This is a genomic window from Variovorax paradoxus, from assembly GCF_000834655.1.
Taxonomy (GTDB): Bacteria; Pseudomonadota; Gammaproteobacteria; order Burkholderiales; family Burkholderiaceae_C; genus Variovorax; species Variovorax paradoxus_F.
On sequence record NZ_JXQQ01000136.1, the window covers coordinates 1 to 91,687 of the forward strand.

The window sequence follows — 91,687 nt, forward strand, 5'->3', positions numbered from 1 at the left end:
GCCAAGGCGCCGGTGATCGGCGTGCCGACCATCACGCTCGAAGGCGACGCCAACGGCGCGCCACACCCCGAACCCAGCGCCTACGCGAAGAAGTTCTCGGGGCGCTACGAGCACCGGCTGGTCAGCGGCGGCATCGGCCACAACCTGCCGCAGGAAGCACCGCAGGCCTTCGCAAAAGCCGTGATCGACGTGGCGCGCGCATAAGCCGCCTCATCCGGGCGCATGGCAACACGGCCGAATATGTCCCGTTCCTGGCCGGGCTATTTCCGGTCGTCGGCGCTCACCAGCCTGGGCGTCTGGCTCTGGGCCTTATCGCAGTCGCCACAGCAGCGCGCGTCCTCCTTGCCGTTGGACTGATCACCTGCTCGTCGTTGTCACGGCCGAATGCTCTGCGGGCTGTCGGCGCAACGCTGACCTACGTCACTGGCATCTCGCTATCCATTTTCGTCATCCTGGCCTGAGGGCCGTTTCCAGCTCACTTATCAATGGAGATTCTTCCCGTGAACAACTATCGCAATGCTCCGCAGCATCCGAAAGCTCGGATCACTTCCGCCATCTGCGCGGCCAGCCTCCTGATTGCGTCAGGCCTCGCATCAGCGGGCCAGGCCGACGCCGGGGTTTCGGCCGGCGATCAAAAGGCGAGCCAGGCCGCGCCGTCATCCGAAGCGATCCGCCCATTCAAGATCCATGTCTCGGACAAGGCGCTGAAGGATCTGAAAGTCCGGGTACAGGCAACGCGATGGCCAGACAAGGAAACCGTGGACGACTCGTCCCAGGGCGTCCAGTTGGCCAAGCTCCAGTTGCTGGCGAAGCATTGGGGTACTGACTACGACTGGCGCAAGGTTGAGGCAAAACTCAACGCCCTGCCCCAGTTCGTCACAACGATCGACGGTGTCGAGATTCAGTTCATTCACGTGCGGTCACGTCATCCGAACGCCTTGCCAATCATCCTTACGCATGGATGGCCAGGGTCTCCCCTGGAATTCATCGACGCGATCGGCCCTCTGACGGATCCCACTGCGTTTGGCGGGCGTCCTGAAGATGCCTTCGATGTCGTGATACCGGCCATTCCTGGGCATGGTTTTTCCGGCAAGCCGAAAGACCTCGGGTGGGGTCCTGACCGTGTGGCCCGGGCATGGGACGTGTTGATGCATCGCCTGAACTACACCCAATACGTGGCCCAAGGTGGCGACCATGGCTCTGTGATCTCGGACGCAATGGCCCGTCAAAAGCCAAAGGGTCTTCTGGCTATTCATCTGAACATGCCGGCTACGGTGCCGCCCGAGCTCGTCAAGGGCATTCACGCGGGCGAGGAGCCGCCGGCTGGCTTGCCCGACGCTGAGCGGACGGCGTATCTGACACTGAGCAAGTTCTTCGCTCGCAACGCCGCATACGGCGCCATGATGGTCACACGGCCACAGACAGTCGGGTACGGCCTCAACGATTCGCCTGCAGGGCTTGCCGCCTTCATGTACGAGAAGATCACCGAGTGGACATATCCTTCCGGCAATGCTGAGGCAGTGCTGGGCAGGGAGAAGATCCTCGACGACATCTCGCTCTACTGGCTCACGAACACGGCCAGTTCGTCGTCGAGGTTCTATTGGGAAAACAACAACAACAACTTCAGCTCTGCCGCCCAGCGAACAACCGAAATCACTGTCCCGGTGGCGATCACGGTTTTTCCGGGTGAGATCTACAGGGCTCCTAAGTCGTGGGCACAGCGCGCTTATCCGTCGCTTTACTACTTCAACGAAGTCGATCGCGGTGGCCACTTTGCAGCGTGGGAACAACCGCAACTCTTTGCCGAAGAGATGAGGTCTGCTTTCAAGTCCGTGCGCAGGTAGGGTCGATCGTGTATCCGGCAATCGCCGGATACACACACCTGCCGAATCCATATCTACTACCCCACCCACCTGTGCGCCGCGACAGCCACGAGGCTGCCTTCCGCAGGCTTTTATATGCACGGGATCACACCGAATGCTCGACGGCACGCGGTTAGCACGGGCAACAACGAACCGAGGCGGCACCCCTTGTCGTCGACAGAGGCCTGCCGGCCGCCGACTTCGATTTACCCGCGTGCTTTCAACGACGTACCAGGACGTCGGCCGGAACGGGACTCACCGCAGCAATCGGCTGACCTCGTGCCTCGATGTCCGCACCGGCGTCGAGGCAAAGATCCTCGCGAAATCGAGCTGCGACCAATTGCACGCCGACCGGCGTACCGTTCACAAAGCCCGTGGTGACCGCCAGCCCAGGCAGGCCGATAGCGGGAAAAGCGCGCATCGGCAGTTGTGCATTCCATACACGTTGGAAGCCGCAGTCCCCCTGCAGGTCCAAATCGTCTGCAAACGGAAGCTCGGTCGACACCGGCAGCAGCAGCACTGCATAGTCCTCGAAAAAGAGGTTCCAGATTCGAGCTGCCGTTGCGCGACGCAACAGGGCGTTTGCCACAACATCCCGGGGCATCGTTTCAACTGCGGAACGCACGCCCTCGACCACGGCCCAAGCGCCCGGATCACCGTCGCGCCTGACAGCATCCTCCAGCTTGGCGAAGCCGTCTCCGAGCCATAGCTGCTGCTGGATCTCTGCAAGTTCTTCCAGCGATGGTGTGTCAGCCACTTCCACGACCGTCCATCCAGCACTCTCCAGGCGACTCGCCGAATCCCTGAGCGCTGCCTCAACCTCGGCCGCAATCTCGATACCGTCCGGACGCAGACAAAGCGCAGCGCGTTTGGGCATTGGCTTGCCGATCAGCGGCAAAGGGGCGTGCCAGGGATCTCGAGGATCCGGCATCGACATGGCAGCCAATGCAAGACGCAGATCCTGAACGCTACGCGCCATCGGCCCCGTACTGGACATCAGTTGCGGGCCAATGCCGCGTTCCGGTGAGGACTGGTTGTACGCAGGCACGCGCCCAAAGCTGGGACGCAGGCCCTGGATGCCGCAGGCATAGGCGGGATAGCGCAGCGATCCTCCGATGTCACTGCCAAGCGCAATGTGGCCGATGCCTGCAGCAACGCCTGCGGCTCCCCCACCGGAAGAACCACCCGGTGTCAAACGCCGGTCTCGAGGGTTGATGGTCTTGCCATGGAGCAGATTGCTCGTGAACCAGCGCAGCGCAAACGTGGGCGAGTTGCTCCGGCCCACGAGCAGGGCGCCGGCACGCAGCAGGTTGTCCACAGCGGGGCTGTTGCGCTCTGCGAGGAGGTCGCGCTGAAGGCGGCTGCCGTTGCTGGTAACGAATCCCGCTTCGTCCGCGTTGATCTTCACTGTGACGGGGACGCCTGCCAGGGGACCCGGGTCCTGGCCTTGCGCGAGCATCCTGTCGATGCGTTCGGCCTGCAGACGCACATGGTCAGGCCGACTTTCGACAATCGCGTTGATCTGTGGGTTGACGGCATCAAGGCGTTGCAACGTGTCTTCAGCAACTTCGCGCGCCGACACTTCGCGTGCGCGGACGAGCCCGGCAACCTGGGTCGCCGACATCTTCCAGAATTCGGTCATGTTGTTCTCTCCTGACTTCTTGACTTCAACCAACTCGATGGCCTAGACGCAGACGCTCACGAATACGTTGATATCGCACTACCGCCACAAATTGCTCGAGGCCAGCTCCACGACCTCATCTGAGCGCCCGTTGATCACCGCCTGCAGCAGGTAGAGCGAAAACCCCTTCGCCATCTCCGCGGAAATGGCGGGCGGCATCGCCAGCTCGCTTCGACTGACGACCGCGTCGACCAGGACGGGACCGTCGCAGGCGAGTGCTTCAGCAATGCCATCTTGAATTTGTTCAGGACGCTCCAGGCGAATCCCGCGGATGCCGATCGCTTCGGCCATGGCGGCGAAGTTCGGGTTGTGCAGGTCGGTGCCGGTACTGAGGATTCCGGTGGCTTTCTGTTCCAACTCCACGAAACCAAGCACACCGTTGTTGAACACGACCACTTTCACCGGCAGCTTGAGTTGAGCCAGGGTGAGGAAGTCACCCATCAGCATGGTGAAGCCTCCGTCACCGGAGAGCGAGATGATTTGCCGCTGGCGGAAGGTCGCCTGAGCACCGATGGCCTGGGCCATGGCGTTGGCCATCGATCCATGCACGAACGAGCCCATTAACCGCCTCTTGCCGTTCATGCGCAGGTGTCGGGCCGCCCAGACTGTTGGCAGGCCCACGTCGCAACTGAACACGGCATCTTCCGCAGCGAGGTCACTGAGGGTTTTCACGATCTGCTGCGGGTGGATGCGGCGGGTGCTGGGCGTTATCGCGGCCGACGCATCCAGCGCGCGCTCGTTGCGAGCGTAGTGCTCTGTTGCGCGCGCCAGATGATCGCCGTTGGGGTTCGAGTCCAGCAGTGGCAACAGTGCATCCAAGGTGGCGCGCACATCGCCGACGACGCCCAACTCGACATGGGCGCGGCGACCGATGTTCTCGACGCGGATGTCCACTTGAGCAATACGCACGCTGTCGCCTTGCGGGTAGAACTGTCGATAGGGGAAGTCGGTGCCCAGCATCAGCAGCACGTCGCAATCGCGCATTGCGTAATAGCCGGACGACACACCGATGAGACCGGTCATGCCAACGTCAAAGGGATTGCCCCAGCCGACATGTTCCTTGCCGCGCAGCGCGTGCACCACTGGTGACTGCAGCCGTTCTGCCAGTGCGACGATCTGCTCGCGGGCTCCAGCGCAGCCCGCACCGCAGAGCAGAGTGATGCGCTGGCCATTGTTGAGCAGGTCGGCCAGCTGACGCAGCAGTTCGAATGTTGGCATCACGACAGGTGCAGCAGGTAGCAAGCTTCCGATTTCTGCGCAGGGCGCGGCTTCGGCAGGCCGCATCGCAACATCTCCTGGGATCACCACCACCGAGACGCCGCGCTTGCCGACGGCTTCACGGATGGCCATTTGCAGCGTTCGCGGCATTTGTGCACTGCTCGAGACCAGCTCGCAGTAGTGGCTGCATTCGCTGAAGTAGGACTGCGGATGGGTCTCCTGGAAGTAACCTGAACCGATTTCCGCCGAAGGGATCTGCGCGGCAATCGCCAGCACCGGTACACGCGACCGATGCGCGTCGAACAATCCGTTGATCAGGTGCAGGTTGCCAGGTCCGCAACTGCCGGCGCATACGGCCAGCGAACCCGTGAGGTGGGCTTCGGCGCCGGCAGCAAAGGCGGCCACTTCCTCGTGGCGCACATGCACCCACTCGATGTCGCCACGGCGTCGGATCACATCGGTCAGGCCGTTGAGACTATCGCCCACCAGACCATAAATGCGCTTGACGCCGGCGGCGACCAAAGTATCAACCAGCTGTTCCGCGACAGTCTTGTGCATGAATTTCTTCCTTGGGTACGGTGGCTGCCGCGTCACGGCAGCGGGATGATTGGCGCGCTCTCCATACGCCCTTATGGCAGGGTCGCGCTGTACGGATTGCTGGTTCAGTCGAGCACCATGATGGCCTCTGCCTCGATCCGGCAACCATGCGGCAGGCTGGCGATACCGACTGCAGCGCGCGCTGGATAAGGCCGCGCAAAGTATTCGGCCATGATCTTGTTGACCTTGGGCGAATCGTCCAAGTCGATCAGGTAGAGATTGAGTTTGACCACATGAGCCAGGTCGCCGCCGCCGGCCTTTGCTACCGCGCGCAAGTTGGAGAACACCTGTCGGATCTCGTCTTCGACGCTGGCGGTGTTGGCCTTCTGAGTCTTCGGATCGATCGGCAATTGGCCGGATAAATACACGGTACTGCCGCAGCGGATGGCTTGGCTGTAGTTGCCGATGGCTGCAGGGGCAAGGTCGGTATGGATAGGTTGTCGGTTCACGAAATGGCTCCAGTAGATGTTGCAATGCGAGCGCAAGATGACTTCATGCCGAGCACTCGGCCTTGCACGCGAAACGATTCGATATCAGACCGTTTTTCCATCTTGCGGTTGATGTCGGGTACTAGTAGACCGGTACCGATCAACGGACTCAATCAGCTGTTCGTATAGGGTCGAGACAAGCAAACTGCTTTTCAGAAAACACTGCGGCCCTGGTGTGTTTGCTTCCTCGCCACGCGAGCTTCGGCGGTCGAGTGACTTCTTGAAATCATGAAGACCTGATGTCTGTAGATGCGCTGAGCATCTCAAGCGTAGGTGCGTTGATCACTTCCCTCCAAGGCACCGGTACTTTTCGAGGAAGCGGGCATCACGGATAGCCGGTGGTCCCCGGTGCAAAACTTCCAGCACTGCGCCAGCTGTGACGACAAGCACACCCAACTCCGTGAGCGATCGAGTGACTCCTTGGCGTCGGCTTCAGAGCGCTTTCTTCTCCGCGGTTCATTGGCAGAGGGCAGCAGGTCGGGCCGTGACCACGATGCTGGACTCCGGAGCAACGTCCTATGCGAAGGCTTCCCGTGCCCCCGCGCAGCAGCTCGGCGCTATTCCTTCGTATGAATCGGACCCATACAAAGAGGTGATGGAAACGCTGGCCACGGGTTCGTAGAGTGCCCATGTCTCCAAAACCGAAGACGGGAAATCCAATGAGCAAGCCAGCCGGATTCGCCGGAGCCGTGGGCACGAAGACCGAGATGTTCGCCCGCTCCACCACGGTGGCCGGCGAACGCGGCGTGGCAGATGGCGAGTGCGATATCGGCGGTTTCGTTTCAATATGAATAAGGAACAGCAGTGAAAGCAGTAGTGATGAATCAAACCGGCGATGTCGGCGTTTTGGCTTATGTGGATCAGCCGGACCCGGTACCCGCCCTCGGGATGGTGCTGGTGCAGATCGCCGTTGCCGGCGTCAATTTCATGGACATCGGCGTGCGCCAGGGCATGGCATGGACTGAAATGCCCAACCCGAAGATCCTGGGCGTCGAAGGCGTCGGCCGCGTGCTGGCCGTGGGCGAGGGTGTGGCCGGCGTCGCGGTCGGTCAACGCGTGGCCTGGGTCTACGCGCCCGGCAGCTATGCGCAGAAGATCGCCATCCCAGCTGATTCGCTGGTGTCCATTCCCGATGGCATCGACGACAAGACCGCCGCCTCGGTGATGATGCAAGGCCTGACCGCCAGCCATTTCGCCACCGATTTTTATCCTGTCCAGCCGGGTGACATCGCATTTGTCCATGCGGCCGCCGGCGGCCTCGGATTGCTGCTGACCCAGATCATCAAGCTCCGCGGTGGGCAGGTCATCGGCCGCGTCTCGTCGGCCGACAAAGAGGCGGCGGCCAGGGCGGCCGGCGCGGATCACGTGATCGTCGACACCGAAGGCAAGTTCGTCGAGAAAGCGAGACAGCTGACCGGCGGCGAAGGCGTGCACGTCGTGTTCGACGGCTCCGGCCCCAGCACATTCCAAGGGTCGCTGGACGTGCTTCGTCGCTCAGGAACCTTTTGCTGGTATGGCCCGGTGCTCGGCGGGCCCGGTGCGATCGACATCATGAGTCTGCCCAAGAGCATCAAGCTGGGCTACGCGGTGTTCTTCGATCACATCCATACGCCGGATCTCTTGCGCGCGCGCTCGGCGCGACTGTTCGAATGGATCGGGGAAGGCAAGCTGAAAGTTCATGTCGGCGGCATCTATCCGCTGGCCGACGCCGCCAAGGCCCACGCCGACATGGCGAGCCGCGCGACCACCGGCAAGCTGCTGCTCATGCCCTGATTCCGAAGCCGCCCGACACCGGCAATCGTACCTCCGCTCAATCAAGAAAACATCATGGCAACCCTCATCACCCAAGACGGCACCGAGATTCACTACAAGGACTGGGGCAGCGGCCAGCCCATCGTCTTCAGCCATGGATGGCCCCTGTCGTCCCAAGCCTTCGAAGACCAGATGTTCTTTCTCGCGTCGAACGGCTTCCGCTGCATCGCTCACGACCGCCGGGGACATGGCCGGTCCAGCCAGCCCTGGCAGGGCAACGACATGGACACCTACGCCGACGATCTGTCGGAATTGATGCAGGCGCTCGACCTGAAGGATGCGATTCATGTCGGCCATTCGACCGGCGGCGGCGAAGTCGCGCGATACATCGGCCGACACGGCACCGCGCGCGTCGCCAAGGCGGTGCTCATCGGCGCCGTGCCGCCGCTGATGGTCAAGACAGCGTCCAACCCCGGCGGCACGCCCATCGAGGCCTTCGACCAGATCCGCGCCAACGTCCTGGCCGACCGTTCGCAGTTCTGGAAGGACCTGAGCCTGCCTTTCTACGGCTACAACCGCGTCGGCGCCAAGGTGTCCGAAGGCGTACGCGAATCGTTCTGGTTGCAGGGCATGGCGGCGGGCATGCCGGCGTCGTACTTCTGCGTGAAGGCATTCTCGGAAACCGACCTCAGCGAAGACCTGAAGAAGATCGACGTACCCACGCTGATCCTGCACGGAGACGACGACCAGATCGTGCCGATCGCCGACTCCGCATTGATATCGGCCAAGCTCGTGAAAGGCGCCATGCTGAACGTCTACAAAGGCGCGCCCCACGGCATGTGCACGACCCGCAAGGACGAAGTCAACGCCGATCTGCTGGCATTCGCCAAGGCCTAGAAGGCGACATCCAAGAATCGCTATCTCACTAGCTCGGGCTCGACCGGCGACAGCATGCCGCCCCGGGAGCGGTCGCGGGCCACGAGGCTCGACTTGGGTCAAGCGAGATCAACGTGCTCTTTTCGCTGCTCGATGTCTTGGGGCTGATCGCGAGAGATGACGAGCGATATTGGACGACGCTGCTGGCAGATTTTCTTGTTCGCTTGTTTCTGTAGAAACCATGAACCTTTTTGCTTTCACGCGCATCCTGCTCGCATGCATCCTCGTGGCGACGCTAGGAGCTTGCGGCTCCTTGCCGGAGCAACGAGCAAGGGCACCAGAAAAAGTAGGTGCGGCAGACCCGACGACCGTGCTTGCCAAGGTTGCACAAGCCTCCACGCCGCCTGGTGAGCATTCTGGCTTCCGATTGATGCCTTTAGGGGTGTATTCATTCGACGCACGCATTCAACTGGCGCAGCGAGCACAGCGCTCGCTCGTTCTCCAGTACTACCAGATCGAGAACGACGAGGTGGGCCGCCTCCTGCTGCAAACGGTGCGCGAAGCCGCGTTGCGTGGCGTGCAGGTTCGTGTGCTGGTGGACGATCTCTACACCGTGAACAGCCAGCAACTGCTGCTGGCGCTTTCGAAAACGCCCAACATCTCGGTGCGTCTCTTCAATCCGTTCTGCTGCGGGCGTGACGGGTTCCTGACGCGTTTCGCAGCCTCGCCGCTCGACGTGGCTCGACTGAACCACCGCATGCACAACAAGCTGTTCATCGCGGATGGTGTGATGGCGATCGTCGGAGGGCGCAATATTGCCAACGAGTACTTCGTCTTGAGCGAAACGCAGAACTTCATCGATATGGATGTGCTGATTGTGGGCAAGGTAGTTCCGCAGCTGGAGACAATCTTCTACGCCTACTGGAACAGCATCCAGGTGTGGCCTGTTGCGGCCATCGTCAGCGCCAAGGGCGATCGTCCCGTGGTCGAAGCCGACTTCGATGTCGCGGTGAGAAGGGCCAGGCCACTTCCGAAGCTCATGTTCCCGACGTCGGACATCCTGGGCTACGGACCGATCAAGGAGGAATTGGACGAAGGCCGACTCGGCTTGCTTTGGGGCCATGCGGTCGCCATTGCCGATCCGCCGAGCAAGCCCGCCACCATGACCGCGCAAGAGGCTATTGCCACCAGCGTGACGATGACCGTCTGGGAAATGATGCGCGACGCCAAGCGCGAGATCGACCTCTCTTCTCCTTACCTCGTGCCTGGGGACCGTGGTGTCATGGCCATCCGGGCCATGACGGACCGAAACGTCAAGGTGACGCTGATGACAAACTCACTGGCCGCCAATGACGAGCCCTTGGTGCACACGGGCTATGCGCGATACCGCGAGCGCTTGCTAAGAAGCGGCGTGGAGTTGTATGAATTGAGCCCGAAGCGAACAACTGCCGACATGCGGTTCGACGATTTCGGTAAGTCGCTCGGCCGGCTGCATGCCAAGACGCTCGCCATCGATGGCACCCGCATCTACCTTGGCTCCATGAATCTCGACCCTCGGTCGGCAACCCAGAACACGGAGATGGGAGTGGTGGTCGATAGCCCGGAGCTCGCGCGAGAACTGCTGCGCATCTTCAATGTGAGCAAGCTTCAGAACTCGTACAGGGTGCGGTTTGCCGAGGACGGCGTAACGCTGCGATGGTCGACCCGCGACGGCCAAAAGGAAGTTGACTATTCATCCGAGCCGGAAGCCAGCTTGACGCAGAAGCTCTACTACTGGTTGATGTCGCCGCTTATGCCCGAATCTCTGTTGTAGCAGCAGCCTCGCAAGATCACTACACACTCTAAAAAGAACAGACGAATGCCAATCTCTCAAGGCGAAAACACCCTCGATATCCATGGTCGCAAGCTTCGCTACAAGGTGGCGGGCAGTGGCCCCGTTCTGATGGTTCAGGCGCCTGGATGGGGCGTCGGGTATGGCCTCTATGAAGATGGCTTGGCGCAGCTGGCACGCAGCTTCACCGTGATCCATCACGATCCTCAGGGCAGCGGAGGATCCGATTCACCGTCCGATCCGAAGGAAATGAATGTCGGCTCCTTCATCGACGACCTCGATGCATTGCGCCGGCATCTCAAGTTGGAACGTTTTGCGTTGATGGGGCACTCTCATGGTGGCTTCATCGCGATGAACTACGTCCTGAAATACCCTCAGCACGTTTCGCACCTCATCCTGTTGGATGCGCAACTGGGCATTGCAGAGCCCGCCGAAGACGTGCAACGAACGCTGCCAGCGCTAGCCCGTGATGCGCGATGGGCCGAGGCAGCGCGCATCTTCGCCGGCCCGAGGAAACTCGACTCGGATCAGGACTTGAGCGAATTGCTCTATCGCGTTCTGCCGCTTTACTTCTTCGATCCCGAGAGCGAACAATGCAAAGCGGCTCAGCGGTATGTGCGCAACGCCCGGATATCGGTCGCGGCGATGAAGGCGACATCGGAGTCCGACGGGCACTTTCTCGTGCGAGAAAAGCTGGGCGAAATTCGCGCGCGCACCCTGGTGTTGGTGGGGCGACACGACTTTATCTGCTCGCCGGTTCAGGCTGAAGCGATTCACGATGGCATTGCCGGCTCCCAGATCGTCGTATTCGAGAACAGCGGCCACTTGCCTTGGACTGAGGAGCCCGATTCGTTCTTCACGAGCGTGATCCGCTTCTTGGAAAACTAACAAGCCGGAGAGCGAATCACGGGCGTATCCGGGCGTTGACCTCGCCTGCGCCTGCTCTCTCTTGGCTGATCGGGCTGGCAGACACCTGGTGCTGGATGCCTGTTCAGCTTGGCAATGAAAGCGGACTGGGCTGCCGACAATGCGACGCTCATGCTGGCATTTTGCGGAAAGCGCGGCAACGAGGATCTCGCGCATTCGTCTGACCGGCGACCTCTTATGTGGAGCCTCAGCTGAGGTTCGTCCGGAATCCGAAACCGAACTCCGAACTCTTCGGCTTCTTCGCCTGAGGCGAAGCTTCCTCGCGCGGCCCCGGGTCGAGCTCCACGATCATCCGCGGCAGCGTCGGCCATCGCTTCCTTGCAGGTGCGCCATCCGACTCGGGCTCGTCGGCATAGACCGCGATTCGGCGGCTTCCCAGGCAAGCTTCGCGATTGCGCGCGAATCGGGCGAAGTGGGCATCTTTTCCTTCGGTTGTTTTTCTAGCGGCGTTGGTAGTTGGTGACTGGAACGTGCGATCTAAGTGGCAAGCGGCCAACGAAGAACTCAATCAGTTGGACTGCGCCGATCTCTGACCCGGGATTTCCATTGAACACTGACCCGCCCGCTTTGTGAGCCTGACGGCTGGGTGGATCTGCCGCAGATTGCGCCGCCCCTGAGGGCATATCCGCAGCGATTTATCATACTTAGGTATGAGATATCAAACGCTCCACTTCTGCTTGGTCAGCCGGTCGCTGAATCAGGCGAATGGCTTCTTGCCTTCGAAGTGGCCGCGGTTGACCCTCGATTCGAACGAGGCAATCTCGCGGCCGTGAATCGGCCCTGATCCAGATCCGTCAGGAGTACCGATGAACAAAAGAAAGTCCGTGCGTATGGTCACCGACGGCGTGGCGAGTGGCGTTTTCGCGGCCAGCGATAACGGATCCGAAGATGCCGCGATACATCCCACGATGGACAAACCGACCATCGTCATGGTGCATGGCGCTTGGCATTGGGGTGGATGCTTCCTGAAGGTCGTCAACCTGCTCGCGCAAATGGGCTATCCCGTCGTCTCGCCGGATCTCAAGTCGCATGGATACAGTGCGGCAACCTACGATCAGGTCACGGATATGGCCGATTACGTTGCACCGGTAAGCGCCATCCTTCAGGCTGCGACATCGCCCGTCGTCCTGCTTGGCCACAGCATGGGTGGGGTAGCGCTCACCTATCTGGCCGAACTCTACCCAGACAAGATCCGAAAGCTGATCTACCTCACAGCGTTCATGACCCCACGCGGCAAATCCGCGAACAGCTACATCTTCTCCACCGCGTACGCGACCGATCCGGTGGCGGTCGAGTTGTTTCAGTTGCTATCGGCTTCATCCGACAACAAGGGCGTTGTTCTGGATGCCGCTCAATCCCGATTGGTCAAAGCCGCCTTCTACGCGGATTGCTCCGATCGCGATGTCGCAATTGCGGCGGCCAACGTCATCCCGATCAACTCGAATATTCCCTACACCGCAGTCGCGGCGTCAACCGCCGCCCGGTTCGGATCCATACCGCGGATGTTCATTGAATGCACCTTGGACAAGGCAATCCCGATTGCTCAGCAAAGACAGATGCAAGCCGATGTCCCTGGTGCGACTGTGATCACACTGGCAACCGGCCATTCGCCGTTTTTCTCCGAACCGGACCAACTCGCACATTTGATCGCGACCGCGGCTTCCTGAACCAAAGGGACCGAAGCGGCTAGTCTCATTCGAGCGCGCGGCCTATGCGCTCGTCGCGCTCTAAGGGGCGACCTACCGATGCTATGCCAGGTCGTTGTTCTGGCCCGATAGCACCGAATGGAGCGAACGTGCAGAAGGCGTAGTTGCCGGATGCTGCGTGTTCAACATGGTGGTCTGCCTGCATGTGCTGTCCCGTGGCGCATCAGTGCGACCTCCGGGCCTCCGCGCGTTGCCGCCGGTGCAAGGGGCATAGTGTTCATCACGCTAGTCGGCCCGTACGAGACGCTTGTCCGTGGTCGAATTGATCGCACCAGCGCGCAAAGCCCGACGTGCTTTCTTTCGACTCCACAGGCGGCGGGTTGCTGGAGCAGATGTCCGGCGACATGGTCAAACGCGCCGCGAACACGAAGATGGTGCACATTCCCTGTAAGGGCGGCGGTCCTGCGATCACCAATCACCAATCACCAATCAAATTTGTGGTAGGCCGTGATGGGCTTGAACCATCGACCAACGGATTATGAGTCCGCTGCTCTAACCAACTGAGCTAACGGCCCACTGGGGCGTGATTCTATTCGCCGCAGCGGTCTACTTGCGATGACTCAGCGCATTGCTGACCAGCCGCGACGTGATGTCGACGATCTGGATCATGCGCTCGTAGGGCATGCGCGTCGGCCCGATCACGCCCAGCGTGCCCACGACCTGCCCGTCCACTTCATAGTTGGCGCTGACGATGGAGAGCTCCTCGAACGGCACCACCTGGCTTTCGCCGCCGATGAAGATGCGCACGCCCTCGGCCTTGCTCGAAACATCGAGCAATCGCATCAGCTGCGCCTTCTGCTCGAAGAGCTCGAAGGCGCGGCGCAGCTGGCCCATGTCGCTGGAGAAGTCGGTCACTGCGAGCAGATTGCGCTCTCCGGAGATCACGACATCGTCTTCCTGCGCCTCGGTCAGCACCTCGGAACTCACCTGGACCGCCGCCTGCATCAGCGCGGCAATTTCGCCCCGCAGCTTCTCGACCTCGGACTGGAGACGATCGCGCACCTGCTCGATCGTGAGGCCCGCGTAGTTCGCGTTGATGTAGTTGGAGGCCTCGACCAACTGCGACTGGGAATAGTCGGCCTCCGGAAAGATCACCCGGTTCTGCACGTCGCCGTCGGGCGAGACGATGATCACCAGCAGCCGGTTCTCGGACAGCCGGAGGAACTCGATCTGCTTGAACACCGAAGCGCGGCGAGGCGCCATCACGACGCCGACGAACTGGGAGAGGTTCGACAGGATGTTCGCCGCGTTGGCGATCACCTTCTGCGGCTGATCGGGCGCCAGGCTGGGCGTGCTCATCTGCTCGCGCTGGGCGGTCAGCATGGTGTCGACGAACAGGCGATAGCCGCGATGGGTCGGGATGCGGCCGGCGGAGGTGTGCGGGCTGGCGATCAGCCCCAGCGCCTCGAGGTCCGACATGACGTTGCGGATGGTCGCGGGCGACAGATCCAGCCCCGAAGAACGCGACAGCGTGCGTGACCCGACGGGTTGCCCGTCGGCGATGTAGCGCTCGACGAGCGTCTTGAGCAGCAACTTGGCACGGTCGTCCAGCATTGAAAGATTTTAGTGTTGTAATTTGTGAGATATGACCTCCCGCTTCCGTCACGTCGCCCTGATCGGCAAATACCAGGCTTCCGGCGCCAGGGCGCAGGCCGATGCGCGCGATGGCGTCATGGAGACCATCGGCACCTTCCTGGAATCGCAGGGTTGCAAGGTCTTCGTCGAGCGCTCGACCTGCGAGGACGAAGACGCCGGCGCCCCCGCCCATGCGCGCTACGAGGCCCTCTCGGTCGAGGAAATCGGCCAGCGCTGCGACCTCGGCCTGGTGGTCGGCGGCGACGGCACCATGCTGGGCATCGGCCGGCAGCTTGCCAGCTACGGCATCCCGCTGATCGGCATCAACCGCGGGCGCCTGGGCTTCATCACCGACATCCCGCTGGACAACTACCAAGCCACGCTGATTCCCATGCTGGCCGGCGAATACGAGGAAGACCACCGCAGCCTGATGCATGCGCAGGTCATGCGCGACGGCGTCTCGGTGTTCGACGCTCTCGCCATGAACGACGTGGTCGTCAACCGCGGCGCAACCTCGGGCATGGTCGAGCTGCGGGTCTCGGTCGGCCGGCATTTCGTGGCCAACCAGCGCGCCGACGGCCTGATCATCGCGACGCCCACCGGATCGACCGCCTATGCGCTGTCGGCCGGCGGGCCTTTGCTCCATCCGGCCGTGCCCGGATGGGTGCTGGTGCCGATCGCGCCGCACACGCTCTCCAACCGCCCGGTGCTGCTGCCCGATGCCGACGAGATCGTGATCGAGCTGGTCGGCGGGCGCGACGCCAGCGCCAATTTCGACATGCAGTCGCTGGCCTCGCTTGCGATCGGCGATCGCGTGGTGGTGCGCCGCTCCGACTTCCGGGTGCGTTTTCTGCACCCCAGGGGCTGGAGTTATTTCGACACGCTGCGCAAGAAACTTCATTGGAACGAAGGGGGCTCCTGACATGGCGCTGCGACGCATCGCACTGCGCGACTTCGTGATCGTGCGATCACTCGAACTGGACCTGTCCGGCGGCTTCACGGTGTTGACCGGTGAAACCGGCGCGGGCAAATCCATCTTGATCGACGCGCTGCAACTGGCGCTGGGCAACCGGGCCGATGCCGGCGCGGTGCGCGAAGGCGCCGAGCGCCTGGACGTGAGCGCCGAATTCGACGCCGACCCGGCGCTGGACAGCTGGCTCGACGAAGGCGGCTTCGAAGCCGGCGACGCGCTGCTGCTGCGCCGCACCGTCGATCTGCAGGGCCGCAGCCGCGGCTGGATCAACGGCAGCCCGGCCACCGCCACGCAGCTGCGCGACCTGGGCGACCGCCTGCTCGACATCCATGGCCAGCACGCCTGGCAGAGCCTCACGCGCCCCGAGGCCGTGCGCGGCCTGCTCGATGCCTACGCGGGCGTGCGCACCGATGCGCTCGACGCCGCCTGGCAAGGCTGGCGGCAGGCCCTCTCCGCCCTGGAACACGCACGCTCGGCGCAAGACTCCCTGCAGCGCGAACGCGAGCGGCTGCAGTGGCAGATTTCCGAGGTCGCCAAGCTCGCACCCGGCGCCGACGAGTGGGAAGAGCTGTCGACCAACCATTCGCGCATCTCCAACGCCCAGGCGCTGATCGACGCGGCACAGGGCGCGAGCCAGGCGCTCGAGGACGACGACAACGGCGCCCTCTCCGCACTCACGCGCGCGGCCACGCTGCTGCAGAACTGCGAACACATCGAGCCCGAATTCCGCTCGCTCGGCGAGGTGCTGGCCTCCTGCGTTGCGCAGGCATCCGATGCCGCCCATACCCTGCACGGCTACCTGCGCGACGCGGAGGCCGATCCGCAAAGCCTGGCCGAGCTGGACGAGCGGATGGGCCTGTGGATGTCGCTCGCGCGCCGCTACAAGCGCACGCCCGGCGAACTGCCCGCGCTGCTGGCCGGCTGGCAGGCCGAGCTGCAGGCGCTCGATGCGCAAAGCGATCTCGAAGGCCTGGAGCGCGCAGAGCAGAACGCGCAGCAGGCCTACCTGAAAGAAGCCAAGGCGCTCGGCAAGGCCCGCAAGCAGGCGGCCCCGCGCCTGGCCCAGGCCGTCACGCAGGCCATGCAGGGCCTGGGCATGCAGGGCGGGCGCTTCGAGGTCGAACTGCAGCCGCTGGCGCAGCCCGGCCGCGCGGGCCTGGAAGACATCGCCTTCCTCGTGGCCGGCCACACCGGCAGCACGCCGCGCGCGATCGGCAAGGTGGCCTCGGGGGGCGAGCTCTCGCGCATCGCGCTGGCGATTGCCGTCACGACCAGCCAGCTCGGCACCGCCCAGACGCTGATCTTCGACGAGGTCGATGCCGGCGTCGGCGGCGCGGTCGCCGAGACCGTCGGCCGCCTCATGAAGCAACTCGGCCGCGACCGCCAGGTGCTCGCCGTGACCCACCTGCCGCAGGTGGCCGCCTGCGCCGACCATCACCTCGTCGTGGCCAAGCACCAGACGGCGGGCGCCGGCAAGGACGGCCCGCGCACCGAGAGCGGCGTGTCGCGGCTCGACGACGACAACCGCGCCAACGAAATCGCCCGCATGCTCGGCGGCGAGAAGGTCTCGCAGACCTCGCTCGCGCATGCCCGCGAGATGCTCGGCCACAAGACTTCGGCGGCCACGCCATGAGCGCAGCCCCGGGCCGCCCCAAGCAAGCGAACGCCCCCTTGGGGGGCGACGCTTACACGTCAGTGAAGCGGCTGGGGGCACCATGAACCTGGACCTGGTGCTCATCACCGGCATGTCGGGCTCGGGCAAGTCCGTGGCGCTGCACGCGCTGGAAGACGCCGGCTACTACTGCGTCGACAACCTGCCGCCCGAGCTGCTGACTTCGTTCATCGCCTTGCAGCACGAGCAGCAGGCCACGCGCGTGGCGATCGCGATGGACGTGCGCAGCGGCGTGTCGCTGCCGATCGTGCCGCAGCAGCTCGAGGCGCTGCGCCGCGACGGCGTGTCGCTGCGATCGCTGTTCCTCGATGCGACCACCGACGCGCTGCTGCGCCGCTATTCGGAAACCCGCCGCCGCCACCCGCTCTCGCGCCAGGAAGGCCGCACCGACGTGCCCGAGCAGCACCGCGTGCTGGTGCAGGCCATCGAACTGGAGCGCGAGTTGCTGGCCGACCTGCGCGACGGCGCCGACGTGATCGACACCAGCCTCATCCGCCCGGCGCAACTGCAGAGCTACATCAAGGCACTGATTTCCGCGCCGCAAAGCGCGCTCACGCTGGTGTTCGAATCGTTCGCCTTCAAGCGCGGCGTGCCGCTTGACGCGGACTACGTGTTCGACGTGCGCATGCTGCCCAACCCACACTATGTGCCCGCGCTGCGCCCGCTCACGGGCCGCGACACGCCGGTGATCGAATGGCTGCGCGAGCACGAAGACGTGGCGCGCATGTACGACGACATCGAGCAGTTCCTGTCGCATTGGCTCGATGCGCTGGCGCGCGACCATCGCAGCTACGTCACGGTGGCCATCGGCTGCACCGGCGGGCAGCACCGCTCGGTATTTTTGGTCGAGCAGCTGGCGCACACGTTCGGCGCCCGCTGGGGTTCGCTCAAGCGGCACCGCGAGCTCGACGCCAGCTAGGGCCTAGGCTGAGCTTCGGCTCTCCAGCAGCTTGCGCACCGGCGCGGGCAGTCCCAGCCGAGCCCATTCTTGCGCCTCGACCCAGCGCGCAGCATCGCCCTGCGGTTGCACGCCCTCCAGCAGCACCGGGTGCAGGTGCAGGTCCTTGTGGGTCAGCACATGCACGAAGGGCGGGAGGTCGTGCGCGCCGCGTTGTGCAGCCGATGGCAAAGCCGCGAGCAGGTCGTCGCGGCTGTCGAACACCGGCAGGCAATGAAGCCCCGCCCAGATGCCCTTGGCCGGCCGCTTCTCCAGCCAGATGCGGCCCTCTGCATCGCGCGCCAGCAGCACCCAGAGCGATTGCGCGCTGCGCTTGAGCTTGCGGGTCTTGACGGGATAACGCTCCGGCGCTCCTTCTCGCAGGCCCACGCAGGTCTGGTTGACCGGGCAGATCATGCAGCTGGGCTTGCGCGGCAGGCAGACGGTGGCGCCGAGGTCCATCAGCCCCTGCGTGTAGCTCGCAATCGCTTCGCGCTCTTCGGCGGGCGGAAGCAGTTGCGTCGCCAGGTCCCACAGCGCGCGCTCCTGCGCCGATGAAGACATGTCGCCGCCGAAGCCGAGCACGCGCGTCAGCACGCGCTTCACGTTGCCGTCGAGGATGGCCACGCGCTCGCCGAAGCAGAAGGCCGCGATCGCCGCGGCTGTGGAGCGGCCGATGCCCGGCAAGGTCACGAGCTCCGCGGCGGTGCGCGGAAACTCGCCGCCGAATCGCTCGACCACCTCCTGCGCGCAGCGGTGCATGTTGCGCGCGCGGCTGTAGTAGCCAAGGCCGCTCCAGAGCCCGAAGACCTCGTCCTCGGTGCCCGCAGCCAGCGCCTTCACATCGGGAAAGCGTTCGAGAAAGCGCGCGAAGTAGCCCAGCACCGTCGTGACCTGCGTCTGCTGGAGCATCACCTCCGACAGCCAGACGCGGTAAGGGTCGCGGGTGTTCTGCCACGGCAGCTCGCTGCGGCCGTGGCTTCGCTGCCAGCTGACGATCTGCGCAGCGAAATCCGGCGGCATCTGCAAACCGGCAGCCGACGCGGAAGCGGAACGCTCAGGCCGCACGCAACTCGCTGACGGGGGCTGCAGCAGCAGCCTGCGGCTTGCCTTGCTGCGTGATCAGCGAGGTGAATTCACGCAGGCGGGCATGCAACTCGGCCAGGTTGGTCTCCTGCGCGGCCAGCTCGAGCAGCCGTTCGTCGAGGTTGCCCGCCGCGTTCTGGATGCGCTCGATCGCCTCGATGCGCTTGCTGAAATTGCGGCGGCGCTCCTTGAGCTGCGCATCGATCTGCGCGCTCGCGCCCTTGCTCCAGCGCTCGACCTCGGTCATCGCGGCTTCGTTGACCAGACGCAGGCGGCTGGCCAGCGCGCGAACCAGCTTATCGCAGAAATCGGCTTGCGCGAGCTTGAGCAGGTTGCCCACGCCCAGGTAATGGATGTGGCTCCGCTCGATCTGGCTCAACTCCTGCTCGAAGCCCGTGAGGTCGGGCTCGGCCGGTGCCTGCAGCGTGAAGCCCTGCTCGGCATTCAGTTGGCGGAAGGTGGCGTGCAGCATCGACTGGATCTCGGCCGTCGTCGCCTGCACTTCGCGCAGGTTGTTGCGCAGCGAATCGAAGGTCTCGCCATACACCTTGCGCACATTGAGCTTGATGCCGGGGCGCTTGAGCGCCGCCGACAGGCGCACCATGTCGGCCTTGAGCGCGGTGCGGCCCAGCACGGCATACACCTCGCGCAGCAGCTTGCCCTGCACCGAGCGCAGCGCCAGGATGCGGGTGTTGCTGCCCTCGAACTCGGCGTGTTCCTGGTCGATGCGCGAGCGCATGTGGCGGATGACCGAGACGTTCTTGCCGCGCAACCCCTGCAGTTCGAGCGCCTGCTCCGACAGGTCGCGCTGGCGCACCTTCAGGATGCGCTCGGCTTCGGCGCGCAATGCGGTCATGCCGGCATCGACGGCCAGGCGCAGCATGGTCTCGCGCTTGCCGAGCACGCCTTCGCCGAGCAGGGATTCGAGCGCGGGCAGGCGGCTGGCTTCGAGCAGGCGCGGATCGCGCTGGATCTTGGCCTGCAGGCCCTTCTGCGCGGACACCGGAAGCACTTGCGCGAGCGGCACGTCGAGCAACCGGGCCGCGCTGTCGCGCTGGCGCTCGATCTGCAGTTCGATTTGCGCGTGGGTGCTCAGCGAGTCCCACATCGTGTCGATCTTGTTGAGCACGACGAAACGCGTGTCGCCGCCTTCGTCCTCGGTGATGAGGTGTTCGCGCCAGATCGAGAGGTCCGAGCGCGTCACGCCGGTCTCGGCGCCCAGGATGAAGACCACGGCGTGCGCCTGCGGGATCAGGCTCACCGTCAGCTCGGGCTCGGCGCCGATCGCATTCAGGCCTGGCGTGTCGAGAATGACCAGCCCCTGCTCCAGCAAGGGGTGCGGCATGTTGAGCACGGCATGGCGCCAGCGCGGGATTTCGACGCGGCCCTCGGCGTCCTGCACGGGGTTGTCGTCGGGCGTCTCGGGGTTCCAGAAGCCCAGCGCGCGGGCCTCGTCCTTGCTCACCCAGCGGACTTCGGCCACCTTGCCCATGGCCTGGGCCAGCTGCTCGGCGTTGCCGACCTCGATCGGAATCTCGGTCCAGCGCGTCGACTTCTCGCGCCAGTGGGTCAGCGAATGCGGCTCCAGGCGGGTTTCGATCGGCAGCAGGCGCAGCTTGGGCGCGATGGCGGGGTCGTAGCCCAGCTCGGTCGGACACATCGTGGTCCGCCCCGCGCTCGCCGGCATGATGCGGCGCCCGTAGTCGGCAAAGAAGATCGCGTTGATCAGCTCCGACTTGCCGCGTGAGAACTCGGCCACGAAAGCGACCATCACCTTGCTGGTGCGGATCTGCAATTCAAGGCCCCGCAGGCGCTCGGCCACGGCCTGGTCGAGCAGCTCGTTCTCGGTCAGCCAGCGGGACAGCCACTGCAGCCGATGGGCGAAATTGCTCCGCCACGCACCGTGCTGATCGAGTTGTTGGTTGAAAGAGCGGCTCAAGGGAAATATGTAAAAAAGAGCTTACAAATATAGCATCGCCAAATGGATAGCGCCTGTTTCCGGGACATTCATTCGCAGGCGGACCTCGCTACTTTTGACAATTGGGACAGAAATAAGTGGAGCGCTGCCCCTGACGCAGTTGCCGGATCGGCGTTGCGCAAACCCGACACGGCTCGCCGGCCCGGCCGTAAACGGTGGCTTCGAGCTGGAAATAGCCGTTCTGGCCGTCCACGTTGGAGAAGTCGCGCAGCGTGCTGCCGCCCTTCTCAACCGCCCTGGCCAGAATTTCGCGGACCGCCGCATGGAGCTTGGCCGCCCGCGGCCGGCTGATGCGCGCAGCCGACAGCGTCGGGCGAATGCCGGCCTGGAAGAGCGCCTCCGACGCATAGATGTTGCCCACCCCCACCACCACGTCGCCCGCCAGGAGCACCTGCTTGACGGCGGTCTTGCGCTTGCGAAGGCCCGCGTGGAAGGCATCGAGGTCGAACGCGTCGCCCAGCGGCTCCATGCCCAGGCCTCCGAGCAGCTTGATGGCCCAGGGGGCAGCCTCGTCGTCCACATAGACCACGGCGCCGAATCGGCGCGGGTCGTTCAGGCGCAGAGTCCCGCGGTCGGTGACGAGGTCGAAGTGATCGTGCGTGCCGGGCGGCGGCAGCGACGCATCGAAGCGCAGGCTGCCCGACATGCCCAGGTGCAGCAGCAGCAGGCCGCGGTCCAGGTCGATCAGCAAATATTTACCGCGCCGCCTCACCTCGCGCACGTGCCGCCCGACCAGTGCCTCGGGCACCACCATGAGCGCCCAGCGCAAAGGTTTTCCGATGCGAACGGCATCGATGCGCGCGCCGGCGATGCGATCGGCGAATCCGCGGCGGGTGACTTCGACTTCGGGTAGCTCAGGCATGAAAGTAAAACTCCGACGAAGACGAAGCCCCACGCGACGCTCGTTCAAAAGCCTCGATTATCATGATTCGATGATTCCATCGCCCCGCCGACACCGCCTTGCGGCGGCCGCATCTCTCGTGCTGCTGGCTTGCGCGGTGCACGCGCAAACCTCGGATCCCGCCGCCCCCAACAGCCCGGCGCCCATCATCGAGCGCAACGCGCCGCCCCGGCCGGCTGTCCGGCCCCGGGTCACGCCCCCGAAGCCCGCCAGCGAACCCGCCGCGCAACCGTCGGCGCTGACCGCCGACCTGTTCTACGAAATCCTGATGGGCGAGATCACCGCCCGCTCCGGCGATCCCGGCTCCGGTTACGCGCTGGTGCTCAATTCGGCACGGCGGCTGCGCGACGGCAAGTTGTTCCAGCGGGCGGTGGAGATCGCGCTGCAATCGCGCTCCGGCGACGCAGCCCTGGCTGCCGCGCGCGCCTGGCAGGAGACCCTGCCCACTTCGCGCGACGCACGGCGCATCGAACTGCAGATCCTGATCGCGCTGAACCGCATCGGGGAAACGGTCGAGCCCCTGCGCGCCGAGGTGGCCGCCACTTCGCAGATCGAACGTCCATTGCTGATGGCGGTGATTGCACGCAACTATTCGCGCGCCTCCGACAAGAAGCTGGCCGCCTCGGTGGTCGAGCGGGCGTTGGTCGACGAGCTCAAGAGCCCGACCACCGGCGGCCTGGCCTGGGCCACCGTGGGGCGGCTTCGCCTCAATGCCGGGGACAACTCCGGTGCACTGGAGGCCGCGCGCAAGGGGCAGGAAATCGACCCGGCCTCCGACGCGCCGCCTGCGCTGGCGCTCGAGCTCATCGACTCCAGCCAGCCACTGGCCGAGCCGATCGTGACGCGCTACCTCGCCAGCAACACCAAGGCCACGCCCGAACTGCGCATCGCCTATGCGCGCGTGCTGGTCGAGAACCGGCGCTACGGCGATGCCCAGACCCAGCTGCAGGCGCTCACCACGTCGCGGCCCGAACTGGCAGAGCCCTGGCTGTTGCTCGGAAGCCTGCAGATGCAGGCCAAGCAGGACGGCGCGGCGGAGACATCGCTCAAGCGCTTCATCGAGCTGTCGGCGAGCCAGAACAAAGACAAGGACAAGGACGCCGATGCGACCGATCGCGGCCGCAGCCTGACCCAGGCCTATCTCGCCCTCTCGCAGCTGGCGGAGCGTCGCAAGGACCTCGCGGGCGCGGAGCGCTGGCTCGCACGCATCGACAGCACCGAGGACCTCACCATTGCGCAGACCCGCCGCGCGGGCCTGCTGGCACGCCAGGGCAAGCTGCCCCAGGCACGCGAAGTCATCCGCGCCCTGCCGGAGCGGACGCCCGAAGACAAGAAACAGAAGTTTCTCGCCGAGGTGCAATTGCTGCGTGACGCCAAGCAATACCAGGCCGCGTACGACATGCTGGCGCAGGCTTCCACTGCCACGCCCGACGACGGCGACCTGGTCTACGACCAGGCGATGGTGGCCGAGAAGCTGAACCGCCTGGACGACATGGAGCGGCTGCTGCGCCGGCTGATCCAGCTCAAGCCCGAGAGCCAGAACGCCTACAACGCCCTGGGCTACTCGTTCGCGGATCGCAAGATCCGGCTCGACGAGGCCCGCACGCTCATTCAGAAGGCGGTGCAGCTGGCGCCTGAAGACCCTTTCATCGCCGACAGCCTGGGCTGGGTCGAGTTCCGGCTGGGCAACACGGCCGAGGCCATCCGCATCCTGGAGGCGGCCTACAAGACGAGGCCCGATCCCGAGATCGGTGCGCACTTCGGCGAAGTGCTGTGGAGCATCGGCCAGAAGGATCGCGCAGTGACGATCTGGAAGGAAGCGCTGTTGAGCGACGCCGAGAACGAAACCCTGCAGGAAACGCTCAAGCGCCTGCGCGTCAAACCGTGAGGGTTGCCGCTCCTGAGCTGCACGCCGGCCGCCGCGCCTTTCTGGCGGCGGGCGGAGCTGCTCTCCTTTTGGTAGCAGGCTGCGCCCAGCTGACGGGCGGCTCCTCTGCGCCGCGAGGCGCGGACAGCTGGAGCGGCCGCATGTCGCTTCGCATCGACAGCGAACCGGTCCAGACCTTTTCCGCACTCTTCGAGCTGCGCGGCTCGCCCGACGCCGGCGACCTCACGCTGACGACCCCGATCGGCAGCACCCTGGCCCAGTTGCACTGGGCGCCGGGCGAGGCCCTGCTGAAGAACGGCAGCGACACCCGCCACTTCGACTCCCTCGACGCGCTGATCGAAGCCGCCACCGGCGCGGCGATCCCGGTCGGCGCGTTGTTCGGCTGGCTCGCAGGGCGCAACGAAAGCGTGCCCGGCTGGCGCCCTGACCTGGGCCAGCTCGCAAACGGGCGCCTGCAGGCCACGCGAGAATCCCCGAGCCCCCGGGCGGACCTGCGCATCGTGTTCGAGCGGTCATGAAGGCCCTCTACGACCTTCCCGCACCTGCCAAGCTCAACCTGTTCCTGCACATCACCGGCCGGCGCGACGACAGCTACCACCTGCTGCAGTCGGTCTTCATGCTGATCGACTGGTGCGACACGCTGCACTTCGAGCTGCGGCGCGACGGCCAGCTGACCCGCGAAGACCTCACGACCGAGCTGCCTGCCGACGACCTCGTCCTGCGTGCCGCCCGTGCGCTGCAGGCCCACGCCGCGCCCGGGCAGGGCGCGCACATCGGCGTCGCAAAGCATGTGCCGGCGCAGGCGGGCATGGGCGGCGGGTCTTCCGATGCGGCCACCTGCCTGCTGGCGCTCAACCGCCTGTGGAACCTGAACCTGCCCTTGTCACGCCTCGCGCAGATCGGGCTGAAGCTGGGCGCCGACGTGCCGTTCTTCCTTGGCGGACGCCATGCGTGGGTCGAAGGCATCGGCGAGCAAATTACGCCCGTCACTCTGCCGTCGGAGCGCTTCGCCGTGGTCAAGCCGACCGAAGGATTGGATACCCGTCTAATTTTTTCTGCGGATGATCTTGAACGCTCAACTCCTGTTGCTATAATCTCGGGCTTTGCTGCAGATAGCGAACAGCTTGAAGCCAAAAACCTCGCAGACTTCGGTCACAAGGTTTTCGACTTCGGCCACAACGACCTGCAGCCGGTTGCCCAGCGACTTTGCCCCGCGGTCACCGATGCCATCGAATGGCTCGGCGCCCAAGGTTTGAAGGCCCGGATGACCGGCTCCGGAAGTTCGGTGTTCGCAAAATTGCCGCAAGGGCCGCATGAAGCGGAACTGGTCGAAGCCCCCGCGGGCTGGCAGGTTCGTCAGTGCAACAATCTGGCTGTTCATCCTCTCGTAGGTTGGGCAACCTGAAATGGTCGGATCGTTTGTTCGGTCCGACGCGACATATATCGGTTGATGGTGCAAACCGTCGACCCGTGTAGGGGAGTCGCCAAGCTGGTTAAGGCACTGGATTTTGATTCCAGCATGCAAAGGTTCGAATCCTTTCTCCCCTGCCAAACCTATTGAAACTGCGGTCTAAGCCCCGCAGTGCTTTTTTGAAAACTGCGGCCTGATGGCCGCAGTGTTTCTTCTGCAGCACACCCGCTGCAATAATCGGCAGCCCACGGGCCGCCACGACTCAAAACCTTTTGGCGGCTTCCTCAAAGCCAATTTCGCACTGCCGGGACGCGCTCATGCAGGCTAATCACCCTGATTTCATGGTTTTCACCGGCAATGCCAATCCTGGCCTCGCCGCAGAAATCGCGCACAACCTCGGCACCTCGCTGGGCGCCGCACGCGTCGGTCGCTTCTCCGATGGAGAAGTCACTGTCGAAATCAACCAGAACGTCCGCGCACGCGATGTGTTCGTGGTGCAGTCCACCTGCGCTCCGACCAACGAAAACCTGATGGAACTGCTGATCATGGTCGACGCGCTCAAGCGCGCATCGGCCGAGCGGATCAGCGCCGTGATTCCCTACTTCGGCTATGCCCGCCAGGACCGCCGTCCGCGTTCGAGCCGCGTGCCGATCTCGGCCAAGGTCGTGGCCAACCTGCTGGAAACCGTCGGCGTCGAGCGCGTGCTCACGATGGACCTGCACGCCGACCAGATCCAGGGCTTCTTCGACATTCCCGTCGACAACATCTACGCCTCGCCCGTCCTCCTGGGCGACCTGCGCGCCAAGAACTACGAAGACCTGATCGTGGTCTCGCCCGACGTTGGCGGCGTGGTCCGCGCCCGCGCGCTGGCCAAGCAACTGAACTGCGACCTCGCCATCATCGACAAGCGCCGCCCGAAGGCGAACGTCAGCGAAGTCATGAACGTGATCGGCGAGATCGACGGCCGCAACTGCGTGATCATGGACGACATGATCGACACGGCCGGCACGCTGGTCAAAGCGGCCGAGGTGCTGAAAGAGCGCGGCGCCAAGAGCGTCTACGCCTACTGCACGCACCCGATCTTCTCGGGCCCGGCCATCGAACGCATCACCAAGGGCTCGGCCCTCGATGAAGTGGTCGTGACCAACACCATTCCCCTTTCCGATGCGGCCCTCGCATGCGGAAAGATCCGCCAGCTCTCCGTGGCACCGCTGATCGCCGAGACGATCCAGCGCATTGCCAAGGGCGAGTCGGTGATGAGTTTGTTCTCGGACCAGGACAACCTGTTCTGACCTGAGAGCCAAAGAGCGGGCTTCTTCTCGAAGAAGCCTTTTTGAACCGGAGTCGCACTGGTCGCGGTGGACTCTCACAGGAGCTAGTTATGAAATTCGTCGCTTTTGAGCGCGCCAAGCAGGGCACGGGTGCGAGCCGCCGTCTCCGCATCTCGGGCAAGACGCCCGGTATCGTCTACGGTGGTGAAGGCCAGCCCCAGCTGATCGAAATCGATCACAACGCGCTGTGGCACGCCCTCAAGAAGGAAGCCTTCCACTCGTCGATCCTGGAAATGGAACTCGGCGGCGCCACCAGCAAGGTGCTGCTGCGCGACGTGCAGTACCACCCGTTCCGCCAGCTGGTGCAACACATCGACTTCCAGCGCGTGGATGCCAAGACCCGCCTGCACATGAAGGTGCCGCTCCACTTCAAGGGTGAAGAAGAGTCCGAAGCCGTCAAGACCGCGCACAACCTGGTGAACCACGTGATCACCGAGCTGGAAATCAGCTGCCTGCCGTCCGACCTGCCCGAGTTCATCGAAGTGGACCTCTCCGGTCTCACGAAGAACGCCACGCTGCACGTCAACGACATCAAGCTGCCCAAGGGCGTGAAGTTCGTGAGCCACGGCAAGACGAACCCCGTCATCGTGTCGGCCGTGCCGCCGCTGGTCGCCGAAGAGCCGGCACCTGCCGCCGAAGGCGCGGCTGCTGAAGGCGCCGCACCGGCTGCCGGTGGCAAGCCTGCCGCCAAGACGGCCAAGCCTGCTGCCAAGAAGTAATTCGATTCTTCTCGCGGACGGCTCGCCGAGCCGCCAAAAAAACGCCCACTCATCGAGTGGGCGTTTTTTCTTGTGCGCCCGTCAGGGCTTGACGGCTGACTTGAATGCCTCGTCCTTGAGCAGGCGCTCCACCAAGCGGCGATAGAGCGCCGTGTAGTGGTTGACCGCCGCCGGAATCGCAATGGCGCCGACGAAGGACGACTCCCAGCTGTCGTTCTCGACGAGTTCCTTGTCGTAAAGCGTGTTGCCGCCCTTGCTGACCTTGAAGCGCGCGCCCAGGGTTGCGGTTCCCTGCGACGCCCCGGCCTCGACCGTGCTCTTCGTCAGTTGCCCGCCGATGACCGTGCCGCTCTTGGGCTCGAGCAGTCCCGCACTGCGAAGTTCGACGCTCAGGGCCTCCTGGAGGTACTTGGAAAACGAGCTGTCGTACGGCGAAAAGAAGGTGTTGCTGCGAATGCTCAGCGCCTGATCGACGCTCTTCGGCACGCCCGCGGCGGGCGTGAAGGTCTCCACGGCGACGGGGCCGATGCCTGAAGACTTCGCCAGCTGGACGTTCTCGATGCTCGCCGACGGCGGCGCAAGCTTGACCTGCGCGCATCCGGTCAAGAGCGCAAAACCGGCTGCGGCAACGACAAGCACGAGCCCGCGAATTTTTGACAACGCCATGGTCTGTGCTTCCTCTTGTTCAATTGAATGCGGGGTCGTGCGAAAGGTCGTTCAGCGCATTGCCGACGATCTGCCTCACCATGGTGTTCACGGCCTCGTTGATGTCTTTGGCCTTGGTGGAGTTGCCGGGTGTCGCGGCCGCCCCCATCGTCGTGTGAATGGCGTGGCGCACGACCTTGACTACCGGCTTCTTGCCGGGCGCGACGTAGTTCACCGTGCAGATGTAGCCGTCGGACACTTGAGAGCCGGCGAGTCCGAAAGTCAGACCCGTCGCGAATCCCTTGCTGAAAGCGTCATCCGACATGGGCACGTTGTTGAGCTTGATGCCGAGAAGCGCACCGCTTGCCGCAGGCTTTTCGTCTGTCGCCGAGAACAGCCCGCTGGCTCGCACCTGCTCGACCACCTGCTTCTTCAATGCATCCGTTGCGCGTGTATTGGAAACACCCTTGGTTTCGAACTCGAAAAGAACCTGCACCGGGGCGGGTGCCGCAGGCTTCTTGAACATCGACGCGTTGACTTCCTTCGTGGCTCCGTCGATGTAGTGGCTTGCACAGCCGGCCATCACCATTGCCGCCAAGCCCATCGCCGCTATACCCAGCGCGCGCGTCCAACGACGGCGCAGAGGCACCGTGAGCTCAATTGACATGATTTTTTCCTCCCGGATCGGGTTTGCCATTGCTGTAGTTAATGCCGTACTTATTCACACATTGCGTTGCGATAAGTGCTCATAAGCGTATCAGAATGAGGCTAGACAGCCGATTCGAGCAGTGCGGTCGGCGCGGATAATTCCCCTCATGATCAAGTTGTTCGTCGGCGTCGGAAATCCGGGCCCTGAGTACGAAGCCACGCGCCACAACGCGGGCTTCTGGTGGATCGACGCTCTTGCGCGCGACTGGAAACTCAACCTCGTGCCCGAGCGCGGCTACCACGGCCTCGCGGCGCGCGCCAGCATCGGCGGCCAGAGCGTCTGGCTGCTGGAGCCACAGACCTTCATGAACCTCTCGGGCAAGTCGGTGGCCGCGCTCGCGCGCTTCTTCAAGATCGCCCCCGAGGAAATCCTCGTGGTGCACGACGAGCTCGACGTGGTGCCCGGCCAGGCCAAGCTCAAGTTCGGCGGCAGCCATGCGGGCCACAACGGCCTGCGCGACATCCATGCGCAGCTGGGCACCGGCGACTACTGGCGGCTGCGCCTGGGCATCGGGCATCCCGGCGTGAAGTCGGAGGTCGTCAACTGGGTGCTCAAGAAGCCGCTGAAGGAACAACGTGAGCTGATCGAGGACGCCATCGTCCGCACGCTGCATGCCGCACCCGCGCTCGTGGCCGGCGAGATGGAGAAAGCGACCATGCAGATTCACACGAGCAAACCGCCCCGGCCCAAACCACCGCGGCGGGAGCCCGGCGAAGGGGGCACGCCTGCCGCCACCTAGCCGGCAACCGGAGCGCAGGAGGGAGAGAAATAAAAAATGACTACGAGAAGAAGAGAAAAGAGAGTGAGGAAGTTCGGGCTGGCTATATTTTTCATAGCAACCTGCGCCTATTCCAATGGCGTGGCGGCCCAGGATTCTGCAAAGACCTGGCGATGCGGAAGCACCTACTCCGACCGCCCCTGCGAAGGCGGCAAGACGGTGAAGGTCGACGACCCGCGCAGCCATGAAGACCGGCGCGCGGCCGAAGCCGGTGCAAAGAGCAACAGCACACAGGCCGACAAGCTGGAGCGCTCTCGCCTCTCGCTGGAAAAGGCGGCCTACGACCGCGATCGGCAGGCGGCGCGGGAAGCAAGGAGCGCCGCAATGGCCGAAAGGCGCATGGCCCTGTCCGAGCAGCAGGCTCGCGAGCGCGCCACCAAGGCGGCCGGCGATCCACGCAAATCCACCATGAGCTTCAGCAGCGGCGGATCGGGCAAGTCGGCCGGCGACGCCCCGGCAAAGCAAAAGAAGCGGAAGTCCCGCGACTCAGACGCCGGCTGAAGAGGCGGGCGACACCGCCGTCACCTTGATCGCCGTGAGGCGCTGGTACTTCTGCATCAGCGTCTCGCGGCTTTCCACGTGTTCGGGATTCAGGGGAATGCACGCCACCGGGCAGATCTGCACGCACTGCGGCTCATCGAAGTGGCCGACGCACTCGGTGCACTTGTGCGGATCGATTTCGTAGTACTCCGCGCCCATGTAGATCGCATCGTTCGGGCACTCGGGCTCGCAGACATCGCAGTTGATGCATTCGTCGGTGATCATGAGGGCCATCCCCCGATTATCGGCGGACCGGGCCGCCGGGCCAGCCGTGAATGACAAAGGCCACATCAGCGGCACACTTGTTGCACCAGTCAGTTATGCTGCGCCCCGCCCCATGAGTCTGTTTCTATTCAAGCGCCTCGCCACGCTGATCGGCACCTTGATCGGCGCTTCGGTCATCGTCTTCCTCGTCCTGGAGATCCTGCCCGGCAACGCCGCGCAGATGCTCATGGGCCCCGACGCGTCGCCCGATGCCGTCGCGGCGCTGGCCACCAAGCTGGGCCTGGACCAGCCCGCGTGGACGCGCTACTGGCACTGGATCGGGGGCCTGCTCACTGGCAACCTCGGCGACAGCTATGCGTACAGCTCGCCGGTGCTCGACCTCATCCTCGAACGCCTCGCCCTCACCGTGCCGCTCGCGCTGCTGGCGATGGCCTTCACCGTGGTGATCGCGCTGCTGGTGGGCGTCACCGCCGCCGCGCGACACAACAAGCTCGGAGACGTCGGCCTCATGGGCATGGCGCAGGTCGGCATCGCGATCCCGAATTTCTGGTTCGCGATCATGCTGATCCTGGTGTTCTCGGTGCAGCTGCAATGGTTCTCCGCCGGCGGCTTCGAGGGCTGGGGCGAAGGGATCTTCGCGGGCTTCAAATCGTTGCTGCTGCCCGCGCTGTCGCTGGCGGTGGTGCAGGCGGCGATCCTCGCGCGCATCACGCGCTCGGCCGTGCTCGAGGTGATGCGCGAAGACTTCGTTCGCACCGCCCGCGCCAAGGGCGTGTCGCAGCGCATGGTGCTGTGGACCCACGTGCTGCGCAACGCGATGATCCCGGTCATCACGGTGATGGGCATGCAGTTTTCCGAGTTGCTCGCCGGCACCATCGTGGTGGAGAACGTTTTCTATCTCCCGGGCCTGGGCCGCCTCATCTTCCAGGCCATCAGCAACCGCGACCTCATCGTGGTGCGCAACTGCGTGATGCTGCTCGCGGCGCTCGTGGTCATCGTGAACTTCGTGGTCGACGTGCTCTATGCCGTGATCGATCCGCGCATCAAGGCGAGCGACATATGAGCAGCACCGTCGTCGCTCCGAGCGCCGCCGCGCTCAAGGTGCCGGGCTTCTGGCGACGCGCACTGCACCACCGCAGCTTCGTCATCGGCGGCGTGCTGACGCTGCTGCTCCTGCTGGCCGCCGCCCTCTCCCTCGTCTGGACGCCCTGGTCGCCCTACGAGATGGACATGGCCAACAAGCTCAAGCCCCCGACCGGCTCGCACTGGCTGGGCACCGACACCTACGGACGCGACGTGGCCTCGCTGCTGCTCGTAGGTGCACGCGCCTCCATCCTCGTGGGCGTGATCGCGGTCGGCATCGGCCTGGTCGTCGGCACCGCGCTCGGCCTGCTCGCGGCAGCGAAGCGCGGCTGGGTCGAGGAAGCCATCATGCGGCTCACCGACTTCTCGCTCGCCTTCCCCGCGATCCTCTCGGCGATCATGATGACGGCCGTGTTCGGTGCGGGCATCGTCAACGCCATCGTCGCGATCGGCATCTACAACATCCCCACCTTCGCGCGCATCACGCGTGCCTCGGCCAATGCCATCTGGTCGCGCGAGTACATCGCGGCCGCGCGCGCCTGCGGCAAGGGCGCGTTCTCGATCACCATGCAGCACGTGCTGCCGAACATTTCCGCCGTGCTGATCGTGCAGATCACGATCCGCTTCGCCATCGCGATCCTCGCCGAAGCCGCGCTTTCCTACCTCGGCCTCGGCACGCAGCCGCCACAGCCGTCGTGGGGCCGCATGCTGAGCGAAGCGCAGACGATGATGTTCCAGTCGCCCCTGCTTGCCGTGTTCCCCGGCATGGCCATCGCGCTGGCGGTGCTGGGCCTCAACCTCCTGGGCGACGGCCTGCGCGATCTGCTCGACCCGCGCCTCGCGCGCGCAAGGTAAAGCGACATGCCCCTCCTCCAAGTCAAGGACCTGCACATCGAACTGCAAACGCAGCGCGGCCCGGCCGAGGCCGTGCGCGGCATCGACTTCACGCTGGAGCGCGGCGAAACGCTGGGCATCGTGGGCGAGTCGGGCTGCGGCAAGTCGATCACCGTGATGTCGCTGATGGGCCTTTTGCCCTCGAACGCCAAGGTCACCGGCAGCATCCGCTTCGACGACACCGAGCTCGTCGGCCGCGACGAAAAGGACATGTGCCAGATCCGCGGCAACCGCATCGGCATGATCTTCCAGGAGCCGATGACGGCGCTCAACCCGGTGCACACCATCGTGCGCCAGGTCGGCGAGCCGCTGCGGCTGCATCGCGGCCTCTCGAAGGCCGAGACGCGCAAGGAGGTGCTGGCGCTGCTCGAGCGCGTGGGCATTCCGGATGCGGCCTCGCGGCTCGACGCGTACCCGCACCAGTTCTCGGGCGGCCAGCGGCAACGCATCGGCATCGCGATGGCGCTGGCCTGCGGCCCCGACCTGCTGATCGCCGACGAGCCGACCACCGCGCTCGACGTCACGATCCAGAAGCAGATCCTCGAACTGATCCAGGGCCTGGTGCAAGAGCGCGGCATGGCGCTGATCCTGATTTCGCACGACCTGGGCGTGATCGCGCAGACCGTCTCGAAGATGCTCGTGATGTACGGCGGCAGCGTGGTCGAGAGCGGGCCGACCGAGGCCGTGTTCGCGCGCCGCGCGCATCCCTACACGCAGGGCCTCTTCGCCGCCCGCCCGGCGCTCGGTGCGCCGCGCGGCGTGCGCCTGGCCACCATCCGCGGCAGCGTGCCCGAGCTGGTCGACCTGCCCAAGGGCTGCCCGTTCGCGGGCCGCTGCAGCTACACGATCGACGCCTGCCAGACGACGCGGCCGCCGGCCACGATGCTGCCTCAGGACCACGCGGTGCGCTGCATCCGGCTGGAAGAAATCGCGACGAAGGTCGCCGTTGCCTCATGAGTGAATCCGCCCTCGCCTCGCCGCTGCTGGAGGTGAACGACCTCGTGCGCCACTACGACCTGCCGCGCGAAAAGCTCTTCGGCCCGCCGCCGACCGTCAAGGCGCTCAACGGCGTGAGCTTCAAGGTCGAAGCCGGCCGCAGCCTCGGCATCGTCGGCGAATCGGGTTCGGGCAAGTCGACCATCGCGCGCCTCGTGATGGCGCTCGATACGCCCACCTCGGGCAGCGTGAAGCTGCTCGGGCGCGACCTGCACACGCTGCCCAGGAGCGAACTGCGCACTGCGCGACGCGATTTCCAGATGGTCTTTCAAGATCCCTACGGTTCGCTCGACCCACGCCAGACCGTCGCACGCATCGTCGCCGAGCCGCTCGAAGCCTTGGCCGAAGTCTCGCGCAAGGAGCAGCGCGAGCGCGCCGCCGAATCGCTCGCAGCGGTGGGCCTTCGCACGACGGACATGGACAAGTACCCGCACGAGTTCTCGGGCGGACAAAGACAGCGCATCGCGATCGCACGCGCGCTCATCACGCGCCCCAAGCTCATCGTCGCCGACGAGCCCGTCAGCGCGCTCGACGTGTCGGTGCAGGCGCAGGTGCTCAACCTCATGCAGGACCTGCAGCAGCAGTTCGGCGTGAGCTACCTGCTCATCAGCCACGACCTCGCGGTGGTCAACCACCTGTGCGACGACGTGTGCGTGGTGTGGAAAGGCCTGATCGTCGAGCAAGGTCCGCCGGGCGAGCTGTTCCGCAACGCGCAGCACCCGTACACGCGCACGCTCCTCGACGCGGTACCGCGCACGCCCACCGGCGGCACCTTGCTCGCGGCCTGACACCGACGCGTCGCCCGTCCTTCGTAGGATGAGTGGGTCATAAGCATCTGGTTGCGCGACGCCCCGCGTCTCGCGGATGATGCTTGCCCCTTCCCGAGGACTCCGCTCCATGCTCAAACGACGCACCCTGCTTGCCACCAGCGCCGCAGCCCTGACACCGCTCGCATTGCCGATCAGCGCCTTCGCGCAAAAGAAGAAAGATTCGCTGGTGATCGGGCTCACGCTGGAGCCCACGGGCCTGGACCCCACCGCCAAGGCCGGCGCCGAGATTTCCGAGGTGGTGCTCTACAACGTCTTCGAGACGCTCACCAAGATCAACTCCGACGGCGGCGTGACGCCGCTGCTCGCAGAAAGCTGGGAGGTCTCGCCCGACCTCAAGACCTACACCTTCAAGCTCAAGCGCGGCGTGAAGTTCCAGAACGGCGAACCCTTCAATGCGAACGCCGTCAAGTTCTCGTTCGACCGCGCGGCCGCGGCCAACAGCACCAACAAGGACAAGCGCACCTTCGCCAACATCGCCACGCAGGTGCTCGACGAGCACACCGTGGTGCTGATCAACAAGGAAATCGAGCCCGACCTCTTGTTCCTGCTCGGCCAGGCCTCGGCCATCGTGGTGGAGCCCAGGACGGTGGAGACCAACGCCACCAAGCCCGTCGGCACCGGCCCCTACCGCCTGGACAACTGGGCCAAGGGCTCAAGCATCGTGCTCGCCAAGTGGGACGGCTATCGCCACGCCGATGCCGTGCAGATCCGCAAGGTGAGCTTCCGCTTCATCTCGGAGCCGGCCGCGCAGACCACCGCGCTGCTCTCGGGCGACGTGGATCTGTTCCCGCACGCCTCGGTGTCGCGCAGCCTGCCGCAGTTCCAGAACGACAAGCGCTTCCAGGTGGTGTTCAACGCCTCGCGCGGCAAGACCATCCTGGCCATCAACAACAAGCGCAAGCCGCTGGACGACGTGCGGGTGCGCCGCGCCATCTCCGCGGCCATCGACCGCAAGGCCGTCATCGAGGCGGCGGTGGACGGCCGCGGCATCCCCATCGGCAGCCACTACGTGCCGACGGCGCCGGGCTACGTCGACACCACGGGCATCAACGCCTACGACGTGGAAAAGGCGAAGAAGCTCCTGGCCGAGGCCGGCGTGAAGACGCCGCTCGAGCTCGACCTCGTGCTGCCGCCCCCGCCCTATGCGCGGCAGGGCGGCGAGCTCATCGCCGCGCAGCTCGCAAAGGTGGGCATCGTCGCGAAAATCCAGAACGTCGAGTGGGCGCAGTGGATGAGCGGCACCTACGGCAACAAGAACTACGACCTCTCGCTGATCCTGCACGTGGAGCCCTTCGACCTGGTGAACTACACCAAGCCTGAGTACTACTGGGGCTACCACTCGGCGAAGTTCAACGAGGCCTTCGACAAGGCGCGCAACGCGCCGCGCAACGCCGACCGCCTGCGCTACCTGGGCGATGCGCAGCGGCTGCTGGCCGAGGACGCGGCCAACGTGTTCCTGTTCCAGCCGCAGTTCATCACCGTGGCGGGGCGCAACCTGCGCGGCCTGTGGAAGGACTCGCCGATCTTCGCGAACGACATCGCCGCCCTGTACTGGGCGTAGGGCCTGAGGCAGGCGCCTTCGCAGGCTCCCGGCATCCGGGTACGTCCCGAGGAAAAACCGTTCCGGGAGCCATTCGCCAAGCCGCCCGCTGCGAGAGAATGATTCGCTGCGCACGTGGCATCTTTCGTGCTGCGTGCCTTGTCTTTCGTGGCGCCGCGCCTCCCTTCGGGGCACGGTGGGCGCCGAACCAGTCATTCGACCCTGGCCGTTTTCCGGAGATACCCAAGTATGTTGAACCGTCGCACCCTCCTCACCACCGCCGGCGCCACCGTCGCGCTGGCCACGCCGCTGGCCGGCATGGCCCAAGGGCGCAAGGACGCCATCGTGATCGGCATGGCGCTCGAGCCGCCGGGCCTGGACCCGACGGCCGGCGCCGCCGCGGCAATTGCCGAGATCGTGCAATACAACATCCTGGAGACGCTCACCAAGATCAACGCCGACGGCAGCGTCACGCCGCTCCTGGCCGAGAGCTGGGAAATCTCGCCCGACCTCAAGACCTACACCTTCAAGCTCAAGCGCGGCGTGAAGTTCCAGAACGGCGAGCCCTTCAACGCGGCCGCCGTCAAGTTCTCGTTCGACCGCGCCGGCGGCGAGAAGAGTACCAACAAGGACAAGCGCACCTTCGCCAACCTCGCCACGCAGGTGGTGGACGACTACACCGTGGTGGTCATCAACAAGGAGATCGATCCCGACCTGCCCTTCGTGCTCGGCCAGGCCACGGCCGTGATCGTCGAGCCCAAGAGCGCCGAAGGCAACGCCACCAAGCCGGTGGGCACCGGCCCCTACAAGCTGGATGCGTGGGCCAAGGGCTCCTCGCTCGCGCTGAGCAAGTGGGAGGGCTTCCGCAGCCCCGCCACCGCCAAGATCAACAAGGTGACCTTCCGCTTCATCGCCGACACGGCAGCGCAGGCCGCCGCGCTCATGGCGGGCGACGTGGACGTGTTCACGCGCATCGGCACCCGCGTGGTGCCGCAGTTCAAGGCCAACCCGCAGTTCCAGGTGATCCTGGCGGGTTCGCGCGCCAAGACGATCCTCTCGATCAACAACCAGAAGAAGCCGCTGGACGACGTCCGCGTGCGCCGCGCCATCCTCGCGGCCATCGACCGAAAGGCCGTGATCGAGGGCGCCGCCGACGGCCTGGGCGTGGCCATCGGCAGCCACTACGTGCCGGGCGCGGCGGGCTTCGTGGACACCACGGGCGTCAACCCCTTCGACATCGAGAAGGCCAAGAAGCTGCTTGCCGAAGCCGGCGTGAAGACGCCGCTCGAACTCAAGATGACGCTGCCGCCGCCGCCCTATGCGCGCCAGGGCGGCGAGGTGATCGTGGCCCAGCTCGCCAAGATCGGCATCGTGGTGAAGGTGCAGAACGTCGAGTGGGCGCAGTGGCTGAGCGGCACCTACGGCAACAAGGACTACGACCTGTCGATCATTTCGCACGTCGAGCCCTTCGACCTGGGCAACTACGCCAAGTCGGACTACTACTGGGGCTACCAGTCGAAGGCCTTCAATACGCTGTTCGACAAGATCAAGACCACCGCCAACGCCACCGAGCGCAACAAGCTCCTGGGCGACGCGCAGAAGATGCTGGCCACCGATGCAGCCAATGGCTTCCTGTACCAGCCGCAGTTCCCGACCATCGCCAAGAAGAACGTCAAGGGCCTCTGGAAGGAGAACCCGATCTTCGTGAACGACCTGTCCGCGCTTTCGTGGGGATGAGCGTCACCGTGTCCGATGCCCCTTTGTTGAGCGACCTGTCGGCACAGGAGCTCTCGGCCGCCTACCGCGGCAAGCGCTTGTCGCCGGTCGAGGTCACACAGGCCGTGATCGCGCAGATCGAGCGCTGGGAGCCGCACCTGCAGGCCACCTGGCTCTTTCGCCCTGAGGCCGCGCTCGCACAGGCGCGCGCATCGGAGGCGCGCTGGCAGCGTGGCGATGCGCTCGGCCCGCTGGACGGCGTGCCGGCCACCATCAAGGAAAACATCGCCACGCGCGGCGACCCGATGCCTGCGGGCACGGCCGCCGTCGACCTGAAGCCCGCCACCGCCGACGCACCGCCGGCCGCGCGCCTGAAGGAAGCCGGTGCGGTGATCGTGAGCAAGACCACCATGCCGGACTACGGCATGTTGTCGTCGGGCCTCTCGAGCTTTCACACGCTGGCGCGCAACCCGTGGGACCTCGCCAAGACGCCGGGCGGCTCCAGCGCCGGCGCGGGTGCTGCCACCGCCGCAGGCTACGGCCCGCTGCACCTGGGCACCGACATCGGCGGCTCGCTGCGGCTGCCCGCGAGCTGGTGCGGCATCTTCACGCTCAAGCCGAGCCTGGGCCGCATTCCGATCGATCCGCCCTACATGGGCCGCGCCGCGGGCCCGATGACCCGCACCGTCGGCGACGCCGCATTGATGATGCAGGCGCTCTCCCGGCCCGACGCGCGCGACAGCATGAGCCTGCCGGCGCAGGACATCGACTGGGCCGCCTTCGACGTGTCGCCCGACCATTTGCGCGGGCTGCGCATCGGACTGCTGCTCGACGCGGGCTGCGGCCTCGCGGTCGAGCCCGAGATCCAGACGGCCGTCGAACACGCCGCGCGCCTGTTCGAGAAAGCCGGCGCGATCGTCGAGACGATGCAGCCCTTCATGTCGCAGGCCATGCTCGACGGCATGGACCACCTGTGGCGCATGCGCTCGCTCGTGGACATGAAGGCGCTGCGCGCCGACCAGCGCGCCAAGGTGCTGCCGTACATCCGCGAGTGGGCAGAGAGCGCCGCAGAGTTCAGCGGCGAGCATGTGTTTCGCGGCTTCAGCCAGTTCCATGCGACGCGCGTGGCGGCGGTGCAGGCGTGTGCGCGCTTCGACTACGTGATCTCGCCGGTGTCGCCGAACATGCCCGCCGCGGCCGAGGCGCCCTCGCCGACCAACGACCCGCTACGGCCGCTGGAGCACATCGGCTTCACGGTGCCGTTCAACATGTCGGAGCAGCCGGCGTCGTCGGTGAACTGCGGCTACTCGGCGGGCGGGTTGCCGATCGGCCTGCAGATTGCAGGGCACCGGTTCGACGACCTCGGTGTGCTGCGCGTGTCGCGCGCGTTCGAGCAGATTCGAGAGGCGCAGAGGCCCTGGCCTGTGGTGCCGGGGAACTGATGCCCTTGTTCAGGGCTGCACTCACGCCGACGGTGGGCAGCGCGAGCGCCTCAGAGCCGTCGTTGATCGCTGATCACCAGCCGCGTGCCCAAGTGCGCAGGGCATCGGGTGCTCCCCGCAGCGAAATCAAGGAGGAGCCGAAGGCGGGGGACATTCGCGGAGGGGAGTACCCGGTGGCCTGTGCACCTGCCCCGAACAAGCGCGCCCCGAACGCGACAGACGCTCAGGTCGCCGCGTAGCGCCCCGGCTTGTGGTTGATCCACAAGAAGAGCCCCATCACCACCGCCGCCAGCACCGACCACCCCACGCGCTGCGGCGGAATGACGAACAGCGCGAGCAGCACCACCGTGCAGTCGATGCCGATCTGCACCTTGCCGGCAGGCCAGCCGCGCTTTTCCTGCAGGTACAGCGTCAACACCGTCGCACCGCCGAGGCTCGCGCGGTGGCGTGCGAGGAACAGGCAACCCGTGCCCAGCATCAGGCCTCCGAGCACCGCCGCGAACGCCGGATGGAGCGAGTCGATCGACAGATAGCGCGGCGCCCAATCTGTCATCACCGAGAGCAGCGCGATCGCCGAGAAGGTCTTGAGGGTGAAGGCCCGCCCCATGCGGCGCCAGGCAAACCAGTAGAACGGCAGGTTCACCAGGAAGAACAGCTTGCCGAAGCTCACGCCGGTCGCGTAATGCAGGATGAACGCGACGCCCGCCGTGCCGCCCGTGAGCAGGCCCGCCTGGCCGAACAGCATCATCGCGATGGCAACGAACAAGGTGCCCGAAAAGATCGCTTGCGCGTCGTCGAAACGGGAATGGCGCAGCAGATCCGGCAGGTGGGTGGGTTGTGGCGCGTCCATGGCGGAGGGTGACGCAAATCCCGCGCCACCCCTGTCGCCTCGCGCCCTCTTCACACCAGATGGGTGGCCAGCATCTCGCGGGCGCGGGTCACGAACGCCGTCTCGCCCCGGCGCCCGGGCAGGAACTGGAACGCGACCTTCGGCACGGCCGGCAGGCCGTGCGGCCCCGCCAGCCGGGTCACGCCCTCGCACACCGCGGATTCGTTCAGGCACGCGACCCCCAACCCCGCGGCCAGCGCCGACTGCAATCCGGCCACGCCCGACGCCACGTGCGCGAGCACATACGGCACGCGCCGCCGCCGCAGCAGCGCCACGGTGAACTGGTGCAGCGAGCAGGTGTCGGGCAGCGCCAGCAGCCGCACCGGTTCTCCCCGCGCCACCCGCAGGCCGGTCGCGCCCAGCCACGCGAGCGATTCGCGGCGGATCAGCGAGGTCTTCGCGCCCTGCGCCGAGGCTGACGACGATGCGCCCGCGATGTCCATTGCCAGGCCGACGTCGAAGTCGCCGTGCGCATAGGCGGCCCGCAGCGCGTCGCTCTTCAGGATGGTCACGTTCAGCCGCACCTGCGGATAGCTCTCGCCCAGGCGCCCCAGCAGCTGCGTGAGATCGCCGGGGCGGAAGTAATCGGTCACGGCCAGCCTGAGCTCGCCCTGCAGCGTTTCGCCATGCAGGTCGCGGAACGCCTCGTCGCTGAGCGAGAGGATGCGCCGCGCATACGCCAGGAGCCGCGTGCCCGCCTCGGTGGGCGCGACGCCCGCCTTGCTGCGCGTGAGCAGCGACTGCCCCGCCCGCTCCTCGAGCTTGCGCATCTGCTCGCTGACCGACGACTGCGAGAGGAACACGCGGGGCGCGGCGGCCGTGAGGCTGCCCGCGTCGATCACCGCGGCCAGGGTGCGAAGTTGTTCGAGGTCGAAGGTCTGCATGACGCCATCCATCCGTTTATCCGATGGAATCCATCATATCTTCCCGCTTTTCCGATGACCAAGGGAATTCCACAATCACCCCATCGTTCATTCATTCCCCAGGAGTCCACCATGCCCCACATCGTTGTCCACCTCTCCGGAGAACCCGACGCAGCCCTCACACGCAAGACCGTCGATACCGTCGCCGAGCTCACGCAGAGCGTGCTCGGCAAGCAGTTGCCGGTGATCGCCATCACGGTGCAGTACATCGCCGCCGACGCCTGGTTCATCGGCGGCCAGACGCTGGCCTCCCTGGGCAAGTCGGCCTTTCACCTGGACATCAGCATCACTGACGAGACCAACACCAAGGCCGAGAAGGCGCGCTACCTGCGCGAGGTGCACGCGGCCATGGCGAAGATCCGGCCCGACCTGCACGAGGTGTCGTACATCCACGTGATCGACGCGCGCGGCGCGGCCTACGGCTACGGCGGCAAGACCCAGGAGTACCGTCACCAGCAAGCCGGGGTTTGAACCCTTGGCGGGGGCATGGCACCATGCCGCCATGCCCTCCGCCACCCCGCACGCCGCCGACAGCCTCGGCAATCCGCTCACCCTGGACAACCCCGCCAGCCTCGCGCTGGTCGACGACTTCGTCATGGGCTTCATCTCGACCGAGTCGCGCGCAGTCAACCTCATCGCGCTCGCCGAAACCGACGCGAGCCCCATCGTGCAGGCGTACTGCGCGACGCTGCACCTGTTTGCCGAATCGCGCGAGGCCGTGGCGAATGCGCGGCCGTTTCTCGCGAAGGCCCGCGCCGGCGCCGAGCGCGCCACACCGCGCGAGCAGCGTTACATCACGGCCATCGAGGCCTGGGCCGATGGCGACATCGTCCGCGCCATCGAGCTGCACGCAGCGCAGGCACGCGAATTTCCGCGCGACCTCGTCTCGGTCAAGCTGGGCCAGTACCACTGCTTCAACACCGGCGACTGCCCGGGCATGCTGCGGCTCGCGCTCGCGGTGCTGCCATCGACCGCCGACGTGCCCTACGTGCACGGCATGGCCGCCTTCGGCTTCGAACAGTGCCACCTGATGCGCGAGGCCGAGGCCAGCGCGCGCCTGGCCATCGCCATGTGCCGCAAGGAACCCTGGGCGCACCACGCGCTCGCGCACGTGATGCTTACCGAAGGCCGGCTCGCCGAAGGACTGGCGTTCATGGAAAGCGTGAGCGACACCTGGATCGGCCTGAACTCCTTCATGGTCACGCACAACTGGTGGCACGTGGCGCTGTTCCTCATCGACCTGGGCCGCGACGCCGAGGCGCTCGCGGTGTACGACGAGCATGCGTGGGGCGTGGTCAAGGACTACTCGCAGGACCAGATCGGCGCCGTGTCGCTGCTCGCGCGGCTGGAACTCGCGGGCATCGACGTGGGCGCGCGCTGGAACGACGTGGCCGGGTATCTGCTGCAGCGGCAAGCGGACCACGTGCTGCCCTTTCTCGATCTGCAATACCTCTACGGGCTCGCCCGCGCGGGACGGCCCGAAGCCGACGCGCTGCTGCGCAACATCGAGGCCTTCGCGCCCAACGCACCGCCCTCGACGCGCGCCGCATGGCAGCGCGTCTGCGTGCCGGCCGCGCACGGTCTCGTGGCCCATGCGCGCGGCGATTTTGCGGGGGCCATCGAAGGGCTCGGTGTCGCGCTGCCCCGCATGATCGAGATCGGCGGCAGCCACGCGCAGCGCGACCTGTTCGAGCAGGTGTACCTCGCTGCACTGGTGCGCATGGGCAGCGAGTCCACCCTCGCCGCGGCACAGGGCATCCTGCAGCAGCAGCTCAACGGCCAGCCCGAATCGCTGCGGCTGCGACGGCAGGCGGGAGCCGTCTATGCACGGCTCGGCCTCGGGCAACTCGCCGCAGGAGGCATGCCGGCAAGGGGCTGAACGCGCGGGCGCTCAGCCCTTGTTCTTCAGGTGCCGCGTCTGGTCGTAGGTCGGCTGCGGCGGCAGGTCGGCGAGGTGGCGTGTGTCGGCCCACTCGACGATCTCGATCGCATCGGGCGCCGCCGGGTCGGCGATGCGGATGCGGTTGAAACCCGCGTTCGGAATGTCGCTCTGGCGCGGCCCGCTCAGGCTCAGGCCCTTGGCGGTGCGCCACACCATGTCGAGCACGCCGCCATGGGTGACGACGATGAGATGCTGCCCCTTGTGGGCGGTAGCGATGGTGCCGAGCGCCGCGACGATGCGCGCATGGAACTCGCGTGCCGTCTCGCCCTCGGGCATCGCGTGGTCTTCGCGGAACTCCAGCCACTCTTCCCACGCGCGCGGGTGAAGGTCCTGGATCTCGTCGGAGCGCATGCCTTCGACGATGCCGAAGTACTGCTCCCGCAACCCCGCCGAAGTGACCACCGGCAGCGAAAGCTGCAGCGCCGCCGGGGCGGCCGTCTGCTGCGCGCGCATGAGGTCGCTGCTGATCAGGTGCTGTGCCTCCTCGCCCGCCAGGCGCAGGCCGATGCGGCGCGCCTGTTCATGGCCGATGTCGTTGAGCGGCACATCCGCATGCCCCTGGAAGCGCAGCTCGCGGTTCCAGGCGGTTTCGCCGTGACGGATCAGGATGATGTCGGTGGTGGTGTCGGGTTTGGGCGTTGGCATTGCCGCCCATTTTCCACCGTGCGCGTGACGCTCAGGTTGTTGCGGCCGCCAGCTGTTGCACAACTGCCACCGCTTCGCCTGCAAGGCCCAGGCCCGTGCCCATGCCGACACGCGCGGGCGACGGCGTGAGCAGCGCCAGCACCCAGGCGATCACGAACCCGCCGACGATGGCGCAGACCACCACCACCGCGGTGTATGCAATGGCCTTGTCGACCGGGCACTTCATCAGCACCGGCAGGCCCAGGTAGAGCAGGTAGATGCCGTACAGCGCGGCCACCGCACCCAGCACCGACAGAGAAGGCAGCAGGCTGAAGATGCCGCCGACGAAGGCCGCCGTGCTCGAATAGGCCGAGAGCTTGAGTGCGCTGACCTGGTTCTTGGTTCCCTCGAAGGTCGGCGCCATCGCATCGATGATGAGAGCGAGCACGAACACCATGACCAGCGACAGCACGTAGCCCACGATCATGTTGGCCAGCCCCGCGACGATCGGCACGCGGAAGTTCACCCCGAACGCCCCGAGCCCGACGACCGACAGGCCGATGAAGCTCGCCACCGCCGGAATGAGCGCAAGGATCATCACGTAGTTCTTGTAGAGCGAAGCGGCATCGGCCGGCTCGGCATCGATCACGGGCCAGGTGGCCTTGGGCTTGAGCAGGACGTCCTGCACGCGTTGAACCAGGTTCATTTGTTGTCCTTGACTTGAAACGGAAACGCGCGCGCGGGGGTGCGTCGCGCAGCGCCGCAGAGTATGTCGGGCAAGCCCCGCAGTGGCTGCTGGCCATGAAGCCTATACCGTTACGCCGGCTTGCCGCGATCGCGCAAAATCGCCCCATGCCCCATCTTGTCCTGCTGCCCGGCCTCGCCTGCGACGAGCGCCTCTGGGAGGCCCAGCGGCCTGCCCTTCCCTCCGCCTTCGACGCCCGCGTGAGCGACGTCCAGACGCGCAACGACACCATCGAGGCCATGGCCGCGGCCGTGCTGCGCGAGCACGCCGGGCCGCTGGTGCTCTGTGGCGCGTCCATGGGCGGCATGGTCGCGATGGAGGCGGCCCGTCAGGCGCCCGAGCGCATCGCCGGCCTCGCCCTGCTCGGTACCAGCGCGCGGCCCGAGCCGCCCGACATGTTCGAGATGCGCGAAGCCGCCATCGAACTCTTCGAGCGCGGCGAGGCGCGCGACGTGATCGAGGCGAATGTCTATTTCGCCTTCCATCCGGCGCAGGCCGACGACGCGGTGCTCGTGCAGCGTTATCTGGACATCGTGCTGGATGCCGGCACGGCCCAGCTCATCGCCCAGAACCGTGCGGTGATGCGACGCCCCGATGCGCGCACCCACCTGGCCTCGCTGCGCGCACCGGTGCTGCTGATGTGCGGCGACGACGACAGGCTCGCCCCCCCCCAGCACACGCGCGAGATCGCGGCGCTCGTGCCGCAGGCCGAGGTGGTGTGGGTACCGCAGTGCGGGCACATGCTGACCATGGAAAAACCCGAGTTCGTCAACGCGGCGTTGAACGCCTGGTTGGCAAAGACCTTCCCCTCGGCCTGAAGAGGCTCAGTGCAGCTGGCCGCCGGTCTCGGCCACGTCCTGCTTCACCGCGAGCGCGGTGGCGACCGCGATGCGCAGCGCCTCGGTCATCGTGGCCAGCGACATGCTCGGCGCGCCCGGAATGCGTGCCGCCTGCTCGGGCAGGTACGGAATGTGGATGAAGCCACCGCGCAGGTCGGGCACGCCCGATGAACTCGCAACTGGATGCATCGCGATGCGGTGCATCAGCCCGTAGAAGATGTGGTTGCACACGAAGGTGCCCGCGCTGTTCGACACCGAAGACGGAATGCCGGCAGCGCGCAGGTCGCGCACGATGGCCTTGATGGGCAGGGTCGAGAAATACGCCGCCGGCGCGCCGGGCACCACCGGCAGGTCGATCGGCTGGTGGCCCGCGTTGTCGGCGATGCGCCCGTCGTCGATGTTGATCGCGATGCGCTCGGGCGTGATCTCCGAGCGTCCGCCGGCCTGGCCGATGCAGAGCACCAGTTGCGGCTTCAACTCGTCCATCGCGCTCGCGAGCGCCTCGAGGGCGTCGCCGAACACGCACGGCATCTGGCGCGCATGCACCGTCGCACCGCCCGTCTTCCAGCCGTCGAGGGCGCGCACGGCCTCCCACGATGGGTTGACGGCTTCGCGGTCGAACGGATCGAAGCCCGTCAGCAGCACGTTCGTGCGTTTGGCCACGGTCTTGCGCATGCGGCTCACGCCATCGCGCGCACGGCGATGCCCTCGGCCTGCAGGCGCTCCCGGATGCGCCGCGCGAAGGCCAGCGCATGCGCGCCATCGCCGTGCAGGCACACGGTCTGCGCATTGACCGCCACGGTGCTGCCGTCGATGGCGGTCACCTGGTGGTCGCGCACGAACGCGAGCGTCTGCGCGATCGACTGCTCCTCGCTCTCAATCAGCGCGCCGGGCTGGCTGCGCGGCACGAGGCTGCCGTCGGGCATGTAGCCGCGGTCGGCGAACACTTCTTCCACGGGCGTGAGGCCGGCGCGGCGCGCGGCATCGATCATGTTGCTGCCCGCGAGGCCGAAGAACTTGAGCGACGGATCGAAGCGGCGCACCGCTTCGCAGAGCGCATCGGCGAGCTCGGGCTCCTTGACCGCCTGGTTGTAGAGCTGGCCGTGCGCCTTCACGTGCGCGAGCTGGCCGCCCTCGGCCTTGACGATCGCCGCGAGCGCGCCGACCTGGTAGAGCACGTTCGAGACGATCTCGTCGGGCGGCAGGTGCATGGTGCTGCGGCCGAAGTTCTCGCGGTCGGGAAAGCTGGGGTGCGCGCCGATGGCCACGCCGTGTTCGATGGCCCAGCGCACGCATTGGCGCATGGTCTTGGCGTCGCCCGCGTGCCAGCCGCAGGCGATGTTGGCGGAGCTCACGAGGCCCAGCAGCGCTTCGTCGCTGCCCGCGCCTTCGCCGAGGTCGGCATTGAGGTCGATGTGCATGGGAGGTTCCTTCTTCTTCAGCAGGGCTGCACCGGCGCGGCCCGCTGGCGGCGTGCTTGCACAGTCTAGGGCCTGTTCACCCTACGCAAGGGGCGCGCCCGGCCAGCCTGCCACGGCGAGGCCTTGTGCCACCTGCGCCAGGTAGCGCTGCTGCTCGGCCCATGCGGCGAGCGCCTCTGCCATGTCGACCTGCACGAGGCGCAGCTTGCCGTTGAGCGGCGCCTGCGCGAGCTTCCAAAGGTCGGCGCGGATCACCACGCCGATGCGCGGATAGCCGCCCGTGGTCTGCGCATCGCCCATCAGGATGATCGGCTGGCCCGAGGGCGGCACCTGGATCGTGCCGGGGATCACGCCCGAGGAGAGCATGTCGCCCGCGCGCTTGCGCTTGAGTTCGGTGCCCGCGAGCCGGCTGCCCATGCGGTTGCTCTGCGAGGTGATGCGCCAGCGATCGCCCCACAGCACGTCGCGCGCGGCGAGCGTGAACAGCTCGAATTCGGGGCCGGGCAGCACGCGCAGGGCGATGGCGCCGTCGGCTTCTTCCGCGCCCCAGTCGGGGCCGCGCAGGCCGAAGGGCTTGCGCGCGCGCTGCGCGGCATCGAGCGGCGAGGCGCCCAGCGGCAGCTTGTCGCCCTTGCGCAGCGCGCGGCCTTCGTGGCCGCCGAAGCCGGCCTTGAGGTCGGTGCTGCGCGAGCCGAGCACGGGCGGCACGTCGATGCCGCCCGCAATGGCGAGCCAGGTGCGAAGACCCGCCTTCTTCGCACCGGACGCGTTCGCGCCCATGAGCTTGAGGACCTGGCCCGCCGCCACCGGCACGCTCCAGCAGGGCCAGAGCGGCACGCCGTCCAGCTGCGCGCCGAAGTCGTCGCCGGCCAGGGCGATGCGCGTGTCGGTTTCGAAGCGCAGCTCGCAACCGCCCATCGTGAGTTCGAGTCCCGCAGCGCCGTCGGCATTGCCGACCAGCCGGTTCGCGAGCGCGAGCGCCAGCACGTCGAGCGCGCCGCCCGGGCAGATGCCCAGCTGGCGATGGCCGTGCCGCCCCAGGTCTTGCACCGAGGCCAGCAGGCCGGGCTTCTGGACGACGATCATGTCTCGACGCTCTCGACGACGAAGCGCACGCGGTCGCCCGGGCGCAGCAAGGTGGGCGGCTCGGCCGCCGGATCGAACATCTCGAGCGAGGTGCGCCCGATGAGCTGCCAGCCGCCCGGCGACGCGAGCGGATAGATGCCGGTCTGCTCGCCGCCGATGCCGACCGAACGCGCGGGCACCGCGGTGCGCGGCTCCGCGCGGCGCGGCGTGGCGAGCTCGGGCGCGAGCCCCCCCATGAAGGCGAAGCCCGGGAGGAAGCCGAGCAGGTAGACCACGTACTCGCCCGCGCTGTGGCGCCGCACCACTTCCGCTGGCGTGAGGCCGGTGTGGGCCGCGACATCGCCGAGGTCCGGGCCGTGCTCACCGCCGTAGGCGACGGGAATCTCCACCAGCCGGCCATCGACGGCCTTGGCAGACAGCTTCGGCCACGCGGCGAGCACCTGTGCCATGAGCGCATCGAGCTCGATGGCGGTCGGATCGAAAGTCAGCGTGAGGTTGTTCATGCCCGGCAGCACTTCGCCGACGCCGGGCCATTCGCGGGCCTGCGCGGCCAGTGCCCAGATGCGCTGCTGCTGCACCAGCGTGGCCGGTGCCGGCAGCTCGCACAGGAGCGCTGCATCCCCGAGCAGATGCAGGCGGGGTGGCGGCGAACCGCTCATCGCGGTTTATTCACGGCCGAGGCTGCGCACCTTGGCGGCGAGCATGTGCTCGACGTTGGGCGAGACGAACTTGTTGACTTCGCCGCCGAGCATCGCGATCTCGCGCACGAAGGTGCTGGAGATGAACTGGTATTTGTCGCTGGGCGTGAGGAACACCGTCTCGACGTCGGGCATCAACGAGCGGTTCATGCCCGCGAGCTGGAACTCGTAGTCGAAGTCGGTCACGGCGCGCAGGCCCCGCACCATGGCCTTGCCGCCGCGCGCCACCACGAAGTCGCGCAGGAGGCCCGAGAAGCTCTCGACCGTGACCTGGTCGCTGTAGGGCTTGACGGCTTCGCGCGCCATGTCCATGCGTTCCTGCAGGGTGAACAGCGCTTTCTTGTGGTGGCCCGCCGCGACGGCGACGATCACCTTGGAGAAGAGTTGGGTTGCACGCCGCACCACGTCCTCGTGACCGAGGGTGATGGGATCGAATGTGCCCGGATAAACCGCGATGACGTTGCTGGCCATGGTTGCTTCTTCCTCATGCAGCCGGTGCGGCTTGTTCGGCGGATTATGCAGTCCCCTCCGAGGCCAGCCGCAACAGGTGGGCATGCACGGCGCCGGCTTTGAGGTAACGAAAGCTTGCGAGGCCGAAAGCGGCCAGTTCCTCGTCGTTCCACTGGCGAGGGGCTTCCAGGTACGCGACGCCGCCGGGGCGCAGGGCACGCGCCGCGGCGCGCAGGGCCGGTTCGTAGAGCGCGGTGCTGTCGAAGGGCGGGTCGAGGAAGACGGCGTGCAGGCTCGCGGCGGTGGTGCGCTCGAGCGCCGTGACGCCGTTGCCGCGCTCGATGCGGACGGCCTCGGCCGACAGCTTGGTCCTGGCGGCCTGCAGTTGCGCGACCAGGCCAGGGTCCTGCTCGCACAGCAGCACGTTCGCCGCGCCGCGCGACGCGGCTTCCAGGCCCAGCGCGCCGGTGCCCGCGAAGGCGTCGACGCAATGCCAGCCCGGCAGTTCGCCGCCGCCCGCACCGGCCAGGCTCGCGAGCCAGTTGAAGAGCGTCTCGCGCACGCGGTCGGGCGTGGGGCGCAGGCCCGGCTTGTCGGCCACCGAAAGGCGGGTGCGCTTCCATTGGCCGCCGATGATGCGGACCTCGCTGGATCGTGCGGGGCGCGCAGGGCGCTTGGCTGCGGGCGGACGGGGAGCTGCGGCGGCTTTCTTCTGGGGCATGCGGCGAGCTTAACGCCGCGGCACCGGGCCGATCGCGCGTCGCTCACGCATCGATCAGGCGCCGGTCAGCGCACGCCGCGCCAGCATCGCGGCCAGCACGAGCATCGTGCCGCCGATCAGCGCATCGAGCATCTGCCAGGCGCGCGGACGCGCGAACACCGGTGCCAGCAGCCGCGCGCCGAAGCCCAGCGCAGTGAACCACAGCACGCTCGCCACCGTGGCGCCCGCGACGAACCAGACCTTGAGCGAACCCGCGTACTGCGCGCCCGCGCTGCCCACGAGCAGCACCGTGTCCAGGTAGACATGCGGGTTCAGCAGCGTGAAGCCCGCCGCCTGCGCCACCACGGCCGCGCGCGAGAGCGCCGCGCCCTGCGCCGTCGCCTGCAGCGCGCCGGGCTGGCGCGAACGCCACAGCGCGCGCAGGCCGTAGGCACACAGGAATGCCGCGCCGAGCCCCGCGAGCACCGTCGCCAGCATTGGCCGGCCCTTCAGCGCTTGCGCCATGCCGGCCACACCGGCGCCGATCAGCACCGCGTCGCTCGCCGCGCAGAACAGCACCACGGCCGCGACATGCTCGCGCCGCAATCCCTGGCGCAGCACATAGGCGTTCTGGGCGCCGATGGCGACGATGAGCACCAGGCTCATGAAGAGCCCGTTGAGGAAGGCGGTGGTGGCGAATTCGGCAGACATGGTGCGAGCTTGCCGGGCCCCATGGATTAATTCAAACTAAACCTCCTAACTTCAATTCAGTTTGGCTAAATCACGATGCTCGACTACGCCGCTCTCAACGCCTTGGCCGCCGTCGTGCGCGAAGGCAGCTTCGAGCGCGCCGCGCGCGCACTGAACGTCACGCCCTCGGCCGTCTCGCAGCGCGTGAAACTGCTGGAGGAGCGCACGGGCGGCGCGCTGCTGGTGCGCAGCCAGCCCTGCGTCGCCACCGAGGCCGGCCTGCAGCTGTGCAGGCATGTGGAGCGCGTGGGCATGCTGGAGCACGAACTGCGCGACGCCCTCCCCGCCCTCGGCATGGGCGGCGAGGCGAACGAACGCGTCACGGTGCGCGTGGCCGTCAACGCCGACAGCCTGGCGACATGGTTCATGGCCGCGGCCGCCGCCTTCGCCGTGCAGGAAGACACCGCGCTGCTCGACCTCACGGTGGACGACCAGGACCACACGGCCGAGCGGCTGCGCAGCGGCGCCGTGCTCGCGGCAGTGACCGCGCTTGCCCAGCCCGTCGCAGGCTGCAACAGCGAGGCGCTGGGCACGATGCACTACGTGGCGGCCGCGAGTCCCGAATTCGTGGCGCGGCATTTCGCCAAGGGCGTGGGCGCGCGGACGCTCGCGAGCGCACCCAGCCTGGTGTTCGACCGCAAGGACCGCCTGCAGGCGCGCTGGGTGCGCCGCATCTGCCACCGCAACGTCGAGACGCCGCGGCACTGGATTCCATCGCCGAATGCATTTGTCGAGGCGGCATCCGCGGGCATGGGTTGGGGCATGCATCCGGCCGGCATGGTGGCCGATGCGATCCGCGAAGGCACGCTGGTGGCGCTGGTACCGGAGTCGACGCTGCCGGTGCCGCTCTACTGGCAGCAGGCACGCGCGGCGCCGCAGTTGCTCAAGCGGCTCGGCGCGGCGGTGCGTGCGGCCGCAAGAAGCGGCCCGCACGCGCTGTCATAGCGGCTACTTTCCGCCCACCACCACCGTCACCATCCGCTCCGGCTGCAGCTTGCGCGCAAACGCCGCCTTCACTTCAGCCGCGGTGACCGCATTCATGCGCGTGGTCCAGGTATCGAGGTAGTCCAGCGGCAGGTCGTGCCAGGCGATGTTCGCGACGTTGCCGATCAGCTTGCGGTTGCTGTCCAGCAGCAGCGGAAAGCCGCCGATCAGGTTGTCCTTGGCGGCCTTCAGTTCGCTCTCGGTCGGGCCTTCGGCCACGAATTTCGCGAGCACTTCGCGCGACATCTTCACGGCCTCTTCGGCCTGGTCGGGCCGGGTCTGGAAGCCGATGCGGAACGCGCCCGCGTCGAGCCCCGGTGCGAAGCCGCTGTAGATGCTGTAGGTCAGGCCGCGCTTCTCTCGCACCTCGTTGGTCAGGCGCGAGACGAAACCGCCGCCGCCCAGCACGTAGTTGCCCAGGTTGAGCGCAAAGTGGTCGGGGTCCTTGCGCGGGTAGCCGGGCTGGCCGATGAAGACGTGGGCCTGGGCCGAATCGAACGGAATGCGCTCGTCCTTGGGCGCGGCGAGCGCGGCCACCGGCGCGATGGCGGGCAGCGGCGCGCAGCTGTCGGCCGCGGGCAGGCGCGACAGCAGCGTGGTCGCCGCCGTCTCGGCCTCGGCGCGCGTGACCGCGCCCACGATGCTGAGCTTGGCGCGGCACGGCAGGATCAATTCCTGGTAGCGCTGGCGCATCGTGGCCGTGTCGATGCGCGCGAGGGTTTCCTCGGTGACTTCCTCGCCGTACGGATGCACGCCGTAGACGTCCTTGGCGAACGCGCGGCCGGCGATGGTCGCGGGCTTGGTGTTCGCTTCCTTGATGGCGGCGTTGATGCGTTCGCGCTCGCGCAGCCACACGTCGTCGGGGAACGAGGGCTCGCCGATCTCGCGCGAGGCCAATGCCACGGCCTTGCCGAGCAGCGCCGGGTCGGAGAGCGTGCGCAGCGAATAGCTCATGCGGTCGGTGCCCGCGCTCACGTCGAAGCTCGCGCCCAGGTCGGCCCAGGCTTCGCCCAGGGCATTCTGGTCGAGCGCGGGCTCGCCGTTCTTGCCGGCGCGCACGCCCTTCTCGACCATCGCCGAGGTCACGCTGGCCAGGCCCGCCTGCGGCGCCGGGTCGCGCCGGCTGCCGGCGTCGAAGTCGACCTGCACGTCGACGATCGGCAATGCGTTGGTCGCCACGAGATAGATCTTGGCGCCGTTGGCGAGCGTCCAGTGCTGGATGGGCAGCGCGGCCTGCGCGCTGGCCAGGCCGAGCACGGCGGTGCCGGCAAACACGGCGCGCAGCGCCAGTTTTTTGAAGGTCATGTTGTGTTCCGGGTCTTTCAGCGCAGCTCGCCTGCGGGTGCCGCGAAGCCGCGGGCACGGGGCTTGGCTTCGAGCGGCAAGGGACGCAGCGTGGCCACCGTGAGCTGGTCGTCGCCGAAGTACTTGGCGGCCACGGCCTGCACCTGGGCGGCGGTGACGGCCTGCAGCCGGGCGACGATGCGCTCGCTCGCATCGAGCGGCAGGCCCTGGATCCAGTTGCTGCCCAGTTCGCGCGCCTGCGCCATCACCGAGTCGCGCTTGTACGTCTCGCTGGCCACCCACTGGGTCTTGACGCGGGCCAGTTCGGCCTCGCCCACACCGTCTTTTGCGATGCGTGCCACCTGGGCGCGCAGCGCGGCTTCGACCGCCTCAGCGCTCTTGCCGTGGGCCGGCACGCCGTCGAGCACGAAGAGCTGCGGGCCGCGGCCGACGAAGCCCGAATAGGCGCCGGCGGAATCGGCCACCCGGTCGGGCCCCTGCGTGAGCGCGCGATCGAGGCGCGCACCGGCGTAGCCGTCGAGCACTGCCGAGAGCACCACCAGCGCCCACGAATCGCTGTTCGTGTCGTCGATGTTCGCCAGCTGCGGCACGCGGTAGGCGAGCGACACGTAGGCCTGCTCGGCGGGCGCCTTGAACTCAAGGCGGCGGATGCCGCGCTGCGCGGGCTCCACGCGCGGCTTGCGCGGCGGAACGGCGGCTGCCGGGATGCGGCCGTAGTACTTCTCGGCGAGCGCGCGGACTTTGGCGATATCGACGTCGCCGGCCACCACGAGCACCGCGTTGGCGGGCACGTACCAGCGCTTGAAGAATGCGCGGGCGTCGTCGGGCGTCATCGCATCCAGGTCGCTCATCCAACCGACCACGGGGCGGTGGTACGGCGAGGCGGTGAAGACGGCAGCGTTCTGCTGCTCGCCGAGCAGCGCGCGGGGCTGGTCTTCGGTGCGCAGGCGCCGCTCTTCCTTGACGACCTCGATCTCGCGCTTGAACTCGTCGTCGGGCCACTGGTTGTTGGCAAAGCGGTCGGATTCGAGCTTCATCACCTGCTCGAGGCTGCCGACCGGAATCTGCTGGTAGTAGCCGGTGTAGTCGCGGGTGGTGAAGGCGTTTTCCTGCCCGCCCAGCTGCGCCACGCGGCGCGAGAACTCGCCGGGCTTGATGTCCTTCGTGCCCTTGAACATCATGTGTTCGAGCGCATGTGCGACCCCGGAAGTGCCGTCGACCTCGTCCATGGAGCCGACGCGGACCCAGACCATCTGCACCGCGGTCGGCGCGCGCCGGTCGGGCTGGACGATCAGCGTCATGCCGTTTGCGAGGGTGAATTGCTGGGGGCCCGGTGCGGCCGCGGCGGCGGCAGAAGATGCAGCGGGGGCCGGTGTGGACTGGGCCTGTGCAGGCATGGCCCCGGACGCCATCAGCGCCACTGCCAGCACCGCACCGGACGCAGCACTGCGTGGCGAGAGGTGTTTCATAGAATGGGTCGGATTGTAAAAAGCTCCTGATGTTCAGTTTCTTCAAGAAAAAACCGCCTGCCGAAACCCCGGTCGCGCCGGCGCCGACCCCACCAGTCGCCCCGCCCGCCGCCCCTGCACCCGTTGCCGAGCCCGCCCCCGCGCGCTCGGTGTTCTCGCCTTCGAGCTGGTTTGGCGGGAAGCCCGCGGCCGAGGAGCCCGCGCCTGCGCCGGTCCAGGCACCTGCGGCGATCCCCGCACCCGCCCCTGTGGCATCGCCGGCGCCCTCTCCGACTCCGACTCCGGCGCCCGTGCCGGCGCCAACGCCGGTCGCAGCGCCTGCCCCGGTTCCCGTCCCGGCTCCGGTTCCGCCCCCTGCGCCCGTCCCTGCCCCGAAGCCCGCCGTCGTCGAAGCGGCTGCGGCCCCCGAGCGCAAGGGCTGGTTCGACAAGCTCAAGACCGGCCTGCGCAAGACCGGCACCGGCATCCAGGCCGTGTTCGTCAACGCGCAGATCGACGATGCGCTGTATGAAGAGCTCGAATCCGCCCTGTTGATGGCCGACACCGGCGTCAAGGCCACCGAATACCTGCTCGACGACCTGAAGGTCCGCGTCAAGCGCCAGATGGCCACCGACGCGTCGCAGGTCAAGGTGCTGCTGGCCGAAGCCATCGCCGACCTGCTGCGCCCGCTCGAGAAGCCGCTGGTCATCGGCCAGTTCACGCCCACCGTGATCATGGTGGCCGGCGTCAACGGCGCGGGCAAGACCACTTCCATCGGCAAGCTCACCAAGCACCTGGCCACCGAGGGCGCCTCGGTGCTGCTGGCCGCGGCCGACACCTTCCGGGCGGCGGCGCGGGAGCAATTGCTGGTCTGGGCCGACCGCAACACGGTGGAGATCGTGAGCAACGAGGGCGGCGACCCGTCGGCCGTGAGCTTCGACGCGGTGAACGCCGGCAAGGCGCGCGGCAAGGACGTGGTGCTAGTCGACACCGCCGGCCGCCTGCCGACGCAACTGCACCTGATGGACGAGCTCAAGAAGATCAAGCGCGTGGTCACCAAGGCCGACGCCACCGCGCCGCACGAGGTGCTGCTGGTGATCGACGGCAACACCGGGCAGAACGCGCTCGCACAGGTCAAGGCGTTCGACGAGACGCTGGGCCTCACCGGCTTGATCGTCACCAAGCTGGACGGCACGGCCAAGGGCGGCGTGTTGTGCGCCATCGCGCGGGAGCGGCCCATTCCGGTCTACTTCATCGGCGTGGGTGAGAAGCTGGAAGACCTGGAGACCTTCAATGCGCGCGAATTCGCGCAGGCTCTTTTGGGCTGAGGCTGTCGGCTGACATCGCGCCGGCCGCACGGATCAAAAAAAAGAAGCGGCCCCCGCTTTCGCCGGGGCCGCTCTTCACTTCTTCTTCTCTTCTCCCTTTCCCCCTGGTTCCCTGATTCCTTGTTGCGCCGGGTCGAGCGCTTGTCGTGCGTGTGCGCGGCTCAGAGGCCGAACAGCGACACCGGCATGCATAGCGGACCGCTGCTGCAGTTGACTGGCACGAAGTAGAGCGTCTGGATCGAACCGCTCGGCAGGCCCATGCCACCGATCAGGCCGGCACCCTTGGCGCCTTCGGTATTCGCCTGCTGGATGAAAGCCGTGCTGTTGCCCTCGGGTGCAAGGCCGTAGAAGCTGAATGTGGCCGGCTGCGACAGGTCCTTCGCGTAGATCACGCCGCCGCCATCCGGAAAGACGTACTCGGTCCGGTAGCGGAAGCCCCGGCCGCCGCGCTCGTTGAGCTGGGCCAGATAGGCGTCGTCGCTGCCGGCGAAATCGGCAACCTCGTAGCCGTAGGTGGCGCCGGTGGCCGAGTTCTTCTCGTAGATGGCGACGGACGTGCCGCCCGCAATGAACGCAGGGCTCACGTTGTAGAAGCCGTCCGCGCCCTGGCTGTTGGCCTGGGCCAGGAAATCGGCCTTGCTCGTGGCCATCGCCACGGTCCGGTAGCTGAACGTGCCGGGCGTGGCGTTGTTCTTGCGGTAGACGTAGAAGATGTCGCCGTTGACGCTGTACGAGCCCGCCCACTGGAAGCCCCGTGCACCCGCCTCATTCACCTGGGTGAGGAAGGCGGCATTGTCCGCGGTGAGCGGCTTGGTCTCGTAGCTGTATGTCGCGTCGGCATCGCGAACGTAGCCTTCGACGATCTCGGTCGTGGTCGGGCTGGTCGCGAAGGCAAAGCCGCTCAGGAAACGGAAGCCGCGCGCGCCCTGGGCGTTGAGGTGGGCAGCGAAGGCGCTGCTGTCGCCTGCCACCGGCAACGCTTCGTACAGGAACGTGCGGGTGGACGGAATGGGCGCGGGTGCCGGCGGCGGCGGTGCGGGCGGAGGCGGCGGGGGCGCCGGTGGAGGTGGGGGCGGCAGCACGAATCCCGCGCCGCCTCCGCCGCTGCCACCACCACCACACGCTGTCAGGGCGAGCGCTGCCGCCACTGCGACGGCCACTGCCGCGAGCTTGAACTTCACTGGGAACTCCTCCGTTTATTTCGCTGGATTCACGACGATGCGGACTGTCCGCATGCAACGGCTCGAAGCCGTCGACCCCACGAAGTTACGAGAAGCCGTAGGCGCTCACCAGTGCCGAAAGTCATTACGTTCGCCGTCTACACGCGCGATCGGCCAGCGATCGGCGCTCAACTACTACGAACGTTCTCAGGCATCCATCGCCGAGGGTTGGGCGGCAGGCTTCCGTGCGGCCAGTTCGGCCATCGCCTGGAGCAACGCGGACGCGACGACGGGCTTGAAGAGCACCGGCACCTGCGATTCCCGCACGCGCTGCAGGCGGGCGGGCGAGGTCTCACCGGTGACCAGCAGCAGCGGGGTATCGGGGGCGCCCTCGCCTGCCCCTAGGCTCAAGCGGAGCCCGGCGTCCAGGCCGTCGACGCCATCGGCCAAGCGGTAGTCGCACATCAGCAGGTCGAACGGGCGCCCCTCGCGGCGGGCCCATTGCAGGGCCGCGGCGGCGTCGGCCTCGTCGGCCACCGCGTGCGCATCGATCGCATGGGAGCGCAGCAGGCCGGTCATGGCCTCGCGGATCTCCAACTCGTCATCCAGCAGCAGCACGCGGCCCGGCAGCGCCGGCGCGGCCTTGCGCTGCGATGCCAGCACCTCGCCGGTGTCGGCCGAGAAAGCAGGCACCAGCCCGCCGGCCATGGCATGTGCGGCCGGCAGCACGACGCGAAAGAGGGTTCCTCGACCCGGGCGCGAATGCATCTGCACCGGATGCCCGAGCAGCCGCGACAGCCGCTGCACGATCGACAGCCCGATGCCCAGCCCGCGCGAGCGGTCGCGGCCGGGATTGTCGATCTGGTAGAACTCCTCGAAGATGCGCCCGGCCTGCTCGGGCGCGATGCCGATGCCCGTGTCGCGCACCTCCACCCACACCGAGTCGCCGCGCTCGCGCGCCATCACCGTCACGCCGCCTTGGGCGGTGTACTTGAGCGCGTTGTCCATCAGGTTGGAGAGCATGCGGTGCAGCAACTGCGGATCGCTGTGCACCCACAGGCCGCTCGCGCGCACGCGCAACTGCAGTTGCTTGTGCTCGGCGCGCGCCGAGAAGGTGTGGTTGAGCGGCAGGAACAGCGCGTCCAGCTGCACCGGCTGCGGCACCGCGGTGATCACGCCCGCATCGAGCCGCGAGACGTCCAGCATGGTGTCCAGCGACGCGCCCAGCGCATTCACCGCGCGCATCAGGCGCTCGGCGTTGCGGCCTTCGGGACGGTCGCGCAGCTCGTTCTCCAGCGCTGCGCCGAAGAGCGCGATCGCGTGCAGCGGCTGGCGCAGGTCGTGGCTGGCGGTGCCGAGGAAACGGGTTTTCTCTTCGCTCGCGCGCTCGGTGGCGGCGATCTGCTCGCCCAGGCGGGCGGCCAGCGCCTCGTTCTCGAAGCGCAGCAAGAGGGATTCGGTCAGGAGCTTGTGCTGCCCGATGCCCGCGCGCAGCGTCAGCAGCAGGTAGGCCGCGCCGGCCGCCGCCAAGAAGAGATGGAGGCCATCGCCCTGCCAGGCCAACGCAGTGATGAGCCCCAGCGCCATCGGCAGCGTGTAGCCGAAGAGCGCCGACTTCAGCGGCCAGAGCGATTGCGCCGCCCGGGAGCAACTGCCCACGACCACCGCCATCAGCAGCGAGGTCATCGGCAGGTTGTTGTACGGCACGATGAGCCAGGGCACCACCGCCGTGATCATGCTCACCAGCGTGACCATGCGGGAAATCTTGCGCGCCCAGTACGCGCTTTCGCGCGCAGGCCGCTGCGGCGTCCAGCGCGGCGTGAAGTAGACGTAGATGTCGGCGCTAAGCAGACTGGCCAGCCAGAACAGGAGGCTCGGGTTCTTCAGCTGCGAATAGATGATGCTGCCGAATACCACCACGAAGACCATGTGGGTCAGCGTCGAGATGCGGTAGGTGTCGTAGACCGAGGCGACATGCTCGCGCAGGACGCGCTGGCCAAGGGAGTGATCGGCGGACGGATCGCCTGACGCCACGGCCGGCACGCTCGGCTCAGTGCAGCGTGCTGATCAACTGGGCGCGCGAGCGCATGCCGAACAGCAGCAGGATGGTCGAGACGTGATTCTTCACCGTGCCCTCGCTCAGGTTGGCGAGTTGGGCGATTTCCTTGTTGGCCTTGCCTTCGAGCACCCACTGCAGCACCTGCATCTGGCGCGGCGTGAGCTCCTGCCAGGCGCTGGCATGGGCGAACTCGGCGTAGCCGGTGAGCGCCTTGGGCACGGCGGGCGGCGGGTTGCCCGCGGCTTCGGGGTCGAGCAGGCCGCAAGCGCGGATGAAGCTCACCACCTCCTTCAGGTCAGCCGACTTGGGCAGGAAGGCGCTGGCACCAAGGGCAAGCACGCCCTGCGCCAGCGTGCTGTTGCCGGTGCCCGACAGCACCACGATGCGCGCGGCCGGAAAGCGACGCCGGAACTCGGCCAGGCCGCTCAGGCCGTGGGTGTCGGGAAGCGCCAGGTCGAGCAGCACGAGACCGATGGCCGCCTGGTGGGTTTCGTACAGCGCGAGGGCGTCGGCCACGTTGGCCGCCTCGAAGACCTCGATGTGCGCGCCGGACGAACTGGCCTGCGCCTGCACCAGCGCGCAGACCCCCAGGCGAAGCAGGTCGTGGTCGTCCACGACCAGGATGGCGGTCGGCGTGCGAACTGGAAGTCCCGCCCCTGCTGTGTCGGACGGGGGCGTGGAGGAAGAATCGAAGGGAGCCACGCGTTTGATCTTAGCCGCGCGATCCGCGGGCGAAAGTGCCCTAAGTCATGACGCGGCGCACCCACCCGACCGGAACTGCTACTTTTTCAGTAGCACTTGCCACACTTGCCATCCACGGGCGCCGTGGGCACCATCGAAATCTCGCCGCATCGAACGGCGCCCCTGGAGACCCACCATGATGCATACCGCTGCCGCCCCGCTGGCCACGAGCGACCGCAAGGTCGATCGGCTCCTCGCGCACTACGAGGAAAGCCACCGCAACCCGACCAACGAACTGATCCACTACATCGCCATCCCGGCGATCATGCTGAGCATCGTGGGCCTGCTCTTCGCGATCCATCCGTGGGTGGCCTACGTTTTCGTCGCGGCGAGCCTCGTCTACTACGCGCTACTGCGCGCACCGGCCTTTCTGCTGACGATGCTCGTGCTCACCGCGCTGGCGCTGGCGGTGGTGCATGCGATGGGCGGGCTTGTTTTGCCGGTTTCAGCCGCCATCTTCGTAGTGGCATGGATATTCCAGTTCGTGGGCCACAAGATCGAGGGCAGGAAACCTTCGTTCTTCGAAGACATCCAATACCTCTGGGTCGGCCCACTGTTCGTCCTGTCAAAGCTGTTTTTGAAGCTGAGAGTCCGTTGGTAGCCTTTGGCTATCAAAGCAATAGGAGCTTAAGGGAACCCTTGGTTTAGCACTCCCTCTAACCGAGTGCTAATATGGCCAACACAAAGGAGTTTCCCCTGATGACAACGCTGTCTGGAGTCTCTGCCAACCAGCTGGCCGTCGCCAATCCATGGTCGATGGTCCCCCCGCTGGGCAACCTGGATGCATACATTTCGGCCGCCAACCGCCTGCCGCTGCTCACGCTCGAAGAAGAGCAGGGCTTCGCACGCAAGCTGCGCGACCAGAACGACCTCGACGCCGCCGGCGCGCTGATCCTGTCGCACCTGCGCCTCGTGGTTTCCATTTCCCGCCAATACCTGGGCTACGGGTTGCCTCACGGCGACCTGATCCAGGAAGGCAACGTGGGCCTCATGAAGGCCGTGAAGCGCTTCGACCCTGACCAAGGTGTGCGGCTGGTGAGCTACGCCATGCACTGGATCAAGGCCGAGATTCACGAGTACATCCTGAAGAACTGGCGCATGGTCAAGGTCGCGACGACCAAGGCCCAGCGCAAGCTGTTCTTCAACCTGCGCTCGATGAAGCAGGGTTTCAAGGCCGACTCGGCCGCGTCCGACAACGGCACGCACCGCGAAACGCTCAGCCCCGACGAGGTATCGCAGATGGCGACCCGGCTGAACGTCAAGCCCGAGGAAGTGCTCGAGATGGAAACCCGCCTGTCGGGCGGCGACGTGCTGCTCGATCCGGGTCCGTCCGATGACGGCGACGAGGCCTTCGGCCCCATCGCCTACCTGGCCGACGCGACGCAGGAGCCCACGGCCCTGCTCGAATCGCAGCAGCGCGACCGCCTGTCGAGCGACGGCATCGCCACCGCGCTCGAAGCGCTGGACGATCGCAGCCGCCGCATCGTGGAAGAGCGCTGGCTCAAGGTCAACGACGACGGCTCGGGCGGCATGACGCTGCACGACCTGGCGGCGGTGTACGGCGTGAGCGCCGAGCGCATCCGCCAGATCGAAGTCGCCGCGATGAAGAAGATGAAGAAGGCGCTGGCGGACTACGCGTAAGCGTGCCGCCATCCAGCAAAAAGCCCGGCACTGCCGGGCTTTTTTCATGGGCCTTTGGCGAGCGTCCGCAACGCGCGTTTGGCGATGTACCTCGTCGCGCCGATGTCCGATTCCGCAACCCAGCGCTTGCACAGCTCCTCGACCCACTCTCCCTGCGACTTGCTCGCATCGTTGAGCCAGTTCGCCACCGAGTTCTGCACATAGCGGCTGCCGTCCGCCCGCAGCGGCTCGATCAGCGGCAATGCACGCCAAGGCTCGGCCTTGAGCGCCTCGATCTGCGCGCACCACACACCGCGCGGCCGCGTGAGTTCGCTGGGAAAGCGGCGGATGTTCGGATCGGCGTCGAGCACCCACGGCTGCAGCAGCGCGAGCGCTTCGTCCAGCGAGGCGATGACCGCGTCGCGCACGGCCATCCACGCGATCTCGCGCACGCCGAAATGCGGGTCGGCGGCGAAGCGGCGCACGGCATCTAGTTGCGCCGGCAAGGGCAAGCCCGAGAGCGTGACCCACTGCGCCGCCCAGCAGCGCGCCACGTCGCTCGTGTGGGTGGCCAGCCGGTGCGCCACGGCATCGCGCTCGGCGTGAAGCGCCGTCAGGTCGTAGAGCGCGCGGGCGATGTGGGTGTGCCGCTGCATCGGCTTGAAGGCGCCGAGCATGGCGATGGTGTCCACAAGCCGCTCGCTCGCCGCGTCGAGTCCGACATGGCCAGCGACGCTGCGTGCAAGCTGCGGCAGCTCGAGCGCCATGAATTCGTTGAGGTTGACGGTCTCCAGCAACCCGCCGTTGAGGGCGCGCAGCACCTCCGGGGGAATGAGCGCGATGCGGAAGGCGCCCTTGCGCGCCTTCAGGTGATCGACCGATGCGACGACCACGCCAGCGGCAGCAGCGGCGTCCAAAGGCCAGCCCTCAGGAACCGAGCAGCGTCTTCAGATCCGACACCATGGACGGCACGCCCGCGCCATAGCGCGCATAAAGGCGCAGCCGGCCCTGTGTGTCATAGATGAAGCTCGCCGCCGAGTGGTCCATCGAATAGCTGGTAGGCGTCTTGCCGTCGACCTTCTTGTAGTAGACCTTGAAGTCCTTGGCGGTCGCGACGAGCTCCTCGGGCGTCGGGATGAGCGCAACGAAATTCGGGTCGAACGCGCCCATGTAGGCCTTCATCACCTCGGGCGTGTCGCGCGCCGGATCGACGGTGACGAACAGCACCTGCAGCTTGTCGCCGTCCTTGCCCAGTTGCTGCTTGACCTGGGCCATCTCGGTCATCGTGGTCGGGCAGACGTCGGGGCATTGCGCGTAGCCGAAGAACAGCACCACCGCCTTGCCCTTGAAGTCGGCCATGGTGCGGACCTTGCCGTCGGCGTCCTTCAGCGAGAAGTCCTTGGCGTAGTCGGCGCCCGTGATGTCGACCGCATTGAAGCTTTGCTTCGTCTCGCTGCAGGCCGCGAGGCCCATGCCCAGCGCCGCCGCGGCGATGCTGCCGGCGATCAGTTGGAGAGCGATGCGCTTGTTCATGGGAGCGGTCGTATTCAATTCAGTGGAGGTAGTGATCGACGAGCAGCGCCAGGAACAGCACGCTCAGGTGGATCAACGAAAACCGGAAGGTCTTGCGCGCGAGCGTGTCGGAGTACTTGCGCCAGAGCGCGAACGCATAGCCCGTGAAGCCGACGCTCACGGCCACGGCGACCGCCAGGTACAGCCAGCCGCTCATGCCGTAGATGAAGGGCATGAGGCACGCCGCGAAAAGAATGAAGGTGTAGAGCAGCACCTGCAGCCGCGTGAACTCGTTGCCGTGCGTGACCGGCAGCATGGGCAGCCCCGCCTTGCGGTAGTCCTCGACGCGGTAGAGCGCCAGCGCCCAGAAATGCGGCGGCGTCCACAGGAAGATGATGAGAAAGAGGATCAGCGCCTCGGGGCCCACATCGCCCGTCATCGCGGCCCAGCCCAGCACCGGCGGCATTGCGCCCGAGGCGCCGCCGATCACGATGTTCTGCGGTGTCAGCGGCTTGAGGATCACGGTGTAGATCACCGCATAGCCGACGAAGGTGGCGAAGGTCAGCCACATGGTGAGCGGGTTGACCGTGAACCAGAGCAGCGCCGAACCCGCCGCGCACAGCAGCGCCGAGAACACCAGCGCCTGCAGGTCGCTGAGCTGCCCGCGCGCCGTGGGGCGCCAGGCGGTGCGCTTCATCTTGGCGTCGATGCCCTTCTCGACCAGGCAGTTGAACGCCGCCGCCGCACCGGCCACCAGCCAGATGCCGATGCTGGCGAGCACGGCACGTTGCACGTCGAACCACGAGGGCAGCCCGGGCACGGCGAGCACCATGCCGATCAGCGCGCAGAACACGATCAGCTGCACCACGCGCGGCTTGGTCAGCGCGTAGAACTGGCGCAGCACGTTCGCGGTGCTGGTGTGCTGAACGGGGATCGGGGTGCTCACGCGGGGGCTTTCTTCGAAGTGGGGGTCGTGGAGGTACCGCGTGCATTGTCGTCGGCACGCGCCGTGGCGGTCGCGGCGACGGTCACGGCGGCTTTGCGGCGGCTCTCGCACAGCGCCCAGGTCAGCACCACGGCCAGCGCCGCTGCACCGCCGGTGTGGAGCACGGCCGCGGCCAGCGGCCAGCCGAGCAGCACGTTGCCAAGGCCCGTGGCAAGCTGGAGCAACGCCAGGCCGGCCAGCCAATGGGCCTGCGGGCGCAGCGCATCGATGCGGCGCAGGCGCCAGGCGAGCAGGCCGAGCGCCACGAAGACCGCGTAGGCCATCAACCGGTGCGCGTAGTGGATGGCGGTGAGCGCCGAGAAATCGAGCGGCTGGCCCTCGCCGGTCACGCCCAGGTGGCGCCAGATCTCGAAGCCCTGCGCGAAATTCATCGGCGGCCACCAGCTGCCCTGGCAGGTCGGGAACTGGGTGCAGGCGAGGACCGCGTAGTTGGTGCTGACCCAGCCGCCGAGCGCGATCTGCAGCACGAGCAAGACGGTGGTCGCGATAAGGCCGTTGCGAAGGGCCGGCGACACCGGCGTGGGCAGGCGGTCTGCAGCAGCCTGCCGGTAGTGAACGGCCTGCAAGCAAAGCAACGCAAGCAGCACGATGGCGCCGAGCAGGTGCAAGGTGACGATCGCGGGGAAGAGCTTCCAGGTGACGGTCATGGCGCCGAAGGCGCCCTGCAGACTGACCCAGATCAGGGTGAAGGTGGGCCACCCGGCACTGAGCGTCGCATGGTCGCGGCCGTCGACAGGCGGGGCGCCATTCCATGACTGGCGCAGCCGCACGATCCAGGTCGCCACGGCGAGGACGAGGATCAGCACGCCCACGCCCGTCGCCAGATAGCGATGGACCATCTCTACCCACGCCTTGCTGTGCGTCACCGGCCCGGTCGGCTGGGCCGACTGCGCCATTGCGATCTCGTGCCGCGCGCCGACCGGGCTGGCGTTGCCGTAGCAGCCGGGCCAGTCGGGGCAGCCGAGTCCCGAATCGGTCAGGCGCGTGAAGGCGCCGAACAGCGTGAGGTCGAAGGTGAGGAACAGCGTGAGCACCGTCAGCGCGTGCAGCCGCCGCGCCGGGCCGTGCCCCGCGTTGCGGCGCCACACCCAGATGAGCGGGCCGAGCGCGATCAGCACGCCGGCCGCCATCAGCCAGGCGATCGGCGCGAGGTCGTACAGGGAGCTCGTGTCCGTCATGGGCAGGTCAGCGGCCGGGTTCGTCCCACGACGACGACGCACGCAACAGGCGGTCGATGTCGCGCTTGGCGCGGCTCGCGCCCGCGGCGTCCATGCGCGCGGGGAAACGCATCATCCAGTTGCCCATCGGATCGACCACATAGAGGTGCTCGGCGAGGGAGTGACCCGAAACGGGGGCAAGCCACCTGGCCAACTCGTCGGCCGGCACGCGCAGCACCGTCGCGCCGTGCAGGCCGTTGTTCAGGCGCTCGGGCACGGGGGCCGCATCGCTCACGAGCCAGACGCGGTCCATGCGGTCCTTCTCGCGGCCCAGGCTCTCGCGCAGTTGCCGTTGCAGGTAGAGCTGTTGCTCGCACAGCGCGTCGCAGGCCGCATCGGCCACCGCGACCAGGAGCCACTGGCCCTTGAGCGTGGCGACGTCGACGGGCGCGCCGTTGCGGTCGGTGGCGGTCATTTTGGGCAGTTCGCGCTGCGGATTGATCAGCTCGCCGTAGACGCTGCGGCCTTCGGGGCGGATCACGTAATAGGTGAAGTACGAGGCGATGACGGGCGCGGCGCACATCAGCAGCACCGCGATCATCTTCCAGCGCCCGACGACCGTGCGTCGGCCCTCGGAGCCGTCGAGCGCCTGGCTGGGCGACGGCATCGAGTGCACCGTCAGGCCCAGCGGCTCGTCAGAGGCGGCGCTCATCGCGTGCGCGGCGCCGCGAGCGGCGGAAGGGGGTGATGAATTGGAACCAGACATAGAGGATGACGACGAGGGCCGAGAGGCCGAACCACTGGAATGCGTAACCGTAGTGCCTCTCCAGGCCCAGCGCCGGGGCCGGCCAGTCGCGCTGCAGGCCCTCGGAGGCCGGGCCGGTCTGCTGCAGCGAAACATCGGTTCGCAGCGGCAGCTTGGTCTCGGCACGGAACGCCTCCAGGTCGAGATTTTGCCGGATGGACGAAGACCCCTCGGCGGCCGGTGCCTGCAAGGGCGCGGAAGCCGATGGAGCGGGCGCGGGCGCTGGCGTGGCGGCGGCCGGCGTGCCCAGCTCGAGCAAGTGGCTCGGCGGCGGCTCGATCAGGCCGGTGACCTCCACGATGCCGGCAGGCGTTTCGACCGCCCCGAGCTTGGTGCGGTCGACGAAATTGCGCTGCACCCAGCCGCGCTGGATCATCACCGTCTGCTCGGTGCCTTCGAGGGCGAAGGGCGTGAGCACGTAGAAGCCGGGTACGCCGTGCATCTGGCGGTTGTCCAGGTACACCGTCTGCGGCGAGAGCCAGAGGCCGCGCAGGCGCACCGGGCGGTGCAGCGAATCGCTGGCCTGCGCGAGCGCGAGGAACTCGGCCTGGTCGAGCGCGGGCTTCTGCTTCTCGGCGTCGATGCTGGCCTGCAGCGCTTCTTTCTGCGCGGCGCGCGACAGCTGCCAGCGGCCCAGCGAGACAGTGGCGGCCAACGTCAGGATGGCCGCGATGGTGACGAGCCAGAAGCGGCCGCGGCTGCGCGGCGCTTCGCTGTTCAGGGGTTCGGGGATCACTGGAGAGGACGGGGCGTGCGGCCGATAATGCGGGTCATGAAATATTTCGTCGCCCTGGTCTTCGTGGGCATCTTCGCGAGCCTCGCCTTTGCGCTGTACTTCATGCTGAAGGACGGTCGCAACGGGCGCGCGAAGAGCGGCGGCATGGCGCGCGCGCTCACCTTTCGGATCGGCCTGTCGGTGTTTTTGTTCCTCTGCATGCTGCTCGCCTGGAAACTCGGCTACATCCAGCCCACCGGGCTCCCGCTCGGCAAGTAGATGGTGCTCGTTCCACGAGAACCATGAAAAAGGCGCCTTACGGCGCCTTTTTTCTGGAATGCCGCGAGGTTCTTCGCTCAAAGCCAGTAGACCAGCATGTAGAGACCCAACCACACCACGTCGACGAAGTGCCAGTACCAGGCCGCCCCTTCGAAGCCGAAGTGGCGCTCTGGCGTGAAGTGGCCCTTCTGCAGGCGCAGCGTGATGAACAGCAGCATCAACATGCCGATGAACACGTGCAGGCCGTGGAAGCCCGTCAGCATGAAGAAGGTCGAGCCGTAGGTGCCCGAGCTGAGCTTCAGGTTCAGTTCGGTGTACAGGTGGTGGTACTCGTAGCCCTGCACGCCCAGGAAGATCACGCCCAGCAGCACGGTAAGCCACATGAAGCGGATGGTCTGCGCACGATGGCCGGCACGCAGCGCGTGGTGGGCGATCGTGAGCGTCACGCCCGAGCTCAGCAGCAGCGCGGTATTGATGGTGGGCAGCCAGAACGGACCCACGGTCTGGAACGGCTCGACGATGTCGGCGGGCGAAGCGGTCGCACCGGCGGCCACGCTGGGCCACACGGCCTTGAAGTCGGGCCAGAGGATCGCGTTGTCCAGGCTGCCCAGTGCCGGCAGCGAGTGGGTGCGGGCCCACCACAGCGCGGTGAAGAAAGCGCCGAAGAACATCACTTCCGAGAAGATGAACCAGCTCATGCTCCAGCGGAACGAGAGATCGATCTTGTGGCCGTACTGCCCGCTCTCGCTCTCGCCGATGGCCGCCCGGAACCACACGAAGAGCGTGGCGAGCCAGCCGACCATGCCGGCCGCAAGCGACCAGGCGCCCCACTCGTGGCCGTTGATCCATTGCGCCGCACCGAGGATCACGAAGAACAGGCCGGTCGCTGCCATGACCGGGTAGGCCGATGGTCCGGGCACGAAGTAGTAGGGCGTGGTGCCGTGGGTGGTTGAACTCATATCAGCTCCTGGCTTTCTTTCTTCTCTCGATTCAATGGATTCTGGTTATCGTGGGTTCGTCAGGCCGTGGCAACCACATGCCGCACCAGCAGCACCAGCCCGACGACGAAGACGATCACCGCGGCGAACGCCACCGCGATGATGTGCAACGGATTCAGCTTGCCCAAGTCTTCCTGGTAGGCGCTGTTCTTGCGAACGCCGAAGAACGACCAACCGACCGCCTTGATGGTGTCCCACAACGTGGCCTTCTTGCCGGTCGAACTCACGAGCGCGGCTCATCGGCGGTGCCCGTAGCAGCGGCCACCGGTGCTGCCGGCGTCTTGCCGCCCACCTCGAAGAAGGTGTACGACAGCGTGATGGTCTTCACATCCTTGGAGATCTTCGGGTCGATCACGAACGCGACTGGCCACTGCTTCTTCTCGCCCGGATCGAGCGTGTACTGGTTGAAGCAGAAGCACTCGAGCTTGTTGAAGTACGGCGCCGCCTGCTGCGGCGCGTAGCTCGGAATGGCCTGCGCGGCCATGCGGCGGTTCTGCACGTTCTGGAACTCGTACATCACCGTGTTGAGCTGGCCCGGGTGCACCTCGATGGTCCGCTCCGCGGGCTTGAAGTCCCAGAGGCCCCCGCGCACGTTGGAATCGAACTCGACCTTGATCGTGCGGGTCATGTCGACCTGCGTGTTGTCGGGGACGCGCACGTTCTTGCCGCCGCTCGCGCCGCCGGGCACCTCGAGCTCGGAGAGCGCCAGGATGTTGATGCCGGTCATCTCGCAGATCGCGCGGTACATCGGCACCAGCGCATAGCCGAAGGCAAACATGCCGCAGGTCACGACGGCGAGCTTGCCGACCATGCGGACATTGGCGCGGCGGATGCGTTGGCCGAGACTCATGCGTGCTGCTCCCGTTCGGTGCGGTCAGCGACCGCTGAAGAAGACCATGCGCACGATGAAGCCGATGAAGAAGATCACCGCGATGGAGGCCAGCGTGAGCCCCATGCGACGGTTGTTCTTTCTTTGCTCGGGTGTCGTCATCGTCGTGCGATCGATTAACCGATCACCTTGGTGGCGGTCGGATCGAGCTTGGGCGGGGTCTCGAAGGTGTGGAACGGCGCCGGCGACGGCACTTCCCACTCCAGGCCTTCAGCCGCTTCCCACGGCTTCTGCGAAGCCTTCTCGCCCTTGCCGCGCATGGTCGGCAGCACGATGAAGAGGAAGAAATACAGCTGGGCGAAACCGAAGAAGAAGGCACCGACCGACGCCAGGGCGTTGAAGTCGGCGAACTGCATCGGGTAGTCGGCGTAGCGTCGCGGCATGCCGGCCAGGCCCAGGAAGTGCATCGGGAAGAAGGTCACGTTGAACGAGATCAGCGACCACCAGAAGTGCACCTTGCCGCGCGTTTCGTTGTACATCACGCCGGTCCACTTGGGCACCCAGTAGTAGAAGCCCGAGAACATGGCGAACAGCGAGCCGGCCACCAGCACGTAGTGGAAGTGGGCCACCACGTAATACGTGTCTTGCAGCTGCGTGTCGATCGGCGCGACCGCGAGGATGAGGCCGGTGAAGCCGCCCATCGTGAACACGAAGATGAAGCCGACCGCGAACAGCATGGGCGTCTCGAAGGTCATCGAGCCCTGCCACATCGTGGCGATCCAGTTGAAGATCTTCACGGCCGTGGGCACCGCGATCAGCATCGTCGCGTACATGAAGAACAGCTGGCCGGTGAGCGGCATGCCGGTCGTGAACATGTGGTGGGCCCACACGATGAACGACAGGATGGCGATCGACGAGGTGGCGTACACCATCGAGGCGTAGCCGAAGAGCTTCTTGCGGGCGAAGGCCGGCACGACCTGGCTGATGATGCCGAAGGCCGGCAAGATCATGATGTAGACCTCGGGGTGGCCGAAGAACCAGAAGATGTGCTGGTACATCACCGGGTCGCCGCCGCCGGCGGGGTTGAAGAAGCTGGTGCCGAAGTGGCGGTCGGTCAGCGTCATCGTGATGGCGCCTGCGAGCACGGGCATCACGGCGATCAGCAGGTACGCGGTGATGAGCCAGGTCCAGCAGAACATCGGCATCTTCATCAGCGTCATGCCGGGAGCGCGCATGTTCAGGATGGTGACGATGATGTTGATCGAGCCCATGATCGAGGAAGCGCCCATGATGTGCATCGCGAAGATGCCGGCGTCCATCGAGGGGCCCATCTGCAGCGTCAGGGGCGCGTAAAGCGTCCAGCCTGCAGCCGGCGCGCCGCCGGGCATGAAGAACGAACCCACCAGCATCAGCGCCGCGGGAATCAGCAGCCAGAAGCTGAAGTTGTTCATGCGCGCGAACGCCATGTCGGAGGCGCCCACCTGCAGCGGGATCATCCAGTTCGCGAAGCCCACGAAGGCCGGCATGATGGCGCCGAACACCATGATCAGGCCGTGCATGGTGGTGAACTGGTTGAAGAGCTCGGGGTTCACCAGTTGCAGGCCCGGCTGGAACAGCTCGGCGCGGATCAGGAGCGCCAAGACGCCGCCCACCATCAGCATCGTGAAGCTGAACAGCAGGTAGAGCGTGCCGATGTCCTTGTGGTTGGTCGCGAACACCCAGCGACGCCAGCCGGTGGGCGCGTGGTGGTCGTGATGCTCGTCGTGTGCGTGGTCGCCGTGGGCGTGACCGTGGGGGTCGAGGACTGCACTCATTTCGTTGTTCCTTGCAATTTCTTCTTCGCGGGGCGCTGCCGTATCACTTGCCGCGCAGGGCCAGCACTTCGGCCGGCTGCACCAGCTGGCCCGTCTTGTTCGACCAGCTGTTCTTGGTGTACGTGGCCACTGCCGCGAGGTCGGTGTCGCTCAGTTGCTTCCAGGAAGGCATCGCGCCGTTGTTCTGGCCGTTGAGCAGCACTTCCAGTTGCACCTTGTGATCGGCGGCAACCACCTTGGCCGAGCCGTCGAGCGGCTTGATCGGGCCGGCGCCCTTGCCGTTGGCCTGGTGGCAGGCGGCGCAGTTGGCAGCGTAGACCTTCTCGCCGCGAACCAGCATCTCGGGCAGCGCCCAGACCTTCGTCGGGTCGTCCAGCTTGGCGGCGGCTTCCTTGCGCTTGGCGGCGACCCAGGTCGTGTAGTCGGCAGACGACACCACCTTCACGTGGATAGGCATGTAGGCGTGTTCCTTGCCGCACAGCTCCTGGCACTGGCCGTAGTAGTCGCCCACGGTCTCGGCACGGAACCAGGTGTCGCGCACGAAGCCGGGAATCGCGTCCTGCTTCAAGCCCAGCTGCGGCACGGCAAACGCATGGATCACGTCGTTGGCGGTGGTGATGATGCGGACCTTCTTGTTGACCGGCACCACCAGCGGGTTGTCGACCTTGAGCAGGTAGTCGTCGGGCATCGCGCCCCTGGCACCCGCATCGGACATCGCGCGCTGCGAGCTGTCGAGCGTGGAGATGAAGGCCAGGCCTTCGCCTTCGCCGTTCAGGTAGTCGTAGCCCCACTTCCACTGGTAGCCCGTGGTCTTGATGGTGAGGTCGGCGTTGGTGGTGTCCTTCTGGGCCACGAGCACCTTGGTGGCGGGCAGCGCCATCACGATCACGATGAGGAAGGGAACGATGGTCCAGATGACCTCGACCACCACCGATTCATGGAAGTTCGCGGCCTTGTGGCCCACCGACTTGCGGTGCTTCCAGATCGAATAGAACATGACCGCGAACACGGCGACGAAGATGACCGTGCACAGAATCATCATGATCGTGTGGAGCAGATGCTGCTCCTGCGCGATCTTGGTCACACCGACCGGAAGATTCAACTGGCGAACCGAAGGGCCGCCGGGCAGATCGTTGACTGCGTGCGCCGCGCTGCTGAAAGCCGCGCCGGCCGCCAGCAACAGATTCGCCGGCCTGTACTTATTGCGCCAAATGCTCTTCATCGTGTTCACGTTTCTTCAATTTTTTCGACAAACCCAACCGTGCAGCGCTGCGCAAGCCGCTTCAAGCGCCACGCAACGCCATGCGAATCTCGCGCGCCAGTGCTGCACGCAACTCCGGGCGTACATAGCGCCCCACCCTGACTGATCGACCCTGCCCCGAGACCTCGATCAGCGAGCGATCGCTGGTCTGCGGTTCGATCCGCACCTGGTGCGGAAGAAATTCCGTGCGTTCGTAGCGCCCACCGTCCTCGAGCTCCACGACCAGCCGCCCGCCCTGCAATGCGATCCGTTCTCCATCGGTCGCATGCCGCGCGTACAGCATGAATGCGAAACCCACCGCGGCCAGCTCGAGCCAGGCGAACGGCAGCACCAGCGGCGCACCGTGCAGCCAGAACACCGTGCCGATACCGAGCGATACCACGCACAGCGACGCGTAGAGCCAGCCCAGCTGGCCCGGGGTCACCGAGCAGTTCCGCTTCAGGAACCAGTGGATGCTCTGGCCTGAAACGGTGGCAAAACGAAACACGGAATTCGACACGGGCGAGTTCAGCAAATCGGTGCGTCGATGGTCGCCTCATCCCTCGTACGCCCTCGTACAAACGGGATCCGACGGGCCTTCGATCGCGGGACAATACCCGCGAGTTTCACGCAACGGCGGATTGTAGCGGGTAGATACCGGCGCTCGCAGGCCCTGTGGGACGCCTACGGGTCACTACTACTAGGCAATCAGGCGCCCGGCCGACCTCGTTGCAGCATCGAGCGCATCTCGCGCAGCGACACCGCGCTTTCGGCCGCGAGCGACACGCGCGGCGTCGGCTTGAAGGCATGGCCGTAGATGACCTCGAAGGTCAGCGCGATGTGGCCGTTGCCGCCCTCGGCCGGCGCCAGTTCGGGTAGCGCGCCCTTCAGCGCCTTGTGCCAGTCCTTGCCGCGCAGCGCCGGGAAACGCCCCGGGTGCAGGTTGCGCCCCAGCGTGCGCAGTTCGGCCAGCGCCGCCTCGGGCGTGGCCCAGGTAAGCACGATGCGCTCCATGTCCATCACGGGCTCGGCGAAGCCGGCATGTACCAGCATGTCGCCCCAGTCGTGCATGTCGGTGTACTCGTGACCCGCGGCGGGCCAGCCCAGGCGTGCATGCAGCGCGCGCAGTTCGCGCACGGTGTCGGGGCCCAGGCACGAGAACATCAGGAAGCCGTCGGTCGCGACCAGCCGGTGCCATTGCGAGATCAGCGCCTCGGGGTCGGCCGCCATGTGCAGCGACATGTTGGCCCAGAGCAGATCGACGCCGTCTTCGGGCGGCGCGTCGAAGCGGGCCTTGCCGCCCTGCCAGCGGCGGGCGCTCCACCAGGGCGCGGCGAGCGCCTCGCCGGTCTTGCCGGCCAGGGACGGTTCGGGTTCGATCACATAGGACGCGGCATCGCGGTAGCGGCGCGCCACCAGTTCGTGCGCCTCGAGACCACCGCGCAGCGGCGCCCAGTCGGCCCAGGTGCGGGGCTGGGCCTTGATCCATTGCAGCCGGTCTTCCATGCGGCGGCCGATTTCTTCGTGCAGCCAGGGCGAGCCCTCGGCGGGCGCCAGCCGGCGCCAGCGTCCAGCCGCCGTGGGGTCGATGGTCGGCGGTCTTCTTGCGGGGTCGGTGGCCATGGGGCCGTGAGTATATTGAGACCATGTTCAGCCACCGGGCCCTGAGGCCTTTCACCTCACTCCTTGCGGGACTCGCGCGGCTGCCCAGCCAGTGCGAGGTCTGCCGCGCCTGGCCTTCCCAACCGGTGTGCGATGCCTGCGTCGCGCGCTTCGCGCCGCCGGCCGCGCGCTGCGGCGGCTGCGCCCTGCCGGTGCCCGAAGGCGTCGCCCGGTGCGGCGATTGCGTGCTGCACCCGCCGCCGCTGGACGCCTGCCTCGCCGCCTGCACCTATGCGTGGCCCTGGCCGGATGCCATTGCCCGGTTCAAGTTTCGCGGCGATGCCGGCTGGGCCGGCCCGTTCGCGACCCTTCTGCGCAGCGCGCCCTGGGTGGAACCGGCGCTGGAGCAGTGCGACATCGTGCTGCCGATGCCGCTCGCACCCGGCCGGCTGCGCGAGCGCGGCTTCAACCAGTCGCTCGAGCTCGCTCGCCGCATGGCGCCGGCCAAGACGGACGCGACGCTGCTGCTGCGCACCCGCGAGACCCCGGCGCAGAGCGGCTTAGCGCGCGCAGACCGCCTGCGCAACCTGCGCGGCGCCTTCGCGGTGGAGCCGCTGCGCGCGGACGAATTGCGGGGAAAGCGCACCGTGCTGGTCGACGATGTGATGACCAGCGGTGCCTCGCTGTTCGCCGCCGCCGAGACGCTTCGGCTGGCCGGCACCGCGCACATCACCGCTGTCGTCCTGGCTCGCACCGATCCGCCGCGCTGACTGCCTTCGCGCGACCCCGCCGACAATCGGCGCATGTTCCATATCGTCCTGGTCCACCCCGAAATTCCGCCGAACACCGGCAACGTGATCCGGCTGGCCGCCAACACCGGCTGCAAGCTGCATTTGGTCGAGCCGCTCGGCTTTTCGATGGACGACCGCCTCTTGCGCCGCGCCGGGCTCGACTATCACGAGTACGCCGAGGTCAAGCGCCATGCCGACTGGCAAGCGCTGATCGATGCCGAAAGCCCCGCCGCCGACCGCATGTTCGCCCTCACCACCCGCGGCACGCGCGCCGTGCACGACGTGCGCTTCGAGCCGGGCGACTGGCTCGTGTTCGGCTCGGAGACCAGCGGCCTTCCCCCCGCGATACGCGACGGCTTCGCCGAGCCCCAGCGCCTGCGGCTTGCGATGCGCGAAGGGCAGCGCAGCCTGAACCTCTCGAACGCGGTGGCGGTGACGGTCTTCGAAGCCTGGCGGCAAAACGGATTCAGCTGACCCTACCGGCGGCAAGGGCGCATCCGGTCGGCGCGGCGCGGCGTATGGATGACATGCCGGCGCGAAAAGCAGCTACTGCACCCCGCTCCGGCATCGAGTCCCTCAACGCTTTGCCCCAAGGAGTTCCATCATGAATGCCAAGTCGATTGCCCTCGCGACCTTCGCCACGCTCGCCCTCAGCACCGGTGCCCAGGCTTTCCAGGGTGAACAGAACCCGCTGCCGCCCGCGCCCTTCCAGTCGACGCTGTCGCGTGCCGACGTGCAGTCCCAGGCCCGCCAGCCCTTGAAGATCAGCAACGGCGGCACCGGCGTGGCCCAGCAGACCAACGGCAACACCGACCGCGCCGCAGTCCGCGCCAGCGCGCTCGGCATCACGCGCCAAGGCGCCGCCACCTACGGCGAAGTGACCGATCGCCGGATGTAAGAAGAAAAGCCGCCCTCAGCGGTAGCGGCGCACCACCGACTCGGCGACGCAGGCCGGCTTGGCTGCGCCTTCGAGCTCGATGGCGGTTTCCCAGGTCATCTGTAGGCCGTCGTCGGGAATCGGCTCCGCGGTGAGCAGCTTCATGCGCGCCCGCAGGCGCTTGCCCACCGGCACCGGCGACATGAAGCGCACCCGGTTCAGCCCGTAGTTCACGCCCATGCGCGACTCCACCACGTCGATCGCCACCTCGAAGAATTTCGGCAGCAGCGACAGCGTCAGGAAGCCATGCGCAATCGGCCCGCCGAAGGGGCCGGCCTTGGCCCGCTCGACATCGACATGGATCCACTGGTGATCGCCCGTCGCCTCGGCGAACTGGTTGACCTGTTCCTGCGTGACGGTGATCCAGTCGCTCACGGCGACTTCCTGGCCGACGCAGGCGGCGAGATCCTGAAGGGTCTGGAATGTCTTTTTGGTCATGCGGGGCATTCTGGTGCCAAGGGTTGGGGCGCGGCTGTCGGCATCGCGACAACCGGGCTCAGGGAAAACCGGGAGACCCCGACTTCAGGCGTCGAGCCACTCGCAGATCGGCTGCCACTGCGCCAGGTCGCGCTGGACGCGGCCAGGCGCGATGTCGAACAGCGTGAGCCCGCGTGCCGCGAGCTGCACGTAGTTCTGCGTGTCGCGAAGCTCGCCCAGTACCGGCACGCCGAGCCCGGCGATGAATTCGTGCAGCCGGTCGGCCGCCAGGGTGCGCGCATTCACGCGCATGCCCACGAGGCCGATCTTCGTTTTCTCGGCGCGGCGCTGCTCCAGCAGCCGGTCCAGGAAATCGCGCGTCGCGTAGATGTCGAAGATGCTCGGCTGCAACGGCACGATCACCCGGTCGGCCAGCGCCAGCACTTCCTTGAAGCGCCAGCCGTGCAGGCCGGCGGGCGTGTCGAGCACCGCGTGCGTGGTGCCGCGCGGGGGCCGCACCACGGTGCTGTCACCGGAGGCTTCCCAGCTGGCGATCGGCCGGGCCAGCGGCGGGCGCAAGCCCAGCCAGAGCCGCGAGGACTGCTGGCGATCCACGTCGCCCAGCATCACGGCATGACCGCGGCTCGCAAAGTAGCCCGCGATGTTCGTCGCGATCGTCGACTTGCCAACGCCACCCTTGGGGTTGGCGACCAGAACCACCGGCATGGGAATCTCCTCCAGAGCTGGATCAGGCCCGCATCGTAGTGCCTCGCCCTTTTGGGGCCGGTCAATCGCCTCCGGTTGCGCTATGTTCGCGGCATGACGACAACAACATCCCCGGGAACCCCCGCCGAAGAAGCCGGCGGCATCTACGTGATCGCGGCCCACCCCCACTGGCGCGACTCGCGCGTCAACCGCCGCATGCTGGCCGCCGCGCGCGCAGTGCCGGGCGTGGAGGTGAACGATCTCTACGGCAGCTACCCCGACTTCGCCATCGACGTGGAGGCCGAGCAGGCCCGGCTCGCGAAGGCCCGCCTCATCGTGCTGGTGCACCCGATCCAGTGGTATTCGATGCCGGCGCTGCAAAAGCTCTGGGTCGACGACGTGCTCACCTACGGATGGGCCTACGGGCCCGGCGGCACCGCCCTGCAGGGCAAGGACTTCTGGCTGGTCGCCACCACCGGCAGCCCCGAGCCGAGCTACCACCCCCAGAGCTACCACCGCTATTTCTTCGACGCCTTCCTGCCGCCCTACGAGCAGACCGCCGCACTCTGCGGCATGCGCTTTCTGCCGCCGCTCATCTTCTACGGCGCGCGCAGTGCCGACGAGGCCGAGGTCACGGCGCATGTCGAGACCTACGCCCAGCGCCTGGGCAGCTACCCCGACTGGCCCGAGATCGAGGAGATCGACGCCTGCGTGGCCTGCCCCGTGCCCGAGGCCGATCGCCCGGCCGAATCCGACGACGTGAGCAAGGCGGTGTCCAGCGCCTTCCACTCCGCGATGACCCGGGGCATCGCCTCCATGTCCGCCGCCAACGAAAACAGCAGCAACCAGGAAGGCACGGCCTGAGCATGGAACACGCACCCGCCTGGCTGACCAGCAGCCTGATCTACCTGGGCGCCGCCGTGCTGGTGGTGCCGCTGTCGAAGTTTCTCGGGCTCGGCTCGATCATCGGCTACCTCGTGGCCGGCATCGCCATCGGGCCGTGGGGCCTCGGCCTCGTCTCCAGCGTGGAGGACGTGCTGCATTTCGCCGAGTTCGGCGTGGTGCTGATGCTGTTTCTCGTCGGCCTCGAACTCGAACCCAAGCGCCTGTGGAACCTGCGCCGGCCCATCTTCGGCTGGGGCGCCGCGCAGGTGCTGAGCTGCGCCGCGGCGCTCTTCGCCGTGGGCTGCGCCGTCGGCGCCGAATGGCGCGTGTCGCTGGTGGCGTCGCTGGGTCTCGCGCTCTCTTCCACCGCCATCGCGCTGCAGGTGTTCGGCGAGCGCAACCTGCTCAAGACACCGAGCGGCCAGGCCGGCTTCTCGATCTTGCTGTTCCAGGACGTGGCCGCCATCCCGATCCTCGCGCTGCTGCCGCTGCTGGCCGGCGCCACCGCCGCGGAGCCGTCGCTCAGCGGCCTGGACCGCGCGCTGGAGGCGCTCAAGATCGTCGGCGTGATCGCCGGCATCATCCTGGGCGGCCGCTTGCTGCTGCGGCCCATCCTGCGCTGGATCGCGCGCAGCGACACGCCCGAGATCTTCACCGCCGCGGCGCTGCTGCTGGTGGTGGCCATCGCGGCGCTGATGCAGCTGGTGGGCCTGTCGATGGCGCTGGGCGCCTTCCTGGCCGGCGTGCTGCTCGCGGAAAGCGAATACCGGCGCGAACTCGAGACCGACATCGAGCCCTTCAAGGGTCTGCTGCTGGGCCTCTTCTTCATCGCCGTGGGCATGTCGATCAACTTCGGCGTGCTCATCGCGAGCCCCTGGCTCATGGCCGCGCTGGTGTTCGGCTTCATGGTCATCAAGCTGGTCGTCATCTACGCACTGGCCAAGGCGATGGGGCTGGCCTACCAGGAGCGGCCGGTGTTCACGCTGCTGCTCGCGCAGGGCGGCGAGTTTGCGTTCGTGGTGTTCCAGGCCGCGGGGCCCAACGTACTGCCGCCCGAAATCACGTCGCTCCTGATCGGTGCAGTGGCGCTGTCGATGCTGCTGTCCCCGCTCTTGCTGGTGCTGCTCGACAAGTTCGTGCTGCCGCGCTACAGCCGCAACAACGGCCCGCAGCTTGAAGAGATATCCGAGCAGCAGGACGCCAAGGTGCTCATCTGCGGCTTCGGCCGCTACGGGCAGATCGTCGGCCGCATGCTGATGTCGCAGGGCCTGCGGGTGACGGTGCTCGACCACGACGCCGACACCGTCGAGGGCCTGCGCCAGTTCGGCTTTCGGGTGTTCTACGGCGATGCAACGCGGCTGGACCTGCTGCGCACCGCAGGCGCCGGTTCGGCCAAGGCCATCGTGGTGGCCGTGGACGACATCGAGCAGTCGCTGGACATCGTCGACCTGGTGCGGGAAAACTTCCCGCAGGCCCGCATCATCGCCCGGGCCCGCAACGTGACCCACCTCTTCCAGCTGCGCGACCGCGGTGTGAAGGACATCGAGCGCGAGGTGTTCGAGTCGTCGCTGCGCAGCGCCCGCTCCACGCTCGAGGCGCTGGGCTGGCCGGCGCACGAGGCGCGCGAATCGACGATGCGGTTCCGCACGCGGAACATCAAGCTGAGCGACGAGATCTATCCGCACTACAAGGACCGCGCCAAGCTGATCGCGGCCAACAAGGAAGGCCGCCAGCAGTTCGAGGAGCAGATGGCGCGCGAACGCGAGGAGCGGCAGCGGCGCTCGGGGCGAGATTGGGATCGGATCGACGAGAAGGAAGAGGCGGATTCGTAGGCCGCCAGTGAAACATCACGGCAGCGATTGCGCGGGAATGAGCGCGACTCGCTGCTAGGATTTATGTACTACTTGGCGCCCCACGCAGGGCGCCAGGAGTCAACATGGAAAAATTGAGGGAGAAGGCATGAAGTCCTGGAAATCATTGTTGGGCACCGTGTGCGCCTTGGTGCTGGCAGCGTGCGGCGGGAGTGGCGGTGAGGGTGGAGGGAGCGGCGGCCTCGGAGTCTCCGGGACCCCGGGCAATTCGGGCGCGGCGGCAGCGTACGCCGAGAGCAGGCCCGAGACCCCCTTGCTTGCGCCGACCGTGGAACCAGAACTCGCCGGCGTCCCTGCATCGACGGTCGACAACTCCCGCGACCAGGCACGACCTGCCATCGATGCGGCCCGCGTGACGCCAGCGTCCAGCAGTACCTACCGTGTGTACGCGACCAACGGAATGGAACTGAGCCTGTCGATCAACTTCGACAATTACACCTTCGAGATGACAGGCACCGACGAAGCGACCGCGCGCGGCACCTTCAGCGAAGACGCCGCCGAGCCGGGCAGCTACATCTTTAATAGCCCGCGCATCACGGGCGCCGCGAATACGGCGCGTTTTCGGGTGACGACCGACGCCATCGTGGGTGCGTTTCCGTTCTCAAAGGCCAACATCACGCCTGCCACCTATGCGGTCCAGGCTTTTGTGGCCGCACGCACGTTCGTCACGGACGCAACTGAACTAGACGGCACGTACAACCGGTTCGGCGTGAGCCGCGTCGGCAGCGCTGCGGATTCGCTGGCCCAGCAGATCCGCATTTATGGTGGCGGCACCATGCTCCAGCTTTGCAACTCGCCTCTGGGGGGCGCACTGGGCACTTGCCCGAGCAATATGGTGTTCGACTATCCGCTGGCGGCGGGACCCGATGGGACCTGGAGCGTCCGCAACAGTGGCAGCGCCGAGGAAGCGGTCGCGTTCCGCGTGGCGCGGATCGGAGGCCAGAACGTCTATCTCGCAGCTGGCGCGCCCTCCGACACAACGGGGCGACGCGTGATGAAAATCGCGTTGCCGGATACCCCGATCCCATTCTTTCCCGTGTCAGCGCGGGGCGCGGCGACCGATGGCACGTACGGCAAGGTCACGATGACCTACACCAACTACAGCACACGCTACACGTCACCCGACGCTACAACCAATGGCTTCGCCTATTGGGGCGGCACGATCAGCGGCACAAGCGGCATGCGAGTTGTCAATAGCCAAGGGTCGGACCGCTACTTGGCGATACGCAGCGACGCGCTCGTTGTTGCTACCAGCGTGCCCGCGACGTGGGGCTCTGGAGCCAAGGGCTACATGCAGATCGGCCTGATCACCGGGCAGCCATCGATCGACCCGCGAAACGGCTATTACGCAGTGTTCGCCACCAACGGTTGGCGCCACACACTGGCTCTCGACTTCGACACCCAGACCTATGGCGTCAGCGACGAGGCATTTCATTCAACGGCCGGAAAGTTCGAGCCGGACGCCTATGAAGCCGGAACGTTCGTTTTCGACAGCACCCGCATCACCGCACCAGGCAATACAGCCCGATTCCGGACGACCAACGGCGCGGTGGTCGCAGGCGCGTTCCCGTTCGTGCTGGGACAGCCCACATCCACCATCTATTCGGTGCAGCCGTTTTTCGCGATGTCTACGTCTCTTTCCGGCACTGACCTGGATGGGACCTACAACCGGTCGAGCCTGGCCGTGTCGGGAACGGGAGGGACGGTTCGCCACCAGCAGGTCCGTATATCTGGCGCAGGAACATCCATGGTCATTTGCCAGGATGCGGCACTGCTGACAGTGGACAGTTGCCCGGAAGCCTCGAAGGTCAGCTATGCACTGTCCCCGACCTTCGACCCGAAAACACGGCGCTACGTCAACCTGAGCAACGCAGCGGATACCGGCGAAATATCGGCAGGGCGGATCACCACCTTGGTCGGCAATCTGTTCATCACCCAGAACATCCTCGCATCGAGCAGCGATGCGCTCAGAACCAATGCCCCGGCCTTCAGCATTGCATTGCAGGATACGAGTGCATGGCCCGCCGTTTCAGCGCGCGGTGCATCGAATTTCGATGCCTCTACGGACGGCGCCCAGGTGCTGCGCGCGCCCTGGAACAGCGTAGCGCTGAACGCGAGCCAGTACCTGCGCAGTTCGAGTTTTCCGGATGGCTCCACCAAGAGCATCGCGCTTGCTGTCGAGGCTCCAGAGAGTGGCGCGCCGCAGAACATGCGCCGCGTCTCGGGAGGTGCCTACAACGGCGTCGTGATGCAAGCCGGAAGACTGGCCGTCATGACCGGCTCTGTCGGACCCAGGGAAGGCATCGTCGAGCTGAGCCTGATCGACTGAGCGCGCCGGTGGTCCGTCAGGCTGCTTCCAGCCCCAGCAGCCTGACCGCATTCCCCTTCAGGATCCCCGGCATCACCTCCGGCTTGAACCCCGCCACTTCGAAGTCCTTCATCCACCGGTCGGGCGTGATCAGCGGGTAATCGCTGCCGAAGAGGATGCGGTCCTTGAGCAGCGTGTTGGCGTATTGCACGAGCTGCTTGGGAAAGTACTTCGGGCTCCAGCCCGACAGGTCGATCCACACGTTGGGCTTGTGCGTCGCCACGCTCAGTGCCTCGTCCTGCCAGGGGAAGCTCGGGTGGGCCATGACGATCTGCATGTCGGGGAAGTCGATGGCCACGTCGTCCAGGTGCATCGGGTTGCTGTATTCGAGGCGCAGGCCCCCGCCGCAGCGCATGCCCGAGCCGATGCCGCTGTGGCCGGTGTGGAAGATGGCCGGCAGGCCGTATTCGGCGATCACTTCGTAGAGGGGCCAGGCCATCCTGTCGTAGGGGTGGAAGGCCTGCACCGTCGGATGGAACTTGAAGCCCTTCACGCCGTGCTCCTCGATGAGCCTTCGCGCCTCGCGTGCGCCCATCTTTCCCTTGTGCGGATCGATGCTCGCGAAGGCAATCATGATGTCGCTGTTCGCTGCCGCGGCCTCGGCGATTTCCTCGTTCGGGATGCGGCGGCGGCCCATGTTCGATTCGGCATCGACCATGAACATCACCAGCCCGATCTTCCTTTCGCGGTAGTACGCCACGCTCTCGGCGATGGTCGGGCGGCCGCTCGAGCCGAAGTACTTGTCGGCGGCGCGGTCGTACTCCTCGCCGTAGTTGTCGAACGGGTTCCAGCAACTCACTTCGGCGTGGGTGTGGATGTCGATGGCGATCAGGTTCCGGTGGTCCATCTCATTGTCTCCAGTACGGGTAAATCCCTAGTATTCGGGAGGCTCAAATGCCTTGAATTGATTATTTCTCATAACCATAATCGAACGCAACCCCCAACACATCATGACCAATCCCGACCTCCAACTCGACATTCGCGACGACGTCGCCATCGTCCGCCTCGCGCGCGGCGCCAAGCGCAATGCGCTGTCGGACGGCCTGATCCTCGCGTTGCGCGACACCTTCGAGCAACTGCCCTCCACCGTGCGCGCCGCGGTGCTCGACGGCGAGGGCCCGCACTTCTGCGCCGGCCTGGACCTGAGCGAACTCAAGGAGCGCGACGCCGGACAGGGCATGCAGCACTCGCGCCTGTGGCACGCGGCGCTCGACCTGATCCAGCACGGCCCGGTGCCGGTGGTCGCGGCGCTGCACGGCGCGGTGGTCGGCGGCGGTCTCGAACTGGCGAGCGCCTGCCACATCCGCGTGGCCGACCGCTCCACCTTCTACGCACTGCCCGAAGGCTCGCGCGGCATCTTCGTGGGCGGCGGCGGCTCGGTGCGCATTCCCAAGCTCATCGGCGTGGCGCGCATGACCGACATGATGATGACCGGCCGCGTCTACAACGCCGAAGACGGCGAGCGCGCCAACTTCGCACAGTACCTGGTCGACGAAGGCGCGGCCTTCGACAAGGCGTTCGAGCTCGCCAAGCGCATCGCCACCAACGCGCCGCTGACCAACTACGCGCTGATGCACGCGCTGCCGCGCATCGCCGAGCAGTCGGCCGACCACGGCTTCTTCACCGAGGCGCTGATGTCCGGCATCGTGCAGGCCGCGCCCGAAGCGAAGGAGCGCGTGCGCGATTTCCTCGAAGGCCGCGGCGCGAAGGTGAGCAAGGGATGAGCGCCGCACGACCGCCCGAAGGCGCTCGCCCCCTCCCTTGGGAGGGGGTATGCGAAGCCACGCAGTGGCGCAGCATGGGGGAGGCTTCCAAATGACCGCCATCCGCTATCGCCCGTTGGCTTTCGGCGTGACCCGCGCAGTGCTGCGCGATGGCGCGCCGGGCACGCAGTACCTCGAGGCCGAGACGCAGCTCGACGCCTACCGCGAGCGCATGACCGACCGACTCGCGCACTGGGCCGAGCATGCGCCGGAGCGCACCTTCATCGCCCGCCGCGAACGGCTGGCCGGCGGCAGCACCGGCGACTGGCTGCGCGTGTCGTACGCGCAGGCATTGCGGGAAGCGCGCAGCATCGGACAGGCGCTGCTCGACCGCGACCTGGATGCCGAGCGACCCGTCGCGATCCTCAGCGAGAACGGCATCGAGCACGCGTTGCTCGCCCTCGGCTGCCTCTACGCCGGCGTGCCCTATTGCCCGGTGTCGCCCCCCTACTCGCTGGTGAGCCAGGACTTCGAGAAGCTGCGCCACGTGCTGGACACGCTCACGCCGGGCCTCGTGTTCGCAGCCGATGCGGCGCGCTACGGCCGCGCCATCGAAGCCGCCGTGCCGGCCGGCACCGAGGTCGTGCTCGCCGAAGGCCGCATCGACGGCCGCGCCACCACCCCGTTCCACGTGCTGGCGGCCACGCCGGCGACGCCCGCCATCGACGCCGCGATGCGCGCGACCGGCCCCGACACCATCACCAAGTTCCTCTTCACCTCGGGCTCGACCAAGATGCCCAAGGCGGTGATCAACACGCACCGCATGTGGTGCGCCAACCAGCAGCAGCTGCGCCAGTCGATTCCCGCGCTGGGCGACGAGCCGCCGGTGCTGGTCGACTGGCTGCCCTGGAACCACACCTTCGGCGGCAACCACAACGTGGGCATCGTGCTGGACAACGGCGGCACGCTCTACATCGACGACGGCAAGCCCACGCCCGCCGGCATGGCCGAGACGCTGCGCAACCTGCGCGAGGTCGCACCCACGGTCTACTTCAATGTGCCGACCGGCTTCGAGGCGATCGCCAACGCGATGGAGACCGACGCCGTGCTGCGCCGCAACCTGCTGTCGCGCGTGAAGATGTTCTTCTACTCGGGCGCCGCACTCTCGCAGCCCATCTGGGACAGCCTGCACAAGACGCAGGAAGCCGAAGTCGGCGAGCGCATCGTGATGGGCACGGGCCTGGGCATGACCGAGTCGGGCCCGTTCGCGCTCTACGTGACCGGTCCCGAAGTGAAGTCGGGCGACATCGGCCTGCCCGCCGCCGGCATCGAACTGAAGCTGATCGAGGTCGACGGCAAGACCGAGGTGCGCTACCGCGGCCCCAACATCACGCCCGGCTACTGGCGCGCGCCCGATGCCACGGCGGAGGCTTTCGACGAGGAAGGTTTCTTCTCGACCGGCGACGCCGTGAAGTGGATCGACGAGGACAACATCCACCGCGGCCTGCGCTTCGACGGCCGCATCGCCGAAGACTTCAAGCTCGCCACCGGCACCTTTGTGAGCGTGGGCCCGCTGCGCGCGAAGATCATCGCGGCCGGCGCGCCTTACGTGCAGGACGCGGTGCTCACCGGCATCAACCTGAAGGAAGTGGGCGCGCTGATCTTCCCGACGCAGAAGGTGCGGCAACTGGCCGGTCTCGCCGCCGACGTCCCGATGAAGCAGGTGCTCGAAAGCGCCCCGGTGCAGGCGCACTTCCAGCAAGTGGCAAACGAGCTGTCCGCCATGGGCACCGGCAGCGCCAACCGCATCGCGCGCCTGCACCTCATGGCCGAGCCGCCATCCATCGACAAGGGCGAAGTGACCGACAAGGGCTCGATCAACCAGCGCGCCGTACTCAAGCACCGCGCGGCGCTCGCCGAAGCGATGCACGCCGGCACGCTGCCCTTCACGCTCACGCCCCGATAAATCCCATTCAGGAGACACACACATGAAGATCGAAGGACAAGCCGCCCTCGTCACCGGCGGCGCATCGGGCCTGGGCGAAGCCACGGCGCGCGAGCTGGCGCGCCTGGGCGCGAAAGTCGCGGTGCTCGACCGCAACGCCGCGCTCGCCGAGAAGGTGGCAGCGGAAATCGGCGGCGTCTCCTGCACCTGCGACATCACCGACACCGACAGCGTCACCGCGGCGCTCGACAAGGCGGCTGCCGCGCACGGCCCGGCGCGCATCCTGATGAACGTGGCCGGCATCGGCAGCGCCAAGCGCATCGTCGGCAAGGACGGCAACCCGGCGCCGCTCGAAGACTTCGTGCGCGTGGTCAACATCAACCTCATCGGCGGCTACAACATGGCGCGCCTCTTCGCCGCGCGCTGCGCCAAGCTCGAAGCGCTCGACAACGGCGAGAAGGGCGTGATGCTCTTCACCGCCTCGGTCGCGGCTTTCGACGGCCAGGTGGGCCAACAGGCCTACAGCGCCTCCAAGGGCGGCCTCGTCGGCATGACGCTGCCGATGGCGCGCGACCTCGCGCAGCACGCCATCCGCGTGTGCACCGTGGCGCCCGGCCTCTTCGCCACGCCGCTGCTGCTGGAGCTGCCCGAAGCCGTGCAGCAGTCGCTGGCCGCGTCGATCCCGTTCCCGCCGCGCCTGGGCCAACCGTCGGAATTCGCCGAGCTCGCCTGCCACATCGTGACGAACGGCCACCTCAACGGCGAAGTGATCCGCCTCGACGGCGCCCTTCGAATGGCGCCGCGCTAGACATGACTGCCCCCCGCTTCGCACTCCGCTTCGCTGCGTGTCATTCGCCACCTCCCGTGGGAGAGGCGCGGCTCGCCTTGGGGCGGCCCGGCGGCGGCAGCCTTGCCCATAATTTTTCCAAGACAGGAGACAAGACCATGACCACCCGACGCCAGTTCGTGAACATGCTCGGCGGCACAGCCGCCATCGGCGCATTGCATCCCCTCGCCGCGCTCGCCCAGCTGGTGCAGCAGCAGGTGAAGATCTACTACGGCTTCCCCGCCGGCAGCGCGGGCGACAGCGTGGCCCGCCGCGTGGCCGACAAGGTCGGCAGCACGCCCTTCACCCAGACGAACCCGGTGGTCGAGAACAAGCCCGGCGCGGGCGGGCGCATCGCGCTCGACACGCTCAAGACCTCGCCGGCCGACGGCTCGGTGCTGTGCCTCGCGCAGGCTTCGGCGCTGTCGATCTATCCGCACATCTACACCAAGCTGGCCTACGCTATTCCGGACTTCGCGCCCATCTCCATCGGCGCCGTCATGACGCACGGCCTGGCGGTCGGCCCCATGGTGCCGGCCAGCGTGAAGACGCTGAAGGACTACATCGCCTGGGCCAAGGCCAACCCCGGCCAGGCCAGCTACGGCTCGCCCGGCGCGGGTTCCACGCCGCACTTCCTGGGCGCGCTGCTCGGCCTGAGCACCGGTGCCGACCTGCGCCACGTGCCCTACCGCGGCTCGCTGCCCGGCATCAACGACGTGGTGGGCGGCCAGATCGCCTCGTGCATGACGCCCGCGGGCGACTGCCTGCCGTTCGCCAAGGCCGGCAAGCTGCGCGTGCTGGCCACCTCGGGCGCGCAGCGTCCGGCCTACCTGCCCGATGTGCCGACCTTCACCGAACAGGGCTTTCCGGAAATCGTGGCCGACGAATGGTTCGGCTTCTTCGCTCCGGCGAAGACGCCCGCCCCCATCGTCAACGCCGCGAGCACCGCGATCCAGGCTGCGCTCAAGGACAAGGCCGTGGCCGACGGCCTGCTGTCGGTCGGCCTGATCGCCCACGGCTCCTCGCCCGAGGAGATGAAGAAGTCGCTGCAGGCGGAATACGAACGCTGGGGTCCGCTGGTCAAGAAGATCGGCTTCACGGCCGAGTCCTGAAGCAGCTGATGGATTACCGCCCTCGCCCCGAAGACGTCCGCTTTCTCCTGAACGCGGTGCTCGAAGCGCCCGCGCGGCTGCAGGCGCTCGCGCCCTTTGCCGAAGTCGACGAGGCGCTGCAATCGCAGGTGCTCGATGAGGCGGCTCGCTTCGTCGGCGAGGTGGTGGCGCCAGTCAACCGCGAAGGCGACGAAGTCGGCTGCCGCTTCGACCAGGGCGAAGTCGTTTCGCCACCCGGATTCCGCGAGGCATACCAGGCCTTCGTCGATGGTGGCTGGCCCGCGCTTTCGGCTGCGACGGAAGACGGCGGCCAGGGCCTGCCCTCGGTGCTCGAAGCCGTGCTCTACGAATGGCTGAGCGCGGCGAGCCACGGGCTCACGATGGCGCCGGGCCTGCTGCACGGCGCGTACGCCTGCCTCAGGCACCACGGCAGCGACGAGCTCAAGGGCCGCTATCTGCAGAAGATCGCGACCGGCGAATGGCTCGCCACCATGTGCCTGACCGAAGCGCACGCGGGCAGCGACCTCGGCCAGGTGCGCACGCGCGGCGTGCCGCAGGCCGACGGCAGCCTGCGCGTGAGCGGCAGCAAGATCTTCATTTCGGGCGGCGAACACGACCTGACGCCGAACATCGTGCACCTCGTGCTGTGTCGCCTGCCCGATGCGCCGGCGGGGCCAAAGGGCCTGTCGCTCGCGCTCGTGCCCAAGCGGATGCCCGATGGCGTGCGCAATGCCGTGCACTGCGAACGCATCGAGGAAAAGATGGGCTTGCACGGAAGCCCGACCTGCTCGATGCGTTTCGACGACGCCACCGGCTGGCTGGTCGGCGAGGCGGGCCGCGGTCTTGCCGCGATGTTCGTGATGATGAATTCGGCGCGCCTGCATGTGGCGTTGCAAGGCATCGGCCTGCTCGATGCCGCCTGGCAGAAGGCCGACGCGTATGCGGCCGAGCGCCGGCAGATGCGCGCGCCAGGCGCCGTGCCCGCGAGCCGCGGGGTCGAACCGGCCGACCTGATCGCCGAGCACCCCGCCGTCCGCCGCATCCTGGACACGCAGCGCGCCTGGATCGACGGTGCGCGCACCCTCGCCTACCGCAGCGCGCTGATGCTCGACGTGGCCGCGCACGACGCCGACCCCAAGGCCCGGGAACGCGCGCAGCGCTGGTGCTCGCTGGTCACGCCAGTGCTCAAGGCGGCCTGCACGCACCAGGCCTTTCACGGCGCGAGCGAATGCCTGCAGGTGTTCGGCGGGCACGGCTACGTGCGCGAGTGGGGTATCGAGCAGGTGGTGCGCGACGCGCGCGTGACGATGATCTACGAGGGCACCAACGAGATCCAGGCCATCGACCTCCTGGTGCGCAAGGTGCTGCCCGACGGCGGCGCGGCGATGTCGGCCGTGCTGCTCGAACTGCGCGACACGCTCGATGCATCGCGCGAGGCCGATGCCGACGTGCAGCGCCGGCTCGCGCAGCTGCGCTACCTGGGCACCACCATCGCGATGTCCGCCCACGCCAACCCGGTGCTGCCCTACGAGGTGGCCGACGACTACCTGCGCGTGGTGATGCTCACGATGATGGCCTGGGCTTGGGCACGCATCGAGGCGACGGCGGGCGGCGCTTCGGCCGAACGCGTGCGTGCGGCCGCGGCCTTCCGACGCTGGGTGCTGCCCGAGTTCGAGATGCGCCTGGGCATCGTCAAGCGCGCCTGCGAGGCACTGGCCCTTTCGCATGCCGCGGCAGAAGGTGTCGCGCGGTAGATTCCTGGCGCCCCCACGGCCGGTTACGCTCGGGGCCATGCCTGCTCCCGCGAAAAAAACCTCCACGAAGAACGAGCCCGTTGCCACCGCAGCAGGCCGTTCGGACCGGCTCGACGCCCGCGTGCTCGAAACCCTGGTCGGCTACAACGCCCGCCGCGCCTGGCTGATCGTCAGCGGCGTTTTTTCGGAGCGCATGGCGCCCTACGGGCTCAAGCAGATCGACTTCTCGGTGCTCTCGCTGCTGGCGCACAACCCGGGAGCCACCTCGCGGCAGCTGTGCACCACGCTCGACATCCTGCCGCCCAACCTCGTGAGCCTGGTGGCCACGCTGGACAGCCGGGGGTTGATCGAGCGCCGTCCGCATCCGCACGACGGCCGCGCGGTGGGGCTGCATCTCACCTCCGCCGGGGACGCGCTGGTGCGCGAAGCCGAGCAGGCCGTGGTGCAGCTGGAGGCCGATGCCAGCGCCAAGCTCACGGCGCGCGAGCGCGGGACGCTGATCAAGCTGCTGCAGAAGATCTATCTCTGACCTTCGGGATCGCGAGCGGGCGCTACAGGCCGCGCTCCACCATGTCGATCAGCCGCTGTCCCAGCGCGTGCGTCGTCTCCGCGTCGAGCGTGCGCAGCGGCCCGTGGATGATGAGCAGCGCAAGCCCGTGCACCGCCGACCACGCGAGGAATTCGGCATTCGGGCGCCGTGACGGGTCGAGCACGCCGGCGTCCACCAGCCGGTCGATCGCCGCGCCCAGGAGCTGGAACGGGCCCATGCCGCTCGCGCCTGCGGCCGCCGGGCCCACCTCGCCTTCGCCTTCTTCGGTGACCACGAAGGCCGTGCGGAACAGGCCCGGCTCGGCCTGCGCGAACCGCAGGTAGGCGGTGCCGATGGCGCGCACCTGCGCGCGGGCGAAATCGGCGGGCGGCTGGTCGAAATGCAGCACGGCCAGTTCGCTTTCCATCGCCTTGGCCGCGGCCGAAAGCGCCGCGCCGCGCACCGCCAGCAACAGCTCCTGCCGGCTGCCGAAATGCCGGTACGCCGCGTTGGGCACCACGCCCGCGCGCCGCGTGGCCTCGCGCAGCACGACCGCGTCCGGGCCGCCGTCGCGCGCCAGTTCGATGCCTGCCTCCAGCAGCGCACGGCGCAGGTCGCCGTGGCGGTAAGTGCTGCGGGCGGGCGGCAGGCTTTCGGGGACGTTGTTGAGCTTCATTGAAATTCCATGTGGACAGTGTCCATTATCCCTGCTATTCTTTGTGGACGGTGTACACAAAGTAGTTCCATCGTATTCGCGCACAAGCCGCTGCGCATTCTTGAAACCTCGAAACCTCTCCAGCGAAAAGGAATTGCCATGAAAGTCCAGTCTTACCTGTCCTTCGAAGGCCGTTGCGACGAAGCGATCGCGTTCTACAAGAAGGCGATCGGCGCCGAAGTCGTTCAGCTCATGCGCTTCAGCGAGGCGCCCGCGGACGCCGGCATGGAAAAAGGCGACGGCTGCGCCGGCGCCATGCCCGACCCCGAAAAGGTGATGCACTCCGTGATCCGCGTCGGCGAAACCGAGCTGATGTTCTCCGACGGCCGGTGCTCCGGCCAAGCGGAGTTCAAGGGGATCATGCTGTCGATCACCGCGCCTACCGACGCCGATGCCCGCAAGTGGTTCGATGCGCTGGCCGACGGCGGCCAGGTCATGCAGCCGCTCATGCCGACCTTCTTCACCAGCAGCTTCGGCATGCTGGCCGACCGCTTCGGCGTGGCCTGGCTGATGGTGGTGGATGCCGCCAGGTAAGCAGTCACCCAGCCAGGCAACCCGCCCTGCCCAGGAGCCCCTTCATGTTCAAGAAAATCGTTCTCGTCATCCTCGCGCTGATCGCGATCGTGCTTGTCTACGCGGCCACCCGGCCCGACACCTTCCGCGTGGAACGCACGGCGCGCATCGCCGCGCCCGCCGAGAAGATCTTTCCGCTCATCAACGACTTCCACCGCTGGGGCGAGTGGTCGCCCTACGAGAAGCTGGACCCGGCCATGAAGCGCAGCTTCGGCGGCGCACCGGCCGGACAGGGCGCCACCTACGCCTGGGAGGGCAACGACAAGGCGGGCGCGGGCAAGATGGAAATCGCCGAGTCGACGCCTTCCTCGAAGGTCGCGATCAAGCTGGATTTCATCAAGCCCTTCGAAGGCCACAACATGGCCGAGTTCACGCTGCAACCGCAGGGCGACGCCACGCAGGTCACATGGGCCATGCACGGCCCGAGCCCCTACATCGCCAAGCTCATGGGCATCTTCTTCGACATGGACCAGATGATCGGCAAGGACTTCGAAGCGGGTCTTGCCAACCTCAAGACGGCCACCGAAAAGTAACCGCCCCACCTCATTCATCCAGCGCATTCATCCAACGCATTCAAGGAACCATCATGTCCCCCATCCACGCCTACCTCACCTTCGACGGCAACGCGCAGGAAGCCATGCGCTTCTACGAAAAGACCCTCGGAGGAACCATCGAGATGATGATGACCATCGGCGAAGCGCCGGGCACCGAGCAGATGCCGGCCGACGCGAAGAATCGCATCATGCATGCGTCCCTCGCCTACGGCGAGGGCATGCTCATGGCCTCCGACACCATGCCCGGCCAGGCCTACGAAGGCATGAAAGGCTTCGGCGTTGCGCTCACCCTCGAGACCGTCGCCGAGGCACGCCGCGTGTTCGATGCCTTCGCCGAAGGCGGCACCGTCTCCATGCCCTTCGAGAAGACCTTCTGGGTCGAAGGCTTCGGCATGGTGACCGACCGCTTCGGCACCCCCTGGCTCATCAACGGCGGCAAGCCGCTGGTCTAAAAAACAGAACGCCGCAGCGGCGGCTTTTTCAGGAATCCACTCCATGACCGAAACACTCGACAACCGGAAGCGCTGGCTCGCATTGATGGTGCTCTGCCTCGGCGTCCTGATGATCGTGCTCGACACCACGATCGTGAACGTGGCGTTGCCCTCGATCCGCACCGACCTCGGGTTCACCGAGACCTCGCTCGTGTGGGTGGTGAATGCCTACATGCTGACCTTCGGCGGCTTCCTGCTGCTCGGCGGCAGGCTGGGCGACCTGTACGGCCACCGCAAGCTCTTCCTGATCGGCCTCGTGCTCTTCACCGTCGCCTCGCTGGCCTGCGGCCTGGCGAACTCGCAGGTGCTGCTGGTGGCGGCGCGCGCGGTGCAGGGGCTGGGCGGCGCGGTGGTCTCTGCCGTCTCGCTGTCGCTCATCATGAATCTCTTCACCGAGCCGGCCGACCGCGCCAAGGCGATGGGCGTCTACGGCTTCGTCTGCGCGGGCGGCGGCAGCATCGGCGTGCTGCTGGGCGGGCTGCTCACGAGCTCGCTCAGCTGGCACTGGATCTTCCTGGTGAACCTGCCGATCGGCGTGGCGGTGTACGCGCTCTGCGTGGCGCTGCTGCCCAACGCGCGCGGCCAGGCGCATGGCGAGAAGCTCGACGTGGCCGGCGCAGTCACCGTCACGCTGTCGCTCATGCTCGCGGTGTACGGCGTGGTCAACGGCAACGAGGCCGGCTGGGGTTCCACGCAAACGCTGGGCCTGCTCGGCGCGGCCGTGGTGCTGCTGGCCGCCTTCATCGCCACCGAGGCGCGCGTGGCGCACCCGCTGATGCCGCTCGGCCTCTTTCGCCTGCGCAGCGTGTCGGTGGCCAACGTGGTGGGCGTGCTGTGGGCCGCGGCGATGTTCGCGTGGTTCTTCATCTCGGCGCTCTACATGCAACTGGTGCTGAACTACACGCCGATGCAGATCGGCCTCGCGTTCCTGCCGGCCAACATCATCATGGCGGTGTTCTCGCTTGGCCTATCTGCCAGGCTGGTGATGCGCTTCGGCATCCGCAAGCCGCTCGCGGCCGGGCTGTGGCTCGCGGC

At 66.6% G+C, this 91,687-nt stretch carries 93 protein-coding genes, 2 tRNA genes and 1 pseudogene; 51 read left to right on the forward strand and 45 right to left on the reverse strand.

The genetic code is table 11. From position 1 onward, the window contains the following. The 3 genes and pseudogenes from RT97_RS33985 to RT97_RS31265 all read left to right on the forward strand — a co-directional run. Positions 1 to 204: pseudogene (locus tag RT97_RS33985) on the forward strand (alpha/beta hydrolase); the annotation flags it as partial. Positions 205 to 212: 8 nt separating this feature from the next. Next, positions 213 to 461, forward strand: a complete 249-nt coding sequence (locus RT97_RS34175) for an MAPEG family protein (RefSeq protein ID WP_367379270.1) — start codon at positions 213 to 215, stop codon at positions 459 to 461. Positions 462 to 485: 24 nt separating this feature from the next. After that, complete coding sequence (locus tag RT97_RS31265; RefSeq protein WP_080898505.1) at positions 486 to 1,844, forward strand: epoxide hydrolase family protein; 1,359 nt, start codon at positions 486 to 488, stop codon at positions 1,842 to 1,844. Positions 1,845 to 2,082: 238 nt separating this feature from the next. On the opposite strand, the gene RT97_RS31270 is transcribed toward RT97_RS31265, so the two are convergent. The 3 genes from RT97_RS31270 to RT97_RS31280 form a co-directional block, all read right to left on the reverse strand. Then, positions 2,083 to 3,504 carry an amidase family protein gene (locus RT97_RS31270; protein ID WP_042582763.1) on the reverse strand — a complete coding sequence of 474 codons (1,422 nt, stop codon included), beginning with the start codon at positions 3,502 to 3,504 and terminating at the stop codon, positions 2,083 to 2,085. Between the two features lie 78 nt (positions 3,505 to 3,582). Then, positions 3,583 to 5,319 carry a ubiquinone-dependent pyruvate dehydrogenase gene (poxB, locus tag RT97_RS31275; protein WP_042582764.1) on the reverse strand — a complete coding sequence of 579 codons (1,737 nt, stop codon included), beginning with the start codon at positions 5,317 to 5,319 and terminating at the stop codon, positions 3,583 to 3,585. Between the two features lie 104 nt (positions 5,320 to 5,423). Further along, positions 5,424 to 5,807 carry a Rid family detoxifying hydrolase gene (locus tag RT97_RS31280; RefSeq protein ID WP_042582839.1) on the reverse strand — a complete coding sequence of 128 codons (384 nt, stop codon included), beginning with the start codon at positions 5,805 to 5,807 and terminating at the stop codon, positions 5,424 to 5,426. Positions 5,808 to 6,505: 698 nt separating this feature from the next. On the opposite strand from RT97_RS31280, the gene RT97_RS33580 reads away from it, so the two are divergent. The 6 genes from RT97_RS33580 (at position 6,506) to RT97_RS31305 (ending at position 12,899) form a co-directional block, all read left to right on the forward strand. After that, entirely contained in the window at positions 6,506 to 6,637 is a 132-nt protein-coding gene (locus tag RT97_RS33580) for a hypothetical protein (RefSeq protein WP_367379271.1), read from the forward strand. Positions 6,638 to 6,665: 28 nt separating this feature from the next. Next, positions 6,666 to 7,619, forward strand: coding sequence for a quinone oxidoreductase family protein (locus RT97_RS31285; protein WP_253278360.1), 954 nt, complete (start codon positions 6,666 to 6,668; stop codon positions 7,617 to 7,619). Positions 7,620 to 7,673: 54 nt separating this feature from the next. Continuing rightward, positions 7,674 to 8,495 (forward strand): alpha/beta fold hydrolase, encoded by an 822-nt coding sequence (locus RT97_RS31290; protein WP_042582766.1) that lies wholly within the window; start codon positions 7,674 to 7,676, stop codon positions 8,493 to 8,495. Between the two features lie 220 nt (positions 8,496 to 8,715). Continuing rightward, a complete protein-coding gene (locus RT97_RS31295; protein WP_042582767.1) occupies positions 8,716 to 10,287 on the forward strand; it encodes a phospholipase D family protein in 1,572 nt (523 codons plus the stop codon). 45 nt (positions 10,288 to 10,332) lie between these two features. Then, complete coding sequence (locus RT97_RS31300; protein ID WP_042582768.1) at positions 10,333 to 11,193, forward strand: alpha/beta fold hydrolase; 861 nt, start codon at positions 10,333 to 10,335, stop codon at positions 11,191 to 11,193. Between the two features lie 845 nt (positions 11,194 to 12,038). Then, positions 12,039 to 12,899: an alpha/beta fold hydrolase gene (locus RT97_RS31305; protein WP_080898506.1), complete on the forward strand. Its 861-nt coding sequence runs from the start codon at positions 12,039 to 12,041 to the stop codon at positions 12,897 to 12,899. Between the two features lie 477 nt (positions 12,900 to 13,376). Here RT97_RS31305 and RT97_RS31310 read toward each other — a convergent pair. Next, positions 13,377 to 13,453: transfer RNA gene (locus RT97_RS31310), tRNA-Ile, on the reverse strand. 31 nt (positions 13,454 to 13,484) lie between these two features. Beyond that, on the reverse strand, positions 13,485 to 14,492 hold the full coding sequence (hrcA, locus tag RT97_RS31315) for a heat-inducible transcriptional repressor HrcA (protein ID WP_042582769.1): 1,008 nt from the start codon (positions 14,490 to 14,492) through the stop codon (positions 13,485 to 13,487). A 31-nt stretch (positions 14,493 to 14,523) separates the two neighbouring features. Between hrcA and RT97_RS31320 the strand changes: the two genes are divergently transcribed. From RT97_RS31320 to rapZ, 3 genes are all read left to right on the forward strand, one after another. Further along, the gene (locus RT97_RS31320) at positions 14,524 to 15,435 is read left to right on the forward strand and encodes an NAD kinase (protein WP_042582770.1); all 912 of its coding nucleotides are present in this window, start codon (positions 14,524 to 14,526) and stop codon (positions 15,433 to 15,435) included. A 1-nt stretch (position 15,436) separates the two neighbouring features. Next, a complete protein-coding gene (gene recN, locus RT97_RS31325; RefSeq protein ID WP_042582771.1) occupies positions 15,437 to 17,119 on the forward strand; it encodes a DNA repair protein RecN in 1,683 nt (560 codons plus the stop codon). Between the two features lie 82 nt (positions 17,120 to 17,201). Next, on the forward strand, positions 17,202 to 18,077 hold the full coding sequence (rapZ, locus tag RT97_RS31330) for an RNase adapter RapZ (RefSeq protein WP_042582772.1): 876 nt from the start codon (positions 17,202 to 17,204) through the stop codon (positions 18,075 to 18,077). 3 nt (positions 18,078 to 18,080) lie between these two features. Here the strand turns inward: rapZ and mutY are convergent, their stop codons facing one another. From mutY to mutM, 3 genes are all read right to left on the reverse strand, one after another. Further along, positions 18,081 to 19,118 (reverse strand): A/G-specific adenine glycosylase, encoded by a 1,038-nt coding sequence (gene mutY, locus RT97_RS31335; RefSeq protein WP_042582773.1) that lies wholly within the window; start codon positions 19,116 to 19,118, stop codon positions 18,081 to 18,083. A 34-nt stretch (positions 19,119 to 19,152) separates the two neighbouring features. Continuing rightward, positions 19,153 to 21,120, reverse strand: a complete 1,968-nt coding sequence (locus tag RT97_RS31340) for a dynamin family protein (protein ID WP_042582774.1) — start codon at positions 21,118 to 21,120, stop codon at positions 19,153 to 19,155. An 88-nt stretch (positions 21,121 to 21,208) separates the two neighbouring features. After that, positions 21,209 to 22,021 carry a bifunctional DNA-formamidopyrimidine glycosylase/DNA-(apurinic or apyrimidinic site) lyase gene (gene mutM, locus RT97_RS31345; protein ID WP_042582775.1) on the reverse strand — a complete coding sequence of 271 codons (813 nt, stop codon included), beginning with the start codon at positions 22,019 to 22,021 and terminating at the stop codon, positions 21,209 to 21,211. Positions 22,022 to 22,091: 70 nt separating this feature from the next. Between mutM and RT97_RS31350 the strand changes: the two genes are divergently transcribed. From RT97_RS31350 to RT97_RS31375, 6 genes are all read left to right on the forward strand, one after another. Continuing rightward, positions 22,092 to 23,948 carry a tetratricopeptide repeat protein gene (locus tag RT97_RS31350; protein ID WP_042582776.1) on the forward strand — a complete coding sequence of 619 codons (1,857 nt, stop codon included), beginning with the start codon at positions 22,092 to 22,094 and terminating at the stop codon, positions 23,946 to 23,948. Between the two features lie 140 nt (positions 23,949 to 24,088). Next, complete coding sequence (locus RT97_RS31355; protein WP_253278361.1) at positions 24,089 to 24,466, forward strand: lipoprotein insertase outer membrane protein LolB; 378 nt, start codon at positions 24,089 to 24,091, stop codon at positions 24,464 to 24,466. After that, on the forward strand, positions 24,463 to 25,353 hold the full coding sequence (gene ispE / locus RT97_RS31360) for a 4-(cytidine 5'-diphospho)-2-C-methyl-D-erythritol kinase (protein WP_042582778.1): 891 nt from the start codon (positions 24,463 to 24,465) through the stop codon (positions 25,351 to 25,353). Before RT97_RS31355 ends, ispE begins: the two co-directional genes overlap by 4 nt. A 69-nt stretch (positions 25,354 to 25,422) precedes the next feature. Then, positions 25,423 to 25,499: transfer RNA gene (locus RT97_RS31365), tRNA-Gln, on the forward strand. A 177-nt stretch (positions 25,500 to 25,676) separates the two neighbouring features. Then, a complete protein-coding gene (locus RT97_RS31370; protein WP_042582779.1) occupies positions 25,677 to 26,651 on the forward strand; it encodes a ribose-phosphate pyrophosphokinase in 975 nt (324 codons plus the stop codon). 89 nt (positions 26,652 to 26,740) lie between these two features. Beyond that, on the forward strand, positions 26,741 to 27,409 hold the full coding sequence (locus RT97_RS31375) for a 50S ribosomal protein L25/general stress protein Ctc (protein WP_042582780.1): 669 nt from the start codon (positions 26,741 to 26,743) through the stop codon (positions 27,407 to 27,409). 81 nt (positions 27,410 to 27,490) lie between these two features. Here RT97_RS31375 and RT97_RS31380 read toward each other — a convergent pair whose 3' ends face one another. Together RT97_RS31380 and RT97_RS31385 are read right to left on the reverse strand one after the other, a co-directional pair. Then, positions 27,491 to 28,075 (reverse strand): hypothetical protein, encoded by a 585-nt coding sequence (locus RT97_RS31380; protein ID WP_052810805.1) that lies wholly within the window; start codon positions 28,073 to 28,075, stop codon positions 27,491 to 27,493. Positions 28,076 to 28,094: 19 nt separating this feature from the next. Next, on the reverse strand, positions 28,095 to 28,751 hold the full coding sequence (locus RT97_RS31385; RefSeq protein WP_253278362.1) for a hypothetical protein: 657 nt from the start codon (positions 28,749 to 28,751) through the stop codon (positions 28,095 to 28,097). Positions 28,752 to 28,869: 118 nt separating this feature from the next. Here RT97_RS31385 and pth point away from each other — a divergent pair, with 118 nt between their 5' ends. Both pth and RT97_RS31395 read left to right on the forward strand, forming a co-directional pair. Beyond that, entirely contained in the window at positions 28,870 to 29,502 is a 633-nt protein-coding gene (gene pth, locus RT97_RS31390) for an aminoacyl-tRNA hydrolase (RefSeq protein WP_042582781.1), read from the forward strand. 36 nt (positions 29,503 to 29,538) lie between these two features. Further along, the gene (locus tag RT97_RS31395) at positions 29,539 to 30,042 is read left to right on the forward strand and encodes a hypothetical protein (RefSeq protein WP_042582782.1); all 504 of its coding nucleotides are present in this window, start codon (positions 29,539 to 29,541) and stop codon (positions 30,040 to 30,042) included. Here the strand turns inward: RT97_RS31395 and RT97_RS31400 are convergent. After that, positions 30,028 to 30,315 (reverse strand): YfhL family 4Fe-4S dicluster ferredoxin, encoded by a 288-nt coding sequence (locus tag RT97_RS31400; RefSeq protein ID WP_042582783.1) that lies wholly within the window; start codon positions 30,313 to 30,315, stop codon positions 30,028 to 30,030. The genes RT97_RS31395 and RT97_RS31400 overlap by 15 nt on opposite strands. Before the next feature lie 103 nt (positions 30,316 to 30,418). On the opposite strand from RT97_RS31400, the gene RT97_RS31405 reads away from it, so the two are divergent. The 7 genes from RT97_RS31405 to RT97_RS31435 all read left to right on the forward strand — a co-directional run bounded on the left by RT97_RS31405 (position 30,419) and on the right by RT97_RS31435 (position 38,807). Further along, complete coding sequence (locus tag RT97_RS31405) at positions 30,419 to 31,369, forward strand: ABC transporter permease (RefSeq protein ID WP_042582784.1); 951 nt, start codon at positions 30,419 to 30,421, stop codon at positions 31,367 to 31,369. Next, positions 31,366 to 32,244 carry an ABC transporter permease gene (locus RT97_RS31410; RefSeq protein ID WP_042582785.1) on the forward strand — a complete coding sequence of 293 codons (879 nt, stop codon included), beginning with the start codon at positions 31,366 to 31,368 and terminating at the stop codon, positions 32,242 to 32,244. The genes RT97_RS31405 and RT97_RS31410 overlap by 4 nt, the downstream gene beginning before the upstream one ends. A 6-nt stretch (positions 32,245 to 32,250) precedes the next feature. Next, positions 32,251 to 33,240, forward strand: a complete 990-nt coding sequence (locus RT97_RS31415; protein WP_042582786.1) for an ABC transporter ATP-binding protein — start codon at positions 32,251 to 32,253, stop codon at positions 33,238 to 33,240. Further along, positions 33,237 to 34,067 carry an ATP-binding cassette domain-containing protein gene (locus RT97_RS31420; RefSeq protein WP_042582787.1) on the forward strand — a complete coding sequence of 277 codons (831 nt, stop codon included), beginning with the start codon at positions 33,237 to 33,239 and terminating at the stop codon, positions 34,065 to 34,067. Before RT97_RS31415 ends, RT97_RS31420 begins: the two co-directional genes overlap by 4 nt. A 109-nt stretch (positions 34,068 to 34,176) precedes the next feature. Then, a complete protein-coding gene (locus tag RT97_RS31425) occupies positions 34,177 to 35,670 on the forward strand; it encodes an ABC transporter substrate-binding protein (protein WP_042582788.1) in 1,494 nt (497 codons plus the stop codon). A gap of 228 nt (positions 35,671 to 35,898) precedes the next feature. Continuing rightward, positions 35,899 to 37,386 carry an ABC transporter substrate-binding protein gene (locus RT97_RS31430; protein ID WP_042582789.1) on the forward strand — a complete coding sequence of 496 codons (1,488 nt, stop codon included), beginning with the start codon at positions 35,899 to 35,901 and terminating at the stop codon, positions 37,384 to 37,386. An 8-nt stretch (positions 37,387 to 37,394) separates the two neighbouring features. Next, positions 37,395 to 38,807, forward strand: a complete 1,413-nt coding sequence (locus RT97_RS31435; RefSeq protein WP_437184116.1) for an amidase — start codon at positions 37,395 to 37,397, stop codon at positions 38,805 to 38,807. Positions 38,808 to 39,030: 223 nt separating this feature from the next. On the opposite strand, the gene RT97_RS31440 is transcribed toward RT97_RS31435, so the two are convergent. Continuing rightward, positions 39,031 to 39,657: a YitT family protein gene (locus tag RT97_RS31440; RefSeq protein ID WP_042582791.1), complete on the reverse strand. Its 627-nt coding sequence runs from the start codon at positions 39,655 to 39,657 to the stop codon at positions 39,031 to 39,033. Positions 39,658 to 39,707: 50 nt separating this feature from the next. Continuing rightward, positions 39,708 to 40,580 carry a LysR family transcriptional regulator gene (locus tag RT97_RS31445; RefSeq protein ID WP_042582843.1) on the reverse strand — a complete coding sequence of 291 codons (873 nt, stop codon included), beginning with the start codon at positions 40,578 to 40,580 and terminating at the stop codon, positions 39,708 to 39,710. A 111-nt stretch (positions 40,581 to 40,691) separates the two neighbouring features. Between RT97_RS31445 and RT97_RS31450 the strand changes: the two genes are divergently transcribed. Continuing rightward, the gene (locus RT97_RS31450; RefSeq protein ID WP_042582792.1) at positions 40,692 to 41,090 is read left to right on the forward strand and encodes a tautomerase family protein; all 399 of its coding nucleotides are present in this window, start codon (positions 40,692 to 40,694) and stop codon (positions 41,088 to 41,090) included. Between the two features lie 31 nt (positions 41,091 to 41,121). Next, complete coding sequence (locus RT97_RS31455) at positions 41,122 to 42,498, forward strand: tetratricopeptide repeat protein (RefSeq protein ID WP_042582844.1); 1,377 nt, start codon at positions 41,122 to 41,124, stop codon at positions 42,496 to 42,498. Between the two features lie 12 nt (positions 42,499 to 42,510). Here the strand turns inward: RT97_RS31455 and RT97_RS31460 are convergent, their stop codons facing one another. Beyond that, positions 42,511 to 43,206 carry a histidine phosphatase family protein gene (locus tag RT97_RS31460; RefSeq protein ID WP_042582793.1) on the reverse strand — a complete coding sequence of 232 codons (696 nt, stop codon included), beginning with the start codon at positions 43,204 to 43,206 and terminating at the stop codon, positions 42,511 to 42,513. 31 nt (positions 43,207 to 43,237) lie between these two features. Next, entirely contained in the window at positions 43,238 to 43,891 is a 654-nt protein-coding gene (locus RT97_RS31465) for a Yip1 family protein (RefSeq protein WP_042582794.1), read from the reverse strand. A gap of 146 nt (positions 43,892 to 44,037) precedes the next feature. Between RT97_RS31465 and RT97_RS31470 the strand changes: the two genes are divergently transcribed. After that, the gene (locus RT97_RS31470; protein ID WP_172672273.1) at positions 44,038 to 44,748 is read left to right on the forward strand and encodes an alpha/beta fold hydrolase; all 711 of its coding nucleotides are present in this window, start codon (positions 44,038 to 44,040) and stop codon (positions 44,746 to 44,748) included. A 6-nt stretch (positions 44,749 to 44,754) separates the two neighbouring features. Here the strand turns inward: RT97_RS31470 and pcp are convergent, their stop codons facing one another. The 7 genes from pcp to RT97_RS31505 all read right to left on the reverse strand — a co-directional run bounded on the left by pcp (position 44,755) and on the right by RT97_RS31505 (position 49,835). Then, on the reverse strand, positions 44,755 to 45,444 hold the full coding sequence (pcp, locus tag RT97_RS31475) for a pyroglutamyl-peptidase I (RefSeq protein WP_172672274.1): 690 nt from the start codon (positions 45,442 to 45,444) through the stop codon (positions 44,755 to 44,757). Between the two features lie 5 nt (positions 45,445 to 45,449). Beyond that, positions 45,450 to 46,190, reverse strand: coding sequence for a 5-oxoprolinase subunit PxpA (gene pxpA / locus RT97_RS31480; protein WP_042582795.1), 741 nt, complete (start codon positions 46,188 to 46,190; stop codon positions 45,450 to 45,452). A gap of 81 nt (positions 46,191 to 46,271) precedes the next feature. Further along, entirely contained in the window at positions 46,272 to 47,276 is a 1,005-nt protein-coding gene (locus tag RT97_RS31485; RefSeq protein ID WP_042582796.1) for a biotin-dependent carboxyltransferase family protein, read from the reverse strand. After that, complete coding sequence (gene pxpB / locus RT97_RS31490; RefSeq protein ID WP_042582797.1) at positions 47,273 to 47,935, reverse strand: 5-oxoprolinase subunit PxpB; 663 nt, start codon at positions 47,933 to 47,935, stop codon at positions 47,273 to 47,275. Before pxpB ends, RT97_RS31485 begins: the two co-directional genes overlap by 4 nt. A 6-nt stretch (positions 47,936 to 47,941) precedes the next feature. Further along, entirely contained in the window at positions 47,942 to 48,445 is a 504-nt protein-coding gene (gene coaD, locus RT97_RS31495) for a pantetheine-phosphate adenylyltransferase (protein WP_042582798.1), read from the reverse strand. A 43-nt stretch (positions 48,446 to 48,488) separates the two neighbouring features. Then, positions 48,489 to 49,145 (reverse strand): RsmD family RNA methyltransferase, encoded by a 657-nt coding sequence (locus tag RT97_RS31500; RefSeq protein WP_042582799.1) that lies wholly within the window; start codon positions 49,143 to 49,145, stop codon positions 48,489 to 48,491. 54 nt (positions 49,146 to 49,199) lie between these two features. Further along, complete coding sequence (locus RT97_RS31505; protein ID WP_042582800.1) at positions 49,200 to 49,835, reverse strand: LysE/ArgO family amino acid transporter; 636 nt, start codon at positions 49,833 to 49,835, stop codon at positions 49,200 to 49,202. Positions 49,836 to 49,910: 75 nt separating this feature from the next. On the opposite strand from RT97_RS31505, the gene RT97_RS31510 reads away from it, so the two are divergent. After that, positions 49,911 to 50,819 carry a LysR family transcriptional regulator ArgP gene (locus RT97_RS31510; RefSeq protein WP_042582801.1) on the forward strand — a complete coding sequence of 303 codons (909 nt, stop codon included), beginning with the start codon at positions 49,911 to 49,913 and terminating at the stop codon, positions 50,817 to 50,819. 3 nt (positions 50,820 to 50,822) lie between these two features. On the opposite strand, the gene RT97_RS31515 is transcribed toward RT97_RS31510, so the two are convergent. Next, positions 50,823 to 52,163, reverse strand: a complete 1,341-nt coding sequence (locus RT97_RS31515) for a M16 family metallopeptidase (protein ID WP_042582802.1) — start codon at positions 52,161 to 52,163, stop codon at positions 50,823 to 50,825. A 17-nt stretch (positions 52,164 to 52,180) separates the two neighbouring features. Continuing rightward, positions 52,181 to 53,632, reverse strand: a complete 1,452-nt coding sequence (locus tag RT97_RS31520; protein ID WP_155403955.1) for a M16 family metallopeptidase — start codon at positions 53,630 to 53,632, stop codon at positions 52,181 to 52,183. Positions 53,633 to 53,661: 29 nt separating this feature from the next. Between RT97_RS31520 and ftsY the strand changes: the two genes are divergently transcribed. Continuing rightward, positions 53,662 to 54,939 (forward strand): signal recognition particle-docking protein FtsY, encoded by a 1,278-nt coding sequence (gene ftsY / locus RT97_RS31525; RefSeq protein ID WP_042582803.1) that lies wholly within the window; start codon positions 53,662 to 53,664, stop codon positions 54,937 to 54,939. Between the two features lie 161 nt (positions 54,940 to 55,100). Here ftsY and RT97_RS31530 read toward each other — a convergent pair whose 3' ends face one another. The 3 genes from RT97_RS31530 to RT97_RS31540 all read right to left on the reverse strand — a co-directional run bounded on the left by RT97_RS31530 (position 55,101) and on the right by RT97_RS31540 (position 58,860). Then, positions 55,101 to 56,120 (reverse strand): hypothetical protein, encoded by a 1,020-nt coding sequence (locus RT97_RS31530; protein ID WP_042582804.1) that lies wholly within the window; start codon positions 56,118 to 56,120, stop codon positions 55,101 to 55,103. Positions 56,121 to 56,306: 186 nt separating this feature from the next. Further along, positions 56,307 to 58,133 carry a hybrid sensor histidine kinase/response regulator gene (locus tag RT97_RS31535; RefSeq protein ID WP_042582848.1) on the reverse strand — a complete coding sequence of 609 codons (1,827 nt, stop codon included), beginning with the start codon at positions 58,131 to 58,133 and terminating at the stop codon, positions 56,307 to 56,309. A 16-nt stretch (positions 58,134 to 58,149) separates the two neighbouring features. Next, the gene (locus RT97_RS31540) at positions 58,150 to 58,860 is read right to left on the reverse strand and encodes a response regulator transcription factor (protein ID WP_042582805.1); all 711 of its coding nucleotides are present in this window, start codon (positions 58,858 to 58,860) and stop codon (positions 58,150 to 58,152) included. Positions 58,861 to 59,035: 175 nt separating this feature from the next. Between RT97_RS31540 and RT97_RS31545 the strand changes: the two genes are divergently transcribed. Continuing rightward, positions 59,036 to 59,500 carry a DUF962 domain-containing protein gene (locus tag RT97_RS31545; protein WP_042582806.1) on the forward strand — a complete coding sequence of 155 codons (465 nt, stop codon included), beginning with the start codon at positions 59,036 to 59,038 and terminating at the stop codon, positions 59,498 to 59,500. Between the two features lie 98 nt (positions 59,501 to 59,598). Beyond that, a complete protein-coding gene (gene rpoH, locus RT97_RS31550) occupies positions 59,599 to 60,540 on the forward strand; it encodes an RNA polymerase sigma factor RpoH (RefSeq protein ID WP_042582807.1) in 942 nt (313 codons plus the stop codon). A gap of 44 nt (positions 60,541 to 60,584) precedes the next feature. Here the strand turns inward: rpoH and RT97_RS31555 are convergent, their stop codons facing one another. From RT97_RS31555 to RT97_RS31580, 6 genes are read right to left on the reverse strand one after another with little or no spacing between them, the layout of a single operon-like run. Then, on the reverse strand, positions 60,585 to 61,436 hold the full coding sequence (locus RT97_RS31555) for a DNA alkylation repair protein (RefSeq protein ID WP_042582808.1): 852 nt from the start codon (positions 61,434 to 61,436) through the stop codon (positions 60,585 to 60,587). Positions 61,437 to 61,446: 10 nt separating this feature from the next. Further along, a complete protein-coding gene (locus tag RT97_RS31560; RefSeq protein WP_042582809.1) occupies positions 61,447 to 62,052 on the reverse strand; it encodes an SCO family protein in 606 nt (201 codons plus the stop codon). Between the two features lie 19 nt (positions 62,053 to 62,071). Then, the gene (cyoE, locus tag RT97_RS31565; protein ID WP_042582810.1) at positions 62,072 to 62,977 is read right to left on the reverse strand and encodes a heme o synthase; all 906 of its coding nucleotides are present in this window, start codon (positions 62,975 to 62,977) and stop codon (positions 62,072 to 62,074) included. Further along, the gene (locus RT97_RS31570; protein ID WP_042582811.1) at positions 62,974 to 64,215 is read right to left on the reverse strand and encodes a COX15/CtaA family protein; all 1,242 of its coding nucleotides are present in this window, start codon (positions 64,213 to 64,215) and stop codon (positions 62,974 to 62,976) included. The genes cyoE and RT97_RS31570 overlap by 4 nt, the downstream gene beginning before the upstream one ends. Before the next feature lie 7 nt (positions 64,216 to 64,222). Beyond that, positions 64,223 to 64,906, reverse strand: a complete 684-nt coding sequence (locus RT97_RS31575; RefSeq protein ID WP_042582812.1) for a hypothetical protein — start codon at positions 64,904 to 64,906, stop codon at positions 64,223 to 64,225. Next, entirely contained in the window at positions 64,890 to 65,735 is an 846-nt protein-coding gene (locus RT97_RS31580) for an SURF1 family protein (protein ID WP_172672275.1), read from the reverse strand. The genes RT97_RS31575 and RT97_RS31580 overlap by 17 nt, the downstream gene beginning before the upstream one ends. A gap of 27 nt (positions 65,736 to 65,762) precedes the next feature. Between RT97_RS31580 and RT97_RS31585 the strand changes: the two genes are divergently transcribed. After that, the gene (locus tag RT97_RS31585; RefSeq protein ID WP_042582813.1) at positions 65,763 to 65,993 is read left to right on the forward strand and encodes a twin transmembrane helix small protein; all 231 of its coding nucleotides are present in this window, start codon (positions 65,763 to 65,765) and stop codon (positions 65,991 to 65,993) included. 77 nt (positions 65,994 to 66,070) lie between these two features. On the opposite strand, the gene RT97_RS31590 is transcribed toward RT97_RS31585, so the two are convergent. The 8 genes from RT97_RS31590 to RT97_RS31620 form a co-directional block, all read right to left on the reverse strand. Continuing rightward, entirely contained in the window at positions 66,071 to 66,952 is an 882-nt protein-coding gene (locus tag RT97_RS31590; RefSeq protein ID WP_042582814.1) for a cytochrome c oxidase subunit 3, read from the reverse strand. A gap of 59 nt (positions 66,953 to 67,011) precedes the next feature. Next, positions 67,012 to 67,218: a DUF2970 domain-containing protein gene (locus RT97_RS31595; protein ID WP_042582815.1), complete on the reverse strand. Its 207-nt coding sequence runs from the start codon at positions 67,216 to 67,218 to the stop codon at positions 67,012 to 67,014. Continuing rightward, the gene (locus RT97_RS31600; protein ID WP_042582816.1) at positions 67,215 to 67,841 is read right to left on the reverse strand and encodes a cytochrome c oxidase assembly protein; all 627 of its coding nucleotides are present in this window, start codon (positions 67,839 to 67,841) and stop codon (positions 67,215 to 67,217) included. The genes RT97_RS31595 and RT97_RS31600 overlap by 4 nt, the downstream gene beginning before the upstream one ends. A gap of 24 nt (positions 67,842 to 67,865) precedes the next feature. Next, positions 67,866 to 67,982 carry a cytochrome oxidase small assembly protein gene (locus tag RT97_RS33665; RefSeq protein WP_007836360.1) on the reverse strand — a complete coding sequence of 39 codons (117 nt, stop codon included), beginning with the start codon at positions 67,980 to 67,982 and terminating at the stop codon, positions 67,866 to 67,868. Positions 67,983 to 67,996: 14 nt separating this feature from the next. Further along, positions 67,997 to 69,634 carry a cytochrome c oxidase subunit I gene (ctaD, locus tag RT97_RS31605; protein ID WP_042582817.1) on the reverse strand — a complete coding sequence of 546 codons (1,638 nt, stop codon included), beginning with the start codon at positions 69,632 to 69,634 and terminating at the stop codon, positions 67,997 to 67,999. Between the two features lie 43 nt (positions 69,635 to 69,677). Next, positions 69,678 to 70,856 (reverse strand): cytochrome c oxidase subunit II, encoded by a 1,179-nt coding sequence (coxB, locus tag RT97_RS31610; protein WP_042582850.1) that lies wholly within the window; start codon positions 70,854 to 70,856, stop codon positions 69,678 to 69,680. Positions 70,857 to 70,917: 61 nt separating this feature from the next. After that, the gene (locus RT97_RS31615) at positions 70,918 to 71,394 is read right to left on the reverse strand and encodes a DUF2244 domain-containing protein (protein WP_042582851.1); all 477 of its coding nucleotides are present in this window, start codon (positions 71,392 to 71,394) and stop codon (positions 70,918 to 70,920) included. A 188-nt stretch (positions 71,395 to 71,582) separates the two neighbouring features. Then, complete coding sequence (locus tag RT97_RS31620; protein ID WP_042582818.1) at positions 71,583 to 72,497, reverse strand: biotin synthase; 915 nt, start codon at positions 72,495 to 72,497, stop codon at positions 71,583 to 71,585. Positions 72,498 to 72,520: 23 nt separating this feature from the next. On the opposite strand from RT97_RS31620, the gene RT97_RS31625 reads away from it, so the two are divergent. From RT97_RS31625 to RT97_RS31635, 3 genes are all read left to right on the forward strand, one after another. Beyond that, positions 72,521 to 73,246 carry a ComF family protein gene (locus RT97_RS31625; protein ID WP_042582819.1) on the forward strand — a complete coding sequence of 242 codons (726 nt, stop codon included), beginning with the start codon at positions 72,521 to 72,523 and terminating at the stop codon, positions 73,244 to 73,246. 33 nt (positions 73,247 to 73,279) lie between these two features. Then, positions 73,280 to 73,741: a tRNA (uridine(34)/cytosine(34)/5-carboxymethylaminomethyluridine(34)-2'-O)-methyltransferase TrmL gene (gene trmL / locus RT97_RS31630; RefSeq protein WP_042582820.1), complete on the forward strand. Its 462-nt coding sequence runs from the start codon at positions 73,280 to 73,282 to the stop codon at positions 73,739 to 73,741. 130 nt (positions 73,742 to 73,871) lie between these two features. Continuing rightward, positions 73,872 to 74,165 (forward strand): hypothetical protein, encoded by a 294-nt coding sequence (locus RT97_RS31635; RefSeq protein WP_042582821.1) that lies wholly within the window; start codon positions 73,872 to 73,874, stop codon positions 74,163 to 74,165. A 15-nt stretch (positions 74,166 to 74,180) separates the two neighbouring features. Here the strand turns inward: RT97_RS31635 and RT97_RS31640 are convergent, their stop codons facing one another. Beyond that, positions 74,181 to 74,651 carry a MaoC family dehydratase gene (locus RT97_RS31640; RefSeq protein ID WP_042582822.1) on the reverse strand — a complete coding sequence of 157 codons (471 nt, stop codon included), beginning with the start codon at positions 74,649 to 74,651 and terminating at the stop codon, positions 74,181 to 74,183. A gap of 75 nt (positions 74,652 to 74,726) precedes the next feature. Then, entirely contained in the window at positions 74,727 to 75,347 is a 621-nt protein-coding gene (locus tag RT97_RS31645) for a ParA family protein (protein WP_042582823.1), read from the reverse strand. A 93-nt stretch (positions 75,348 to 75,440) separates the two neighbouring features. Between RT97_RS31645 and RT97_RS31650 the strand changes: the two genes are divergently transcribed. The 3 genes from RT97_RS31650 (at position 75,441) to RT97_RS31660 (ending at position 80,411) form a co-directional block, all read left to right on the forward strand. Continuing rightward, complete coding sequence (locus tag RT97_RS31650) at positions 75,441 to 76,190, forward strand: NAD(P)H-dependent oxidoreductase (protein ID WP_042582824.1); 750 nt, start codon at positions 75,441 to 75,443, stop codon at positions 76,188 to 76,190. A gap of 2 nt (positions 76,191 to 76,192) precedes the next feature. Next, the gene (gene kefC, locus RT97_RS31655) at positions 76,193 to 78,043 is read left to right on the forward strand and encodes a glutathione-regulated potassium-efflux system protein KefC (RefSeq protein ID WP_042582825.1); all 1,851 of its coding nucleotides are present in this window, start codon (positions 76,193 to 76,195) and stop codon (positions 78,041 to 78,043) included. A gap of 127 nt (positions 78,044 to 78,170) precedes the next feature. Continuing rightward, a complete protein-coding gene (locus tag RT97_RS31660; protein ID WP_042582826.1) occupies positions 78,171 to 80,411 on the forward strand; it encodes a hypothetical protein in 2,241 nt (746 codons plus the stop codon). A gap of 16 nt (positions 80,412 to 80,427) precedes the next feature. On the opposite strand, the gene RT97_RS31665 is transcribed toward RT97_RS31660, so the two are convergent. Next, a complete protein-coding gene (locus tag RT97_RS31665) occupies positions 80,428 to 81,297 on the reverse strand; it encodes an amidohydrolase family protein (protein ID WP_042582827.1) in 870 nt (289 codons plus the stop codon). Positions 81,298 to 81,400: 103 nt separating this feature from the next. Between RT97_RS31665 and RT97_RS31670 the strand changes: the two genes are divergently transcribed. The 6 genes from RT97_RS31670 to RT97_RS31695 all read left to right on the forward strand — a co-directional run bounded on the left by RT97_RS31670 (position 81,401) and on the right by RT97_RS31695 (position 88,319). Further along, positions 81,401 to 82,174: a crotonase/enoyl-CoA hydratase family protein gene (locus RT97_RS31670; RefSeq protein ID WP_042582828.1), complete on the forward strand. Its 774-nt coding sequence runs from the start codon at positions 81,401 to 81,403 to the stop codon at positions 82,172 to 82,174. 91 nt (positions 82,175 to 82,265) lie between these two features. Then, entirely contained in the window at positions 82,266 to 84,119 is a 1,854-nt protein-coding gene (locus RT97_RS31675) for a feruloyl-CoA synthase (RefSeq protein ID WP_042582829.1), read from the forward strand. A 22-nt stretch (positions 84,120 to 84,141) separates the two neighbouring features. Continuing rightward, positions 84,142 to 84,906, forward strand: coding sequence for an SDR family NAD(P)-dependent oxidoreductase (locus tag RT97_RS31680; RefSeq protein ID WP_042582830.1), 765 nt, complete (start codon positions 84,142 to 84,144; stop codon positions 84,904 to 84,906). A 137-nt stretch (positions 84,907 to 85,043) separates the two neighbouring features. Next, positions 85,044 to 86,036 carry a Bug family tripartite tricarboxylate transporter substrate binding protein gene (locus RT97_RS31685; RefSeq protein ID WP_042582831.1) on the forward strand — a complete coding sequence of 331 codons (993 nt, stop codon included), beginning with the start codon at positions 85,044 to 85,046 and terminating at the stop codon, positions 86,034 to 86,036. Between the two features lie 8 nt (positions 86,037 to 86,044). Further along, positions 86,045 to 87,790, forward strand: a complete 1,746-nt coding sequence (locus tag RT97_RS31690; RefSeq protein WP_042582832.1) for an acyl-CoA dehydrogenase family protein — start codon at positions 86,045 to 86,047, stop codon at positions 87,788 to 87,790. Positions 87,791 to 87,827: 37 nt separating this feature from the next. Then, entirely contained in the window at positions 87,828 to 88,319 is a 492-nt protein-coding gene (locus RT97_RS31695) for a MarR family winged helix-turn-helix transcriptional regulator (protein WP_042582833.1), read from the forward strand. Positions 88,320 to 88,341: 22 nt separating this feature from the next. Here RT97_RS31695 and RT97_RS31700 read toward each other — a convergent pair whose 3' ends face one another. Next, complete coding sequence (locus RT97_RS31700; protein WP_155403956.1) at positions 88,342 to 88,995, reverse strand: TetR/AcrR family transcriptional regulator; 654 nt, start codon at positions 88,993 to 88,995, stop codon at positions 88,342 to 88,344. 138 nt (positions 88,996 to 89,133) lie between these two features. Here RT97_RS31700 and RT97_RS31705 point away from each other — a divergent pair, with 138 nt between their 5' ends. The 4 genes from RT97_RS31705 to RT97_RS31720 all read left to right on the forward strand — a co-directional run. After that, positions 89,134 to 89,568, forward strand: coding sequence for a VOC family protein (locus RT97_RS31705; RefSeq protein WP_042582834.1), 435 nt, complete (start codon positions 89,134 to 89,136; stop codon positions 89,566 to 89,568). A gap of 44 nt (positions 89,569 to 89,612) precedes the next feature. Further along, complete coding sequence (locus RT97_RS31710) at positions 89,613 to 90,140, forward strand: SRPBCC family protein (RefSeq protein ID WP_042582835.1); 528 nt, start codon at positions 89,613 to 89,615, stop codon at positions 90,138 to 90,140. A 53-nt stretch (positions 90,141 to 90,193) separates the two neighbouring features. Next, positions 90,194 to 90,613 carry a VOC family protein gene (locus RT97_RS31715; protein ID WP_042582836.1) on the forward strand — a complete coding sequence of 140 codons (420 nt, stop codon included), beginning with the start codon at positions 90,194 to 90,196 and terminating at the stop codon, positions 90,611 to 90,613. A 43-nt stretch (positions 90,614 to 90,656) separates the two neighbouring features. Beyond that, positions 90,657 to 91,687 (forward strand): MFS transporter (locus tag RT97_RS31720; RefSeq protein ID WP_042582837.1); only part of this gene is annotated, 1,031 nt, incomplete at its 3' end.

What these genes read in the sequence shown, in the direction of transcription:
- RT97_RS31265 (WP_080898505.1), top strand. Translation starts at nt 486, where the DNA reads ATGGAGATTCTTCCCGTGAACAACTATCGCAATGCTCCGCAGCATCCG.
- RT97_RS31270 (WP_042582763.1), bottom strand. Translation starts at nt 3,504, where the DNA reads ATGACCGAATTCTGGAAGATGTCGGCGACCCAGGTTGCCGGGCTCGTC.
- poxB (WP_042582764.1), bottom strand. Translation starts at nt 5,319, where the DNA reads ATGCACAAGACTGTCGCGGAACAGCTGGTTGATACTTTGGTCGCCGCC.
- RT97_RS33580 (WP_367379271.1), top strand. Translation starts at nt 6,506, where the DNA reads ATGAGCAAGCCAGCCGGATTCGCCGGAGCCGTGGGCACGAAGACCGAG.
- RT97_RS31285 (WP_253278360.1), top strand. Translation starts at nt 6,666, where the DNA reads ATGAATCAAACCGGCGATGTCGGCGTTTTGGCTTATGTGGATCAGCCG.
- RT97_RS31290 (WP_042582766.1), top strand. Translation starts at nt 7,674, where the DNA reads ATGGCAACCCTCATCACCCAAGACGGCACCGAGATTCACTACAAGGAC.
- RT97_RS31295 (WP_042582767.1), top strand. Translation starts at nt 8,716, where the DNA reads ATGAACCTTTTTGCTTTCACGCGCATCCTGCTCGCATGCATCCTCGTG.
- RT97_RS31300 (WP_042582768.1), top strand. Translation starts at nt 10,333, where the DNA reads ATGCCAATCTCTCAAGGCGAAAACACCCTCGATATCCATGGTCGCAAG.
- RT97_RS31305 (WP_080898506.1), top strand. Translation starts at nt 12,039, where the DNA reads ATGAACAAAAGAAAGTCCGTGCGTATGGTCACCGACGGCGTGGCGAGT.
- hrcA (WP_042582769.1), bottom strand. Translation starts at nt 14,492, where the DNA reads ATGCTGGACGACCGTGCCAAGTTGCTGCTCAAGACGCTCGTCGAGCGC.
- RT97_RS31320 (WP_042582770.1), top strand. Translation starts at nt 14,524, where the DNA reads ATGACCTCCCGCTTCCGTCACGTCGCCCTGATCGGCAAATACCAGGCT.
- recN (WP_042582771.1), top strand. Translation starts at nt 15,437, where the DNA reads ATGGCGCTGCGACGCATCGCACTGCGCGACTTCGTGATCGTGCGATCA.
- rapZ (WP_042582772.1), top strand. Translation starts at nt 17,202, where the DNA reads ATGAACCTGGACCTGGTGCTCATCACCGGCATGTCGGGCTCGGGCAAG.
- mutY (WP_042582773.1), bottom strand. Translation starts at nt 19,118, where the DNA reads ATGCCGCCGGATTTCGCTGCGCAGATCGTCAGCTGGCAGCGAAGCCAC.
- mutM (WP_042582775.1), bottom strand. Translation starts at nt 22,021, where the DNA reads ATGCCTGAGCTACCCGAAGTCGAAGTCACCCGCCGCGGATTCGCCGAT.
- RT97_RS31350 (WP_042582776.1), top strand. Translation starts at nt 22,092, where the DNA reads ATGATTCCATCGCCCCGCCGACACCGCCTTGCGGCGGCCGCATCTCTC.
- RT97_RS31355 (WP_253278361.1), top strand. Translation starts at nt 24,089, where the DNA reads ATGTCGCTTCGCATCGACAGCGAACCGGTCCAGACCTTTTCCGCACTC.
- ispE (WP_042582778.1), top strand. Translation starts at nt 24,463, where the DNA reads ATGAAGGCCCTCTACGACCTTCCCGCACCTGCCAAGCTCAACCTGTTC.
- RT97_RS31370 (WP_042582779.1), top strand. Translation starts at nt 25,677, where the DNA reads ATGCAGGCTAATCACCCTGATTTCATGGTTTTCACCGGCAATGCCAAT.
- RT97_RS31375 (WP_042582780.1), top strand. Translation starts at nt 26,741, where the DNA reads ATGAAATTCGTCGCTTTTGAGCGCGCCAAGCAGGGCACGGGTGCGAGC.
- RT97_RS31380 (WP_052810805.1), bottom strand. Translation starts at nt 28,075, where the DNA reads ATGGCGTTGTCAAAAATTCGCGGGCTCGTGCTTGTCGTTGCCGCAGCC.
- RT97_RS31385 (WP_253278362.1), bottom strand. Translation starts at nt 28,751, where the DNA reads ATGGCAAACCCGATCCGGGAGGAAAAAATCATGTCAATTGAGCTCACG.
- pth (WP_042582781.1), top strand. Translation starts at nt 28,870, where the DNA reads ATGATCAAGTTGTTCGTCGGCGTCGGAAATCCGGGCCCTGAGTACGAA.
- RT97_RS31395 (WP_042582782.1), top strand. Translation starts at nt 29,539, where the DNA reads ATGACTACGAGAAGAAGAGAAAAGAGAGTGAGGAAGTTCGGGCTGGCT.
- RT97_RS31400 (WP_042582783.1), bottom strand. Translation starts at nt 30,315, where the DNA reads ATGGCCCTCATGATCACCGACGAATGCATCAACTGCGATGTCTGCGAG.
- RT97_RS31405 (WP_042582784.1), top strand. Translation starts at nt 30,419, where the DNA reads ATGAGTCTGTTTCTATTCAAGCGCCTCGCCACGCTGATCGGCACCTTG.
- RT97_RS31410 (WP_042582785.1), top strand. Translation starts at nt 31,366, where the DNA reads ATGAGCAGCACCGTCGTCGCTCCGAGCGCCGCCGCGCTCAAGGTGCCG.
- RT97_RS31415 (WP_042582786.1), top strand. Translation starts at nt 32,251, where the DNA reads ATGCCCCTCCTCCAAGTCAAGGACCTGCACATCGAACTGCAAACGCAG.
- RT97_RS31420 (WP_042582787.1), top strand. Translation starts at nt 33,237, where the DNA reads ATGAGTGAATCCGCCCTCGCCTCGCCGCTGCTGGAGGTGAACGACCTC.
- RT97_RS31425 (WP_042582788.1), top strand. Translation starts at nt 34,177, where the DNA reads ATGCTCAAACGACGCACCCTGCTTGCCACCAGCGCCGCAGCCCTGACA.
- RT97_RS31430 (WP_042582789.1), top strand. Translation starts at nt 35,899, where the DNA reads ATGTTGAACCGTCGCACCCTCCTCACCACCGCCGGCGCCACCGTCGCG.
- RT97_RS31440 (WP_042582791.1), bottom strand. Translation starts at nt 39,657, where the DNA reads ATGGACGCGCCACAACCCACCCACCTGCCGGATCTGCTGCGCCATTCC.
- RT97_RS31445 (WP_042582843.1), bottom strand. Translation starts at nt 40,580, where the DNA reads ATGCAGACCTTCGACCTCGAACAACTTCGCACCCTGGCCGCGGTGATC.
- RT97_RS31450 (WP_042582792.1), top strand. Translation starts at nt 40,692, where the DNA reads ATGCCCCACATCGTTGTCCACCTCTCCGGAGAACCCGACGCAGCCCTC.
- RT97_RS31455 (WP_042582844.1), top strand. Translation starts at nt 41,122, where the DNA reads ATGCCCTCCGCCACCCCGCACGCCGCCGACAGCCTCGGCAATCCGCTC.
- RT97_RS31460 (WP_042582793.1), bottom strand. Translation starts at nt 43,206, where the DNA reads ATGCCAACGCCCAAACCCGACACCACCACCGACATCATCCTGATCCGT.
- RT97_RS31465 (WP_042582794.1), bottom strand. Translation starts at nt 43,891, where the DNA reads ATGAACCTGGTTCAACGCGTGCAGGACGTCCTGCTCAAGCCCAAGGCC.
- RT97_RS31470 (WP_172672273.1), top strand. Translation starts at nt 44,038, where the DNA reads ATGCCCCATCTTGTCCTGCTGCCCGGCCTCGCCTGCGACGAGCGCCTC.
- pcp (WP_172672274.1), bottom strand. Translation starts at nt 45,444, where the DNA reads ATGCGCAAGACCGTGGCCAAACGCACGAACGTGCTGCTGACGGGCTTC.
- pxpA (WP_042582795.1), bottom strand. Translation starts at nt 46,190, where the DNA reads ATGCACATCGACCTCAATGCCGACCTCGGCGAAGGCGCGGGCAGCGAC.
- RT97_RS31485 (WP_042582796.1), bottom strand. Translation starts at nt 47,276, where the DNA reads ATGATCGTCGTCCAGAAGCCCGGCCTGCTGGCCTCGGTGCAAGACCTG.
- pxpB (WP_042582797.1), bottom strand. Translation starts at nt 47,935, where the DNA reads ATGAGCGGTTCGCCGCCACCCCGCCTGCATCTGCTCGGGGATGCAGCG.
- coaD (WP_042582798.1), bottom strand. Translation starts at nt 48,445, where the DNA reads ATGGCCAGCAACGTCATCGCGGTTTATCCGGGCACATTCGATCCCATC.
- RT97_RS31500 (WP_042582799.1), bottom strand. Translation starts at nt 49,145, where the DNA reads ATGCCCCAGAAGAAAGCCGCCGCAGCTCCCCGTCCGCCCGCAGCCAAG.
- RT97_RS31505 (WP_042582800.1), bottom strand. Translation starts at nt 49,835, where the DNA reads ATGTCTGCCGAATTCGCCACCACCGCCTTCCTCAACGGGCTCTTCATG.
- RT97_RS31510 (WP_042582801.1), top strand. Translation starts at nt 49,911, where the DNA reads ATGCTCGACTACGCCGCTCTCAACGCCTTGGCCGCCGTCGTGCGCGAA.
- RT97_RS31515 (WP_042582802.1), bottom strand. Translation starts at nt 52,163, where the DNA reads ATGACCTTCAAAAAACTGGCGCTGCGCGCCGTGTTTGCCGGCACCGCC.
- RT97_RS31520 (WP_155403955.1), bottom strand. Translation starts at nt 53,632, where the DNA reads ATGAAACACCTCTCGCCACGCAGTGCTGCGTCCGGTGCGGTGCTGGCA.
- ftsY (WP_042582803.1), top strand. Translation starts at nt 53,662, where the DNA reads ATGTTCAGTTTCTTCAAGAAAAAACCGCCTGCCGAAACCCCGGTCGCG.
- RT97_RS31545 (WP_042582806.1), top strand. Translation starts at nt 59,036, where the DNA reads ATGATGCATACCGCTGCCGCCCCGCTGGCCACGAGCGACCGCAAGGTC.
- rpoH (WP_042582807.1), top strand. Translation starts at nt 59,599, where the DNA reads ATGACAACGCTGTCTGGAGTCTCTGCCAACCAGCTGGCCGTCGCCAAT.
- RT97_RS31560 (WP_042582809.1), bottom strand. Translation starts at nt 62,052, where the DNA reads ATGAACAAGCGCATCGCTCTCCAACTGATCGCCGGCAGCATCGCCGCG.
- RT97_RS31570 (WP_042582811.1), bottom strand. Translation starts at nt 64,215, where the DNA reads ATGACGGACACGAGCTCCCTGTACGACCTCGCGCCGATCGCCTGGCTG.
- RT97_RS31575 (WP_042582812.1), bottom strand. Translation starts at nt 64,906, where the DNA reads ATGAGCGCCGCCTCTGACGAGCCGCTGGGCCTGACGGTGCACTCGATG.
- RT97_RS31585 (WP_042582813.1), top strand. Translation starts at nt 65,763, where the DNA reads ATGCGGGTCATGAAATATTTCGTCGCCCTGGTCTTCGTGGGCATCTTC.
- RT97_RS31590 (WP_042582814.1), bottom strand. Translation starts at nt 66,952, where the DNA reads ATGAGTTCAACCACCCACGGCACCACGCCCTACTACTTCGTGCCCGGA.
- RT97_RS31600 (WP_042582816.1), bottom strand. Translation starts at nt 67,841, where the DNA reads ATGAGTCTCGGCCAACGCATCCGCCGCGCCAATGTCCGCATGGTCGGC.
- RT97_RS33665 (WP_007836360.1), bottom strand. Translation starts at nt 67,982, where the DNA reads ATGACGACACCCGAGCAAAGAAAGAACAACCGTCGCATGGGGCTCACG.
- ctaD (WP_042582817.1), bottom strand. Translation starts at nt 69,634, where the DNA reads ATGAGTGCAGTCCTCGACCCCCACGGTCACGCCCACGGCGACCACGCA.
- coxB (WP_042582850.1), bottom strand. Translation starts at nt 70,856, where the DNA reads ATGAAGAGCATTTGGCGCAATAAGTACAGGCCGGCGAATCTGTTGCTG.
- RT97_RS31620 (WP_042582818.1), bottom strand. Translation starts at nt 72,497, where the DNA reads ATGGCCACCGACCCCGCAAGAAGACCGCCGACCATCGACCCCACGGCG.
- RT97_RS31625 (WP_042582819.1), top strand. Translation starts at nt 72,521, where the DNA reads ATGTTCAGCCACCGGGCCCTGAGGCCTTTCACCTCACTCCTTGCGGGA.
- trmL (WP_042582820.1), top strand. Translation starts at nt 73,280, where the DNA reads ATGTTCCATATCGTCCTGGTCCACCCCGAAATTCCGCCGAACACCGGC.
- RT97_RS31635 (WP_042582821.1), top strand. Translation starts at nt 73,872, where the DNA reads ATGAATGCCAAGTCGATTGCCCTCGCGACCTTCGCCACGCTCGCCCTC.
- RT97_RS31640 (WP_042582822.1), bottom strand. Translation starts at nt 74,651, where the DNA reads ATGCCCCGCATGACCAAAAAGACATTCCAGACCCTTCAGGATCTCGCC.
- RT97_RS31645 (WP_042582823.1), bottom strand. Translation starts at nt 75,347, where the DNA reads ATGCCGGTGGTTCTGGTCGCCAACCCCAAGGGTGGCGTTGGCAAGTCG.
- RT97_RS31650 (WP_042582824.1), top strand. Translation starts at nt 75,441, where the DNA reads ATGACGACAACAACATCCCCGGGAACCCCCGCCGAAGAAGCCGGCGGC.
- kefC (WP_042582825.1), top strand. Translation starts at nt 76,193, where the DNA reads ATGGAACACGCACCCGCCTGGCTGACCAGCAGCCTGATCTACCTGGGC.
- RT97_RS31660 (WP_042582826.1), top strand. Translation starts at nt 78,171, where the DNA reads ATGAAGTCCTGGAAATCATTGTTGGGCACCGTGTGCGCCTTGGTGCTG.
- RT97_RS31665 (WP_042582827.1), bottom strand. Translation starts at nt 81,297, where the DNA reads ATGGACCACCGGAACCTGATCGCCATCGACATCCACACCCACGCCGAA.
- RT97_RS31670 (WP_042582828.1), top strand. Translation starts at nt 81,401, where the DNA reads ATGACCAATCCCGACCTCCAACTCGACATTCGCGACGACGTCGCCATC.
- RT97_RS31675 (WP_042582829.1), top strand. Translation starts at nt 82,266, where the DNA reads ATGACCGCCATCCGCTATCGCCCGTTGGCTTTCGGCGTGACCCGCGCA.
- RT97_RS31680 (WP_042582830.1), top strand. Translation starts at nt 84,142, where the DNA reads ATGAAGATCGAAGGACAAGCCGCCCTCGTCACCGGCGGCGCATCGGGC.
- RT97_RS31685 (WP_042582831.1), top strand. Translation starts at nt 85,044, where the DNA reads ATGACCACCCGACGCCAGTTCGTGAACATGCTCGGCGGCACAGCCGCC.
- RT97_RS31690 (WP_042582832.1), top strand. Translation starts at nt 86,045, where the DNA reads ATGGATTACCGCCCTCGCCCCGAAGACGTCCGCTTTCTCCTGAACGCG.
- RT97_RS31695 (WP_042582833.1), top strand. Translation starts at nt 87,828, where the DNA reads ATGCCTGCTCCCGCGAAAAAAACCTCCACGAAGAACGAGCCCGTTGCC.
- RT97_RS31700 (WP_155403956.1), bottom strand. Translation starts at nt 88,995, where the DNA reads ATGAAGCTCAACAACGTCCCCGAAAGCCTGCCGCCCGCCCGCAGCACT.
- RT97_RS31705 (WP_042582834.1), top strand. Translation starts at nt 89,134, where the DNA reads ATGAAAGTCCAGTCTTACCTGTCCTTCGAAGGCCGTTGCGACGAAGCG.
- RT97_RS31710 (WP_042582835.1), top strand. Translation starts at nt 89,613, where the DNA reads ATGTTCAAGAAAATCGTTCTCGTCATCCTCGCGCTGATCGCGATCGTG.
- RT97_RS31715 (WP_042582836.1), top strand. Translation starts at nt 90,194, where the DNA reads ATGTCCCCCATCCACGCCTACCTCACCTTCGACGGCAACGCGCAGGAA.